Here is a 115,343-nt window from a genome sequence, read left to right as displayed (position 1 = left end):
ACCACTTTTTTTACACCATTTGCCCAGTTCAAGAAGGTCCAGAAAATCGCCACTCCCTTGAGATTTGGCGGTTTTCAAGGAGAAAACCGGGACAAGTATCCCCGTCTTATAACGGGTAAAGCCGGAAAAATTCATATAAACCTCGGTAACATTTGTGAATGATTATATTCTATCAGAAGGCACTGATTCTATCGAGGGTTAAAAGTCCTTCCGTTACCTGTTTAATTCTGCTAATCTTCATACAATGAAAGTATATCAAATGCTCCTGTTGATCCCGATGACTCTGTTTTTCCAGAGTTGTCTGTTAAATACAAACGTGTACGCCGAATCGTCTGAAGCACCGGTTCCTGATGGACCCACGGGTGCACAGACGGACTCTTCCCGAGAGGCCGGTACTTCCCGAGAGGCCGGTACTTCCCAGGTTCCCGAAGAAATCTCGGAGGAAATTCCCCGCTTTCTGGCCTATCCGGGCAGAGAGTTTCTCTATATCAGCGATAATGCGGGGAACAGCTGGCAGCGCTTGAATCCCAGAGCACAATTTTCAGATGCCACATATATCACCGCAGCAGCCCGGAATCCGGAAAATCCCGATCATATGGTTATTGGAACCAGTTATTATGGTCTGTTTGAGTCCAGAGATGGCGGCCGGACCTGGCAGGATCTTGATCCCCGGGCAGAGATGGAAGGTCTTTACCAGGGCACGGGTTTCTATAACGAAATTTCAGGTCTGGCATTTCTTCCTCAAAGTTCACAGCTTTTCATCCAGGCAGGCTTCCAGGGCAGACAATACTTGCTGAACACCGACAGCGGCTCTTTTCGTGCATCTGAAAACCAAACCATTGAAACCGGCTATTCCCCGGATTGGCCGATTCCCCCGGAAGCAGTGGAAAATTCTGTGCTTCCTGAGACTTTTGAAAGGGATGAAGCCTGGAAAAAACGAAGGGAAGCAGCCTCTGACAAATACGGGTTCTACATCAGCGCATATCAGGCGTCCGCCAGACTGGATGAGTACGTAAACTATGCACTGGATCACGGCTTCAATTCTGTAGTTGTGGATTTTAAGGATGATCTGGGACTGGTACGCTATGAGAGCCAACTCCCTGTTGTCCGTAACGCGGGAACCTCACAGCCTCTGTTCGATGCAGCCGAGCTTATAGAAGCATTTCACAGCAAAGGCATATATGTCATCGCCAGACTGGTGGTCTTCAAAGATAAGGCCCTGTATGCCTACGATAATAACGCCTACGCGCTCTGGGACTCTCGGCTCAACGAACCATGGGGGGTATATCGCCGCTACGAGACCGAAGCCACCGATGAGAATCCCGATCCCGAACCAAGGGTGGAACAGGTTGAATACTGGGTGGACCCCTATTCAGAGTTTGTACGCAGCTACAATATCCAACTGGCTGAAGAACTGGAAACCTTGGGAGTGGATGAGATCCAATTCGATTACATCCGTTTTCCTTCCGATGGGAAAACCGAAGATATCGTCACCCGCTACCTGCTGGATGATCATGGCAAACGAATGCATGTGGACAGAAATTCCCAGAGAGTGAGAATTCTGGCCCGTTTTCTTTCCGAAGCCAGGAATCGGCTGAGTATCCCCATCGGTACGGATGTCTTCGGCTTTAATGCCTGGTCCAGAATGAGCTATTTAGGACAGGACATTGAAGTCATGAGTCATTATGTAGATGTAATCTCTCCCATGTCCTATCCCAGCCATTATCCGAGAAGCTTTTTCCCCGAGCTGAGTTACTTCGACCGCGCACAGCTGATTTACGAAGAAGGCACCAGGAGAGCCAGAGCCATTACCGGTGAACGGGCACTCATCCGGCAGTATGTTCAGGCATTTCTCATCGGAGGCGAACTTCGCTACGATGAGAAGGAGTATTTCGAATATATGGATCGTCAACTTCATGGTACAATCCAGGGCGGCGGCAACGGCTTCACTCTTTGGAATAATTCTGGGAGATACTACATGGTTGACCGTGAGGCAGTACGCTCCCGTATACAGCAGGCTGCCCGCATCTCAATGGACGAATCTGATCCAGGTGTGACCGTTGACTAGTTCCGGACCAAAACCCTCAGAAAGGAATCGGTAATGAGACAAACATCCGAAAATAGCGTCGGGGAAATAAAACTCTGGGCAGATTCTGTGCTGCAGGAAGTTCAGAAGGCATTTATCGGAAAACCTGAAGTGATCCAAAAAATACTTGTAGCCGTATTATCTGGCGGACATGTGTTACTTGAAGACATTCCCGGGGTGGGAAAAACTATTCTTGCCCGGGCAATCGCCACTGCGTTGGGGGGGAGATTCTCCCGAATCCAGGCCACGCCGGACCTTCTTCCCAGTGATATTCTGGGTGTTACCGTATATCAACCTGAAGACAAAACCTTCAAGTATAAACGGGGACCCATTTTATCTAACATCGTATTGGTGGATGAAATCAACCGTGCCACCCCCAGAACCCAGAGCGCACTGCTGGAAGCCATGGCCGAGTACCAAATATCCATAGATGGAAAAACCATCCAACTCCCACAACCGTTCATCATTATTGCCACTGAAAACCCCATAGATTTTGAAGGAACCTTCCCTCTGCCCGAAGCTCAACGGGATAGATTTCTCATGAGCCTGGGAATAGGCTACCCGGACAGAGGCAGTGAACGTTCCATAATTCTCGGCCAACGCCAGGCTCGACATCCGGTAGAACAGCTTAACGGGATATCCAGCAACGAGGACGTTCTCAAACACCGCCTGAGCATCCTGGGGATCCACATGGAAACATCTATTCTTGATTATATTCTTGACCTCAGTGAGGCAACCCGCAGTCATCCGGCCCTTAAGATGGGGGTAAGCCCCCGGGGCAGTCTCAGTCTTTCCCGTTCATCTCAGGCATTAGCCGCAATTAACGGTCGGGACTACGTGATACCCGACGATGTAAAAACCCTTTTCACCCCGGTTTTCTCCCAGAGAATAATTCTCAAAGCCGAATCCAGGATGCGGGGGCTGACTGCAGCAGGCATTCTTGAAGAAATTCTCGAACAAGTCGAAGCCCCTTCTGCGGAACATAACGGGGCATAAAATGATTTCCTGGCTGCCTCCGGTGCTGGCCGGATTAAGTATTATTCTTTTTTTTCCCATTGCAGCCCTTCAATGGCTGGCGCTCACCATGATATCCACCGTTCTTCTCAGCTATCTTTATGTCCGCCTGCTTCGCAAATCGCTGAAGGTTGAACGCCTGGATCTCAGCCCCAGAACATTCCGTCTCACGCCTATCAGCATTAGAATCAGACTTTTTAATCCACTTCCCTTCGGAGTACCCTCGGTGCTCATAGCCGATGATGCCGGAGGCATGTCGGTTATGGGGGATCAGGTGGCTGTCTACACCCTGCCTTCACAGGGGAGTGTTGAACTGGTCTATAATGTGAAATCGGATCGAAGGGGCCGCTTCAGAATCGGTCCGGGAGAGATTTTTTTCTGCGATCCTCTCGGAATGTTTCCCACCCGGTTGAGCATCGGTGCAGAGGCCGAACTTTTGGTACTCCCAAGAGTGTATCCTCTGGATTATCTATTAAACCGAGGACTTCCGCTGGGTGAAATCAGTATTCAGAATCGTATGTATGAAGATCCCGGACGGTACCGGAGTCTGCGGGAATATGTTTCTGGAGACGACCCCCGACGAATTCACTGGAAATCCAGCGCAAAAACCGGAATTCTTCAGGTAATGGAGTACAGCTCCACCATGTCATCGCCGGTTACCATTATTATGAATGCTTCAGCACGGGCATTCCAAGGCAATACCCAATACAGAAACTTTGAGCGAATAATAGAAGTTTGTGCCAGCGCATGCCGTCATTGGGAAGAACTCAACCAGGAACTTCGATTGATAATCAGCGGAAGCGGTATTCATTACCCCAAGGCGCGCAACCAGACGGCAGCAATACTTCAATACCTGGCTGGTCTTGAAGGTCCCGTTTCCGCTGACGGACCCGACGTATCTGAAATTCTCAGCTCAACCAGCTTCACCCAGGGTGAACGGGTGATCCTGATTTCTCCTCCTATTCCGGAAAAAGAATATGTGCGGATTGCCTCATTACTCCCTCAGGGAAGTCCATTTGATTACTGGTGTCTTGAGGATCGGGTTCATAGAGCAGATTTTGTTACACCACGCTTTACTCCGGCGTTTTCCCGTATGAAAATTCTGGGAATACGGGAATACGGGGAGGAAATCTTTGAGTAGCATGAGCAGAAACTCAAACCGGACCGACCGTATAAGACTCAGTATCCCGTTCCTCCTCATTTCGTTCTGGTCCACGGCCTCCATGTATCTTCTGGCTGCGGGGATTTTATCGGAATTCACCGTCTTATATGATTTTTCACTCCGTGTGAGCATGCCTCTGACTATTTTGTTATCACTTTTTCTGGGGCTGGAGGATTATAGTATTGCCGTTTTCAGCAGGAGGAGCAGGAATTACGCATCGGGGAAAATTCGGGAAATCGGCTTGCTCCTGGTGTTTCTGTATATATTCGGGGTAATGGCCAATCTGTTTTTCATGTTGGTGCCGGCTTCCGGCCAGGCACAGGTTAGCGCTAACCAGGTCTTCACTAGGTCGGGAATTATTCGACGTCTTCTTGTCCCCGACGGCAGCTCGGGCTTTCTTATTATTTGGGGCATGTTGTTCTGGTTTTCCCAGAGTGGTGCTTTTCAAGGACTTCTCAGCAGGTTGGAAATCAGCAAATTGCTGGACGGCAGGAGTGGAAAGGAAATTACCCGGATCCTGCAGGATGATCAGCTGTTGGTACAGGCTTCTTACTCCCAGATGGTGGCAAGCAGGCGTTCCTCTTCATTTCGCCTGGTTCTCACGGCCCTTCTCATGCTGATGTATTGGAGCGAAATTCCTTCGGCATCACCAGGAATTATCACTGTTTCTATTCTCAGCATTGCAGGTCAACTCCACCTGGCAGCAATCACCAGGATGTACGCCCAGGACCACAGCTACCTGGCCTATGGTGCACTGCCCGACGATGGGCAAAGAAGACTGCGCAGCACCTTTATTATCAGCATGATTCTGTTATCCGGCCTTGTGGCCATTCCCCTCTCGGCTGACCGCAGCATTATTCCCCCTTCCACGCTGTATCAGTTTCTTGTACATATGTTTGAAGCGTTCCAGATAGATAACCCAGCAAGCCAGGTGGAAGAAATTGAATTTATCAGAAATCAGTTTATGCAAAGCGGTGCAGCAAACTGGGATGAGTTCATTTCCCGCCCCATGAACCCGAATGCACAGTTTGTCGCCGCCCTCCTGGACAACATTCTGATTGCTTTGGGAGTCGGGCTGCTGTTTTATGTGGCCATACTGCCTCTTTTTAAGGACCCGGAGATTCCCCGGCTGATTAAAAAGCTTTTACGCTCAAAAGGCGTCCGGGATTTTTTCTCAATTTTCCGGCGGCTCGGTGGTATCTGGCTGGCAGATCTGCTGAAAAATATCGGTTCAGTGTTCTCTCTTCCAGTACAGGCTGTGAAGAGTTTTCTCTCCTGGCTTACAACTCTGGGAAAAACCCGGCCGGGAAGCCGGCGAAAACAGTCAGAATCTGAACAGAAGGAAATGATCCAAGAAATGCTCGCTGCAACTGAGATCAACGGCCGCAGCAGGGAAAAACGCAAAGAGGTTTCCAGTTTTTCAGATATATTTCAACGTCTTGTACTTGATTGCGGGGAGTTGGGACTGGAAATCCGGCCCAGCAATACGATCCGGGAAATATCTCGGAATATCCAGACCCTTCTTTTGGAATTCAGTTTTGAAAGCCCCGACTATACGGGAAACAAAGTCCTTTCAGAGAGTGTGCAGAAAATAGCATCGGGGTTTGAAGAGTCACTGTTTTCACCCCATCTTCTCAAGGACTCACGGTTGACAGAAGCGAAGCAGGCTCTCATATATATTAGGGATTTTATTCAGGCAACAGGTCAGGATTAAACATTACGATTCAATGTCATCATCATGTTCTTCTCCATCTTCCGAATCTGTATTTTCAGACACTTCATTTTCTATGTCTGATTCTGCTTCCAACTCATCGTCTATGAAGTCCTCTGTATCATCGAAAACATTGAACTCCACATCTTCATTCAATGTGGGCTGTGCTGTCGTCTGTTCAGTTTGCTTTTCTTCCTCTACTTCCCGTATTCTATCCCGGATCCGGGCAGCTTCCTCGTAGTTTTCTTCCTCCACAGCTGTATCCAAAGCCCGTTGGAGTTCCTCCAGCACACTCTGATTTACAGACTGGGTCATTTGATCCGAGTCGCTGATCATGGATAGGGGGATACTCGCCTCATCAATGATATATTCTGCTATGTACACAGGGCATTTAACCCTTGTAGCTAGAGCCATGGCATCAGAGGGGCGGGAGTCAAACACAAATTTCTTCATTCCCTGTTTCGCAATAATTCGGGAGTAAAAGGTTGCGTCTTTCAAATCATTTATTTCTATCCGTTCTACTGACATATGCATTTTTTCTACGATATTCAGAAGCAAGTCATGGGTCAACGGGCGGGGCATGGGCACCTTTCCAAGCCCTATCAGAATTGACTGGGCTTCCAGCTGCCCGATAAAAATGGGAACGGCTCGCTCCGCATCCAGGGGTTTTACCAGAACCGCATTTCCTTTTTCAGTACGGGCTACTGTCCATATTTCCGCTTCAACAAGCATAATATTTTTCATATACCTATAAAGTACTCTTTAGAAAGTGAAAATCCAAACGGGAATTCTGCCTATTTTCCCATGGATATATACGCTACTGCATTGTGAAAAAGGGCCAGTCCGGCTCCCTCCGGGGTTTTCAAGCGGCGGGGATGCTGCTCTCCCCGAATAAAGGCTTCTGGATGGGGCATCATTCCCAGCACCCGTCCGCTGGGGTCAGTAATTCCGGCAATATCCATGTGAGATCCATTGGGATTATTCTGATACCGGAACGCAACAAGCTCATCGGGAAACGTTTGAATCCCTGAATAGATGAACTTTCCCTCACCATGACGAATCGGGCATTCAAAATTCGGCAAATTTCGAATCCACGGAGATGGATTCAATGAATTTACCGTCAAACCCACCCAGTCATCAATAAAACAACCGTTATCATTAGATATCAGGCTGGCTTCATTCTTCCAATCTCCCCGGGTATTGGGCAAAAGGCCCATTTTCACCAGAGTCTGAAACCCGTTGCACACACCCAGCACAAGGCCGTCCTGGTGAATAAGCCGGTTGATTGCATGGTACAGATGATTTTTTACCATATGACCGAGAATTGTCCCCGATCCAATGTGATCACCGAAACTGAATCCCCCGGGAAATGCAAGAATGCGGAAAGCTTCAAGCGTGTCGGGATTCTCGATGAGATCACGAAGGTGAATGAACTCTACAGTTCCACCTGCGGCTGTAAATGCTTCACCCAGTTCCTTATCGGCATTTATTCCATATCCGGTCAGTATTGCGATCACCTGCTTTGCTCCTATTCCCGTTTCCCGGGGATTACCATGAAATCCTGAATGATTCTACAAGCCTATGCACTGGCACATTACTTACTGTATTTCCACCAAATTGAATATCCAGACTATCTCCCCCGGTAGTTCCCAGAAATATCCGTTCCGATTCCCGAAAAACTGATTCCAATGCCTGCTTTTTCGAATTGGGAACCGAAACAAGAAGACGCCCACCACCCTCGGAAAAAAGCAGTTCTGCTGCCGTGAGATTATCATTATCGCCATTCAGTCCCGCCAGCTCTATGCGTGCTCCCATCCGTCCGCCAATACAGCTTTCAGCAAGGGCGACTCCAAGACCGCCGTCAGAAATATCATGGATGGAAGAAAACATGGAGGCCTGAATCCCGGTGTGTACCGCCTCGTATCGTTGTCTATTGGCTTTGAGATCTATGCAGGGTGAGGAACCAAGCTGAACTCCTTCAAGCTTTTCGAAATAACTCCCCCCGAGACATACTTCAGCGGGTCCCAGAAGATAAATACCATCTCCTTCATGGGTGAAACTCTGATCTGTGGCTTGTTCTACGTTTTCATGAATACCCATGAGACTCACCAGCAGCGTAGGCAATACGGAGACTTTCCGGCCACCCAATACTGCATCGTTTTTCATTGAATCTTTTCCGGATATCAGGGGTAAATTATATTCCATGCAGGCATCCTTCAGCCCCTGATTTGCCCTAACAAGCTGAGCCAACTTATATTCACCGTCCGGAGTGTATTCGGACTGAACCGGGTCCGGCCAGCAAAAATTATCAAGTGCCGAAGCCATATCTGGATGCCCGCCCAGTGCAATATGAGCCCGGTATGCTTCATCAACCGCATGAGCGGCCATTTGGTAGGTATCGACTTCAGACATCCGCGGGCATACCCCATGGGTTACCGTTAAACCCCGGAAGGATTCTGCAACCGGCCGGAGCAGAGCCCCGTCACTGGGAGCATCTGCATTGATACCGGTAAAAGGTTTAACAACCGACTGGCCCTGCACCTCATGGTCATATTGTCGGACCAAATCTTCCTTTGACCTAATGTTCGGCTCAGAAAGAAGCTCAAGAAGGCGGGTGTTCAGGAAATTTCTGTCATTCCACATTTCCGTATGCCGATGAATGTATGCTCTCGATTCTGCTTCCGGACGTCTTTTTTCTGGCTCAATCCATTGGGCTTTCAGCTCCATCACCGGTAGGCCGTTGTGTACAAATTCAAGCGGCAGAAGTCCAAGGGTTTCATTGTGGTAGCGAAGTTCCACAAAACCGGAATCGGTAAACTCGCCCACAACAGAGGCTTCAACCCCCCTTCTACGAGCCAAATCCAGAAAAGCCTCCCACATATCTGGAAGAACGCTGAGACTCATGCGTTCCTGACTTTCGGAGACCCAAATTTCCCATGGAGCCAGTCCTGCATATTTCAGGGGTGCTTTATCCAAGTCTACCCGAATTCCGTTTGAAATCTCGGCCATTTCCCCCAGACTTGATGATAAACCCCCGGCTCCGTTATCGGTTATACCTTTGTATAAACCCTTATCCCTTGCTTCCAGGAGGAAATCCAGCATTTTTCTCTGGGTAATCGGATCTCCGATTTGAACCGCCGATGTTGGAGAATCCTCATCGAGGGCAAGAGAACTGAAGGTTGCCCCGTGAATACCATCCTTACCGATGCGTCCACCCAGCATTACGGCAAGATCACCGGCATCGACATGTTGAACCCAGCTTTCTTCACCAAGGATTTTCCGGGGCATAATTCCACCGGTTCCGCAAAACACCAGCGGTTTTCCCAAATAAGAATCATCAAAGAGAAAAGCACCTGCAGCCGTGGGAATTCCGCTCTGGTTTCCTCCGTCTATTATCCCTTCATGAACACCTGACATCACCTTTTTCGGGTGAAGAAGTCCTTTGGGAATTTCCTGCCTGGGCGTATCGGGATGACCGAAACACAACACATTGGTGTTGAAAATCGGCCGTGCACCTTTTCCGGTACCCATAATATCCCGGTTTACCCCCACAATTCCTGTTATTGCTCCCCCGTACGGGTCCAGAGCTGATGGACTATTATGGGTTTCCGCCTTGAAACACACCACGTGCTCATCATCAAAATCCACAACTCCGCTGTTATCATGAAACACCGACCGCAGGTCAAACCGGGATCCACTCAGTGCATCGGTGGTCGCCTTGATATAGGTTTTAAACAGGCCGTCAATTCTGTTGGATTCTCCGTTTTCATCCCGGTAATCTATACGGGCCTGAAAAATTTTATGTTTACAGTGTTCGCTCCAGGTTTGGGCAAGCATCTCAAGCTCTATATCACTGATATTTTCGGAAATGCCGTATTTCTTTCTCGCCTCTATCTGTTCGGACCGGGAGAACTGTTCACGTATGACCCGCATTTCATCAAGACTGAGTGCAAGCAGCCGTTCTTTGCTCAGGGTCATAAGCTGCTCATCATCCATATCGGCAATCGTAAAATATTCAACAGGCGGCACATCCGATTCATCTACGAAAGAATATAAAAGGGGAAAGCGCTTTCCCCTGTTGTATTCCGCTGCACTGATGGAAAGCTGTTTCTGGATCAGAGGGTTGGACAACCCTGGAAGGAGGTTGTGGGTCAGCTGATCTCTGCCATCTTCCTCCAGATCTGGAGAAAATGTGAATATCAGCTGACGGGCAGTTTGTACCCGCAAAGGGGCGCTGTGTTTCCCGTCCGGAACCGAACCGGCTTGTGCTGAACCCAGTTCAAGCTCCAGGGCTTCCCTGGCGGTTACCGCAACCGGGTCGGTTACTCCGGGTTTATAGCTGATTTCAACCATCAAGTCCCAGGATGCAGCCCCCTTCTTTCCCCAATCGCCGTCAATCAACCCGATGTCCTCGGATGTCAGTCGAACTGCAGCCTGCTGGGAAACAGGATCTAGAAATAGGCGAGATATTTCCCCGGCCTGATTCTTCAGGTCTTCCTCAAGCAGATATACATCTACTATCCGCAAACCTGTAATATGTTCTGAAAGCTCCGGCTCCAGACCCCTGAGGATCCTTCGAACCTTTCCGTCTTCAAACTCCGGTCGGTACGAGATTTCTATGCGCATGTTCCTGTTTCCTATGAAATATGGCTGTTTTGCTTATGATTTTAACCCGGAGAAGTCCAGAGTTGCAAACAGGTCGTCATAGTTTTCAGCCCGTCTGATCTGACACGTACTGCCGTCCGGTTTCATAAGGATTTCTGCACAGCGAAGCTTTCCGTTGTAATTGAATCCCATAGAATGTCCGTGGGCGCCCCCGTCGTGAATAACCAGTAGGTCTCCCACCTCAACTTCCGGAAGTTTACGATCAATTGCAAATTTGTCGTTGTTTTCACACAGGGAACCGGTTACATCGTATGTTTTGTCTGCCTTTCCGCTCTTTCCCGGCACCGAAATGGCGTGGTGGGCTCCATACATTCCAGGACGCATGAGATTCGCCATGCTGGCATCCGTACCGAGATAATCTTTATAGGTATGCTTTTCATGGATAACCCGCGTGACCAGGTAGCCGTACGGACCGGTAACAACACGGCCGTTTTCAGTCACAATGTTCAGGGGATGAGCGTTCCCGGGAATAATTATCTCATCATAATGCTTCTTCACTCCACGGGAAACTCTCTCAAGATCCACGGGGGTTTCGCCCGGATTGTAGGGAATTCCAATCCCCCCTCCAAGGTTTACGAATTCTATATGTATATTCAGCTTTTCCCGCAGCTCCACAACAAGCTCAAATAGCATGCGAGCAGTTTCAATGAAATATTCTGGATCCAGTTCATTACTGGCAACCATGGTGTGAAGACCAAAGCGTTTGGAACCTAAAATTCTTGCTTTCTCATATGCCTCAAACAACTGCTCCCGGGTAAGACCGTACTTGGCCTCCTCCGGTTTTCCGATAATTGCGTTTCCTTTTTTCAGCGGTCCGGGATTGTACCGGAAACATATCAGCTCGGGCATACCGCAGTTTTCATTCAGGTAATCGATATGAGTAATATCATCAAGATTGATGATTGCACCAAGATCCATCGCTTTCTGATACTCGTCTGCGGGAGTATCGTTGGATGTAAATATAATCTCTTCACCCCGAACTCCCAGCTTTTCCACAAGAAGCAACTCAGCTTTAGAGCTGCAATCGAATCCCATTCCCTCTTCCCTGATGAATTCCAGCACATATGGATTCGGAAGGGCTTTTACTGCATAAAAATTTTTATATCCGCCGGGAACCCATCGGAAACTGTTGTTCATGTAGCCGGCATTTTTCCTGATTGCTTTTTCATCATACAGATAAAACGGGGTGGGATAGGTCTCGGTGAGCTTCTCAAGGTCATTCCTGTTCAGAGGAAACTGTCGTTCGGGCATATATGCTCCTTATTGAATATTTTCTTATGTCAGGGTGATTAGTACTACAGCGCATTGTACAGAGTTGCCAAGGGTAAATTATGGAGTTTCTCCGGGATTGTCAATTACAATATCCGTTGTAACCGCCCGTATTACAGACAGCGCTTCCCACGTTTCGGGACAGTCCGGATGCTTGCTAACAAAGCCCGAAAATAAGACGATATTTTTAATAAACTTTACAGATATTGTTGACGTTATGACTCAGGTATTGTATATTCTTGTTTGTAAGTCTCCTAACATGACTATGGATACACAATCCTAATTGTGATCCTCGTCAATTTCGTGGTTTCTGGTATGGCGCAGACGGCTTGGTACACCGTCTGCGTTTTTTTTATCCTTTTACCTGGACCGGCAGCAGTACACACTGCCGCCGGTAATATAATGGGGAATTGAAATCAGAGTTTATGGCGGAGGACGGGTTTCCTGTTTGCGGAGACTTCATCCAGACGCCCAAGCCGGGTTGTTACCGGTGCTGAATGGGCTTGTTCAGGATTATCTTCTGCAGTGTCAAGAATATCCATAAGAGCGTAGGCGAACGCTTCAATCTCTTCAAAACTTTCGCTCTCGGTTGGCTCTATCATCAACGCTTCCTTCACCGTGAGGGGAAAGTATACTGTGGGCGCATGAAATCCCTTGTCCAAAAGCATTTTTGCGATGTCCATGGTACTTACACCGTTTTTTAATGGATTCGATGCAACAAATTCATGCATGGTTGGGGTGTCGTGATATGCCGGAAGCCGCGAAGCCAAAATATTCCGTAGGTAATTTGCTTTTAACACGGCCATCTCACTGTTCGTTGTAATGCCGTCCACACCGTGACCGGTGATATATGCATATGCTCTTAGCAGAACTCCGAAATTACCGAATCCGGTTTTCAATTTTCCGATTGTTTTTTCAGGATTATATGGAACAAAGCTGTCCCTCTCCTCCCTAATAAGAGGTCCGGGCAAAAAATCCCTCAGCTGGGAGGTACAGCCAACCGGGCCTGCTCCCGGCCCGCCGCCCCCATGGGGTGTGCCAAACGTTTTATGCAAATTAAAATGCATCACATCGAAGCCAAGGGCTGCAGGTTGGACTATTCCGGCTATGGCGTTAAAATTCGCACCGTCCCCATACATCAGCCCACCGGCTTTGTGTACTTTGGAACAAATTTCCATAACGTCTTTCTCAAAGATACCCAGTGTATTCGGGTTGGTAAGCATCATTCCTGCGATGCTTTCATCCAGAAGTTCATCCAGCTGAGCCAGATCCACCTGTCCGGATTCGTTACTCGGAATAGTACGGACTTTCATACCGCACATTGCTACCGTTGCCGGGTTAGTACCGTGGGCCGTATCCGGAACCAATACCGTGGTTCTCCCATAATCGCCCAGGGATTCATGATATTTTCTCATCATCATCACACCGGTAAGCTCCCCCTGGGCTCCCGCGGCAGGTGAAAGCGCAACAGTATCAAATCCGCTGAGTCGGGCAAGTGCTTGCTGCAGTTTGTACAATGCTTCCAAACTTCCCTGGGCCTTCAGGGCATCCGAAGGATGCACCGCCGCGAATCCAGTTTCGGCTGCCAGCGAATCGTTCACTCTGGGATTATACTTCATCGTGCACGAACCAAGTGGATACATATTGGAATCGATACTGAAATTGGCAGCAGCCAATCTGGTGAAATGCCGTACAATGTACAACTCATTATGCTGTGGAAGACGAAGGGATGTCTCATCTTCCGCTCCACGTGCCAATGCAGAAAAGGCTTCCGGCATACTCTCATTCCGGAGCGGACTGATATATTGGTTTACCCGGCTTGTATCTATGTTCTCCCATAGAAGAGGTATATGTCCCGGATCTCCACCGATGGTGCCGGGCTGGGTATTTGTATCGTTGCTCATATCAACCTTCCTGTCGACTAAGAGTATGGAATAGGGCGATCAGCGAATCCAGGTCCTCTTTTTCATGGATTTCTGTGGTAGAGACAAGAATGGAATTCTTATCCACAGGAATTCCTGGTGTTATACCCTGTGTTTCAGCATATTTCATCAACTTATCCACAGAGTAATCACATGTTATCCGTATTTCCCGAAAATGAAGTGCGTCCGGTTCATCGATACTCACCGAATCCAGATCCCTGAGACCTTCTATAAGATAATGTGCGTTATGAATGCAGCGTCTGGCTACAGTCTGTAGACCGTCTCTTCCCATGGCTGACATATACACCAATGCTCTCAGAGCCATAAGTCCCTGATTTGTACAAATATTACTGCTGGCCCGTTCCCTTCTGATATGCTGCTCACGGGTGCTGAGAGCCAGTACAAACCCCCGTTTGCCCATGGTATCCACCGTTTCTCCGGCGATCCGTCCGGGTATTTTCCGCAGCAGTTTTCCTGACACGGCAAAAATCCCCAGATACGGCCCCCCCAGATTTACCGGTATTCCTAAAACCTGACCTTCCCCGGTATATACATCAGCTCCCAGCTGACCGGGAGAGGAAATAACACTCATAAGAAGCGGATCCCCGTGGATATGCAGGAGCGTCCCGGCCTTTTTACACATTTCTGCAAGATGACGTATTTCTGCCACTCTTCCGTGTACATCAGGAAGAGAAACGCTCACCGCAGCACAATCGGAAGGTATTTCAATCTCCCCAGAACGCCCATCACGGGAAAACAGATCCCGATACTCAATCTGTGCCTCGGTAAATTGAAGGTATGTATCCAGTATTTCACTGTATTCCCGGGAAATACTAGAATATACCAAGATCCGTTTTCCTTTTCTCCTGTTTGCCTCATACATCATCCGGAACGCCTCAGCATATGCCGTAGCACCATCGTAGTGAGATGCGTTTACCACCTCCATTCCGGTAATTTCAGCAATATATGTCTGATATTCAAAGAGTGATTGGAGTGTACCCTGGCTTACTTCAGCCTGATACGGGGTATAGGCTGTGGTGAAACTCCCCATGGAACTCACATAGTCCACAACCGCAGGAATATAATGATGATAAAACCCGCCGCCCTGGAAACGAAGCCCCCCGAGCGAGGGGCCGTTGGCGGCGGACAATTCCTGGAAGTGTTTGCCCAGGGACTGCTCGTCCAGTCCACTGCTTATATCAATATCAGGATATAAGAGTTCACTGGGAACCTGTAAAAAAAGATCCGAAATTTTTTCATGCCCGAGATGAGACAGAATCTCATCTCGCCTGGCTTCATTTCCGCTGAAATTCATTAATCATCCAAATCTTTCGTATATTCCTCGTATGCTTGCGCATCCATTAATCCATCCAGCTCTGATTCATCCGATGCCTGGATTTTAATTATCCACCCCTTTCCGAAAGGATCTTCATTAATCAGCTCAGGGTTATCGGAGAGCTCTTCATTCACCTCGGTGATTTCTCCGCTTACAGGTACAAAAACATCGCTGGCGGCCTTTACACTTTCCACCACACCGAATGCATCACCCTGGCTCATGCTTGAACCTACTTCCGGAAGCTCTACAAATACAACATCTCCAAGGCTGTCCTGTGCATAATCTGAAATACCCACAATTACGGTATTCCCGTCTTTTTTTGCCCACTCATGGGACTTCTGATACATCACTGTTTTATCGTATTTCATGATTCCTCCAATGAAACATTAGCATGCTATGTGCTCCGCTAAAAGTGTCAGAGCGAAATTTTATAGCAGTGAGACTGCTTCCCTAAAGCAGTTAGAGCACCCGGTAAAGGGGCCTCTTGACTATTTCCGCTTCTTTCCGCGAACCTCTGATCTCAATATATACCCGATTTCCCGTTTGTGAAGCACTCTTACGGATAAAAATATTCGCATAGAATCCTTCCAGGCTGGGACTTGCCATTCCACTGGCCACCCATCCCAGGTCCTTCCCCTGAGCATCCACCACTTTCATATCCTGACGGGGCATGCCCCTATTTAGCATTCGGACTGTCCTGAGGCGGTGAAAGTCATCCTTTCCGGCATATCGTTCAAGAATGGCCGTTTTCCCGATAAAATCGGGGTCCCCATCATCTAACTTACACGTCCATTTCATCCCTGCTTCCCGGGGGGTGATTTTTTCAGATAACTCATGCCCGTACAGCGGGAAACCGGGCTCAAACCGTAGACTGTCTCTGGCGGCCAATCCGCAGGGAATACAGTCAATTCCCTGCGTATCCGCCGCTGTTAGGATTCTTTCCGCAATATTCCCGATCTTCTCAGCCGGCGCATAGATTTCTACCCCGTCCTCCCCTGTATATCCGGTCCTTGTAAAAATTCCGTCTTCAAAGAGGTTTCCTTTTGAAACCATGTTTCTCCGGGGAATGGAATTCAGTTTTTCATCGTATCCTGCGAGGGATAGGATCTTCAGACTTTCCGGTCCCTGGAGTGCAAGCATCCCGATAGCGACGGTAATATCTTCTACTTCTATTTGAGGCGCTTCGGTACGAATCCAATTCAGGTCTTTTGTGTGATTTGCCGCATTCACCACCAACAACCAGATATTATCATCCAGACGGAAATGAAAAATATCATCCAGAATTCCGCCGTCGTGGCGGCAAAGAAGACCGTAGCTTCCTGTACCCGGTTGCATGGATGCAACAGAGGATGAGATCAGCCGTTCATAGGCCGGGATACTTCCTTCCTTCTCGCAGCGTATATACAAACGTCCCATATGACTGATATCAAACATGCCCGCGCTCCTGCGCACAGTCAAATGCTCCTGTTTGGATCCTGTAGTATAATGGACCGGCATTTCATACCCGGCAAAATCCACCATTTTTCCGCCATGTGCCACATGCCACGAATGTAAAACCGTTGTTTTTTGTTTCATATATTAAACTATACACCCAAAACGCCGCTGTGAAAAATTATTCCTTTCCCAGCATACTATCCACAAGTTATCCACAACAACGGGGAATCAATCCCAATAAACGTATGTTAGAATCCCGTGAGCCCAGGAAAAATTTCGGTTGTTTTCAGAAAATAGATCAGTTCAAATTAGAGATATAATATTATTTCGCTTTAAATTTGATTAGATATTTGTCTAGTCATTCAAATAATTCGCATTAGCAAAAAAAAGACTTTTTTTTTACGGATGTACTAAGAGTTTATCCACAAGATGTCCACATAAGAAAAGCCCCGGGTTTTTTCTCCCGGGGCTTTTCTTATCTATTGACATATTCTGTTTTCCGACATAAAGCCGTACTTTATCTGAATCCTTTATATATAACCCGTACCTGTTTGATAAGACCTTCCCCTTCGCTTACGGTCTCAATATTCTCTATATCGTTCAGTGTAGTATGTATGAGGCGCCGCTCAAAAGGATTCATGGGCTCAAGAAGTTTGGATTTTTTCGTTCGCAGTACCTGATCACCCACTTTTTGAGCAAGTCGGATAAGAGCTTCTTCTCTGCGGCTACGGTAATTTTCCGCATCTACGATAACTTTAACATTTTCATCGCTCAGGCGGGTTGCAATCACATTGGCAAGTAATTGAATCGCATCGAGATTTTTACCCTTCCGTCCGATCAGTATTCCGCTGTGCTCAGAATCAAGTTTCAGGGCTATTTTATCATCTTCCCGGTACAGGATACTCACGGTTACATCATATCCCATTTTCTCAACTACAGACTGAACGAAGTCCACCAGTGCGTGCTCGAAGTCGTTTTCTGGTTCAGGATTGGGATTATACCGGGACGAAGCTCGTTTGCGTTGAACAGAAGGTTGTGCCTCAGAGCTATCGTCATGGGTATGTACTCTGATTACCACCTTTTTTTGAAGATTTAAAAATCCGCTTTTCTGCGTTTCGAGAATTTCCACATCGAACTGATCCCGTTCCAGTCCGAGTTCCCCGATCGCCAGATCCATGGCTTCTTTTTCTGTTTTTCCTTCAAATTCATATATCATACAAGGATTCTCCTAAACCGGAAATTTATGCTTTCCGGGTATTTTTCTTATGAGTGAAATAATTGTAGGCGAACTGCTGCCCGGTAGTAATAACGTTCTGGAGAATCCAGTATACGAGAAGTCCCGAAGGCATATTATACATAATGAAGAAAAACATAACCGGCATCCCCATGGTCATCATCTTCATCTGTCCGCTGCTTTGACCAGTATTTGCTGGCTGGGTGAATTTTACACTCAGGAGTTGTGTTCCCAGGAAAAGAAGAGGCAGCAGTCGAAGAGCGTCCCAGTTCAGTAAAGGGATAGAAAAACCGAAATTCAGGATTGCTTCGGGACTGGAAAGATCGGTTATCCAGCCGGGGATAAATGTAGCTCCCCGTAAATCGAAGTGATTATTAAACAAACTGAACATGGCAATAAAGAACGGAAACTGAAGCAATATGGGAAGACATCCTCCAAGAGGATTCACTTTTTCCTTTTTGTACAGCTCCATGGTTGCCTGATTCTGTTTTTGTTGGTCATCCGGATATTTTTCTTTAACCGCAGCAATCTTCGGAGACAGTTCCTTCATCTTTGCAGTGGACTCATAGCTTTTTCTGGTCAGGGGATACAACAGGACCTTCACAAGTATGGTCAAAAGGATAATTGATACCCCCCAGTTGGGAATAAGACCGTAAAAGAAATTCATAATCCCCTTGAGGATCTTCTCCAACCAGCCTATCCAGGATGATTCTATAAGCACATCAAGATTTAACTCTCTGATTCCAAAACCGTTATCATCGGCGTTTTGGTAAGACCTGAGAACATCCGTGGACTTCGGTCCAAAATAGAAGCGGAAATTATCGGTTACCCGGCTGCTCTCCACCGCTGGACGAAGAAGGTGAAGCTGGCTTCCCTGCAACCCGTCATTTGTCGGTTCGGCACCGAAGACAATATCTGAACCCGTATTTCCCGGTACTGCAGCTGCTACAAAGTACTTCCCGTTTACGGCTGCCCAGGGAGAATATGTATCAAGATTTCTCCGTTCACCATCAGAAATATTTCGTATATCCTTTCGTTTTTCTCCGTCAAGATAGCTGTATTTTCGAAAGTCAGTACGGCTTGTGTTGGAAAGGGTCTGAAATTCGGGTCCGATTTGAGGTCCGATAGAGAGTGTGTAGGCTGTGCCGTCATAATCAAGGGGAACAATCTGATTTACTGAGTTTCGCAGTTCTACTTCCATTTCGAACATATATTCATTTGGGAGGAAGGTATATCGTTTAATAATCTCAAATGGTGCACCTTCTTGACCTGGTACTACAATTTGACGGTAAAATTCATAGCTGTTGTCTGCGCTGCCCTGACGGAAGTAAAAAACTGGATCCAGAAGCGGTCCGTCTATTCCACCGAGTCTAAGGGTTAATCCCCGAGGATCGGCTTCTCCGAAAAAGAATTCCAGGGGCTCTCCCTGGTCTTCATGGCTGAGCAGATACACATTGGAGATTTTACCACCCCTGGTATCCATAACAATCCGGATAAAATCTTCTTGGAAATACTCAACTTCCCGTTCCACGGGAGCACGCCCGTCTTCTTCAAGAGCAATAAATGCACGATCGTTGAAATTAATTCCATCTGCCATTGCCTCTGAATCCAGAGGGGGGGAATCCAGAAGCTCGGATTCTTCTGCATCCCCTGCCTGCCGTTGATTAGCATCCTGCGGGGAATCATCTCCCGCTGATTCAGGATCTGTTGGAAGTGTATCTGCAGTTTCAGTGGTCTCTGTCAGCTCATCTGGTGCAAACAGTGCTGTTTGGAGATAGAATCCGATTGCCAGGACGATAGTCGATAAAATAACCGCCACCAGGGTATTACGATCCATATTTTTGTTCCTTTTTTTCTGTACGAATATTCCATGGACTGATATTTAGAACACCGGGGACATAGACATCACAACAGACGCCCATTAGCATTAATTTACAGCATTCCCATTGGGAAAAACCGGTGTTTTTGAAAGCAGCTTGATCACCTGATTAACACGATCGTTGTATGTATAACTGCCGGGGTAAAAAAGAAACAGAACATCATATCCGGGTTTTATGCCGGCTTTTTGATTTCTGAATATTTCCTTTCCCACCCTCTTTATATAATTGCGCTCAACGGCATTACCGTATTTGCGCCCGGGAGAAACCAGAATTCGTGTTATATCCTGGCCAGTTTCCCGAAAAAAAATTTTCAACCCCCGGGTTGAAACGGAAGAAGACGCAAAGAGCAATCGAATGTCTCCGCGTCTTCTTATCCTTTCACCTTTAGTAAGGCTTTTTCTCATCTGAAACAGAGAGCTTTTTTCGGCCCTTTGCCCGTCTTCTCTTGAGAACGCTCCGACCGGCTTTGGTCTTCATTCGTTCCCTGAAGCCGAACTTTCTATTCCGCTTGGTGCGGCTTGGCTGATACGTTCGTTTCATCAGTTTTCTCCTACAGTGATCCTGCCTTCAGGCAAAACCGTTAATTGCATATATCGTTTTTTGAGATACATATTCGGGTAGCGTAGTATAGATTTATCAGACTGCTGTGTCAATTCCTGCAAATATCTGTGCGCTAGAGAATTACTTCTTCGGGGCTTTTTTGCTGAGTTCTTCGAATCTTCGAAGGGTTTCGGCAAAGCGGGAGTCATGGTTTTGTGAATCCTTCGAGTTTCCTTCCTCTGTGGGTTTTTGGGATTTTTCGATTTTTTCTTCACTCATTTTCGGAGTAGAACCGGTACTCTGCTTCCCGGCAGAGGGTGTGTTCCCCATCACTCTGGCTTCCCTTCGTTCAAGAAAGCGTTCACTACTCACTTTCTGAATAAACACCGAATGAATTCCCAGTTCCGGATATTTCTTTTTCAGCATGCCCAGCAGTTTTCGCTTTCGAAATTCCAGTCTCTGCATCCAGCCGGGATGGTCAACATATAAAATAAGGGCTCCGTTTTTTATATCCACCGGCTCAGTATGGGCTGCTATATCCTCTAACCCTTCACCAAGTATGGTTGACCAGGAAGAAAAAAGATCCAGGTAATCAGCACCTTCTCGGGAATTGATCATTGGGATAAAGGCTTTGATTATTTCATCCGCTTTTTTCATTGCTCGCTTCCGTCCCCGTAATTTCAGTATACTCTCCAGAATCCACCCTGTATACGATACCCCGTCCATGGCGGTATTTTTCAATATTCTCACCCGGAAGAAAGGTAAAAAAAACCTGGTCGTAGTCAGGAAGCTCATCCATAAATTTTCTTCGTTTTTCACCGTCCAGCTCAAGAAGAACATCGTCAATAAGCAGGATTGGTTTTCTTCCGCTCATTCTGGCAAAAAGCCGTGACTGGGCTGCCCGGAGTAGAAGACTCATGAGTCTTACCTGGCCCGTGCTGGCCTCTTGGAGAAAATCCCTGCCTCCAAGACGGAACATGAACCGATCCCGATGAGGTCCCGAGGTTGTGGTTTTCATCTGGAAATCCGTTTCCATGCGAGATTTAAGAATAGAAATCACCTCTCGGGACTCACTTTCTGGGCTGTTATCTTCACCAATTTTCCAAGAGGGCCGATATTCTATCTCGAGTGGCGTTGAAATTCCGCTCACGGCTGCGAAGAGGGGGGTGAACAGCGTATTAAACTCCCGAATGAGCTCCGCTCTGGCCCGAACGATTTCCAGGCCACTGAGGGCAAGCTGGCTGTTATACACATCTAAAAGTTCATGTGTTCCATCCCTGATAATCTGATTCCTGCTGCGCAAAACTTTTGAGTAAGATCTCAGGCTGTCGATAAACCCGATCTGGTATGTACTCAGACACTGGTTAAAAAACCACCTCTGATTGTCCGGGCTTCCTTTCACAAAATCGATATCATCATGCGCGAAGATAATCACCGGAAGCAGTTCTACCAGTTGCTTCCGGTCTTTCACCGCAGAACCGTTAAAGCGGATTTCCTTCTGCCGATCAACATATTTGACAAAAATCTCATCCTGAATACGGCTTTCTGCTCCATCACGGAAATGTGCCGTAAGCGACATTTCTTTCTCGCCTCTGAGAACCAGGGGTTCGTCCCGGTTGCTACGGAAGCTTTTCCCGTACGCAAGCACGTATAGGGCTTCAAGAAAGTTGGTTTTTCCCTGCCCGTTGGGACCGACTAAAAAAACCTGTTCGTAATGAACAGGCACTTTTTGATTACGGATATTTCTGAATTGGTATAAGCGAATTTCTGTGAAAGGCATACAGCAAGCTTATTCGTTGAGATTCATAGGCATTACGATGTGAAAATAGTCCTCTTCAGGAACCGCATTGATGCTGATAGCTCTGGTAGTTTCAGTAAACTGAAGAAGTATTTCATCAGCGGTAATGACCCGCAGGGGATCCGAGAGATAGGTAAAGTTCAGGGCAATCACCGTCTCAGGGCCGTTGAAATCACAGGGTATTTCTTCCCTGGCTGTTCCTAAATCACTTTCGTCAGAGCGGAGAACCATCAGATTTTCAGAAAGCTCCACGTACACTCTTCTGGAACGCTCAACCATCAGCGATACCCGGCGCAAAGCTTCATTCAACTCGTGTCGGTTCACCGTCAAGCTGTGCTCCTGATTTTCGGGAATTACCCGTTGGTAATTGGGAAACGTACCTTCGATGAGAGCCGAACTGATTTTCTGGTTATCGAATTCCATAAACACATGTTTTTCTGTCAGAGCCATGGAAAGCATTCCTTCACCGGAGGAAAGCTTCTTAACAAGAGATAAAATCTTTGGAGGAATAATTACCGGTGAAAAGTCGGGTAATTCTGTTCCGGTATCTTTGCTGATGTATGCCAGCCGCTTTCCGTCGGTAGCCACCATAAGCAGTTTTCCTTCGCTGTTTTCCAGATACACACCATTCATGAAGTATCTGGTCTCGTCATCGGAAACGGCAAATATAGTCTGGCTGATCATCTCGTTGAATTCCTTTTGGGGAACTTCGAAAAATGCATCCTCATCTGCACGCTGAACTTCAGGATATTTATCGGCGGCCATGGTCTTCAAGCGGAAATCAATTTTCTTAAAACGGGGAGCGATGATAAAACGTTCACCCTCCTGTTCGGAAAATTCAATTTCTCCACTGGGAAGGGTTTTTAAAATCCCTGAAAGTTTTTCGCAGAAGGTAGTCGTTTTCCCGGCTTCGAGAACATCAACGGGGATCCGTGTTTCAAAACTGACTTTGAGGTCTGTTGCTCTGATGAGAAGACTGTCGCCCTCCGCTTCAAGCAGTACATTCGATAAAATGGACAGCGCATTGCGGGAAGAAATAATTTCCTGTGCAATTGATATTTCTTTCAGAATACTGTCCCGCTCACATGAAAATCTCATCATTAAGCTCCTTATTTGTATCAAGCTCTAGAAATACTTATTAATAAATTCTAGTAGTAGTAGTAGTAGGGCCTGTAGAAATGTGAATTTACCACATAGATCTTTATACCGGCACCGTTTAGTATTGTGGATAACCTATGGGCACTTTTGCCGAAGCATCCACATTTACACATATACTGTAGTTTTTCCACAGATACTGTCAATAAATTCACATTGTAACAGCAGTTTATATTTTATGCTCTATTACTTGCCTCACGAATAGCTTTTTTTAAACTGTCAATCTGTCCTACTAAATACGGATCGCTTTTCATCCTTTCCTTGATCCTGTCGCAGGCATGCATCACCGTTGTATGGTCCCGTCCGCCGAACTCCAGCCCCACTTCTGTAGTTGAATATTCAGTGATATCGCGGGCGATATACATGGCCACTTGGCGGGGAAATGCAATGGTTTTGGTTTTCCGTTTGCTCTTTAATTCCTGTACCGAGACTCCGAAATATTCCGCAACATTTCTCTGAATTACCGCAATGGTGATGTTCTTCTGTATGGGAGAGGAAAAGAAATCCTTGAGCTGCTGTTTGGTGATATCCACAGTTATGCTCTTATTCACAAGTTCTGCGTATGCTATGAGTTTGGTAAGGGCTGCTTCAAGGTCCCGAACATTTGTGGTTACATTTTCACAAATGAGATTAATGGATTCTTCGGGAATCTGTACTCCCGCAGCTTCAATTTTTTTCTTTAGAATTGCATAGCGCGTCTCGTAACTGGGGGGCTGGAGGTCAACATTCAGGCCCCGTTCAAAGCGGCTTCTCAGCCGGTCGGTGATTTCTTTCAGCTCGGATACCGGGCGGTCGCAGGTAAAGACCATCTGTTTGTTTGAATCGTAAAGGGCGTTGAATGTGTGAAACAGTTCTTCCTGTGTTTCAGGTTTCTTTTGAAGAAAATGAATATCATCTATCAGAAGAACATCAGCATGACGGTACTTGTTTTTGAACATATGCTGCTTTTTCTCACGGATTGCTTGAATGAATTCATTGGTAAAATTTTCCATGGTCACATAGATAATTTTTGAATCACTAAAATCTTGAAACACCGAGTTTCCGATTGACTGTAGCAGATGGGTCTTGCCCAGACCGACTCCTCCGTACACAAGGCAAGGGTTGTATCCGGTGCCTGGATTTTTCGCAATAGCCATAGCTGCATTTGCTGCGAACGCATTATTCTCCCCGATAATAAAGTTATCGAAGGTATATTCCTTCTTCAAGGAAGGATGGTGTGAATGGCGATTGCGATAGGCCGGCTCCTGTGGAGAAACAGGTGCCGAAGGATTCTGTGTTCCTGCCCGGGGCTGGGATCCCGATGTACCTTTGGGTGGAGAAGCTGGTGTGGATTTTCTGGATTGATTTTTTTCCGTTGTTCCGTCCACTGCTACTGCCTGTACCTGGAATTCGATAGCGATTCGGCTTCCGGAAAGTTCATACAATTTATTCTCAATGAGGTTCAGATAACGGGATTTAACCTGGTCACGATAAAAGGAGGAGGGCACAGATACAATAATAGTTTCCTGCCGGGAACTGGCATATGACATTCTGTTGAACCAAAGGCTGAATTCCTGCTCTGTCAGTTCCTCCTGTATCTGTTTTACCGCTTCTTCCCAGAACAAGCGGTAATCATCCCATTCACTCATAACACCTCCAGTAACTAGCCATCATACGCGTTCGTACCTGCTTTTTCAATCTGTAAATAGAATGACTATAACTCATGTAATTGGAATCACTTAGACAAATCGGCTTCCTTTACTTTTTAGTTCTCAAAAGGTATAATCTCAGCCACGTAAATCAGAAAAAGGAATCACATTAAATCTATGCAGGAAAATTACTCAGCGTCGAGTATTCAAGTCCTGAAGGGTCTTGAAGCGGTGCGGAAGCGTCCCGGTATGTATATTGGGTCCACCGGCCCAAACGGCCTCCATCATCTTGTCTATGAAATCGTAGATAACAGTATTGATGAAGCCCTGGCAGGATTCTGTTCGGAGATTTCCGTTCAGTTGGAACCTGGAAATGAAGTGATCGTTCGTGATGATGGGCGGGGAATTCCCGTAGATATTCATCCTGATGAGAACGTCAGCGCCCTTGAAATCGTACTTACACGTCTTCATGCGGGCGGTAAGTTTAACAAGGACAGTTACAAGGTATCCGGCGGATTGCATGGAGTAGGGGTATCTGTTGTAAATGCCCTGGCTAAGAGCTGCGAAGTATATGTTTATAAGAACGGGAATATATATTTTCAAAGTTATAAGCGGGGAATCCCGGATAAGCCGGTTGAAATAATCGGTGAATCCGCAGAGCACGGAACCCGTGTACATTTTTTTCCCGATGATGAAATATTTGAAACCCTGAACTTCTCCTTTGACGTTCTCTCCCAGAGATTGAGAGAACTTGCTTTTTTGAACAAAGGAATACGGATCAAAATTGCAGATAACAGAATTCCCACACCCAAAACCCATGATTTCAAATTTGATGGCGGTGTTCAGGAGTTTGTTCAGTATCTGAATAAAAAGAAAACGGTAATCCAGAGGGAACCGGTGTACTTCGAGGCGGAACGGGACGGAGTTACCATGGAAATATCCCTCGAATATAACGATGGGTTCAACGAAGCCATGTTTTCGTTTGTGAACAACATTAACACAAGGGAAGGGGGGACCCATCTTGTTGGCTTTAAATCAGCCCTTACTAGGACCTTAAACGAGTATCTGAAAAAATCCCGGTTGGTAAAGCAGCTGGAAGATAACTTGTCAGGTGATGATGTCCGGGAAGGACTGACTGCGGTTGTCTCCGTAAAGGTCCCAGATCCTCAATTTGAAGGTCAGACCAAAGGAAAACTGGGAAATTCGGAAGTTAAGGGAATTGTGGAATCCACGGTGAACGAGAAATTATCCGAGATTTTCGATATGAACCCCCAGTTGGTAGAGAGCATTCTCTCCAAGACGGTAATGGCCGCTAAGGCACGCAACGCCGCGCGGAAGGCACGGGAGCTGACTAGGCGAAAGAGTTTTCTGGAGAGTACCGGGCTTCCTGGAAAACTGGCTGACTGCAGCGAGAAAGATCCCAGTCAGTGTGAAGTGTATATTGTGGAAGGTGACTCGGCCGGCGGTTCGGCAAAGCAGGGCCGGGACAGAAGATTTCAGGCAATTCTTCCTCTATGGGGAAAAATGCTCAATGTGGAGAAAACCAGAATAGACAAGGTTCTCTCCAACGACAAGCTTCAACCGGTTATTCAGAGTTTGGGAGCCAGTGCGGGAAGCGATTTCAATTTGGAAAAGCTGCGCTACCACAAGGTAATTATCATGGCCGATGCGGATGTAGACGGTTCGCATATCCGGACGCTTCTTCTTACATTCTTTTTCAGATATATGTCTGAGATGATAGAAAAGGGACATGTATATATCGCCATGCCTCCGCTCTATAAAATGAGCTATAAAAACCGTATTGAATATGCGTACGATGAAGAAGAACGGGCCAGAATATTAAAAACATTTGATCTAAAGAATGAAGAAAAAATCTCTATACAGCGATACAAGGGGTTAGGTGAAATGAATCCCGATCAGCTGTGGGAAACCACCATGAATCCGGAGACACGGAATATCATGCAGATACAACTTGAAGATGCAGTTGAAGCTGAAGATATTTTCACAACTCTCATGGGTGAGCATGTTCAGCCCAGAAGGGAGTTCATTGAGGAAAACGCTCTTAACGTCGTAAATCTGGACGTCTAATTTAGGCAATTAAGCTGGAGTAGGAATGGAAGCACAACAGGGACGGGTAATACCCGTAGCAATAGAAGATGAAGTAAAAAAATCCTATTTGAATTATGCAATGTCGGTTATCGTATCCCGGGCTCTCCCGGATGTACGGGACGGACTAAAGCCGGTTCATCGCAGAATTCTTTTCGGAATGAATGAAATGGGGCTGCGTTCCGATCGTGCTCCCAAAAAGAGTGCCCGTATTGTCGGGGATGTTCTTGGTAAGTATCATCCCCACGGCGATATGAGTGTCTATGATGCATTGGTCCGGTTGGCCCAGGATTTTTCCATGCGGTACCCGCTGGTAAACGGACAGGGTAACTTCGGATCGGTGGATGGAGATCCGCCGGCAGCGATGCGGTACACCGAAGCGAGAATGGCGAAACTTGCCGAGGAGATGCTCCGGGATATCAAAAAAGAGACAGTGAATTTTGTCTCCAACTACGATGACTCGATGGAAGAACCGGAAGTTCTGCCCGCAGCACTTCCGTATCTTCTTGTTAACGGTGCCAGCGGAATAGCCGTTGGGATGGCCACAAATATCCCCCCCCATAACCTCAACGAAATTGCCTCTGCAGTGGAAGCCTATATTGAGAACCCGGAGATTACCATCGGGGAACTGACAGAGTATATCACCGGTCCCGACTTTCCCACCGGAGGAATCATCTTCGGAACCAAGGGCGTGCGCCAGGCATACGAGACAGGCCGGGGAAAAATTACCATCAGGTCCAAGGTGAGTGTAGAGACCACCAAATCTGGAAAGGATGTAATAATTGTTCACGAATTACCGTATCAGGTGAACAAGGCAAATCTGGTAATGAAGATCGCAGAATACATCCGGGATAAAAAGATAGAAGGTATATCCGACCTACGGGATGAATCTGACAGAAACGGTCTCAGAGTTGTGATTGAACTAAAGAAAGGCATCAGTCCGAAGATTATTCTTAATCAGCTTTTCAACCAGACGCAGCTTCAGGTTAACTTCAACGTAAATGCTCTTGCTCTGGTGGATGGAAAGCCCAAGCTTCTGAATCTCAAGGATATGATTGTCCACTTTGTTAATCATCGGCGTGAAGTAATAATCCGGCGCACAAAGTACGATTTACGGAAAGCGGAAGAACGGGCCCATGTTCTGGAGGGGCTTAAAATTGCGCTGGCCAATATAGATGAAGTGATTAAGACGATCAAGGAAAGCGATAATGTGGGGGTTGCCAGAACACGGCTAATGGACCGCTTTATGCTTTCGGAGATTCAGGCACAGGCTATTCTTGATATGCGCCTTCAGAAACTTACCAGCCTGGAGACCCAGAAAATTCTGGAAGAACTTGAACAGCTGAATGCCCTGATAAAAGAACTGAAAGAGCTTCTTGCAAGCGAGGAGAAAATTCTCGGTGTTATTTCTGATGAAACAAATGATCTTGCCGGAAGATTCAGTCAGACACGACGTACCGATAAAGTTATCGATGAAATTGAAGAGATCAATATTGAGGATCTGATCCAGAAAGAAGATATGGTGGTGATTATCAGCCATAAGGGTTACATCAAGCGGGTTCCGGTTACATCTTACCGGGTTCAGGGCCGAGGCGGAAAAGGAATGGCAGCAAGCAAGCTTCGGGACGAAGATTTCATTGAGAACATTTTTATTGCATCCACCCATGATTATATTTTGATTATTTCAAGTGAAGCGAAAGCATATTATCTGAAAGTGCATGAGATTCCCGAAGGATCTAGAACCAGTAAAGGATCCCATATCCGTTCACTTCTAAGTATTTCCGCAAACGAAGATGTCGCCGCAGTAGTTGCTCTTCAGGGTTTTCGGGAAGATGAATTTATATTTATGGCGACAGCCAGAGGTATGGTAAAAAAGGTTTCAACAGCTGACTTCAGTAATGCCAAGTCCCGGGGTATTATTGCCATGGCAATGAAGGGTGACGATAAAATCGTTTCTGCCATTCTTACCAGTGAAAACAGGGATATTATCCTTGCTACCCGGACCGGTGTGGGGCTCAGATTCAGTGAAAGCGAAGTGCGTCCTATGGGTCGTACTGCTCAGGGCGTTAGCGGTATTCGGCTTGCGGCAGGAGACGAAATTGCCGGAGCGGTGGAAGCAAACTCAGACTTTCATGTGCTGTTCATTACTGAATATGGAAATGGTAAGCGAATGACACCGGATGATCTAATGCCCCATGGCAGAAACACCAAGGGACAGATTATCTATACCACCTCAGATCGTACCGGAGAGGTTGTGGGTATCCTCAATGTACTTGAGGATGATGAAATAATGGTGGTCACAAGTGGAGGAACATCAATCAAGATGAAAGCCTCAACGGTTGCAGTTCAGGGGCGCACGGCCCAGGGCGTAAGAGTATTTGATATTGAAAAACCTGATGTGGTAGTCGGCTTGGACCGTGTAGCCCGGGAAGAAGAGCCTGAAAAAGAATCGATGATTTCAAAGAAGGATCCTGGACTAACAGAGGTATAATCTTCAAGCCAACATACATATCAATAAAAAAGGCCGGGGCGATAATGACCCGGCCTTTTTTTTATTCCCCAAGCTCGTTATTCTCACATTGATGCTCTGAACGGATAAAATCGAATGAGAAATATAGATAGAGGCAATTTTCAAAGATGCTGGACTGAGATTGTTCCACGTGGAACATCGCATGGCTGCAGCCGAAATCAATAATTTTGTTCCACGTGGAACAAGTGAAGGAAACGAATGATGAAAATCCCTGGAGAATCCTGTGAATCACTCCTGGAAGAAAAGAAATCCCGCTTTATCTCCAGAGTACATTATGTGGAGAATCGAAATGAAGCGATAGATATTATTGCAGAGCAGAAGAGGAATCATCAACAATCCAACCATGTGGTGTATGCATTTATTATAGGTGATGAACGCTCAGAAACGTCGGGAATGAGCGATGACGGCGAGCCCAAAGGTACATCTGCAAGACCAACCATGGAAGTTCTAAAGGGTTCAGAGATGAGGAATGCATTAATTACGACCGTACGATATTTCGGAGGCACTAAACTCGGTACTGGGGGGTTGGTAAGAGCCTATACCCGTGCAGCTCAAGCGGCGTTGAAGCACTGTAATATTGTAGAGTTGAAGGAAAAGCGATCGCTAACTATGGTGCTTTCCTACTCAGAATATGAGGAACTGTGCCGAGGTATACAAAAGTTGTCGGCTGAAATAGTTCGAACAGAGTTTAGTGAGGAAGTGAGTCTTGATATTGATGTAGATACACATGATTTTCTTCTACTAAAAACCATGGTCCAAGACATAAGTAAGGGAAAGCGGATTCTTAGAGACCGCTGATCCGGCGAAATGTTTTCACAGCATCCGCATACTCATTAATCAATTCCTGCTTCTTCTTGCTGCTAAGGAACGTGGCTTTTAATGCAGTGAGATTCAGCTGTACCAGATCCTCTAATGAAAAAGCAAAGTAGTTGACAGCTTTAATGTAGTCATCTGTAAGATCGGTGTTTTGAATGGAGGGGTCGTCGGAATTGATTGTAACCGGAACACCCTTTCTATGAAGGGCACCCATTGGATGATTGTGTTCATCTTTCCATGATCCGGTCTGATAATTGGATGTAATACATTGTTCAAGAACAATAAAGTGCTCTTTCAAATATTCCTGGAGTTTGGGGTCGTTGATTGAGCTGGTTCCATGGCCGATGCGTTTTGCATGTAATTTTTTTATAGCAGTCCAGATTTGATCGCTGCCGGTTACTTCTCCGGCATGAACAGTAGCTTTGTACAGCTTATCTTTCTGGATCTCAGCGAAGAAGGGATCAAAAAGTTCAGGAGGATAGTTTATTTCATCTCCAGCCAAATCTATGCCTACAATTTCCGGAAGCCCCATATTTTTGATCATATTATATAAGCTGATCATCTCTTCGGGACTTTGCTTGTTGCGGTTGAATGTAATCAGATATCTGATATGAAACCCTGCATCAGAAGCAGCTTTGTTGGCTGCATTAATGACTATATTGGTTATTTCCCGGCGGTCAAAATTATTCTGTAGGGAAAAATGCTCGGGGCTGAAACGCAACTCAATATAAAATATACCGTCTTCTTTCATTTGGTACACTGAGTGATAGGTTATTTTTTCCACATCATCATGGCTTCTGTACCAGTCAGTTCGGAATTTACTTAAAAACAGAAGAAAGTCGGGCTCTTTATCCCTTGGGAACTGAATGGTATTTTTGAACTCATCGAAATCCTCTGGAACAGCCAAACCGTTTTTTTGGGCTATGGAATACAGTGTGGATGGATCAAAGGTTCCCTCCAGGTGACGGTGTAATTCAATTTTTGGGAATTTACTCATGTACTTCCTGTCGGAAAGTATTGATTTCTTCTTGTCTGTATTCATAAGAACGCTCACTTTATTACCAAGTAGTATAAAACGTATGTATTAATATTTCAGTATATGACGTGTAGAAAATTGTACAGCATATGCATCAACAACCGGCAGAAAGGAGAAATCTGTTAAAGCCGGTGAGAAAAAAAATCTATATGTCTTATTGTTTACGGGAAATCCCGGGTATTTGGAAGGGTGTCCAGAAACTATTTAGCTATTGTCTCGGGATTTCATGTATTGTGGGGAACCCGCAATGGGGTACTCGAAACATTGATAGCATTCATATTCGCCGCTGTCGGGGTTCCTGCTTTTCACTTGTCCACAATGGGAACACAGGGGTTCGGGCTTTGCCTGCAGTTCTTGAGTAACGGTAATTCGTCCATCAAACACGAAGCATGATCCTTCCCAGGCGCTATCTGCCCTGGGAATCCGTTCAAAATACTCAAGAACTCCGCCTTTTAGATGGTACACATCTTCTATGCCCATCTGTCTGGCAACTGCGCTGGCTTTTTCACATCGAATACCACCGGTACAGAACATGGCCACTTTCCTGGGGTTTCGTTCTTTAATCAAATTGTAAAGCTTTTCGGGAAATTGGCGAAAATTAAGGGTGCGGGGATCCACGGCACCCTTAAATGTTCCGAGACGGTATTCGTAGACGTTTCTGGTATCCACAAGAAGTACATCAGGATCAGAAATTAATTCATTCCACTCTTCGGGTTCCACATACGTCCCGGCGTCTGTCATAGGATTAATACCATCTACACCAAGGGTGACAATTTCATTTCGAATTTTAATCTTGAGCCTTCTGAAGGGGCTGCGGCTAAGATAGGCAGAGGAATCTTTGATATTATCGAAACTGGTCTGGAGAAGTTCCTGCAATTCCGATGTAAACGTACGAAGTTTTGAAATATCCGTGGAGGCAACGGTTGCATTCACACCTTCTTCAGCCAGTATGATCAATCCGATTACATTCAATCTCTCTGCGAGGGAAATAATTTTTGACTTCAGTTCAGATAAATTTTGCAGGGGATGAAAATGGTAGAAATTTGAAAAGTGGAATTGTGTCTTTTTGCTAAGTGATTTACTCATAATAATTATGTATAGCATACATCTTGAAGTTTGAGAATATTTCATTCCCCTGGGAGAATTAAATAGAATTAGAATGACATAAACGTTTTCATTTTATATACTAACGCCGTATGGGCAGAATAATAGTATTTGCAAATCAGAAAGGCGGAGTGGGCAAAACCACATCAGCAGCCAACCTGGGAGCCTACCTGGCTGAAGAAGGGAAAAAGGTAATGCTGGTGGATTTTGATCCTCAGTGCAACCTGAGTTCCAGCGTGGGTGCGGATGTACAAAACACGGGAATTTATGAACTGATAACTGGTCAGAGCACATTTGACTCCTGCGTTCAGGAAACATCCGTAACTAATCTGAAAATTATACCCGCCAGTCCCGACCTATCCGGGGCAACAGTGGAGCTGGTGGAGGTATCTAACAGGGAATATTATCTTAAGGAAGCTCTTCTCAGTATTAAAGAAGACTACGATTATATTTTTATCGACTGTCCGCCCAGTCTGGGAATCCTCACGCTGAACGGTCTGACCGCAGCAGATGAGGTTTTTATCCCTCTCCAAACCGAATATTTTGCTCTTGAGGGGATAACCCAACTGATGCAGAGTATTAAGATGGTGCAGCGGTCAAGTAACCCCGCCCTGAAAATCGGGGGGATAATTTTTACCATGTATGATTCCAGAACACGGCTGGCGCAGGATGTTGTGAAAGAAGTGGTGGGGTATTTTGGAAACCTTGTGTACAAATCGATTATACCCAGGAATATCCGACTCTCTGAGGCACCTTCCCATTCAGTTCCTATTAATCAGTATGATCCCGGCTGTGCAGGTGCCAAAAGCTACCATGAACTGGCGAAAGAGGTGATTCAACGTGGCTAAGAAGGGGCTGGGTCGTGGGCTGAGTTCTCTGATGCCGGAAACGGTAGAAGATGCCCGGGAGCAGGGGGAATCGGTACAGGAAGTATCCATAGACCGTCTTTTTCCCAATCCTGATCAACCCAGAAAGGAATTTCGACAGGAACAATTGGATGAACTTGCTTCTTCCATTGCCGAGAAAGGAATAATTCAACCCATAGTTGCTGAACCACAAAGTGACGGCCGCTATATGATCATAGCAGGCGAGCGTCGTTACCGCGCAGCGGGAATTGCCGAACTTAAGAAAATTCCTGTTGTACTAAAATCTTTCAGTGATGAAGATAAGCTCGAGATAGGGCTTATCGAAAATATTCAGCGTGAAGATCTTAATGCCATTGAGGAAGCCCAGGGGTATAAAAGCCTCATGGATCGGTTTGGTTATACCCAGGATGAGGTGTCACGGAAACTGGGGAAAAGCCGATCAGCCATTGCTAACGCCTTGAGGTTGCTCCGTCTGCCGGAAGATGTACGCACAGGAATCAGAGACCGGGAAATCAGCGCCGGACACGCAAAAGCGCTTTTATCTGTCGCTGAACAGCACAGTGGACAGCTCGATGAATTGTATGACCTTATCCGTCAGGAGGGGCTGTCGGTACGATTAGCCGAGAAGGCTGCGAGAATGATTAATGACGGATTTCATGTGGAAGGATTGCATGCAGAGCTCAGCGCCCCCAATCCAAAAGAGGAAGACGCGGAAGATCTCAGGGAACAGGTTCTTGAGCTCACAGGGGGAGCTCGGGTAAACTCCGGAGAATCGAATCATCAGGAGTCCGGGCACACCAGGAAAACACCCGCACTCTGGGACATGGAAGAAGCGTTGATAAAACATACGGGCAGCAAAGTGGATATCCGTGGAAGCGAAGAAAAGGGCCGTATAGAAATTCACTATTATAGCAAAGACGATCTCAAGCGATTATATGACCTGCTGCTGAACGACTGATGTATCCGGGCAGATAATAAAAAAATCTCATCATTGCATCGGCATTTTTTCGAATCCCGATACGGGGAGATATCCTCACTTCCCTACTGATCGGGCTTGGAAGAATCTCGGGGAATGCCGATTCTATTTCACCCCGTTGAACAAGATATACCCCAGGGCCTTTCAATTGCCGTCTCCAATCCGGCCCACCTGAATCGTTATCTTTACAAACATAAATCCCGTTATAATTCATATCTATCCCAAGAGCACTGCATACATTTCCCGGGCCCGAGCACAATCGTTTTTTCATATGCGCCGGCAGGTCATCCGGGTTCTTCACCGGCTCATTGGCACCCTTCCAGCCGGGGATCCGTCGTTCCATCATCTCACTGAGTCCAAAGAGAGGAAGCAGAGAACGAATGAGCACCGCTTCGCCCTGATTGACCGGACCGGAGACAATATTCATGCAATGATGGATGCCATAGCTCCGGTACACATAGAGAGAACCCGGCTGCTGAAACATTACCCGGTTACGTTCTGTTCTGCGCCTGTAGGAATGGGAGGCAGGGTCATCTTCCGTATACGCTTCGGTCTCTATGATCATTCCTCCGCAGCGTGGGACTACCTGCCCGGAATGGGCTGCGTTGCTGTCAGCGGTGATAATATAGCTTCCAAGTAACTCCCTGGCTAAGCGCCGTGTAGTATTCGGGAAATCCCATACTGCCATCGGCGAAACTGATCGGTCGGAAACCTTATGTCCTTTCATCCGATTATTCTAAAACAGCTTTTACAACGGGTACATAGTACTCACAAAATTTCCATAGAACCCTGAAATGCTGAGAAAAAGACCCTTATTGACAAAGCAAAATACGTTCTATATATTTAGGCCTCGCTAATTGGAGAGGTGTCCGAGTGGTTTAAGGAGGCGGTCTTGAAAACCGTTGTACGGTAGCCCCGTACCGTGGGTTCGAATCCCACCCTCTCCGTTAATCAAACAGCCCGGAAAATTCTTCGGAATGATTTGATTTATTTAATAATTATCTATACAATGCGTGCATTACTGCGCAATTGGAGAGGTGCGAGAGCGGCCGAATCGGGCTCCCTGCTAAGGAGTTGTGCCCTAACCGGGTACCGTGGGTTCGAATCCCACCCTCTCCGTTTTTTGATCCCGTAGCTCAGCTGGATAGAGCATCAGTTTGCGGAACTGAGGGTCGGTGGTTCGAGTCCACTCGGGATCGTGGCTGTGTTCACCGCAGCTTCCTGCAGCAGTGTGGATCAGCAAATATGTATGTTCTTCTGACGTCCAGGAAGAAAACTGGAGAGATGACCGAGCGGTCGAAGGTGCACGCCTGGAACGCGTGTGTGCCCTACCCGGGTACCGAGGGTTCGAATCCCTCTCTCTCCGTTGCCCCTTTAGTTATGTTGTCAGGCACTGTGCAATGTGCCATTACCCAACCCCGTCAGGCCCGGAAGGGAGCAGCGGTAAGTAACTGGTATGTGTGCCGCAGTTCGCTTGACTTCTGACTGAAGGGGTTTTTTTATTTTAAAAAATCCGTAAAATAGCGCCATGGCATATGAAGTGACAGCAAGCCGGAAGAGACCCCGGAATTTTAATACCTTGGTGGGTCAGGAATTTGTGACCGCCACCCTCCTCAATGCGCTGAAAACCCGGCGTATCGCCCATGCATATCTGTTTTCCGGTCCCCGGGGAGTGGGAAAGACGTCCACGGCTCGTATTTTGGCCAGGGCGCTGAATTGCCCCGATGATAGTAAAATGGGAACCCCTGAAGGTTTCGATTATCCCGGGGCTGAAGAAATCAGCAGAGGCGTTGCCATGGATGTTATTGAAATCGACGGTGCATCCAATACTTCGGTGAATGATGTCCGTGCAATCAAGGACGAAGTTCTCTTCCCTCCTCAGAGCAGCCGATATAAGATATATATAATTGATGAAGTTCACATGCTTTCAAACTCGGCTTTCAATGCATTGCTGAAAACCATAGAGGAACCTCCCCATTATATCATCTTCATATTTGCCACCACAGAGATTCATAAAGTACCAGCAACCATACGCTCACGCTGTCAGCAGTTCAACTTTCGGCTTATCCCCATTGAAGAGATTATTCAGCTTCTTACGGAAGCGGCGAAAGAGATAGGTATCGGGGCAGAAGAAGATGCCCTCTTCTGGATAGCCCGGGAGTCTACCGGTTCCATGCGGGATGCGTATACGCTTTTTGATCAGGTGGCGTCCTTCTCAGACGGTCATATCACTCTGGATAAAATCAAAGAAAAACTGGGACTGTTGGGAATTGATGAACTCAATGCCTTTACCGAATTAATTGTTGAGCAGAGAGAAAAGGAAACCCTTGAATATCTTGATGGGATGTTTTCCGCCGGGATATCTGTAGAACAGTTAATTATTGATCTCAGCGATTATTTCCGGGGATTGCTGTTCGCCGCCCAGGGTGTGAATAGAGACGGTTTATTAGGACATCCGCTGAAAAGCTATTCAGATAAAGTGGTTCATGCTCTCAAACCGACTCAGCTGGAGAAAATTCTTGAAATGCTTCTTCAGGCTTACCGTGATATCCGCTATACGGTGAATGCAAGGCTGGAACTGGAAATACTGATCAGTAAAATAACCCGAATCTCCAAGTATCTGGAACCGGAAGAAATTGTTGAGAGGCTGCGGGAGCTGAAGCAGGAGATCACAGAAATGCCCGGCGATACCCCGCTTAATAATCCCCGTGTATCGGATCCCGGGTTACCCCTCCCAAGTCCCGGGCAGCAATTGAGTGAACAGCCGACCGTTGAGCAAGCCCACAAACCCCGCTCCGGTCCCGATGAGCCTGAGAGTGAAGCTCCCTCAGGATCCGGCCATCTCAGCCAGGAACAGTGGGAGATGCTCATTCAGCGTATTCAGGACGAAAGTCCAACCCTTGCGGCAACTCTTAGCGCAGCCATCGGCCGAGAGCAAGATGGTGAGCATCTGACCATACAGTTCAGTACGGCGATGCACGCCGGAACCGCCCGCCAGGAAATGAAATTCATTGCAGACAGTATTCAGGAATTATTTGGAATACATGTTGTAATTAATATTACCCATAGCGATATTCAGGAAGAAGAGGTTCAGGAAGATCCGGATGTGGCTATGGTTAAAAAAGTTTTTCGCGGCGAACTGCTGAACTAATAACAACATCAAAAAAGAGGTGTAAAGATGAATCCCATGGATCTTATAAAAAACTTTGGAAACATACAGGAAAAGCTGAAGGAATCCCAGGAGAAAATGAAATCCATTCGTGTTACCGGTTCTGCAGGCGGTGATATGGTGAGAGTGGAGCTTTCAGGCGATATGGCCATTGCTGGAATTATTATCAGTCCTGAAGCCGTTGATCCTGAGGATATCGAAATGCTTCAGGATCTTATCCGAGCCGCCCACGCAGATGCACTGGTGAAAGTGAGGGAAAAACTCAGCGAAGAGATGGGTTCTCTTACCGGCGGCATGGATATTCCCCCGGGTTTTCTGGGATAATCGGAAATGGACCATCTTGATTCTCTCATTCATCTCCTTTCCCGGTTGCCCGGGATTGGGAAAAAAAGCGCCACCAGAATGGCGTATTATCTCCTTCAAAGCGATGAGGATTTCACCCGGAATTTAGGTGAGCATATTAGCTCGCTCAAGGAAAAGATCTCACGCTGTCAGCGCTGCGGCAATTATTCTGAACATGATCTTTGTCCGGTATGCGCGGATCCCCGCAGGGACGCAGGACTCATATGTGTGGTTGAGCAACCACAGGATATTGCGGTTCTTGAAGCATCACATGAATATACCGGGTATTACCATGTTCTTCACGGAGTCCTGGCACCCCTGGATGGGGTGGGTCCATCGGAATTGAATATTCAGTCGCTGATCAGCCGTGTGGGTGAAGGGAGCGTGGGGGAATTGATTATCGCCACTAATCCTACCGTTGAAGGGGATACAACCGCACTGTACCTGAAGAAACTGGTGGAGCATTTAGGGGTTTCCGTGAGCAGACTCGCTCTGGGCCTTCCGGTGGGCGGTGATCTCGAATATGCCGACCGTCTTACCTTGGCCAGAAGTTTGAAAGGACGCACGATGCTCTGACTGGAAAGCGTTCAGACAACGGGGCGGGCCTGCCCGCCGCCCCGCTTTCCAAAAATGCGGAGCAATTTTGGAAAACATGCCGGTAAACGCTTATGAATCCGGCAGGGCAGCATTATCCGCGATGGAACGGAGTATGGGGAGAAGTTCAGTGAAACCCCGGAACAGGTCGGCCTTCTCCGCTTCCAGAAAAGAGGAGAGAACCCATTTCTGTATTGGGAATGAAGGGTTCTCCGGCCGACCGATTCCAAGGGCAATCCGCAGAAAATCGTTTTTACCCAGATGCTGCTTTACTGAGCGCAGACCGTTATGACCTTTCAGGCCACCTCCCCGGCGGGTTTTCCACTCCCCTGGCTTCATATCCAGTTCATCGTACACTACCAGAATTTCCTCCACGGGAATGGAAAAGAACGATGATATTTCCTGAATACCTTCACCGCTTTTGTTCATGAATGTATGGGGAACATAGAAATACACGGTGTTTTGTCCGGGAATTTGGTGTTTGGTAAATGAGCCCTTGAATTTCTGTTGCCAAGTGAGCGGGCTTTCCTGTTCCAATGCTTCAAGAAGCATCCATGCGGCGTTATGACGGGTTTGAGAGTACTGCCTTCCCGGGTTTCCCAGAAAACATAGCAATGATATTCTTTCAGACATATACCTAGTATTATCAGATACGAATAAAAAAAGCATCAGGATAGGCAATGTTCAGAATTACATATTCCAACAGATCCCAAATGAAACCAGGTGATATCCTGTTGAGATTCACCCCCCAGCGGAGCGATCGGGTTCAGTTGCGAAGCACCGGGGGAAGATTGGAGGCGGCAAACGTTCATGAAAATGACTTGAGTGATCGGGGGTTGATAAGCGCGGGCCGGCTCTCTGATACGGATGTATGGACAGGATTCGGAGCAGAAGCGATGAGGTATGCCGGCCCTGAAGAAATAGAGCACGGATTGGATGATGGTTGGTACGAGTTCAAACTTCGGGACCTGTATGCTCATATGGATGAAGAGCTATTTCAGGCAGTGGTCAGAAGCTCGCAGATTCTATATTGGATGGGCAGAACCCGATTCTGCGGTTCCTGTGGTTCTCCCGCCGCTCCAGGAGACGAGGATCTTTCCATGGTGTGTACCGGATGCGGGGAAACCTATTACCCGCAAATTGCTCCGGCCATAATTGTGGCCATCCGGAACGGAGACAAGCTGCTTATGGTACGGAATCAAAAGCGGCCCCAAGGGTTCTATGGACTGGTAGCCGGTTTTGTCGAGGCCGGCGAGAGCCTTGAAGAAGCGGTACACAGGGAGGTCTTTGAGGAGACCAACCTCCGGGTGAAAAATCTGAAATATGTCCGCAGTCAATCCTGGCCCTTCCCCAATTCACATATGATAGCCTTTTCTGCAGAATCTGCAGGGGGTGAAATTAAGTTTATCGATGGTGAGCTTGTAGAAGCGAAGTGGTTTTCCGCGGAGGAAATACCCAACCGGATGCCGGGTTTCAGCGTGGGAAGTAAATTGGTTGCGGATTTTATTCACCGGGTTGCGCAAGAGAGGGGTTCAAACCGGGAGGCTAAATAGCTCCCCCCGGAAGTTTGAACCTTCAAAACGATGTGCATTACAGCACGTGTTTCGAAATTTCCTCTAGAGTTTATCGATAAGCATTGAACATTTACCGCTGGGAATGGGCAGGGTCTTTTTCTTGTCTCCCAGTATATCTATGGTGAAATAGTAGAGTTTTTCACTTTCCAGACGAATTTCCCAGCCCCTCTTACTTTTGTTGCTGAGAATTGTAATGAGGTTTCGTTTTAAGGAAAGGTTTTCAATTCCCATGGCTTCCAGGGTGGGTACAATCCAGTCCACAGTTTTCCGGGGAAGGCTGATATATAATCCAATGATATTTTCAATCATTAAGGCGACGGTGGAAAGGCCAATGAAAGGAAGGTACATGGCTCTTGGGAATTCTTTATTCCCCTCCCAAAGAGCCGCTCCATCCCGCATAGGTCTGTAGGCTTCATACACGTTACCCCGCTTATTATCATCCGGATGAAGGGTGTCCAGCATATAATACATATGCCGGATACTGGAGTCCCGGGCCAGGTCATATGCCTGATATTTTTCCAGCCCTTTAATCACCATGAATGTGAGATACGGATATACTGATCCGCAGTATCCCTTTCCCAATTCGTCGAATTCCGGTTCATCTGCGGCAAGGGAAGGAAAGGGGTGGGGTGTGCCAAATGTATCCGGGTTTTTCAGATGAGCGAGAAGCAGATCGAATTTTGCATCGTTGGGGAGTTCCGCCAAAAGGCTCCAGAAACCGCCAATGGTTTTTACTTTAAGCTGCTCTTCATTGGCATCCAGATCAAAATAAAAACCTGCTTCTTCATCCCACATCTTTTGATTTATTTTAGTTTTCAGAGAAAAGTAGTGCCGTTTATATTTAAACGCTATTTCCTTGTCGTTAAGAATATCTCCCAGCTCGCTCATATAGAGGGCATTAATGGCCATTACGGTATTAAAATCCAAGAGGTATTTGGCTTCTTTTCTTGGTGAGTTGTCCATTCCGGTTGCAGAAAGGGGAACTACATACAAGCCATTCTCAGCCCGGAAATTGGACTCAAGCCAAGAGAAATATTTTTCCAGGATGGGCATGATATCTTTAATCCGCTTTTTATTGCCCAGTTTGTGAAACAGGTTGTATTCGGCCCAGGAAAACAGAGGAAGCCCCACAGATTCGGGGTTTTCCTCGGTGAAAACCGGTTTGTCATCCGCAAGGGAATACAGATGCCGGATTGCGCCGTTTTCTTCCTGCCGGCTGTAGAAAAAATCCAGTTGGGGAAGGCTGGGATAGATTTTATTACTATATACCAGAAAGAAGGTGGAGAAGTTGCTGTCCAGTGAACTAATCCTGTCCCCTTCCGGCGGGGTAAAAATGCGTGTCGGAGTTCCGTTGATATCTACTTCATCTGAGTAGTAATCTTCCACCCATGCCCAGGTTTGGTTGTAAATGTCCACAAAATCCTGGTCATAAAAACGGATACTGGGAAATTCCTTTTTTTGCACTGAGTCTCCTTATGTCTTTCCGTGTAAGTATACAGGGTCCATTATAACATGATTGATTGGTTTTTAGATTAAGAAACTGAAATTAGCATTTTTGAACGGGGGAAGTCAAATTCGCTTATGGGATGCATGTGCATATTTATTCACTAAATATACGGCGGTACTGCATAAAACCTTGACTTTTCACCTCCCACTGTGTACAAAAATCAGATATGGATACAAAAGAACTGGATATTACTGCTGAGCTTGCACACATTGAACTCAGTGACGAAGAAAAGTCAGGATTCGCTCAAGCGGTGAGTCAACTGGTGGAATATTTTGAGGTCATGGATCAGATGGAGCTGAAGCAGGGCGATGTGGAGCACCATATCCCCATTAAGAGCAATGCACTGCGGAAAGATCAGGCTTCTGAATCCCCACTCAGCGATGATATTCTTGAGCAGGCACCGGATCTGGAAGACAGATTCATCGCTATCCCCAACGTATTATAGAATCCTCATTTGCTGTGAAATCTGGTCCGAAGCGGCACAGTGTTCAGAGCGAAACAATTCTCTTAAAGTAGGACGGAGTTATATGAAAGACTGGAAAGCCAGCACCCGTGAAGGCCTGGCCGAATACCGGAAGTTTGTAACGGACCGCGATGCGGCCGTATCGGCATTTCTTCACTTTTCCCCGAAGGAACGGAACAAGACAACTGCGGCGTCCGAGACCGCTGAGCAAAAGCCCCTTTCAAATTCCAATAATTACGACAATAACTCCCTTGAAGACCTTCCCTATGCAGTAAAAGACAATATCGCCGTTAAACAGATGCCTCTGAGTTGCGGGTCAAAGTTTCTTGAAAATTTTGTTTCACCCTACGACGCCACGGTAATAACGCGGCTGAGTGAACATGGGGCTGTACCCGCAGGGAAAACCAACATGGATGAATTCGGTATGGGGTCTTCAGGCGACAATTCCGCACTCCAGCAAAGCCATAACCCCTGGGATCTGAGCAGGGTGTGCGGAGGTTCCTCCGGAGGCTCGGCCGCGGCGGTTGCTGCCGGACTGGTGCCTTTTGCCCTGGGATCGGATACTGGAGGTTCTGTGCGTCAGCCTGCAGCATTTTGCGGAATTTACGGACTGAAACCTAGTTACGGCTCGGTTAGCCGATATGGACTTGTGGCCTATGCATCATCTTTGGATGTTATCGGGGTGATGGCAGCAGACATAGATATCACCCGTGATGTGTTCCATGCAATCCGGGGCAGGGACGAAATGGATCAGAGTTCCGTAGATTATCGGGACTTCCCGGTGGAAAAAGAACGGGTGAAAACCATCGGAATTCTTACCGGGGAGCTGGGGTTAAGCGAAGAAATGGGAGAGGCCTACGGGCAGGCTGTAGAGCATTTGCAGAAAGCCGGGTATGAGCTGAAAGAAGTAGAGATGCCCAGTCTTGAATACACGGTGCCCTCTTACTACACCATTGCGACAGCAGAAGCCAGCGCAAATCTGGCCCGATTTAACGGTGTTCGCTATGGTGAGCGGCCGATCTTTGCGGAAAACCCTGATGAACTGGTCAGGAAGTCCCGGGATGCGGGATTTGGAGACGAGGTAAAGCTGCGCATTCTTCTGGGTACCTATGTACTTCGCTCCGGTTTCCAGGATCGTTTTTATCAGAAGGCCCAGCAGATTCGGACGGAAATCCGGAGGGAGTTTAGAGAGCTGTTCGAAAGTGTGGACACATTAATGCTGCCGGTTTTTCCCACCCAGGCCTTCCCCCATGGTGAATTGGGATTGGATGCATTCCAGCAGAAAATCTCAGACAGATTCACCACTGCTGCCAATCTCACCGGTCTGCCGGGACTGTCTGTTCCCGGACCGTTGCTGAATAATCTGCCAACCGCTGTTCAGTTCATGGCCCCGGCTTTCCATGAACACTTGTTGTTCGAATGCGGCGAGTCCTTGGGCGGCAGCTTTCCTATTCAAAACCCCGGAGATTTTCCGCCGGAGTACCGGCTGGAGAGGGGGTGATCATGGGTCAAATTAAGGAGAATCGGATGTACCAGTCGTTTATCGGGTTGGAGATACATGTACAGCTCACCACAGATTCAAAAGTGTTCTGCAGCTGTAAAAATCATTTTGGGGATGAGCCGAATACCAATGTTTGCCCAGTCTGTATGGGCCTGCCGGGCTCTCTCCCCGCATTGAACGAAGAAGCCATTAAGAAATCATATGCTGTAGCCCGGGCTCTGAACTGCACTCTCAGTGAAGAATGTGTTTTTGAACGAAAAAATTATTTTTACCCGGATTTGCCCAAGAACTATCAGATTTCACAATTTGAAAAGCCCTTGGGAACCAACGGGTACATTGATATAGAGTTTAACGGTAAAAAAAAGAGGGTCCGAATTCATGAATGTCATCTTGAAGAAGATGCGGGCAAAATGGTCCATGCGGGAGATATGAGCCTTCTGGATTTTAACCGTACCGGTACACCCCTGCTTGAAATTGTTACCGAACCGGATCTTGAGCTGGCTGAGGAAGCCGAGGTGCTTATCCAGGAACTGCGAAGAATCGTACGCTACCTTGGGGTCTCCGACGGAAATATGGAAGAAGGGTCCATGAGGGCGGATGCCAACGTATCTATCAACCCTGTAGGCCGCGGACTGGGAAATAAGGTGGAAGTGAAAAACTTGAACTCCTCACGATTTGTCCGCAAGTCTCTTAGCTTCGAAATTTCACGCCAAAGCGACATAATGGAAAAGGGCGGAACCATAGTTCAGGAGACCCGGCTCTGGAATGAGAACCGTGATCAGACAGAAATTATGCGTACCAAGGAAAACGCCAACGATTACCGGTATTTCCCAGAACCTGATCTGCCTCCGTTCAGGACCGACAAGGAGTTTCTTTCTCAGGTGGAAGGACTGCAGGTAGAACTGCCGCTCAGCCGAAGAGAACGCTACCGCAACGATTACGGATTAAACGATCTTCAGGCTGATTTTATCTGCGATGAAAAGTTTACCGCCGTTTTTTTTTAAGAATGCATACAGGGAGGGGCCGAACCCCTCCAGCTGGTTTCATGGCTGAGCAGCGATGTACAAAAGGAACTGAACCGACACGCTATGGTGCTGGAACACAGCCCCTTGAGCTCCGGGCGTATGGTGGCAATGCTCCGTTTGCTGACCCAGGGTCGGATCCATGGAAAGATTGCCAAGCAGGTGCTCCAGGTCATATTTGAAGAGGACAAGGATCCTGAAGATATTATCAAGGAGCGGAACTGGGAACAGATAACCGATTCCCGGGCTATTCAGGAAATTATCGACGCAGTTCTCACTGAATTTCCCAAAGCAGTACAGGAAATACAGGCAGGAGATTCAAAGCCGCTTAAATTCCTCATGGGGAAGGTGATGCAGGCAAGCTCCGGACGTGCCGAACCCAAAAAAGTGCAACAGTTGCTTTCTGCTTCATTGCAGGTACGCACCCTGGACATACTCAGCTTTGGAGGAGCCATATCTGGAACCAGGCGGGGGGACGGATTCATCGAGCCCGGAGATATGCTGAATATCCGGAAATACCTGGATCAGGACGGTGAGATAGCCTCAGATCTGCGCTTTGAAGAAATTCAGATGGGTAAATTTCTGAGTGAGGAACTTACACCTGAGGATTGGGCGGCCCTGGTTTACAGGGTTTTCAAGCTTCTCAAGCGGGGAAGCAACGGTATTCTTATTGCGCACGGTACTGATACCCTTGCATACACGGCTGCTCTTCTTCACTGGTTCTTCGGTTCTTCAGACACCCCTATTCTTCTTACTGCAGCGGTAAATCCATTGGAAGAGGATTCTTCGGGAGTAGATCATCTGAAAAACGGAATTATGGAACTGGAAGCTGCGGGAAGGAAGGGTTGGCCCGATTTGGATGTTGCCGGACCGTCCTCTGTGCGGGTGTCTGTTTCCGGACGGGTATATCCTGCATATAATCTGAAATTTAGAAATTTTGAAGATGGAGCGCAGCTGTTCAGTACATGGAATGAAGCAATCTTGAAAAAAACGGGAAGAAATGCCGTTCTGGATCTGGACCGGCTGAATGAACTGCCTGAGCTGGATTATATGACAGCTGTTTTCGAACAGATTCTGAAAAGAGTTGCTGTGGTGAAAATCTACCCAGGAATGCAAAGCTCTCTTATCAGGGCTTTGATCGATCAGGGGGTTACATGCCTGATTCTTGAATTGTATGATTCAGGCACGGCAAATCTCAGCCAGTCTCCTTTCTCTATCAGGGATGCTCTGGAGTATGGGCGGGAGAAAGGGGTGCGCTTCTATTGTACTTCCCAGCAGGAGGGCCTTGTTGACTTTGCCGATTATGTTACCAGCCACCAATTGTGGAAGGAAGGTGCTCAGGCAATGGGCCCGGACAGCTCCGAGTCTGCATTTACCAGAGTGATTGCTCAGGAATTTGCAGCACAGCTTGAAGAGGATGATAAAGTATGATGACGCGAACACTGGCACGGGATCTGCCGGAGTATGAAGGCAAAGAAGTAACAGTTTCCGGATGGGTTCACAGAATTCGTGAACTGGGGGCGATAAGTTTTGTACTTCTCAGGGACCGCAGCGGAATACTCCAACTGGTATATGAGGGAAAGCTAGAGTACAGCCTTGAATCGGTTATTCAGGTTCGGGGAACTGTACAGGCAAACCCTAAGGCCCCGGGGGGATTCGAGATTCAGGCCCTGGAAAGCAATACCTTGGCGCCTGCTGCGCCGGACCTTCCGTTTCAAATCAATCAGGATGCGGACGGCACCGGTATAGAGTCTGTTCTGGATAATAGAATGATCAGCATTCGTAATCCAAAAATTCTGGATATCTTCCGTCTCCAAAGTTCGGTTATCAAGTATTTTCAGGAATATGTGCGAAGTCTTGATTTTACAGAAATAAAGACCAGCAAGCTGATCGGTTCCGGTACCGAAGGGGGAACCGGCCTTTTTGAGGTTGCTTACTTCGACACTTCAGTGTATCTCGCCCAAAGCCCTCAGTTCTATAAACAGGCAATGGTGGCCAGCGGGCTGGAACGTGTTTTCGAGGTGGGGGCAGCCTATCGGGCTGAAAAACATGATACACCCCGGCATTTGAATGAATACGTTTCCCTGGATGTGGAACTTGCGTTTATTGAGGATGAGCATGATCTCATGGATATTGAAGCGGGGATTTTAAAAGCCATTTTCCAGGGTGTACGGGAAAACGAATCAGAAATTCTCAAAAAATACGGAACTTCTGTGCCCGATGATGAGGCGGTGGAAAACATACCCCGTATCACCCATGAGGATGCGAAGAAAATCATCTCACAGCGGGGTGGCAAGAAAGTCTTTGAAATTAACCCGGAAGGGGAACGACTGATTTGTGAATGGGCTGAGGAAGAGCATTCTGTGCCTGCGGTTTTTATTACCGCTTTTCCGAGGAAAAAACGGCCGTTTTACACCTATCCTGACGGATTGAAGACCAAAAGCTTTGACCTGATTTTCCGGGGGCTCGAGATAACCACCGGCGGACGGCGAATTAACGAGTATGAAATGATGAAAGAAACCTTGCCCAAATTCGGCATGACCGAGGAAGGTCTCGGCGGTTACATCGATATTTTCAAATACGGTTGTCCTCCCCACGGAGGTTTCGCAATTGGTTTAGAGAGAATAACCCAGAAAATCCTCGGCCTTTCCAACGTGAAGGAAGCCAGTCTATTTCCCCGGGACAGAAAACGGATTGTTCCCTGAGTCTTTGTCTCGGAGTGCCCCGGATTCCTCTGTGGATTCCTAAGGGGCTTATTAAGTTCCAAAAATCGAAGGGAAAAAAAACGGCCGCCGGGTTATTTCCGGGCGGCCGTTGTGTTGTATGCGTAAGCCAGGGATAATTCAGGAACCTTTGGAGGATGCGATGCTGATGTTTTTCAGTTTCTCCAGAGTTTCATCTATTTGGGTTAAATCAACCGGCAATACCACCTGAGTATCTTTTTTCGCCAGAGATTTCATGGATTGAAGGTAACCCTCCATAATCTGCAGGTTCAATGCCTCATCGCCACCGTCCACAGAAATTGCCTTTGCGAGTGTACGAATGCTGTTGGCACTTGCCTTTGCGATTGCCAGAATTTCAGACGCCCGGCCCTGGGCTTCATTAATCAGCTGTTCTTTGATCCCTTCGGAACGGTTAATATTTTCTTCCATTTCACCGAGGCTGTGGTTCACTTTGGAATCCCGTTCACCTTCGGATCGGGCGATTACAGCTCGCCGGTCCCGATCGGCACGCATTTGCACTTCCATGGCCTGAAGAATATCCGGAGGAACGGTAATATCTCTAATTTCATATCTGGTTACCTTAACCCCCCACGGATCGGTGGCTTCATCAACTTCTTTTAAGATAGCTGCGTTTATCTTTTCCCGTTCTTCGAAGGTTTTATCCAGATCCAGTTTTCCGATAACCGAACGCATGGTGGTCTGGGCAAGGTAAATCGTTGCGAGACGATAATTGGTAATGCCGTAACTTGCCTTTTTTGGATCCATAACCTGAAAATACAGTACGCCGTCAACCTGTATTTTCACATTGTCCAGAGTGAAGCAGCTCTGGCTGGGGACATCCAGGGCCTGCTCTTTCAGTGAGTGCTGGTATCGCACTTTATCGATAAAGGGAATCAGTAAATGAAGACCCGCCTCCATGGTATTGCTGAATTTTCCCAGACGCTCAACCACCCGTACCGTTTTGGCCGGAATAATCTGTATGCTCCGGATAACTGAAATAACAACCGTAAGACCGAAACCGGCCAGTAAAATGTTTATAAGTAGCATTCCGCTCATGCTGCACCTCCCTGAGATCCCCCTGATTTGCCGGGGAGAACGCTTGCAATCAGCGATTGAACCTGTGCCAGGTCGTGGGGCATTACCGATACATGTGAATCGGTAAGAATTTCCTCAAGCTGCTGAATGAACTGGTTGGTTAACCGAAGATTCACAGCCTTCTCGCCATTGGGCTCTCTTATGGCCCCGGCTATCTCCTGGAGTCCCTGTGCTGTGGCATCTGCTACAATGGTAATTGCTTCGGCTCGGCCCTGAGCTTCGTTAATCTTTTTTTGTCTGTCACCCTGAGATTTATTGATAGACTCACTCTTGTCTCCCTGAGACACATTAATGCGGCTCTGTTTGACCCCTTCGGATTCCAGAATTTCCGCACGTTTTTCACGCTCGGCTCTCACCTGGGCCTCCATTGCATCAACAATGGGGTTTTCCGGAGTAATATCTTTGATCTCATAGCGAGTGACTTTAATACCCCATGGGTCTGAAGCTTCATCTACCGCCTTTACAATGGCGTTATTCATTATCTCACGTTCAGAGAAGGTGCGATCCAATTCAAGCTTCCCGATTTCACTTCGCATGTTTGATTGAGCAAGCTGTGCGGCGGCATACCGGTAATTGTCGATCCCGTAGCTTGCCTTTTCCGCATCCATCACCTTAAGATACAGTACACCATCAACTGTTACCTGAACATTATCCCGGGTTATACAGATTTGGGGAGGTACATCGATCACCTCTTCCTTTAATTCATGCTTATCAACAACCCGTTGAATCCCGGGAAGAACCATGTGAAAGCCGGGTCCCAATGTCTTCTGAAATTTACCGAAAAATTCGATAACCCACGCCTGCTGTTCCGGGACGATACGCAGGAGCTTGAAGAATACAAATACCACCAGGGCTGCAAGACCACCGCTGATCAGCAAGCCGCTAAAAAAATCCATATTGCCTCCTTACTCTAATGAATCCACATCAATTTTTCTGATGATCAGGTTTCTTTCCATTACTAAACATCAGTTATATATGTATACGTACTTGGACCTGTAAATATTCAAAAAAAGCTCAGAAATCTCCTGCATCTTCATCATCCGGAAGAAGAGGGTCTCCAACATAATAGGTCATTCCTTCCTGTTTAAGAATCCAGACCTTATCTCCGGGTTGATAGGTTTTATCGAAACTCAATGCAGCCCAGCTGGTGCCCTTATAGCGGATACGTCCGCTGGTTTCCGGCCCGATTGTTTCAAGCACTTCCACTGTACGCCCACCGTCATCATATTCATGATCTTTTGAAGTGATCTGTTTGCCGCGGAAAATCTTTTTGAAGTATTTGCGCAAACTCACCAGAGAAAGGGTGGAAAAACCAAGCCAAATGAGAACCTGCGGAAAAAGAGAACCGGTAATCCCGGGAATGAGGGCGGTCAGGAGTGCAGTAAGAAGAGCACCTGTACCGAAAAAAATGATAACAAGTCCGGGAATAAAAAACTCTGCAATGATCATGAAAAAACCAATGATAGCCCAAATAATTGCCATGAAATCCATGTGTATCCTCCAGAATAGATAAGACGGTTTGAATGCGCTGCGGTATTATTCTGCGGGTGTTATCGGTCCGCTGATTTGGAATGCATTCAACAGGTCCGCATGTATTGTATCACCTAAATGGGGTGAGAAATGAAAAAAAGATGTACGGGAGGAGATCTCCCTGTCCGACTGAATGATCTCAAGAAAGTCTTCCCTTTCCTTAAGATCCATTAGAGATTCCACAACCACAAGCCGGTCAAAGCGTCGTGCGGCAATTTCAGATCTCAGGTCTTCAGGGTCTTCCGAGCAGCTGAGAAAAAGAAACCTTCTCGCCTGGCGGCTTAATGCCTGTTCCATTGCCCGTTGGGCATGGTGAATTGTTTCCTCCGGAGTTTCGTGAATGGTGGTGTGTTTGTTATGGCTGCGGAGGATTTCATTATAATAATCGCGGTATGAAGGTGCGTACAGGCTCCCGCTCTTCCCTGCTACCTGCCGGGCGAGAGCTTCGCTTTCCTTTCCGGCAAGGATACCTATTCGTTTTATAAAATAGGGACGGACCGTTTCCGGAAGGAAATCCCAGTAATTCAATGGATGATTCCTGATATCCGTGCCGGAGACCGGCAGCTGATCCCGATTAGGATCCACAGGAATGAATTCGGCATCCAGTTCTTTTGCCAGACTCCACCCGTATTCCTCCGATGCGAACAGATAATCGGCGCCTTCTCCCGCACCGGTCTCAGCCATATGACGCTTGACCGCATCCGCCCATATTTTGTGGGCGTTGGGCTGCTGCCGGTTGGCGTCGGGATTTTCCTCTGTGATATGGATATTGTGGGCATCAGGATATAATTCCTTCATCCATTGAAACCTGAGATCACCAGGAATCCTGTCCCTGGAAAGAGTACATACAAAGATATACAATTCATCCACAAAGGATGTCGCAAAATCTATGAGGTATTTGTGACCGTTATGGGGTGGGTTGAAGCGACCAATAATTACGCCCCGCTGAATTTTTTTCATACCCTAAGAATACCCTTGTGTTTCTGTCACAATCAATACAAGATTTTGTATAATGGCCGGAGAGGAGCGGAAAATGATTGTTTCAATAGATCTTGGCGGGACAAAGATGCTGACAGCCTTGTATTCCGATGATCAGGATATCCTGGACAGTGTGAAAACGAAAACGCCACAGACCACAGACGGTGATGAAATTTTAAAGCTGATGCTCGAAAGCGTGAAAGAATTGAAGAAAAAAAATTCCCTCAACGACAGCAATATTCACGGAATTGCCGTGGCAGTGCCTTCAGCGGTGGATTTCAAAAACGGTGTTGTGTTATCCGCTACAAATATCGGGTTTGAACATTATCCGCTTCGGGACAAGCTAAATGAAGCTTTGGGGATACCCGCGCTGGTGGAAAATGACGTAAATGCAGGAATATACGGTGAGTTCAAGCGGGGAGCCGGTCGGGGAAGGCGCCACATTATCGGCATATATCCTGGAACGGGTATCGGCGGAGGAATGGTTCTCAATGGACATCTCTACCGGGGTGCCAGCGGCGGTGCCGGAGAGCTGGGACACATGATTGTCCAGTCAAACGGGCGTCTCTGCGGTTGCGGTAGCTACGGCTGTCTGGAAACTCTTGCTTCCAAGACCGCGCTAGCCAAGGATTTGGTACAGCTGGCATCCACTGGTAAAGCTCCTAGCATTCTGGAGAAAGCGGGGACAGATTTTACAAAGATCAAAAGCAGTCATATTAAAAAATCCATGGATGCGGGGGAAGAAGCTGCCATAGATTTGGTGCACCGGGCTGCAGAGTTTCTTGGAATTGGCATGGCCAATTATGTAAATATTTTTAATCCTGAAATGATCGTTCTCGGTGGAGGCCTCATAGAGAAGCTGGGAGAGGATTTTGTAAAACGGTCCGAAAGAACAATGAGGGAAAATGCAATGCCCGTTCTATTAAAAGATGTGGAAGTGAAAATTGCAGAACTGGGTGATGATACGGTGATTACCGGAGCTGCCCTTCTTCTTCACGATGAATTTGGAGTTTCATGAGAAAAAAAAATTCAACTGAGTCAACAAAACAGGAACACGCCGGGGTAAATCCGGATTCAAGATCCGGAGAAACGGTCGTAGCGGTAATTGATGTGGGTTCAACCGCTATCAGACTGGTAATTCTTGAACTGGACGCCCACGGGGGGTATCAACGTTTGGACCGGGCCAGCAGACCCGTGGGTCTGGGGCGGGACGTGTTTATTACCAAAACAATCAAAGCCGCCAGTATGATGCAGGCGGTGCAGATAATGACCGGCTTTGCCGAGCTTCTGAAGAGCTGGAATATAGAGCCCGAAGAAGCATACGTGGTTGCTACCAGTGCCGTACGGGAGGCGAGAAACAGAGATACCTTTGTTGACCGCATCCAGACCAAAACCGGCTTTCAGGTACAGATTATTGAAGGGGTGGAAGAAAATCATCTCACATATATCGCCGTCCTTCATGCGGTGGAAAATTTCCGGGCCTCGTTTTCCCGTTCAAATTCCATCATCATGGAGGTGGGCGGGGGTTCCACTGAGCTGATGATTATGTATCGGGGGAAGATGCAGGCCGCCCAGAGTCTGAAGGTTGGAACGCTTCGTCTGGAACAACAACTGAAAAGCCGTTGGGATTCCGGGGAAAACATGGAGGAGTTTCTCAGAGAACAGTTTCGCCTCCATGTTGCCAATCTCCATACTGATACAGATCTAAAACGGATCAGGTATTTTATCATGGTTGGAGGGGACGCCCGGATTGCAAGCTATAACAGCGGAGAAAGCGTTGGAGAACACTATTCTATCATCAAGAGAGATAGGTTCTTCGATTTTGTGAATACGGTTCAGAAAAAAAGTGTAGAGGAAACCGTTCGGGATCTGGGAGTAACGTATAATGAGGCCGAGGGATTGCTGCCGGCTCTGTTGATTTTTAAAATTTTTCTGGAAGAGACCTCCGCTCAGGAGATTGTTGTCCCCGATGTGAGTATCCGGGAGGGGATCCTTCTGAGAAATGTAATGGGGCAGACAGCCGCACTGGATAAAAATTTCGCCAGTCAGGTAGTTGCCTCGGCCCTGAGTCTGGGAAAACGGTACCATATTGATGAGCGGCACGCCCATCGGGTGAAGGAATTAAGTCTTGAGCTCTATGACCAGCTCAGTGAAGAGCATGGTCTTGGGCTCAGGGAGCGTCTTTACCTGGAAGTGGCGGGACTGCTCCATGATGTAGGATATTTTATAAATCAGTCCGGACATCACAAGCACGGACAGTACATTGTTGCCCATTCGGAGATATTCGGACTTTCCCCTGAAGAGATCCGGATAATTTCCAATGTGGTACGTTATCACCGGGGTGCGAAACCAGTGAAATCCCATCTGGAATTTGGTACTTTGCCCAGACAACACCGCCTGGCGGTAATGAAGCTTGCAGCAATTTTGCGGGTGGCAGATGCATTGGACCGCGGACACGGGCAACATTTCCGTGATGTGCGGATAGAAATTGAAAACACCAACTTGTTTCTTTCAGGAGAGCATAGCGGTGACTTATCCATTGAACGCTACGGTCTCAATTTGAAAGCCGGGCTGTTTGAAGATGTGTACGGGTACAAGGTAATTCTCCGCTGACATTTCTGCCGTATACCGGGCAGCGGATTTTTGTAGGAATAATTAATGAAGAATACGAATAATGAAACACGCTATTTTAACCGGGAATTGAGCTGGATTGAGTTCAACCGAAGGGTATTGAATGAAGGGCTGCGAAGGGAAAAGCCTCTTCTCGAACGATTAAAGTTTCTCTCCATTGTAAGCAGCAATTTCGATGAATTTTTTATGGTCCGGGTCGCTTCTCTGAAAACCCAGTATCTTCAGGGGAACTATACCAATTGTCCAAGCAGAATGAGCCCGGAAGAACAGCTGAAGGCAATTTACAAGGAATACCGGGATATGCTTCAGCAGCAGTACAGGGTGCTTTTGGAAGAGATACTCCCGGAACTGAAGAGCAAAGGTTTTAAATATCTTGATATTCCTGATTTAAATGCTGAACAAAAGTCATCATTAAAGAAGAAATTTCTTAATGATTACTTTCCCCTCCTCACCCCGGTACGGGTGAACGGCAGAGAACCAATGGTGAAGTCGGGCAATATGAGGCTCCATGCAGGCTTTCTATTATGTCGGGATGGGGAAAGCGAGGAACATCTTGCGGTTGTGCAGCTGCCCAGTTCCGCCGAGCGGATTATCAGGTTGCCTTCAAAAGAAGGAGCCTTTTGTTTTACCTTGCTAGAAAATCTTGTGGTGATGTTTGCATCCAGCATCTTCCCGGGATACCAGGTCAAGGAACACGCCATGTTCCGGATCACCCGGGATGCAGATTTTGCAGTTGATGAAAGCAGGGACGAGGATTTTGTAGAGGCAATGGAACAGGTGCTCACCGAACGTCTGAGCTCTGAAGCCGTTCGGTTGAATTGCAGCAATACCAGTGAGAAAATTAACGATTTACTGCGAACCAGCCTGAGTCTCACCGAAGATGAGGTGTTCATTACCCCTAATCCTTTGGAGCTTGGAGATTTTATGGACCTGGTGTTTATTCAGGGCTTTGACTCACTCAGGGACGAGCCATGGAAGCCGGTAGAAATAATGCCGGATTCAGAGGAGCTCAGTATATGGGATTGGATTAAGACCCGGGATCGTCTTCTGCTGCATCCGTTTGAGAGCTTCACCCCGGTTATACGAATGCTGGAGCAAGCTGCACAGGATGAAGGCGTCTTGGCTATCAAAATGACGCTGTATCGGACCAGCAAGAACAGCCCGATTGTCCGTGCATTGGAAGCGGCAGCCCAAAATGGAAAACAGGTAACCGTACTTGTGGAATTAAAAGCCCGGTTCGACGAGAAGAGAAATATTGAATGGGCTGAACGGCTTGAACGTGCAGGGGTAATTGTTGTGTACGGAATCGCTGAGCTGAAAGTACATGCGAAGGCATTGCTGATTATCCGCAGGGAGGAGCGGGGAATCTCCCGGTATCTTCATCTTGGTACCGGAAATTATAACGATAAAACCGCTAAACTATATACAGATATCGGTCTTGTGACCTCAAGAGAAGATCTCTGCTATGAGGCGGGGCTGTTCTTCAATGCAATCACCGGATACTCTGCAGTACCCGCTTTGAGCAAGCTGTCCATGGCTCCCCATAATCTGAAGAACAAGATACTGCAGCTAATTGAACGGGAGAGGGATAAGCACAGCCGGGAGAATCCCGGGCACATTATGGTGAAAATCAACTCGCTTTCCGACCCTGTGATCATCGATGCCCTGTATGAGGCTTCCCGTGCGGGAGTTCGTATCGATCTGAATATCCGGGGTATTTGCATGCTGAAACCCGGTGTGGAGGGCTTAAGCGAAAATATTCGGGTTGTGTCCATTATCGACAGATATCTCGAGCATCCCCGTGCGCTCTATTTCCGCAACGGAGGAAGTCCTGAAGTTTACATCTCCAGTGCTGACTGGATGGGAAGGAATCTGGATAGGCGGGTTGAGCTGCTTACCCCGGTGGAAGACCTTCGCTGTGCACGATCCATTCATGAGATGCTTGATGTGTACATGAAGGATAACTCCCAGGCATATGAATTGGCCAAAAACGGGTCCTATACACGTGTAGCCCCCGGGGATGGGAAACACCGGATCCACGCCCAATGGGAGATGTATCAAAAAGCGCGAGACGGGGATCATGGAGACGGGACTCAGAATGCACGGGTTTTCAGCGTCCGCCGTCGTCCACCGAAAGCTACGTAATAGTGGGCCTCTCTTCAGCTTGGGCAGGCTCTTTCTGTGAAATTTCACTCCAATCACACTTCATACTCTGATCGAAAGGCGGCAACCATAGTGATATCCGGCAGACAAAAAAAAATTATGGCATCGGTAAATGGCGATTTGAAGGTACTGGATTCACCTCAAATTTTTGTAAATGATACATACTATGCAAACGGTATCGGAGTCTATGAAACCCTCAGGCTGAGAGAAGGGCGGCTCTATTTTCTTGAAGAGCATATTAAGAGGCTGCGCCATTCGGCTGAAATAATCGGAATTACCCGGCTTCCGGATCCAGATGAAGTTACCCGGTATCTTAATGATCTGATTCGTGTAAACCGCCTGGTCCGCTGCAATATAAAGGTAATGCTCATAAAAAGTTCAGCCGGCAGCAACATGTATATGTATCCTGTGGATATTCCTGCCGTAAAAGGGAATGACAATCCGGACTTTCCTGAGCCGGTGGGGCTCGAAGTTGCGGCGTATATGGGTGAACGCCATTTTCCCCAAGCGAAATCATTGAGCATGCTTCTGTCCAGCCGTGCACTGGATCATGCCCGGGATTTCGGATGCTGGGACAGCATTCTCATTGACCGACAGGGATTAATGCTGGAAGGAAGCCGGGCCAACCTGTATTGGCTGGAAGAAGATGGAATTTACAGTCCCCCGGAAGATTCCATTCTTTCCGGTGTTACCAGAATAAATTTTCAAAAAAGCCTGGAGGAACATGGGGTGATGCTTAAGCAGGGCATGCTGGGATATGATGATTTCCTGGCCAAACCGCGGCCGCTTCTGATGACTTCAACATCCATTGCGGTACAACCGGTAACATCTTTTGTGGATATTGAAGGCATTTCCCGGGTATTACCCGAGGATCCTCGTACCGAAAGATTTGCTCGATGGTATGGCGAATATCTGCGCAAATATGCCCGGCGGCTGAAGGATGAGTAGAGTACGCTATGCAGTTCCCCAGACCAAATCGGGTTTGGCCGTCTTACTCGAGTCTACGGTAATTCACCGCATAGCCGTATCGCCAGCTTGAAACGCCGTCTCTGGGGCGTACAATGGTGAGGAAACGTTCTTCACCCGATTCCAGGCGAATCTCCACCGGACTCGGCCGGGTGCTGGTCATGTTTTCCAGCCGCAACTCAACTTCTGCCTCCACCGGGTATTCGAAGCCGTTTCCAATATATATTACATAGGTCAGATCGGTCTGTTCAACACGAAAGTCCAGATTATCCTGGACCTCGGTTCTACCGCTATACTCTGCAAAATCATCGTTCTTTATATCCGCACCGAAGATTTCTGTAAAATCTTCTCCCCCGGGTTGGTAGGCATAGTAAATTTCACCCTCCTCCGGTTGGATGGGCTCTCCATTCCGCCCCCGTAACCGGATGGGAATGGATTGCATCCGTCCGTTTTCCAGGGGAATGCGTACATCAAAATGGAGATGGGGGCCTGATGACCGGCCGGTATTACCGCTGAAACCGATGTGTTCACCCTGTTCCACTTCCTCTCCCACTTCAACCAGGGCGCCGTTCTGTCTAAGATGGACGTAGTTACCGAATGTTCCGTCATCATGCATAATTAAAATATAGTTCCCATGAGGCCCGTAGCTTACTGATCTGCCGCCGATATTGGAGTCTTCCTTCACTTCCACTACCAGGCCGGATCGGGCGGCCAACACCGGAGTGCCGATTTCCAAATCAAAATCAAGTGCGTAGCGGTTGTCGTCCATATGGGTGAACCGGCCGTTATACCCCTGGGTTACTCTGTGTTTGCTGCCGTGGGTGTAGGGAAAGCTGTACAGAAAATTCCCATCAGGGGAGACGCTGTTGGGGTTTCCCCGGGAAAAGGTGTAAGAAAAGCGGTAGGACAGTCTATCGCCATCTCCGGGGATCAATGAAAACAGATACTGCTGTTCAACCCCCGGTTCCATTTGAATAGAAAACGGCATTTCGGTATCAGGTGTCAGATTTACAAGATTTTCAAAGGTTATAACTACATAGGCTGGAATGATCAGATTATTGTCCGCATAAAAGCGGATGCTGTAATCATCCTGCTGGTCACCGTAGACTCGGACCTGTTCATTCTGTTCCGGTTGGGCGGATACTGACACGGGCGACAGTATTCCCGCGAGGAAAAACAACAAAATAAAGATTCCAGAGACAGATTTCGCTTTTTCGCCTATTATTATATTCATAATTACCCCTATGCAGTCTCGGTCGGTATCAGGAAATATAATGAGATTTCATGCTAAATTCATAAAAGTCGAAGAAAAAAAACGCGTGCTGCAAATTTTTTTGACTGTTCTGCTAGTGTTTTACGGATTTCTCTCCTCTGCCTGTAATTCAGGCGGGCATGGGGGTGAACCGCAGCTTGAATGGAGACAACCTTCCTTGGGACAAGGGGAGGGGATTCAAGAACTGAATCTCAGTTTTGTGGGTGATATTATGGCCCATCCGCCGAATTTCCGGATGAACGACTATTCGAGGATCTATTCCGGGGTTGCTCATATCTTTCAGAATGATGACCTGAGTTTTGCAAATATGGAATTTGTGATGGATCAAGGCAGGCCCATGGCCGGCTTTCCACGCTTTAATGTTCATCGGAGTTATATGGAAGCGGCGGTGGATGCGGGTTTCGATGTGTTTTCCCTGGCGAATAACCATATCAATGATTATGGAAGTGCCGGGATCTATCGAACCCGAAACGAGTTGAATTTGCTGAACTACTACTCCCTGAAATCCCGCAGAAGAGGAGTCTATGTTTCGGGAATAGATCTCTCAGCCACCGGAACATTTTCGGTTACCCCTATCCGGCATGAAGGTTGGAATATCGGATTCCTATCGGTAACCGGCATATTGAATCAATATTGGTCGGGGGTGGAGGAAAGCTATCTTGTCCCATTTAGTTCTGACGAAGCTAATACCCGCTTACGAGAGTTCATTCGCAACGAAAGCCCCCGCTACGACCTTTTTATTCTTGCGTATCATGGAGGAAGCGAGTATTTGCTGCGACCCGATCCCTGGAAATATGAACTATTCCACAGTTTTATGGAGGCGGGTGTGGATATCCTGTGGGGTCATCATCCCCATGTGCTCCAGCCCCTGGAGTGGTATCCGGATGATGCAACCAGATCCGGTCTGATAATGCATTCCATGGGAAACTTCATCAGCTCCCAGCCCTGGTACCTGAGCAGCGATGAATGGGATCGTCAACGGGCATATACCGGCGATTCGGCAATTGCCCAGTTGAGCATCAGGCATTCGGAGCGGGGACCGGAAATTTATCAGCATAAGATTTTACCCATAACCCATCTTCAGCATTTCCGGGAAATATCTGCCCGAGGAAAACCGAGGGATGGTTTTGAGGTGCACCCCACTGCACGTTCTGCGGAAGTAGCAGCACCGGAATGGGAAAATTTCTATACAAACCGGAAAAAGGCCATGGAGGAGTTTTTCCGTGGGATCTCCGACGATTGGAATATTCTGTGGGATTTTTAGCCGGGCATAGGATTAACGGAGAAATCCCTGTGACGGATTCCTGAAACCGGATCACTCTGATACACTGAAGAAAACTACGCTATTCCGCCAAGCATGAAGCCGGGCTTTGTGAGAGGAGAGGGATTGGCGAAAGACAGGACTTGAATATGGGGCACAGTGTTGTTGAGGCTGCCGAGCAGCTGCTGGATAAAGAGCTTCCGGTATTGGATAAGGGATTCGTACGCCTGGTTGATTATCTGGGATCTGACGACCGGATTGTTCAGGCTGCACGGGTGAGTTATGGAGCGGGAACCAAGTCGTTCCGCCAGGATAAGGGGCTGATCGACTATCTTCTGAGAAACGACCATACATCTCCATTCGAGCAGGTGATTCTTACCTTTCACACAAAGATGCCGGTTTTTGTTGCCCGCCAATGGGTCAGACACCGCACCGCCCGGCTGAATGAAATCTCCGGACGCTATTCGGTGATGAAGGACGAGTTTTACATTCCCGAAGGTCAGAATATTGCTTTTCAGAGCAGCGACAATAAGCAGGGAAGAATGGATGACGCCGTTAACCCGGAGCTCCAGGAGGAGATTCGGCGGGAACTGGAGGATCAGCAGAGCGCCGCCTACGCTGCCTACACCCAACTCATTGACCGCGGTCTTGCACGGGAACTTGCCCGGATTAATTTACCCCTCAGCATGTATACTGAATGGTATTGGCAGATAGATCTGCACAACCTGTTTCACTTTCTTAGACTCAGGTTGGACGCCCACGCACAATATGAGATCAGGGTATACGCAGAGAAAATGCTGGAAGCCGCGGAAGCAGTAGCGCCCATGGCCGTGGAGAGCTTCAGGAATCACCGCCTGGGCGGGGTGAACTTCACTTCGGCAGAGCAGAACGTGCTGCGCAAAGTCCTGAGCATACCAGATACCCGGTCGGTTCCAACCGCAGATACATACTTGGAGCAGCTTCCGGAACATATACGGAATATCATAGAAGCGGAAGAACTATCAGGCCGTGAAAAAGAGCGACTGGCGGTCAAAATTCTGCAGGGTCGTCAAACCTGACGGCACCAACGAAAACAGGTTCTGCCCGCGTTGACACGTCGGTCAGCCGGGAAACGGCCTATGGAGGCACAATGGAAGGATTACAGAAAAGGCTGGCGGTTCTGATCGATGCTGATAACGCCCAGCCGAAAATAATTGAAGCGGTTCTGGAAGAGGTCGCCAACTATGGCATTGCCAGTGTCAAACGGATTTATGGTGACTGGACCAGTCCCAATTTAAAATCCTGGAAGGATATGGTGCTTCAGTATTCCATTCAGCCCCATCAACAATTTGCGTATACCACCGGAAAGAATGCAACAGATTCGGCCCTGATCATAGATGCCATGGATCTGCTGTATTCGGGAAAGCTGGATGGATTCTGTATTGTCAGCTCTGATAGCGATTTTACCCGACTCTCCTCCCGGCTCCGGGAATCGGGGATGACAGTGTATGGTTTTGGTGAAAAGAAGACTCCCGAATCCTTTGTGGTAGCCTGTGACAGGTTTATTTATACTGAGAATCTGAGAAGTACCAAGGAAGAAGAAGCACCTGAAATAAAACGTTACAACAGTAATATGCTGAAGCAGGATTCACGTCTGATCAATTCCATCCGGAAAGCCATTGAGGACAGCGAGGATGATGAAGGCTGGGCAAATCTTGGTACCGTGGGGATGATCATAATGAATGCCTGGCCCCAGTTCGATCCGCGGAATTATGGCTATTCAAAGCTGGGGGAACTGGTACAGAGAATCGACCTGTTTGAAATAGATCCCAGAAAAAATCCCGGCAGCTCCGGCCGTTCATTATATATACGGGACCGGCGGAAGCATAAATAAAATTATTAATAATTTGATTTTTCCCGGTGCCTTGGATAACCTGTATGAAGGGGCGGGCTTAAAAACAGAATGGGATACCAATGAGTAGTTTCAAACATCAAAGAAACCGCCGGGGAAAAGAGAACCGGCGGGCTTCGGCAGCAGGAAACCTTCTGAAGAATCTGGGGGACTTTCTTAAGCCCGGCGATTTTGCCGTCGCTCTGGTGTATGCCGGTCTGTTCAGCCTGTTTCTGGTGATCTCTTTACAGAGTTTCGGCGAGGCAGGTTCTCTGCTGATACAGAGTGCGGGAGATGAGTACCGTTACGATCTGGAAACTCCCAGACTCCTTGAGTATGAGGGGCCCATCGGCTCTACCAGCATTGAGTTGGACGGAGACGGACGAGCGAGGTTTCTCAGTTCCGACTGCAGGGACCAGATCTGCGTACATGCCGGCTGGTTGGAAAACGGCGGTGATTGGGCGGCCTGTCTGCCTAATCGCATCATTATCCGACTGGATAGTGCTCCACCCAGGGACGACAGCGGAGCAGAGATTGACGCCACCGCATTCTGACCACCTTTGCCAGTCTTATTCCCCTAATCCAGCCGGCGCATTGCCGCTGTTCTTACCACTCTCCGATGGTGAAGGTATCATCAATAAGCGTGAATTTACCCTCAAGAGCGGGGCTTACAATAACCCTCAGGTCGTCTGTTATAAAAATCGCCTCAATTTCATCCCGTGATTCTACAAGGGCTTTTCCCTTTTCAAGTCCCTGCACAAAAACAGCCGTGGAGTAGCCGTCTGCTATCATGCTTATATCGGAAACAATCACCACTCCTTCAAGGCGGTTATCCGCCGGATACCCGTCCCGGGAATCTATCAGATGGTGGTAGCGGGTGTCGTTCTCGATAAAAAAGCGCTCATATACTCCGGATGTAACAATGGAAAGATCGTCAGCCGGCAGTGTGCCAAGATACACCCCTCGCTGCATGTCCGGCCTTTGCAGGCCGATGGTCCAGGGCTGCTCTGCAGTTTTTCGGCCTATGGTCATAATATTACCGCCGAAATCGAGAATGGCGTGCTGCACTCCTTCTTCTTTTAAATAGTCAGATACCAGATCGGCGGCATATCCTTTGGCTATGCCCCCCAGATCCACTCCCATTCCGGATCTGAGAAGTTCCGCCCGGGGAGAATCTGAAGAAGGATCAGCGGATTCATAGAGACGGATCTGTTCATAATCAAGAAGGGGGAGCAGGGGAGTAATCAGGTTCCGATCCGGAACTTGCTGATCCGGCCCGCCGATATCCCACAGGGAAACGAGGGGTTCTATGGCCGGCGTGAAGGCAGAATCGCTCACTTCAGCCATGTGGATTGCTTCCTCCAAAACTTCATAGGTCCAGCGATCTATTTCTAACGCCCGGCCGCTGCCAGCGGCCCGGTTCAGGCGGTTCAAATCGCTTTCCTCTACCTCCAGGCTCATCAGGTCATGAACTTTCCGTACAATTCTGAAGGATTCGGAAAAATGCTCATCTTTAGGATCATCGTATATTGTGATGGTAATGATGGTACCAAGACTTTGAATAGTTCTCCGCACAGGTTCTCCGGGGCTAGAATCCCCTGTACAAGAAGATAGAAAAAATACTATATAGATAAAAAAAGATCGAATTAACAGCCTTTGAAGGCTACGAATCCGTGGCGTAATTCGTTTCTGCATGTTATTATTTTTCATATGTAAACACTTATATCAATCATTTGATAAGCAACACAAGCTAATCAGGAGGCTTCTGTGAGCGACAGTACCAAAATTGTCGTCCTTGGCGGAGGTTACGGTGGTGTTCACGCCGTAAAAAAACTGTACAAGGAATTCAAAAAGGATAGATCCGTTGAGATCACCCTTATAGATAGGAACCCGTACCACACCCTTATGACTGAACTTCATGAAATTGCGGGTCATCGAACCGAACCCGAAGCTGTGCAAATCAGTTTCAAAAGAATCTTCGGTGGGAAACGGGTAAATGTCATCAGTGACGAAGTTTCAACCATCGATTTTGAAGAAAAAATCGTGAAGTCGGAAAGCTTCGAATACGAGTATGATTACCTGGTTCTTGCCACCGGCGGACAGCCGGAATTCTTCGGTGTTCCCGGTATACAGGAAAATTCTTTTACTTTGTGGAGTCTGGAGGATGCTATCCGTATCCGGGAGCATGTTGAGCTTATGTTCCGGGAAGCAGCAAAGGAACCCAGCAAGGAAAAGCGGGCAAAACTGCTGAACTTTGTGATCGCCGGAGCCGGATTTACCGGTATGGAACTGGCGGGTGAGCTGTTGGAGCTCAGGGATGTACTTTGCGATAAATATCACATCAATAAGAAAGAAGTCCGGATTGTCATTGTTGAAGCCCAGGATTCCATTCTGCCCATACTGCCTGAAAAGCCGCAGAAGGCTGCCATGAAGTATCTGGATAAAATGGGTGCGGAAGTGCATCTGAATGCAGCGGTAAAGGAAGGTGAACCGGGTAAGTTTACTCTTTCCGATGGCACTGTGTACGAAACCGAAACATTCGTCTGGACCTGTGGTATTCATGGATCCGAATTCACCGCCCGAATTCCCCTCACCAAGGGAAAAACATCCAACGATAACTGTTCTATCGCCAGCCCAGAAGGTATACACGGTATGGCAGGCTGTCACTTTGATGATGATGACCGCTATGTTGTGGGTGAACGGGGAAGAATCCTGGTGACTGAAAACATGCGGTCTGTGGATTTTACCAACGTATATCTTTGCGGAGACATGATCTGGTATGTGAACGAGGAAAAGGTCGTTCCTCAGATAGTGGAAACAGCCATACAGACCGGTGATGTTGTAGCTCATAACATCATTGCGGAGATCAAGGGCGGCGAGAAAAAATCATTCAAGCCCAATTACCACGGTTTTATGGTTTCCATCGGCGGTAAGTACGGAGTGGCTCATGTAATGGGAATCAGCCTCTACGGCTTCATGGCCATGGCGGCCAAGCATCTGATAAACGTTCACTATCTTTTCGAACTCGCAGGTGTGAATGCAGTCTGGGGATACTTGAAAGAAGAATTCCTTAGTATCAGAAATAAACGTTCAATTATCGGCGGACATGCAGCGGCAAAGATTCCCGCATACTGGGCCCTTCCTGCCCGGCTTTGGCTTGGTTTTGTCTGGGTTGTTGAAGGTCTGAAGAAGGTCGGTGAAGGCTGGCTTAATTTCTCTGAGGGAACCAAGTCAGGATGGATGTTCAGTCAGGGCGTAACCCAGGCCGGAGCTGCGGAAGCAGTTGCCGCCGCCAGCCCCGAATGGGAAGAAGGCGCGGAAGCAACCGGCGAAGCAGCAGGTGAAGCGGCACAGGTAGCCGGAGATGCTGCTGCCGAGGCCGGTGAAGCAGCAGGCGATGCTACTGCAGCGGCAACCGAATGGGCCGGTGAGGCCACCGAAGCCGCAGCAGAGACGGTAAGCGGGTGGACCATTAATCTGGAGCAAACCATTTTTCAATGGGATTCCCCCATTGTTGTCTGGTTCCGGGAAACGTTCATGGATGGTCTGTTTGCATTGCTGCCCTACCAGCTCTTCCAGGTTATGATTGTGGGTGCTGAAGTGGCTATCGGGCTTGCTCTGATTGCAGGACTCTTTACCTGGCCTGCGGCGGTTGCATCTATCGGGCTGGTGTTCGTATTCATCCTTTCGGGAATGTTCTCCTGGGCACAGCTTTGGTTCCTCTTTCTGGCCATTGTGATGATGGGCGGAGCCGGACATGTTGCCGGTCTGGACCACTGGGTAATGCCCTGGCTGAAGCGTCGGTGGAATAGCACTCAGCTGGCGCAGCGGACACATCTTTACACGGATGAGCCGGTAATCCGCCGCCGCAAGAAATAAAGCCGCGGTATTGCGATGAAAAAATTCTGGAAGAATCTCCAATGGATGACCCCCGAACTTGAATTGGTTCGGGGGATCATTATTGAGAGTATAGATCAGTATCAGCTTCCCAACGGCAGGATCCAGGAGGCCGCACGTTCACTGTTCGATCCTCCCGGGAAGATGATCAGACCCGGACTGCTGCTATTGTGTGCGGGCATCTTTTACGGACGAAAGCCGGACAAAATTCCCGCCACTGTTCGAAATATGGATGCAGAACAGTTTCGGGGAAAAATCAAAAAAAACATACCCGATTTTTATAACTTCGAGTCGATGAATTTGGAAAAGATCCCGTATCCCGGGGGGCTTCCGTTCAAGTTTTATCTTTTGGCAGCTGCAATTGAAGTACTGCATACCGCAACCCTGTTGCACGATGATGTGCTTGATAATGCAGAACTGCGAAGAGGCAGACCCACTGCCAGCAAGCTTCTGGGCAATCGTTTGTCTATTCTGCTGGGTGATCACCTGCTTACCATGGCTTTTCAACTAGTAAGTGAATCCGCAAGCGTCAATTCCGCCAGGATAATCAGTCGTGTGGTTGGAGGCATCTGCAGGGGCGAAATGCTTCAGAACAGTCTTGCCTTCGATCTTGATGCAGGCTCAAGCCAGCGGCTCTACAAACAGCGGATTGCCGGGAAAACCGCCGTTATGTTTTCCCTGGCCATGTATATCGGTACCCGGGAAGCCCTGCAGCTGAAAAGCGGTGGAGCGTACGATGACGACCCCCGGAACGATCCCCCGGAGTGCAGATATATCCGGCGGTACGGCTACGCCAACGGTATGGCCTTCCAGATCATCGATGACATTCTTGATTTGGATATTCATGCAGATAACGGTAAAACCAAGGGGCAGGATCTTCGGGACGGAATTCTCACCCTTCCGGTAATTCGATTGCTGCGGGAGATGCGTCTTGAAAAAGAAGAGATCCGGGCAATATGGCGGGGCGAAACCCCGGTGGATGAAATGCTGCGGGATCCACGGATGGAATCCGCCTGTACGGCAGGTTTGTCCGAGGCTGAGCTGTACGCGAACCGGGCAGATAAAGCTCTTCACCGGGCTGAGGAACTGGCCGGTATAGATCTCACCGAACTGAAGGATTTAACAGACTCTTTGCTGACACGCCGGAGCTAAACCTGGCTCCGGTTTTTGTTGAACACGTTATTTTTCAATCTCAGGATAGCGGTAAAGCGGAATAAATCCCCTCACCAAATGGCTGGACAGCCAGGATTCGGGCTTTATATAGCGATGGGATTTCATCCGCATGGCGGAGTTCACCAGATTTCCCTTGCTGTCGGTATAGGTATCGGGACGGGTAAGATTCATTTTCTCCAGCACCACACCCTTGGCGTAGTTGTAATGTAAGTAGGTAATCTGACCGTCTTCTGTCACGGAAACAACAATGCCCGCATGGGTGTAGGGGTCTCCCCACTTTCCGTTCCCGTCTCTGTCGTAGGTGTCATCCCAGATTATCACATCTCCCGGATTTGGCAGGCTGGAAAAATAATTCAGATCATATGCCTCTCCCATATCGTGAAGCCGTTTTACACCGTTTCCGTTGTAAAGGTGGAAATACTTCACAGGATTCAAGCCTGCCCCCCAGTATGCAGCCAAGACCGTGCCGGTACAGTCCTGGGTGAACTCTTTTCCCTGGATGGTAAGACTGTTTCTTTGTGTAAGTTTAATGCCCGACTCCACTATCTGCTGCTGAATCCTGTTGGGTAGAATGTATCCGTCCCTGACATGCCGTTCCCCAAGTTGGGGATGACTGCTCTCGATCACCATGTCGCCATTTTCTGCAGCACCCCGGCTTTCCGGCAGTGTTGTGTTTCGCCCCCGGGATTTCATCCTCGCGTCGGGATATACGCTGTGCCCGAAATCCAGACTGGCGCATGATTGAAAAAGCAGCAATGTCAGGAGAAAAAAAACAGGAGTGAATGTCCTGATCTTTGGGATATATATATTGCTTCTATGAATCTTCATTCATTTACCTTTTATGAATTCGTTGACCAATATCCTTCTGCTGGGTACCTTAGCAGAAACAGAAATGGAGTACATATGACAAGTAAAAATATACTGCGCAAATCTCTGCCGTACACGCATTTTAATGCAACATTATATATTATAGTGCTCAACCTGGTTTTTTTCCTGGTAACCAGTTTCAGCCGGGATGTCCAAATTACCCTCTCCATGGTCCCAGCCCTGGTTAACCGGGGCTACGTCTGGAGCTTCCTTACCTACATGTTCGTTCACGCGAATTTTAACCATATTCTTTTCAATATGATCGGTTTGTTTATTTTCGGAACCCAGGTTGAACATGAAATGGGAAGCTGGGAATTTATCATGTTTTATTTGATCACTGGTTTCCTGGCCGGGTTGCTCTCCTATGGTATTTATATACTCTCCGGGATACAGGTGGTTGCCCTGATGGGAGCCAGCGGTGCCCTGTATGCGGTGATGTTGGCGTTTGCAACCTATTATCCCAATGCACGGATTTTCATTATGGGGATTATTCCCATGCGTTCGGTTACCCTGGTTCTCGTCTATGCAGGGATTGCCCTCTTAAACCAGTTTGGCGGAATGAACAGTTCTGTAGCTCACATGACACATCTCGGGGGCTTTGTTTTCGCCTTCTTTTACTTTCTGGTGCGAATTGGCAGAAATCCTCTTGAGGCCTGGGGGCTGAAGGGCTGATATTCACTGCTGCCAGCGGTGTCCTGAATTACAGTTCATGTTTCTTGAGAACCCCGCCGGCTCTGCCGATACGATTATTAGGAGCAGAGACCGCTGTGATAAAAAAATCATTTACCCTGTGCATGATCTGGCTGACTCTCCTGCCGGGAATTTCATTTTCCCAGGAAGCCGTGTATCCTGATTTCTCCCAGCTGCAGGCCGTTTTTTGGATAAACAGAAGTCATACAAACTCCTACAATGTCCCCCTCACAGAACAGATTCTCACACCCACCAATGATCGGGAGTACATTAGAGACCTTCTTGAGCTGAGCCGACAATGGTTTTCCGGAATTATTTACGGGTATGAATTTGTTTACCGTCCTTCGGATCTATCACGCCAGGTCTCCGAAATTTTCATCATCGAACCGGTTTATCAGATTCCTTGGGGAGACGATGACCTGGAATATCTGGGATATTTTGAGGAGGATCAGAAAATTGAACTCTCCTTCCGCTACTTTCCCAAAGACTACGAGCGATCCCGCCTGAAGGCCTGGCGCACAAGCCGGCTGCCGGATATGGTTGGTCAGGCGGAATTACCTGATAGAACGGATATGCAGAGCCGCATGGAATCATTTAATGAGGCGGTGAAGCAGGCGATCCGCAATTACTACCGGCAGGTAATTCCCAATAAACCCAGAGAGATTCGGGGGCGGATCGCCCTGCGGAATATTCCCCGGAGTTTTGCCGACGGCGGACAGATTTTTACTTCTCTGCGGATAATCATAGATACTGAGGATGTGCAGGCGTATCAGACCTTCTGAGCTTAAGAGATAAGCATACGCCCGCTCTCAATAATCAGATAGTAGAGGAAGAAACGGGGAATCCGGCTCAGGGAGGCCAGTAGGTACCCCGCCGCCGGTATTTTCAGCATTCCTCCAATCCAGCTGATTGTGGAATATGGCAGAGGGGTAAGACCTGCCAGGACAATTGCCCAAATCCCGTAGCGTTGGATGAGTCGTTCACCGTGCTCTCGGTAATAGGAGACGGCATCCTGAATCCAGCTAATGTGGGAAAGTGCCCTGGCCAGGAAGAAGCCGCTCATGCCGCCCAGAATGGATGCTGCACTCATGGTGAGAAGCAGGGGTACGGCCGGCCAACCAGTGGTCAGCGGAAAAACGAGGTCGGCGGTTGCGGGTACAATGAAGGTGTCAACCGCATATACGAAAACCGCCACCCCGGCCAGCCCCAGGTGTTCTATACTCCACTCGCTCAGTTTTCGAAGTTCCTCCTGGAAAAAAATCCAGAGCAGCAGATACACTATAAACACCAGGGCGAAAAAAGCGGCGGTCTCCAGCGCTACCCGCCGCAGACTTTTGCTTTTCTGTATGGGTTTCTCATTTGATTTCATCTGATCTGCGCCTGTCTCCGAAGGATATTTCAGGAACGGGGAAAGAGTGCGTCTATCGCTTTCATATCCGTTTCTGAGATGGTAATTCCGCTGGCCTTGACGTTGTCCTCCAGCTGTTGAACGCTTGAAGCTCCGGTGATTACCGAGCTGATTCCCGGTTGCTGCAGAATCCATGCCAGGGAAAGCTGGGCGATGTTCAGGTCATACCTGTCGGCTACTTCTCCCAGACCATCTATTTTTTGAAGCAGCTCTTCATCCTGTAGTTGATTTTTCATGAACATATTTAATTTTTCATTTGAACCTCTGCTGCCCGGAGGAACCTTCCCTTTGGAGTATTTTCCGGTGAGGAGCCCCTGTGCCAGTGGGGAGAAATTGGCGGTGCCCATTCCCAGTTCCACGGTTGTGGGGAGAATATCAATTTCGAGATTACGGTTCAGAAGATTATAGATCGGCTGATTGATGACAGGAAGGTGCCAGCCCCGTTCCCGGCAGATACTTACTGCAGCCCGGATTTGTTCCGCCTTCCATTCGCTGGTGCCCCAGTAAAGAATCTTTCCTTGCCGCACGGCGTCTTCGATTGCTTCAAGAGTTTCAATGAGCGGTGTTTCTTCATCAAAGCGGTGACAGTAAAAGATATCTACATATTTTAGTTTCAATCTGTCCAGGCTTCCCTGAATTGAATCGGCGATGTGTTTTCTGCTCAACCCCCTGTCAGTGGGATGGTCGCTCATGGGCCAGAATGCTTTGGTGGCAATCACATAATGGCGCCGGTTATACTCGGGCAGTATCTGACCAAGCAATTTCTCCGCTTCACCCCGGGCGTACACATCTGCCGTGTCGATATAGTTCACTCCCAGCTCAAATGCCCGCTGGATTATTTCCTTTGCATGTTCCAGTTCCACCTGGTTTGCGAACGTCAGCCATGAGCCGTATGCAATTTCACTCACCTTCAGTCCGCTGTTACCAACTCTTCTGTATTCCATGTCTGCTCCTCTTTTCTGTATGCTACAATGTGCAGGGAAGGAGGACAAGTTTTTATGAAGGAAAGTGATCTATTCAACCCATTGCAAAAATATCTCAGCGGACAGGGTTACGAGGTGTACAGCGAAGTGAAAAACTGTGACTTGGTGGCCACCAGGGGTGAAGAGATGCTCATTGTTGAAATAAAGATGAGAATGAGCCTTCAGCTTATCCTCCAGGCGGTTAGCCGCCAGGAACTGAACGACAGCGTATATGTGGCGGTCCCCTTGACCAGCGGACGCTCATACCCTGCAAATTTTACCGGAATTAAGAAACTTCTCCGCCGCTTGGGCATTGGACTGATTTATGTCCGACTGATGAAAACCAAATCCAGGGTGGAAGTAGCCCTCCATCCCCAGGATCCCCGGTTATTTAACATACCCTCACGAAAACATAATATTATACGTGAAATCAACGGTCGATATGCCGAATTCAACAAGGCTGGTGAAGCTGCAAAGATTGAGAAAATTACCGCATTCAAACAGTTGAGCATTCGAATAGCGGTAGAGCTGAAAAAGCGGGAAAGCGCATCTCCGGCACAGCTTCAGAAAGCCGGTTTACCGGCAAAAACCGGCAGAGTGTTATCCCAGAACGTGTACGGCTGGTTTGAGAGAGTGGAGAGAGGGGTGTACCGCATATCTTCTGCGGGAATTTCGGCCCTCGAAAGATATCCCGAAGTGATACGGAAAATCCCTTCCGGTTAAACAGATTCCACACTCATCGGGGCACTATGTAATCAGCACCCCGATGAGCCGGATTCAGCGGTTTCGGCCAACAATGCGCTTTAGCTTTTGAGTTTTAAACCGGTCAACAATTTCTTCGTACTTTTCATTCACAATATCGGCCACTTCTTCCCAGGGCATATAAAGGAAGCTATGAGCGCCATCCCCTGTGCTTTTAAGAAGATCCGGCTGCTCAAGAATAGATTTCAGTTTTTCGGCGAATTTCGGCGTTTCATTGTCCCCGAGAAAACCCGATTTCCCGTCCTCGATGCCTTTGGCGGTTGTGGCGCCGCTACAGAACAGCGTAGGTACTTTCAGCCCCGCCGCCTCTCTGGTTGCAAGGGAAGCGTTGTCGTACATGGATGGAAATACAAAAAGATCTGCAGCGGCATAGGCTTCACGAAGGGCATCCCGCTCATATATAGGCCCGATGAATTCAACATTTTGTGTCAGTCCCGTTTTTTTCACCATATGCTTCATCTCGCCCACTTCACTTCCTGAACCCACGAAGCGCATATTGAATTGTGCCCCAGAGTCTTTCAGGATTTTCAAAGATTGGAGAAGCATTTTCAGGTTTTTTACCCAGCGGTGCTGGCCTACGTAGAGTAGTACCGGCTTATCATTTTGGATGTGAAGGCGCTCGGATCCGGCTTTTGCAAGTTTTCTGCGCTCTTTTTCGCTTGTTACACCGATATCGCTGCCGTTGGGAATCACATCAATATCACCCTTGAATCCGTAATCCCTGAAGGTTTCGATAATCCCTTCGTTGGGAACCCACACTGCATCGGCTTTTTCATAGAAACGCACCACCATCTCCACTGCCTGGTCAATGGTGATATCCAGTTTCATAATGCTGGCAAAATCATCCCTGTACTTGGAGTGAAATGTGGCTACCATGGGAATCTTTCTGGTGCTGGCCAGGTGGTATGCGTAATTTCCGCTTACAAAAGGGCAGTGAGCGTGTACCAGATCAAAGGGAATTTCATCGATGATTTTGTTGAAGCTTCTATCGATTCTCGGCATACCCAGCCGGTAGGGACCGGAAAGCTGCAGGGGAAGGGACATGAAACGCAGGATGTTTTCCTGATCATCCACGTAATCCGGGACTTTCGGTCCAACCGCAAAACTGGGTCCATGTTTTTTGTTTAACCAATATGCGTAATTGGCTGCGGTAATGGCTACTCCATCCATGATTGGAGGAAGACTGTCATTAAATTGTCCGGTTATTAACATTTTCTCTTCTCCTTGATACCCTAAGCATGTCATGAATATACAAATTATGGGAACCAGAAAAAATCGAAATACCCAAAAAGCTGAACGTTGGTTCAAGGAACGGGGGATTCCGTATCAGATCAGACTGCTTGATGAAAAAGGAATCAGTCCCCGGGAACTGGACGCCGTTTTGTCGAAGCATACCCCGGAAGATATCCTTGATACAGATAGCAAGGAGTACCGCCGGAAAGGGCTTTCTTACATGGAGTTCGATGCAAGAGAGGAAATTCTCGAAGAACCTCTGCTGTTAAAAATGCCCCTTGTGCGGAACGGCTCTTCGGTTACGGTGGGAATAGAAGAAAAAATCTGGAAGCAATGGATTGAGCAGGCCTAAAGCCGGGCCCGGAAAAGTATAAAAACCCACACGGAGAACCACAGTGAACATACTCACCTTCGCCGCACTTATGATCACCACCCTTTTTTGGGGATCTTCATTTGTGGCTACCAAGCTTGTACTGGAGGTCTGGCCCACCTGGGCCTATATGTTTCTCCGCTTCGCCGGTGCCTCGCTGGTATTTCTGGCCGCACTTCTTTGGAAGCGGCGGCTTGCCATACCCCGGCGGGTCATTCCCAGACTCATTCTTCTCTCAATTTTCCAGCCCGGTTTGTATTTCCTCTTTGAATCCCTTGGCCTGGAACGTACCAGTGCCGCCAGTTCTGCCATTATTATTGCCGTTATTCCCGCAGTGGTGGCTCTTGCGTCAGCCTTTTTTCTGAATGAGGCCTTGAGCCGACGGGGGTGGATCGGAACGGTAATATCCATTACCGGTATTGGAATTATTACGCTCTTTGATCAAAATGCCGGTGTTCAGGATTCATCCCTACAAGGCAATCTGTTCATACTGCTTGCAGTGGTTTCCGGAGCTGCCTATATGCTTCTTTCAAGACGAATTTCCAGGGAAATTACCCCCCTGCAGACGACGGGGTACCAGATGTTCTTTGCAACGTTCTTTTTTCTCCCGGGGTTCATTGTGGAGGGTGATGCATTAATTCATACGGCTGTTCAATGGGAAATTCTGGCCGCATTTACGTTCCTGGTACTGGGTGCTACATTTGCCGCCTTTCTATCCTACAATTATGCTCTCAGCCGGATATCAGCACCCAAAGCCTCGGTATTCATTAATGGAATTCCCGTAGTTACCGTTATTGTGGGGTGGATAGTTCTCGGAGAAGGGGTGAACGTTGTACAGGTTGCCGGAGGCGCTCTTGCCGTGGGCGGTCTGATGTATGCAAGTCGAAAAGAAACTGCGAAAATCAATCTTGAAGCATAGGATTTTATAACCACATTCTCATACAATTCTGACAAATAAGAGAATACAATGGGAGTATGAAAGCCATTAAGAAAATTCTGAAGATTGTATTGATAATAGCGGCCTCTGCGGCGGCAGTGATGTTGGTTGTCCTGCTTTTGAATCTTCTTCCATTTGCCCCCGGCGGAGGGGGAAGCAACCCCATGAGAGTGGGGGAGTCGGGAGATGTCCACATTGTTCCCCATGGAGGAGCTAAAGAGCTGTACCCGGAAAACACGGTGTACAGTTACCGGCGGATATATGAAAGAGGCTGGGACACCTTCGAAATTGATTTGGTGCTCACCTCAGACGATGTACTGGTGACACACCATGACTTGGATATTCAGGCTACCACCGGCGTCTCAGGGGTGAAACTTGCTGAGCTGGATTATGAACAGCTGGATGAATACAATTTCGCTGCGAATTTCGTAAATCCCGGAGGAGAACGACCCTTTTCAGATCTTTCCTCTCTTCCCGAGGAGCTTGCCGCCCAAATGATTCCCGCACGTCTGGAGGATCTATTTCGGGATTTTCCCGACAGCTATTATATTCTTGAACTGAAGGATACGGTGAATGCCAGCGGTCCAGAGCGCGCATCCAGAGCTTCTGCGGAGCTTCTCCGCCTTATTGGAGAGTTCGCGATGGAGGATAGGGTAATTGTCGCAAGTTTTGATGATGAAGTGATACAGGAGTTTCGTGAAGCCAGTGAAGGTGAAATCCCTACCGGCGCCGCTACCGGAGAAACACTGACTCTCAGTGTACTAAGTGCCCTGTCTCTGGATTTTTTCCTTGCTCCGAAGTATTCAGCCGTTATGCTTCCGGTTAAAGATCGAATATATCCTGCTGAACGAAAAATTATTGAAAGTCTCCCCGCCCCCCTCCGACGGGCTCTTGCAAGCTACGATGAAAACGAGGATATCTATTATACCAACCTTGCAAACGAAAGAATGGTGCGGGATGCCCACAGGAAGAATCTTGCGGTGTACTTCTGGACCGTGAACGATCCAGAAATAATGAAATATCTCATAGAAATCGGGGTGGATGGTATTATAACCGACAGGCCGGATATTCTTTCGGATATTCTCAGACGACAGGCACAAGACTGAGATCTGTGCAGCTACTCGGGTTAAAGCGTGTTTTTCCTGTTACTTTCTCCTGTATGCCTTGAAATCCCGCTGCCAGGGTCTATTATTATGGTATGAATAATTACCGAATGGCAGGCATTGGTCTGCTCATGCTGGGAATCCTGCTTTTGGGATCATGTGCAACAATCAGCGAAAAGCGGGTGCAGCAGGAAAGTGATGCATTTTTTCAGGCTCTGGACAGGGGTGACACTGAGTATCTTTCAGTCCGGACGATGCGGCCGTTTTTATTTGAGACCGAAATTCTGGTATCAGCCGGTCTTGTGGATGAATTGTGGATGAATCTTTCCGCCCTGGAATTCAGCAATGCAGAAATGAACCGTATTCTGACGGTTGATGAGGAATCATATAGTATTTTCAGCAACAGCTGGGAGGCGGAGCAGTGGTTTCACAATTATGTAAGCAATGAAGATGTCCTGGTATTTTATTCCTGGCGGGATAGGGAACTGGTGGTTGTGATGGACCGTTCACGAAGTGCTGAGGCAAGAATCCTCGGTTTCGGGGAGGTTCGGGAATGAACAAGCGAAAAGTGACAATGCTCGTCTTCATATTTCTTGTTACCCAATCCATTTGGCAGATTGTTTGGGCTGCCGATGCGGATATCATTTTTTTCGATGGCAGCGTGGAAGTTAAGACTTCCGATGGTGAACTGCTTCCTGCGGATTTTGGAATGAGACTGAATACCGGAGATGTGGTAATCACCGGACTTGACGGATTTTGCGAGCTTGAAGTGGGCGACGGATCTGTTGTGACCATTCAGCCCGATACCGCCTTCAGCATTCAGGAAGCAGTGTTAGGGGACTCGGAACCGGAAACGGTGTTCTCCATTGTGAAAGGTCAGGTGGGGTTCCGCTTTGACCGCCTGGCGGGAAAGGAACCCCGTATACGGAGCGGAAATGCGGTTGCCGGGATCAGGGGTACTGAGTTTACCGTGCTGGCAGGGAGCGATGGACGTTCCCTCTTCGTCATCAGCGACGGACTGGTTGAGGTGAGCAGCGGGGCAGCATCGGTGAATTTATCCAGGATGGAAGCCGTGGAAGTAAGTCTGGATCGGGGGCTTGGGGAACAGTTTGCCGTTCTTGAGGACGAAATTGATTTCACAGGCTGGAGAAATGAAGCGGATGACGCAGCGTTTGAAAATCCCGGGGAAACGCTTTCAAACATGACTGATCTACTGATTGACTATCTGGATAACGCAGAACACTTCTGGAACTCCTACAGGGAAGCGGATGCGGAACTGCAGCGTCTGGGAGATATTGTAATTGAGCTCCGGGAGGAAGGCTCCACCGACGAAGCCGAAGAAATTGTCATAGATGAATATCAACCTCTGAAAACCCGGGCTCTTCATCACGGGCTGAACTATCGCTACTATGCCCTTTCGGCGGTGAACCTGCGCCGGCATGTGGTGAGCAGTCTCTATGTGCATCTGCGAAGTTCTAACTGGGGGGAAGCTTTACCTCAAGAATTTAGAAGCGCATACCGTGAATTCACCCGTCTCTATGAGGAGAGGTTGATCCGCTATCTGACAGAAGCGGATATTTAATGTGAATCATGACCTGGTATAATTGCAATACGAATTAATTGGAGGTCTTTATATGAATACAAATAACCGAATGGGCTTCGCCCTTAGAGCGGCTGTTATTCTCTCAGCGGCAACAGTACTTCTACTCGGCTCATGCGATCTTTTCGGAAACCTATCTGAAAGTCGCACGGCTACGGAAACGGTGGAAGCCTTTCTGGACGATGCCAAGGCGGGAGAATGGGACAATATGTACAGCTATCTTTCGGTGGCCAACAGCAACCGGGACGAGCTGAAAGAGGGGAATCTTCTGCAGACTGCGTTTGAAAGCAGCTCAGGAGAGATCAGCTACGTAATAGATAGCGAAAATATCAGCCAGGATGAACGGGAAGGATTCAACGCAACGGTAATCCCCGTAACTGTAACATATCCGTTATCCGGTGAAGTGCAGGAAGTATATGTACTAATCCCAAATGCGGTGAACAGCAATCTTTATGAGATACTCAGTTTCACTGTGGGTGGAGCAGAAGGTACGGCTTACTGATCACAGCAGATAAAAGGCTCTGACCGTCGGTCAGAGCCTTTTATGTATCTTCTTCTTCCCAGGCACCCTTTCCCGGCCGGATGAGCCTGGTCAGGCCGTAGCTAAGACGGACAACTGTTGAAAGTCTGCGCTCCAGGCTTTCGCCAGAGTCGATAATCAAGTCTATGCCGGGGACATCTTCAAGCTCCCAGCCTTCCTCGAAAAGCTTTTCCTCTGCAAAACCGGGTTCTTCGCTGTATACGTCCACCATATCTTTGCTGGCGGTCAGAGAGAATATAGGAACTCCCAGCTCCTGAACCAGCCTGATCGGGACCGGATGATCAGGCACCCTGATTCCAACTTCCCGACGCTTTACCGCAATTTTCTTTTCGATCTTTTTGATGGCATCCAGGACAAAAACATAGGGACCGGGGATGTGACGCTTAATGATTTTAAACACGGTGGTATCCAGGTTGGAAACACTGCTGATTTGAGAAACATCGCTGCAGATCAGAGAGAACTGTGAGCGTTTATCTTCTTTCAGTCTGCTGAGAGCTTCCAATCCTGCCTTGGAATCGCTTGAGCAGCCGATTCCCCAGCTGGAATCTGTAGGATATGCAACCAGACCGCCGTCTGCGAGAATTTTTGCGCCCTGGGTGATCACCCGGTCATCGGGATCATGTGGCTGAACGTATCGGATCATTGCTCGTCTCCCTGGGGTACAATTCCAGGCTTTGCCTGGGGATGCGTATTCCTTGTTCGTTAAAACATTCCTGAATTTCCTGCAGCATACTGTTCTTCAGATTGAGAAAATCCTGTTTCTCAAACCAGACCCCGAAAAAAATATTCATACCATGATCCCCGTAACCGTTGATGATGAAAAGGGGCTCAGGATTGCTGAGACAGAAAGGGTTCTTCTCCGCGATAGTCAGGAGGAGCTCTTTCACCTTGGTGATGTTTTCGGTGAAATGTATGAGCAGATTGATGTCCAGGCGGCGGATGGGAAATCGGGTAATGTTGGTCACTTCGCTATTAATGAGTTTTTCATTTGGTATGCGGATAAGTGTGTTGGAAAAGGTTCTGATCTTTACCGACAAAAGGTCAATGGACATTACGATGCCGGTTTTATCTCCCACCTGAATTATATCGTCCACCTCAAATGTCTTCTCAGACATAAGAAATACACCACTGATGACATTTGAAACACTGGTCTGGGATGCGAAACCGATGGCGATACCCGCGACCCCTGCGGTACCGAGCAGGATGTTCAAGTCCAGACCAGCTTCCCGCAGAGCCATAAATAAAATAATGAATGCGCCGCTGTAAAATATCGCCTTTCGGGTGATCATCACCGTTTGGCTCGATGCTTTTTGACGGATGCTTTTCACAATGAGGGATTTAAGAATGTTTAAAATTACAAAGCCGACAACAAGGATCAATCCCACCCGCATGAGGGTTTCCAGTTTATCTCCCTGTGAAAAAAACGTCTGCAGATCTTTTATAATGGATTCCATGTTAAGTTCTCCAATCGTATGTCTCTCATCTGATTTCTCTCTGTACTGCTGTATCTTCTTCGAAGATTAACTGCTGATATTTTTCAGGAAACTGAAGCTTTTACTCAAAATATCCTGCTTTACCCGAATGCGGGGGCTGCTCGTTTCTTCACGCAATTCTTCAAAGCGGGGTTTTTTATCCCCGTAACTTACCTTGCTTGGTTGAGAATTACCGTAAAAACTTATCCCTATTTCATTCGTCCACAGATTTTCAACGCCCCGGTAGACCCGGAGATTTTCTGCATGGATACAAACATCCTGAACCGCTAAAAGCTCATGGGATTCGTTACGGATTAGAACCGGTGTAATAATGCTTGGAGCCTGACTATCTCCGGTCTCCCGGAAATCTCTTTTTGCAAGGGTGTTCAGCTTGTAGCACAGAAATCCTTCCAGGGAACTGCCGAACCAGGTATTTGTGAGTTTCTCAAGTGCGGTCTCGAGAATCGGTATCCTCTTAGAAGTAAACAGGGATATCTCAAGCCACACCGGCATGCGAATAAAAAACCGGGCCTTTTGTCCCGGGAGAATATTCACCGCCTGTTCAGGGTTCACCAGGACGGGTTTATCCGGTGGAAGGGGGGTGAACATCAGCTTGGAGTTCTTCCCGTCGCTGATAAAGCGGTGCCATTCTATGTCATCGGCACCGGCTTTGTGTACGGGATCATTAGCTAGATACTGCAAAGACACATGCCATTCATCGGTATTTTTCAAAGCATTAATCCGCGTATGATAAAAGATCCAGTTATATTCCCGGGCCTCTTCAATATGTAATTCCTGCCAGAATCTCTCCATGTTACTTCCTGTGTCTTTATGATAGCATTGCCGTCCATGAATGCACAGCACGCAGTTTCGAATCTAATTCTCACCCTCACCGCCCTCATTTGGGGACTGGCATTTGTAGCTCAAAGGGTGGGTATGGAATTTGTGGGCCCCATGTTGTTTAACGGGCTCCGTTTTACCCTCGGTCTGATCACCCTCTTGCCTCTCTTTTGGCTTGGTCGTATACGGCGAAACAGAAAGCCGGAGGTAACAATCGCCGCCGGCGATTCACCCCGATCTGTCTGGTTCTGGGGTGGAGCCGCAGGACTTGCATTGTTCGCCGGCTCCACATTTCAGCAAATCGGTATTGTCTATACAACTGCCGGAAATGCGGGGTTTATTACCGGGCTCTATATAATTCTAGTACCTATTATGGGAATCGGTCTTGGATCGAAAACCGGACCGCTAACCTGGGCTGCCGCCCTAACAGCGTTAATCGGCTTATATCTCATATCTGTGAGAGGAGGTTATTTCCTGGTTCTCGGTGACTTGCTGGTGTTTTTCAGCGCGTTTTTCTGGGCCCTCCATGTGCATATTATCGGCTTTGCTGCTTCCAGGTTTGATGTTCTTCTATTATCAATTATTCAATACGGGGTGACAGCCGTTCTGAGTCTTGCCGCCGGGTTTGTACTGGAACCGGTGGATGCAGGATCCATCGTCTTGGCAGCACCGGCAATATTGTACGGCGGGGTTATGTCGGTGGGCGTAGCCTATACGCTTCAGATCGTTGGACAGAAGGGGGCTCATCCGGCTCATGCAGCCATTATTTTGTCTCTGGAAGGGGCTTTTGCAGCCTTGGGCGGTTGGCTTATACTTGGAGAAACCCTTTCAGCCCGGCAAATGCTGGGCGCAGGGCTGATGCTGGGGGCGATGCTTACGGTACAGTTGGCCCGGCTCATTCGGATATCGCCGGGGAAAACTGGAAAAACCGCTGAAAGCAAACACGAATGATGAATTCGTCCCTGCTCCCATTCTAAGGAGTCACACTATGTCAAAATCACAACAGTATAAACCAGAGCCACTTGCGAGCATTCAGCATCCCGAGTGGAGTAAACATTCCAGCATTTACCAGATCAATATCCGACAGTTTACGAAGGAAGGCACCTTCACCGCAGCTCTTGAGCATTTGCCCAGGCTGAAAAGGCTGGGGGTGGATATTCTCTGGCTTATGCCCATACACCCCATTGGAAAAAAAAACCGGAAGGGCTCACTGGGCTCTCCCTATGCGGTTAAGGATTATTTTGGCGTGAACCCCGAGTTCGGCAGCGAGGAGGAGTTTCACCTGTTTATCCGGGAAGCCCATGCCGCAGGGTTTAAGGTGATTCTGGACTGGGTGGCCAATCATACCGCATGGGACGCCGATCTTGTGGATGAGCATCCAGAGTGGTACGCCAGGGACTGGAAGGGCGGGTTTATGCCCACAGCCTGGTGGGATTGGGATGATATTATCGAGTTGGACTATGAGCGTCCTGAGCTGAGAGAATATATGACCCGGGCGATGAAGTACTGGGTCAGCGAGTTTGATATAGACGGATACCGCTGCGATGTGGCCGGCTTTGTGCCAACCGATTTCTGGGACCGGGTGCGGACAGAATTGGACCAAATAAAGCCGGTGTATCTTCTTGCCGAATGGGAGGCACGGTATCTGAACTACCGGGCTTTCGATATGACTTACGTATGGCATTGGAACGAGACCATGCACCATATAGCCATGGGTAAAACCGATGTGGAGTCGCTTTTTATCTACTATTCCTGGAATGAGAAAGCCTTCCCCGCCAGCGCCATGCGTATGCTGTTTGTAAGTAACCACGATAAAAACGCCTGGGAGGGTACCGAGTACGAACAGTTCGGGGAAGCTTTGGAGGCCACAATTGCATTGTCGGTATTGAGTGAAGGAATGCCCCTTATTTACAACGGTCAGGAAGCGGGCAATGAGCGCCGTCTGTCCTTTTTTGAGAAGGATCCCATTCAATGGAAGGAAGATCGGATGTTTTCCTTCTACGCTCAATTGCTTCAATTAAAGAAAGAGAACCCGGCACTCTGGAATGCGCCTTGGGGTGCAAGAATGATTCAGGTGGTGAATTCTGAGCCCCGGTCAGTATTCAGTTTTGTACGGAAAAAAGACAGAAACCGGATTTGTGCCATGTTCAACTTTTCCGGTCAGGAAAAACAATTCCAAATTCTCGATGGGCCTGTTCAGGGTGCCTATCGGAGCTGGCAGGGTGGCGGGCCCATAACACTGGATCTGGGGCAGGAACGGGTTTTGAAGCCCTGGGCTTTTGAAATATGGGTGGAAAACACATGAAAAACTCATATAAACGGATGTATACTGATGGTTCTGCCGGACGTTCAGCAGGGGTGGATCCATGATCGGAAAATGGCGGAGAAGGGGGGATTCGAACCCCCGGTACTGACATGCAGCACACCTGATTTCGAGTCAGACCCGTTCGACCACTCCGGCACTTCTCCTGAATGAACAGCCTACATGCTGAGGTGCTTTTTCGCAAGCACCCTGTGACCAGGTGCCGGGCGGGGCTCAGCAGATAATATATGTGATGTGGAGGTGTTCGCAATGTCTAAAACCACGGTGCAAGAAAGTACAGGAACTTCGGAACTGAAATTCAGAAAGGGAAAGACTTTTCTCCTGGGTTTCGGTTTTCTTGGGGTATCTATAATCTGGTCCATGTACAACGCGTATGTTCCGGTATTTCTGCGGGAAAGCTTTGACTTGAAGTTTACGCTGGTGGGCGGGATCATGACTTTCGATAATATTCTCGCCATACTTCTACTGCCGTTTTTAGGTGCTCTCAGCGATAAAACCCGGAGTCCTCTGGGTAAGCGGCGCCCATTTATCCTGGTTGGAGCGCCCCTTGCCCTGATTTTTTTCATCCTCATTCCCGTGGCAAACTCTTATCAGCGTCTGGGGCTGATGATGACAACCATCATTTTTATGAATGTTTCCATGGCCCTGTTCAGGAGTCCTGTTATTGCTCTTATGCCTGATATCACTCCTTCCAGGCACCGAAGCGAGGCAAATGGAATTATCAATTTTATGGGTGGAGTGGGTGCGCTCCTGGTGTTTTTTGGAGGTAAGCCGCTCTATGACCGCAGCCCTGCCCTGCCCTTTGTGGTTGGCGGTGTGGTGATGTTTGCCGCAAGCATGCTGGTGGTCTTTTTCATTCGGGAGGACAAACCATTTCGGGGTGAAGCTCAGCAGAAACCAATCTCATTTCGGAAAACTCTGGGTGAATTGAAAGACAATCTCAAAGATGTGATCAGAGGAGAGAAAAGCCTCTTGTTCACCCTTTCTGCCATCTTTCTCTGGTTCGTGGGTTTCAACACGGTGGAAACCTTTTTTACAAGCTATGCCAAGTTTTACATGGGTCTTAGTGAGAGTACCGGTGCACTCATCCTGGGGTTTTATTCTGCAATGTTCATCGTTATGGCAATCCCTGCGGGAATAATCGGGAGCAAATTCGGGCGCCGGCGCACCATCACATTCGGTCTTCTGATGCTGATTGTACTGCTGATCACCGCGGTGTTTTTCCGGAGTTTCCTTCCGGTGGCAATCCTCTTCGCCTTTGCCGGTGCATTCTGGAGTATGGTGAATGTTAACTCCCTTCCCATGGTGGTGGATATGACCGTCGCGGAAAAGGTGGGGGGGTATACCGGCCTGTATTATTTTTTCTCCCAGGCAGCAAATATTGTGGCCCCCCCATTGGGTGGAGGGGTCATGGATCTGGCTACCGCAGGTGGCGCAAGACCCGGCGGGTATGTGGCCCTCCTTATATTCGCCTCTGTGTTTTTTGCCGCGGCGATGATTATTATGCTGTTCGTACACCGGGGTGAGGTGGTGAGCCCAGATGCATGATGCTCCGATTCTGGCGCATAGGGGCTATTCCGCAAAGTTTCCGGAAAACACGTTCAGAGCGTTTCAGGCGGCACTGGAGCATGGAGCTGCCGGGATTGAATTGGATGTTCAGAAGACCTCTGACGGTGAGTTCGCCGTGATTCATGACGCCGACTTGGTCCGGGTGTTTGGAGAGCATCGAAAGATCGGCGAAGTGAAAATGGCGGACTTAGTATCTGATCATGGCGAAAAGGATCTTTCTGTACCCCGCCTGGATCTACTGCTGGAGGAACTCAAACCCTATGCCTCGTCAGGAACCATTATCAATGTTGAACTGAAGAGTGAGACAATTACCAGTGATGATTTTCCCCGACTGAATGCACTTTTGACTCCCTGGAAGGGGGCGTACCTGTTTGTCATTTCGGCGTTTAATCATCGGCTTCTGGTGGATTTCGCAAGTTCCGGATACAGGGTGGGAATGCTCGTTGGGGAGGAGCACCGGAAAGGTGGAATCTCTGCACTGGCTGCTGCAATCAGACAGATCCGTCCCTTCTCGATTCATCTTCCCCGACAGATATTTCACGAACTGGGAGGGTTCACCCGTTGGCTTTTATTCTTCTACTTGCGGCTTCACAGTGTGAAGATTGTGTTCTGGACGGTGAACAGCAGGGATGAATTTGCCCGGCTGTCCAGGCTGAGCTGGGCGGTGATCAGCGATTACCCCCGGAAAGATCTGCTGGAACATCCCTGATGCTGAAAAGGGGCGGGACTGCAGCGTATTCCTGAAATTCTTCTTTTGTGATCCGTTCTCTCAGCAGCATAATCCGCATAATGCTTTGCATCCGGATAAACCACCCCGGGCTGATTGCCCCGTCAAGATAATATCGGTGATAGCGTTTGGGTGAAGGGAGAATGCTTGCCAGCCAGGCCGCCTGACCAGGATTTAGTTGGGATGCAGGGATATCAAAGTAATAACGGGCCGCTGCCTGGGCACCGAAAACTCCCGGTCCGAATTCCACAATATTCAGATACAGTTCAAGTATCCGTTCCTTGGGAAGGTGGTAATATTCTTCCATGGCGTACACCAGCAGAACCTCCCTGAGCTTCCGGCTGTATTCCCTGTCAGCGCTTAAATACAGATTTTTCATTAACTGCATGGAAATGGTGGATGCGCCGAAAATGATTTCCCCCTCCCGGAGATTCCTGGCGATGGCGTTACTCACGCTGTCCCAGTACACTCCGTTGTGAAAGAAAAAGCTTCCATCTTCTGCGCTGAGAACAGCTCCTACGAGATAGGGGGAAATTTCATCAATATAGATGTACTCCAGGCGCTCGGTTTCCCCCGGGGACGACGGCCTCCCTCCCGAAGCTGACGTTGCAATTGGTTCTGCGTCGGGCTCTGCGTCGGGTTTGGTGTCGGGCTCTGCAATTATCTTCTGCAGGCCGGGGATTTCCTCTCCCAGGGGACCGTTATCGAAGAGGGCCCAATGGGTGTCCACCCAGGCTGTGCTCCGTTCGCTGTGTTTCAGCATCCATTCCAAATCCGGGCGGCGGTATGGGGGAATATCAACGACAGCCCGGAACCCGGTTTCGGGATCGCTGATTGGATGTGTGCCCCCCCGGGCGAGAACTCCCATATCTACAGGAAGTTCTTCCAGGATCATATCAACAGGAGATACGGAAAAGTGCCAACGGGTATGTTCCAAACTGTATGTGGGGATAAATATATTGATGTTTCCTTCCATGCGGCCCTCCAGCTTTAGGGAGTTCAAGGAGCCCAGAAGAGATTGGGGAATAAGATGAAAAGCGGATTGGAGAGGGACAGCTTCCATTCTGGCGAAAATATTCACCGAAGCAGGGCGAACTGTGAATCTACCCGGGGCTTGCCCGGGTACGGGAAGAAATCCTTTGATATCCAGAATGGGGGAAACAAGAATTCCGTTCAGGCTGAGACTTCCTTCCCGAATCAACAGCCTTCCTCTGGGCGGGTCTTCAACAGGATATGAGGGGGTAAAGGGTTTGGGCAAAACGATGCGTTCAAAGGGAGAGATGCGGCCGGAGAAGCTGTAGCGACCATCATACTTTTCGAATACGCCCCGGAATTCCAGCGTGGATTCAATGGAAAAATCGACCGGACTCAGGCTGGAAAGATTCCCGGAGATTCGGAACTCTGCAGGGGCCTGGAGAGATTCCCCACCCGGGGTTTCAGTATGCATCTGCTCTGGAAAAAGATTCCTGAGAGATCCATAGATGCTCTCAGCCCGGGGAATCCAATTCAGAATTTCAGAAAGCGGGTTGTTCAGCGAAAACTCCATATTCAACTGCCGGTGGGAGTAATCTATTTGACCCTGGAGAAAATTCCGGTCATCCGGCTGCCATGAAAGGGTTATGTGGTCATTTCGGGGATTATGGGAATATACGTTGTCCCCTTCTACCCGGATACTTCGGGGCAGAAGGGATGTGATTTCCCGGTTCCCAAGCCATTGCCAGAGTGACGAGGGGTCGGAAATAATCCGGGAATACGATGGGGGGGATAGAGCCTCCATATCCCGGGAAAATAACAGTTTTCCACCCCAGGCAATGAGCGGCAGACGGATCCGTACCTGATGAAATTCCTGCACCGGTTCAGGATCTGAGGAGCTATTCAGGGCGATGCTGTTGATTCTGATGGTACCGAAAAGGCTCAGCTTGGGTGTGGATACATCCAGTTGATAGGGTATGGAACCTGAAACCCTGTTCCACAGTGACGGGATTATTATCCCGTTGGCGGTAATGATTAACCCCGGCCAGATAAGGATAACGAGGAGAAGTGATATGATGGTGAAGCTGATACGTGGCTTTAATCGTTCTATTTTCATGAAATTAAGCACCGGCTTCTCTACTGTAACATTTCCGGGAAATAATTTACTATCCTGAGCGGAGATAAGGGATGAAAAAGGTTTTAGTAACAGGTGCGGACGGAATGCTGGGAAGCCATGTTTGCCGGGATGTATTGAGCGGCGGCTATGCTGTTCGGGCAATGATTCAGCCCGGAAGGGAAACCGGTACATTGGAAGGCTTGGACCTGGAGCGGGTGACCGCGGATCTTCTTTCCAAAGAAGATGTGTACCGGGCAGTTGAGGGTGTGGATTATGTAATCCATACCGCTGCAAACACCCAGATATGGCCGGGGCGGTCTGAAAAGATTTGGAAAATTAATTTCGATGCGGTGACGTTCATTGCCGAGGCCGTGCAGGAATACGCGGTGAGCCGCCTTATTCATGTGGGCACTGCAAACTCCTTCGGTCCGGGCCCCAGGAATGCTCTTGGAACGGAAGAGAATGGGTATACTGACCGCCGTTATCATCTGGATTACCAGGATTCCAAGCATGCAGCCCAGGAGTACCTCCTCCAAAGACATTCACGGGAGGGATTACCGGTATTGATCCTCAATCCCGGATTTATGCTGGGAGCCTGGGACAGCAAGCCAGGGGCGGGAGCCATGCTCCTTGCCGTTCATGAAGGGCGGACGCCCGGCTATGCACCGGGTGGAAAAACCTATGTGGCCGCTTCAGATGTTTCCCGAACTGCAGTGCAGACCCTGACCCGGGGTCAGGAAGGGGAGTGTTATATTCTGGGGGGCGAAAACCTATCTTACCGGGACGCCTTCGAAATGATGGCCAGGGTTACCGGAGCAAAGGCTCCGTCTATTCGTATACCAGCGTTTGCGGTCTGGCTCTATGGACTCTGGGGGTCCCTCTCTGCTTCCCTGCTCAGAAGGCAGCCGAATTTAACATTGGCCATGGCAAGAATATCTAACGACGACTGCTACTATTCTAGCCGCAAAGCCGTTGAAGAACTGGGTTTCTCACCCACCCCGGTGAGCGAAGCAATGAGGGAATGTTTTGACTGGCTTCGGGAGCACGGGTACACGACGAACCGGTGAACCCCGGGCCGGAAGCTAAATTACCAAAATATCAGGAGTGCAGCTATGAATCAGCAAATCAGTCCCAAGGATCAGAAATATTTCCGGGGTAAGGTTGCCGCGGTGACAGGGGGCGGAAAGGGTATCGGCAGGGAGATTGCCCGGTATTTGGGCGCCGCAGGCTGCAACATAGTCATAACCGGAAGAGATTCCCATGCACTGGAGCGCACAGCAGAGGAATTCAGAGAAGACGGGATTGAGGTTCTGGCAGTCACCGGAGATGTAAGTCGGCCGGAGGATTGCCGCCGGGTGACTCAGCACAGCATAGAACGCTTCGGAAAACTGGATATACTGGTGAATAATGCGGGTATGACCATGCGGGGAATGTTTCGGGATATTTCTCTGGAGCTTTTTCACCGTATTATGGATGTGAATTTTCGGGGAACGGTGAACATGACCAAGCTTGCTCTGGAAGAACTGGAAAAAACATCCGGCTCAGTCATATTCATATCCAGTCTGGCCGGGCTGAAAGGCCTTCCTGCTGTATCTCCATATTGCAGTTCGAAAATGGCGCTTACCGCCCTTGGTGAATCCCTCAGGTCCGAGTACGGGGGAAGGGTGCATTTCGGTACGCTGTATGTATCATTTACCGAAAATGATCCTGAAAAGACCATGTATAATGAGAAAGGGGAATTGATTCCTTTGAAACGGAAGAAAACTTCCAGCAGCCAGAGGGATGTGGCCCGCTCGGTGCTGAATCTGGTCAGGAAGCGCAGGAGATATGCAGTAATGACTGGGGCGGGAAAGCTCGTAAAACTGCTGTACGCACTGGTTCCCAACCTGGCGGAAGAACTGATTACCCGGTTTGCCGGAGGAAGCAATTTATATGCGTACGATAAGCTGGATGAGCGGCGTTGAAACTTAAACCCCGGTTCACCCCTCCGTTTTTTCACATTCTCTTTTCCCTGGCTCTTCCCATAGCGGCCCAGAGTCTTCTCGAGTCATCGGTAAATTTTATCGATACCTTCATGATCGGGCAGCTGGGGGAGGAAAGTCTTGCCGCGGTCGCCCTGGGAAATCAAATATATTTTATTGTACTCCTGATGCTTTTCGGCATCAGTTCAGGGGTGGGGATTTTCGTATCCCAGTATTGGGGGAAAAAAGATGTAAACCGAATCCGGCAGGTACTGGGTATAGCACTTCAGCTTTCCCTTGCCGGTTCGGGGCTTATTGCCCTTTTTGCCCAGTTGATTCCGGAGGGATTGCTTCGGGTTTTTACCGAAGATCCACGGGTAATAGAGCTGGGAATTTCGTATTTGCGCATAGCCTCTCTTTCGTATCCCCTGACGTCTGTGTCCATTAATTTTGCCATGGGTATGCGTTCCTGTGGAGAGGCCCGCCTGCCCCTTCTCGCCACAGCAGCAGGTTTGGTAATAAATGTAGTCCTGAACTATCTTCTCATTTTCGGACAATTGGGCCTGCCGGCTTTGGGTGTGGCCGGTGCAGCTTTGGGTACGCTGATTGCCAGATTCGTTCAAATGTTGCTGATCATGTACTTCGCATACTCCAGGAAACTCCCGGTGGCCGGATCCTTCAGAGAGTTCACTGCCCGGGACAGACTCATGTTCAGAAAAGTGATGAAGACTGCGTTTCCGGTAATCTTGAACGAGATTGGATGGTCGGTGGGCATTTCATTGTTTAACGCGGTGTTTTCCCGGATCGGGACGGAGGTGTTTGCTGCCAGAAATATCGCAGATACCATATTCCGTCTGCTTCTTGTTTTCAGCATTGGTGTGGGGAATGCCTGCTATATAATGATTGGCAACGCCATAGGATCGCGACGGCCGAAGCGTGCCCGAACCCTGGCGGCAAACTACACCTATCTGGCACCAATTCTTGGGGCGGCAACCGGGATTGTGCTTGCAGCACTTGCGGGTATAATTCCCCGCTTTTTCAACGTTTCTGTCGAAACCCAGATCCATGCAAGAAACTTCGTGTACGTGATATGCATGATTCTTCCATTTAAAGCCCTCAGCCTTGTTCAGATCGTTGGAATTCTCCGGGGCGGGGGGGATACCCGGTTCAGTCTTTATCTGGATGTGGGAGGCGTCTGGCTGATCGGCCTGCCTCTGGCATATGCCTCAGGTCTTTTGTTGGGATGGCCCCCCATGCTGGTGTTTTTTCTCGGAAGCTCCGAAGAGGTTGTAAAATCGTTCATCGGCCTATGGCGCACAAGGCAGGGCGGGTGGCTGAATGATCTCACCCGCTAATCCGGCTGCAGTATCAGGATCAAATATTGAGCAATCGGTCAACCAGCTGGTGACCGATCCGTTACCCAGCTGAGAGGGCTCATTGGTTCCTGGAAGATTTAGTTCCCAGAATGAGTACCGGCAGGGCACTCAGGGCTATGCTCGCCATGGCGGTAAAGGTGAGAACCAGGGATCGGTCCGCAAGAAAACCACCGAAGTTCGCAGCAAGGAATATTCCCCCGTTAAACATAAACTGAAACAAAAGGGCCATTCGCGCCCGAAAATTTGGAGCCGATCTATTGATCAGTTCGGCCTGAAGAACGGGAAAGAGCACACCGTGGGCAATTCCGTAAGCAATGCCGGCAATGATGAGGCTCCCGGCGGTCTGCAGTGATGCCACCAGCAGCAGGGCGGCGGGGATCATCAACACCGGCAGGATCAGAATCCGGCGTGCGGAAAACTTATTGAACCAGTGACTTGCAACCAGCCGGATGGTGATTACTGTGGCGGGATATGCCACATAGTAGGGTTTGATCACCCCCACATCTCTGAGAAGCACCATATCGGGGAGAAACCCCAGCATGGTCCCGAAACCGGTTCCAAGGATCAATGCCAGATACAAAAAGGGATAAATTGATCGGTTTTTCAGTGCATCCAGGAAATCCCGTGGACTGGGTTTTGCATGATCCATGTCCGGCCGCTTTTCAGGGAAAATCAGTGATGACAGCGAGGCAATTCCAAGTGCTCCTGCGGCGAACAGGATAAACGCAGAAAAACCGAAGCTGTCGAATAGCCATTCAGAGGTGGATACCCCTGTCATGGCTCCCAGCTGACCCAATACCCCGAACAGGGCGTAGCCTCTTGATCGCTGCTCCGGAGGCAGTACATGGCTGACTGCAGCGGTTAAACTGACCATGGTAACGGTGATCATTCCCCCCTGAAAAAGCCGGGGAATGGCGAAGATTCTGGGATCCGCAGGCTCGAGAAAATAGAAGAGTGCGCTGAGACCGTAAATCAGGTAGCCGGCCATGAGAATGTATTTTTGACGGAAATTGTCCACAAACAGGGCAAGGATCGGCATGAACAGCATACCGCCTAGACCGGTGAAACTCATAATAAACCCCGATGTTCCCGGAGTGTACCCTAACAGGGAGAAATGCTTCGGCAGGAGGGTAAAGCTCTCATGTCCTGCAACACCCGCATAGAGGGCGAATGCCAGAAAAATAAATCCGATACTCAAAGAATTGCGTTGGCTCATAGCGGGAGTATAGATCAGAGCTTCAGCTAAATCATCCCCCGGAGGATATTTTCCCCATCCTGGCACCCGAGGAAAATTTGACGTGGAGGCTGATCCTGCTATGCTTATAGGATAATCAGTTAATAGAACAAGCCGCGCCGGAGGTGCACATGGCCGTTGGACGTATCGGAAAACACAGAAGTTCATCCAGCATGGATTATGCCCGGAATATCCGCAACAAAGGGAATTCAGGACGCTGGAGGGGGGTGCTTAGGGTCATTGCCGGAGTTGTTTTGCTGTCCGCGTTTCTTGCAGGGGTACTTTTGTTTTGGTTCATCCGCAGGCCCTTTCCCCGGTATCGGGGTCAATTCCAGACTCCGGGGCTGAATGGGGAAGTGGAAATTTTCCGGGATACCGACGGCGTACCCCATATTTTCGGTGACAGCATGGAAGATGTAATGCTTGCTCAGGGGTTTGTTCACGCCCAGGACCGGTTCTGGCAGATGGAATTCTGGAGACGTACCGGACAGGGGAGGCTCAGCGAAGTGTTCGGCGAGGATTTGCTCTCCACAGATATGTATCTCAGAACTCTGGGCTTTGCCGAAGTTGCCCGGCAGGAGTATGAGAACCTGGGAGAGCCCTATAAATCCTGGCTTGATGCGTACGCTGCGGGAGTGAACGGCTACATTTCCCAGCGACCATCCGCTGCCCTGGGGCTGGAGTTTGCCGTACTGGGTCTCATCGGCACAGATCTGGAAATTGAACCCTGGACTGGTGTTCACAGCCTCACCTGGGCCAAGATGATGGCCCTGGATTTGAGCCAGAACATGAGCCGTGAAGCCCGTTATCTACGGATCATCCGGGATGGAGGGGAGGAATTGCTCAATATCTTTCTCAGTGAGTACCGCGATGATATGCCTTATATCGTCTCTTCGGAAGAATTGGCGAATTTTCGGGAACAGTGGGAGGTGGATCCGGAAGATTTTCTCAATACTCAATCTCAGGTTTCTTGGGGGCCTGAGGAAATGAATTTGTACAGTGGTTTTCAGGGGATCGGATCCAATAATTGGGCCGTATCAGGTGATCTTTCAGAAAGCGGTTCGGCATTAATCGCTAACGATATGCACCTCGGGGTGCAAATGCCTTCAATTTGGTATGAAATCGGAATGCATATCAATCCCGGATCTGGAGAGACATATGATGTGAGGGGATATTCGTTCGCGGGGGTTCCGGGCATTATATCCGGTCAAAACGGCAATATCGCCTGGGGAATTACCAATGTGGGCGGAGATGTGCAGGATTATTTTCTGGAGCAGATCGACCCGGAGAACAGAAACCGCTATCTGGATGAAGATGGGAATTGGAAGGATATGGCTCTGAGAATGGAGAGTATCAGGGTTCAGGGGCGGGATGAACCGGTCTTTATGACTGTACGCTCCACTGACCGGGGGCCGGTGATTTCGGATATCCCCTTTCTCAAGGATCTGGGGAGTTACCGCATCCTGCCCGATGAGCGGTTTCCCCGCCGGGTGGCAGCTCAGGCAATATCCCTTTCCTGGACCGCACTCCAGCCCACCGGGATGTTTCAAGCGGTTATGAATGTTAACCGTGCTGAGAGCATGGAGGAGTTTCGGAATGCGCTGAGAGGCTGGGATGTTCCCGGACAGAACTTTGTGTATGGAGACGCCGCAGGAAATATCGGGTATCAGACAAGCGGAACACATCCCCTTCGAACCAGTCATGAAGGAAGATCTCCCGCAGTTCCATCGGCGGGTGAAGATTGGGATGGAAGAATTCCATTTGATATGATGCCGGGCCTGTATAACCCCCAGCGGGGATTTATCGTCACAGCAAATAATCCTGTGGCTGCGCCGGGGTATGAGTATCTGATTGGTACGGAGTTTGCCAACGGCTATCGGGCTCAGCGGATTGAAGAGCGTTTGGCGGAACTGGAGGACGGCATCAGTATTGAGGATCTGAAATCGGTACATGCCGATGTCTATACTCTCCACGGGGAAGAGTTCCTCTCCCGGGTAATTGATACTGACGCCCGGCAGGCGGTGGAAGCATATCTGGGCCATGCAGATTGGTTGACGTCCCAGCAGAAAGCCTTGTCTGCAGATCGTATGGAAGCAGGAAAGGAGGTCCCGGCTGGTGGGGGGGCGCCCGGAGGAAAAACTCCCGGTGAACATCCGGAGGATTACAAAAGGCTGATTCAGCTGGTGGAGGATGTTCTGAATCTCTGGCGGGATTGGGATTACCGGATGAACGCGGGCAGCCCCCAGGCTCTGGCCTACGCCTTTGTGTGGCGGGAATTGATTCTGAATACCATGGAAGATGAGTTCCCGGCGGCCGGGCAAGTACGGGGCAGCATCAGCGACTATGAGTCATTTTTTCATACACTTCTTGCCGACCCGGACCATCTGATGTGGGATTATCGTCCCAGTGCCCCTAAAGAGCGTATGGAGGATATTGTATCCCGCTCGGTGGCAGAGGGATTGAAAAAAGCTGCACAGCTGCATGGTTGGGATCCAGCAAAATGGCAGTGGGGGGATGCCCATTTGGTGGAATTCAGAAATGCAACCCTGGGTGAGTCTGGCATTCCCCTTGTAGAATCACTGTTCAACCGGGGTCCATACCCTGTTCCCGGCCATGGAAGTACGGTAAATGTTACCCATTGGGCACTGAACGGCTCCTTCAGAGTGCATTCCATCGCCTCCCAGCGTTCCATTCTTGATGCAGGAAATCCGGATAATTCCCTCTTTATTCATCCCGGAGGCCAGAGCGGCCATCCTTTCCACCGTCATTATGATGATTATATTCACGAATGGGTTAACGTTGAGTATCATCCCGGGCGCTTCTCCCGGAAGGCAGTTGAGGCTGATTCCGCTGGGCGTCGTATTCGTCTGCTGCCTCAGTAAGCGAAGCAGGCATGATGGTATGTGGAGAGCTGCCCAGATGGAGACCGGAATGAAGACGAATTTAACGCCCGGGGAGCTTCAGGCCTGTATCTGGATATGTTGAATGGAATCGCTTTCTGAGAATACATGTCCCATTCTGACCCGTTTGGTGCTGAGGTAGCTGCGGTTTTGCTCAACGGCTTTGATTACTATGGGAATTCTTCTCGTGATTTTCACCCCTTCTTCTTCCAACCCTCGGAATTTCAGGGGGTTGTTGCTCATGAGCTGGATGCTTTCCACCTCCAGAAGGCGGAGAATTTCCGCAGCAATATTGTAGCTTCTTCCGTCCACAGGAAGCCCCAGATGGGTGTTTGCATCCACCGTGTCCAGTCCCTGATCCTGGAGATGATATGCTTTGATTTTATTTAGCAACCCAATATCTCTGCCTTCCTGTTTCAGATAAATAACCAGACCCCGATCCTGTTGGCCGATATAAGCCAGCGCAGCTTCAAGCTGATCTCTGCAGTCGCAGCGTAAGGAGCCCAGAACATCTCCTGTATGGCATTCGGAATGAACGCGGGTTGGAATATCTGCATGACCTTGCACGTTTCCCCTGACAACTGCAGTGTGCTCTTTTCCGTTCTCATGCTCGAGAAATCCGTAAATTCTGAAATCCCCGAATCGGCTGGGCAGCTCTGCTGAATCTATTAACGAAACTTTTCCTGTACGCTGCATACGTTCTCCTTGATATTGCGGTGCTGTAAGGAACTATCTTATAAAGCTACATACATATATGAGGACAAGCAAGAAAAATAGGACGTTTGTCGCGTTTGGCTGATATATTGTGTATGTGACAATTTTATTCGTTGTATATGGAAACTTTGATATTATTTCCGGCGGATATCTCTATGACCGCAGACTGGCCGAGTTTTTCAGCGCCCGGGGGCATACAGTTCGCGTCATCACCCCGGATGAGCTTACTGAAACCTCTCCTCCTGAAGCTCAGGTTTGTATTGTGGATGAGCTATGCCACCCCCATTTCCGGACTGCCCGGGAATGGAATCGGCTTCCGGATTCAGCCGTGAGAGTGGCAATGGTACATCATCTGGCTTCAGACGAGGATCTGCCTTTGGGTAAGCGCATCAGGCACTGGAATTATGAACGGCAATTTTTTCAATTCCCCGATTATGTAATTGTGAATTCCCGCAGTACGGCCGATTCGGTTCGCCGGAAAACTCCGTACCGGGGAGAGATTGGATTGGCTATGCCCGGAAGAGATTCAGGCGATTCCCGGGAAGGAAAATTGCATGAGAGGCGCCCATTTACACAGGGCAAGCTGGAACTGCTGTTTTTGGGAAATGTGATACCCCGTAAGGGCCTTCACCATATTCTCACATACCTGGAAAGGTTCACCCCCGGGGAATTGGTGCTTCATGTGGGCGGACGGCTGGATGCAGATCCGGAGTATGCCGAAAGGATGCGCACGAGGGTTCAAAACTCTGGGCTGAAGGATATAGTGCACTTCCACGGATTTCTTGAGATTGAAACTAAAGACCGGCTTCTCAATTCAGCCCAGCTGCTGGTTGTGCCCTCATCCCATGAGGGGTTTGGAATTGTATATCTGGAAGCCTTGGGGCATGGAGTAGTCCCCGTGGCAGGAAATAAAGGAGGCTCGGGGGATATTATCCGCAGCGGGGTGAACGGCTTTCGCATTAACCCCCATCGTCCCCGGCAACTTCACCGCATCATAGAGTCTGTGAGAACCAGTCCCGAAACCTACTCGAAACTGCAGCAGCAGGCCGTAAAGACCTGGAAGAACCATCCGGATTGGAATGAAACCTTTCGTTCCGTTGGGGAAACCATTGAAGCAATGGCAGCTACCTGAAGTTCATTCTGAGAGCCGCTGGTAATGGGCTATCTTTTCGTCATGAAGTAATGGGGGCAGAGAGACCCGCCCATGCCTGATCGTTTTCCCAAATCCGAATTTCCATCTCTTCTATGCGCTTTAGATCTTCGGCGGTGAGCTGATCTTTGAGGAGGGCTGACAATCTCTGAAAGAAAAAACCGCAAAGATTCTCCAGACTACTGTTCACAGAGGAAAAATAGGGCAGATCGTTGAGGTTTACTCCCCGAATTTCGGCAATATGTGTGTCCCGGATTTTCTCCAGCAGAGCGATATCCAGGGAAAACCCCCGGTCATCTAAAGAATGCAGAGTAAACAGCCATTCCAGCAGATATTCATGTTCATGGGGATGTTTTTCGTACTCGGGTACATCTCCCACCAATGCATGGATGGCGGTAAAGTTCCCCCTGACCCCCACCCGGTATTTCCTGGCAGTTGTTTGAGAAAATTTCGTATCGTCTTTCATACGTATCTCCTTGTAAATAGTCAATCGGGAGTCGCTCTCCCGAACGGTTTGTAGACAGACGCGAGCTAAACACTCTTTGCTTTTATACCAACTCCCGGAAGTAACGGGTATCGGGCTGGGGGCATTCAGTTCGGGAAGTCCGGCACCAGCAGGGGAAGGCCAAGGAGCTCTTCCGAGTCCAGCAGGGCAAAGGCTTCAGAGGCTTTGTTGAAGGGGAAACGATGGGTAATTAAGTCCTCCACAGGAATCTCGTTCAACAATCGTATCACTTTATCCATTCTCCGGGCCTTGTTCCAGTTGCTGCCCATATGGCCTCCCATTGTACTCACCTGACTGCTGATCAACTGAAGTCTCCGGGTATGAAAATCTTTTCCAAGATTTACCGAAATTTCCCGGTCTCCATACCAGCTTGCTACGGTAACGCGGCCTTCAAAGGCTGCAGTTTTCAACAGCGGTTGGAGGGCATCGGGATTTCCGCTGACCTCAATGCACACATCAGCTGTCTTGAGACCGTGAAAATCGACCTGGAACTCACCTTTTGGGAACCATCGGCTCTTCCTGGGGGCGGGATCAATCATATGGATTTCCACCCCGGGAATGGATCTGAGAATACGGGTACAGAGGGTACCAACAACCCCGGCTCCGGTAATAATCACCCGGTCGCCGGGTTGAATCCGACTGTCATGGACGATGGACAAGGCGGTTTCAAGGTGGGGAATAAACACTGCCTGCTCTGTTCCAAGTGCGTCGGGAAGTGGGATGAGTGACTTCTCCCTGAGAACCAGAGCATCGCTATGGGGAGCGAATGCGAAATACCGTCGGCCATTAAGATCCCGAACCACATTGATATAGCCGTAGCTGAACGGATAATCCAGAACCTCGCCGGTAAAGTCCATATCCGGATTGCCAGATCTTCCACGTTCGAAGCGCCCCAGATAAAAATTACGCTCGGTGCCCGGGCTTATGGCGCTGGCAAGGGAGTGCACCGTTAGTTCTCCACTTCGGGACCGGGGCAATGCTTCTTCACGAACCTCCACTTGCTTCAAGCCGGTGAAGTACACCGTCCGGGCAGTGGTTTTTTTGGTACGGACGGGAACTGGGCGGAACTCTTCCCGGGGAGCAGCGGATGATGGAAGCTCCGGCGGCTCGGGGTTCACAATATCCCAGATGATTTCCCTGCCGACAATCCGTATGTCTTCGATCTCGGGGATGAGAAGCTGATTCAGGTTGCTGATTCCCAGATCACCAACCGCTTCCACACCGGAGCCCATGATCTTTCCCACCGAAACAACGGTCATCTTGTGCCAGAGTCCCTGTCTGAGAAGGGATGTGATAATTCCTGCACCGCCTTCCACCATGAGTTTGGATACGCCCCGGGTATTCAGGTCCCGAAGAAGAAGGTCCAGAGGTAATAACGGCGGGCTGCCGTCGGGGGGCTGTGGCTCTTCGTGGCCCCGTTCCAGGGGTATCAGCTCAAAGCCCGCGCTTTGAAGGGCGAGCGCCTGTTCACTGTGGCTTTTTAGATGTTCCGGGCTGCAGTACACGAGTGTCTGTACTTCCCCCGCGCTTTGTGCCAGTTTTGAATCCGGCGGTGTTCGCAGCTGTGAATCAACAATCACTCTCACAGGATCTGTGCAGCCATCCAGCCTGCAGGTAAGAAGGGGATTGTCTTTCAGCACTGTGCCGATCCCAACAAGAATACCGTCATGTTCCCGCCGCATCTGCTGATTCATCTCCAGACTTGCTTCATCGCTGATATATCTGGACTTACCGGTTCTTGTGGCGATGCGCCCATCCAGGGTTTGGGCATAACTGATGGTGATGCGGGGATAGGGCAAGTTGTTACCCATGCTTCGTCCCCCTCTTTTCGAAACGAATGAAAAAATAGCCCGATACTCCGCGGTTTTGAAGCCGTTTAAGGGCAGTTCCCCCTATGAGGTTATCCGTCCAAGGGCTCTGTTTTTTCCGCAGACGAAGAAAACTTACAAGAGCTGAAGCCAACGCGGTCCGCAGATGGTGGGGCCTCATATATGAAGTGAGATCTCTAATCTCGATGCAGGAGAATCCCTCGTCGTTCATCAGACTGAGATAATCTTCAAGAAACGTGTACCCTTTCGCATACCAGTGGTCTACAAATTGTTGGATAAGGCTCCGGTGTGCCGAATTGGTGTTCTGTTTTTTCCCCGAACCTAGAAGAAAATCGTCAATTACTGCGAGCGTTGCACCTGCAGATGAATGGTCGGCAAGGTGTTTTCCCAGCCGGGGATGATCCGGGTTGTGCTGAAGACTCTCTATGGCATACATATAGTCGAATTGTTTCTGGGATTCATACCAGCTGCCGTCCAGGAAATCTGCGGTATGTACATTTGTCCCCAGGTCCCGGGCCATGCGGCTTTGAACCGTGCTGAGGGTAATTCCTGTGTAATCCGCCGTGTAGCTCTCCTGCAGATATCTGATGGTTCCGCCGATTCCGCAACCCAGGTCAAGTATTCTCTCGGGTTTTTTGGTAACAATGTCACCAAGTATGAGCTGGTGACTATAGTTCTCCGCATGTTCGGAGTTCCGTACACCTGGGGGGAAGAGTTTTCTGTGGATGCTGCCCCGGGATCTCCGTTTCCCGCCCGGCAGAAACTTGGGAGTATTGAAATTGTAATAATCAGCCACGGAGGCCGCAAACCCGGCGCTGTGATTGTCCGCGGCAGCTGAAACCTGCCTCTTATCTGCATTCATATACTGCTAATAGTAATGAAATGGCCGGGTGGGGAACAGGAAAATATATAGATGAAGACTGTGAGAATAAAGCTGGACGCTTATAACCGGTCCTGCCTATATTTATCGAACCATGTATATGAAAAATCCCGGCAGTATTCGGTGGCTTGCCTGTATTTCTCTTCTTCTGCTCTTGATTGCGGTATTTCTGACGCATATCGGGGACTATAATCTGCGGGTAACCGCCATCCTTGGAATGCCGCTTCTATTTTATCTTTTGCTTCTTCCAGGCGCGGGAATATTCGCTGCGGCCGAGAAAGTATCCTGGACACGAGTATTGGTGCGCCCCGCAAATCTGGTAACCCTTATTCGCCCGGCAGTTCTTTTAGCGGGAACATCGTTGGGGGCGCTAATTTTGGTCAAGGGTAACCCCGGAGCAACCGGTAGCATCTGGGCCTGGGCAGCATCCGTCTTGATCGGGGCCGGGTTTTCAGCGGATTTTCTGGACGGCTTTCTTGCCCGTCGGGAGACGGCGGATGAAATACATAATTTCGGGAAATTGGGCTCATGGCTGGATGCTGAATCGGATGCAATTGCCATTGCTCTCAGCGGACTTTCTTTAGTTTTGATCAGAGAAGAGTATCTCATTTTGCTATTGCCGATTTTCGCCAGGCATAGTTTCTCTCTCGTTTTTGTGCTTTTCCCGGTTCAACCCCTCTTTCCCCGGTGGTTCAGACGGGGTTCCAAAACGATAGCGGCGATTCTTCAGTTCACTCTGGCATCCATCTGGATCAGTGAACTTATTCCGCTGCCCCGCTTCGCCCCCTTTGCCGAAGGGCTCATCATTGCATCCACCTTTTTAATTATTATCAGTTTTTTCATTGAGACAGGGTTCCGGATTCAAAAAATTGCCGATCTATTGCCCCACGGACACAGGAAAGGTTTGCTGAAATCTGTTTTTGTGTACTATACATTCCCATTTTTGATTGCTCCCTTCAGATTCGTCCGGATGAGGCGACTGTATGGTGGACTTGTACCCAAAGGGGGAATGGTATTTGATGTTGGGTCTCATATCGGAAACCGAATCCCTGTTTTCCGGTCGCTTGGAGCTTCAGTACATGCCTTTGAACCCCAGCCGTCGTGCAGGGGGTTGCTGGAGCATTGGTATGGCGGGGAAGCTGGGGTTCAGCTTCATTTTTTTGCCATGGGTAAGGAGCAGGGAACTGCTCCGCTGTATATATCCAGGGAATTTCCCACCCTTACAAGTCTTGATGGTACTTGGGTGCAAAACAGAACCAAAGACTCCCTTTTCAAAGGAGTGGGCTGGGAAAAAACCGGTGATATTCATATTTCTACCCTGGAACACATGATCGGCCAATATGGTGTTCCGAATTTCATCAAGATAGATGTGGAAGGCCATGAACTTCAGGTGCTTCAGGGTTTAGACTGCGCGGTTCCCGCTCTGAGTTTTGAGTTTCTTGTGAGTGAGAGAGCTGCGGGGCTGGAATGTCTCCATCTGTTGAATAATACCGGGGAGTATGAGTTTAATTTTTCTCCAGGTGAGTCCATGCGAATGGTGTTTCGGAATTGGACCGATTTCCGGGCTATGGAAAAATATCTTGAAAATACCGAGAAAACCATCAGCGGAGATGTATATGCCCGAAAAATCTCCTGAAGGCTCTAAAAATTTTCTCAGAGCTATTGGTGTTCCTTTTGGAATGCTTGCCCTTCATTTTCTGTTATCGGGTCATCATCTTGCAGGAGGGAGCTCGGGAACGGCATGGAAAATATTGGTGCCCCCTGCTCCTTTTCTTGTTTCTTTCGGATTCATAGTCCTGCTTTTGGGGCCAGAACCGAAAGGCGTCCCGGATCGATTTCGCCGCTATCTCCTTGGAATCCCCGCTGCAGCGGGATTCGGTCTGAGCATTCTGAACAGTGCAGGTCAATGGTTTTTCAGGTTGCTGTATATGGAGGAATTTTCCCTCCTTACCGATGCCTCCCTGATTCCGGGACTGTTTTCCATGATCCTGGGCGAACCGGATATTTCGTCTGATCTGCTGAATCTTACAACCTATGCGCTGCTGAGCTCCATTCTGATACTGCTGGGGTGGTTCATTACCAGGCTGTTTTTGGAGCTTGGGGGATATTCCGTGACCCAGACTCCTGCCCCCGGGGTAACATCCGGAGGAGGGGTGCTGATTCCAGCCCTCTTCTTTCTATGTGCGGTTTTGGCATACATTTTTGTTCCGTCTACCAGGGTGCTGGCGGTTTCCCGTTCAGATACCGGTGGGTCATATATGAGATCCGTGGGTAACCGTTACTCGTCCACGGAGGAGAAGTATTCCTTCCCGGGAATCGCCGATACTGATATACATTTTTTGGTTGTTGAATCTTACGGTTCCACCTTGTTCCTGAAAGATGAGTATCGGGAAGCCATCGCCTTGTCCTATGACAGAATCGGAGACGCGCTACACAAGAGAGGTTTTCAAGTCTATTCCGGTTTTGTGCGGTCGCCGGTGTTCGGAGGAAGAAGCTGGTTGGCGGATTCAAGTCTTTTAACGGCCAGTCAAGTATCAAGCCAGAGAATGTTCGATGATATTGTCGCATCCGAAGAACCAGCTTTTCTTCTTGAACTCCTGGAATCTGCGGGGTATCACAGAATATATGCAGCTCCCGGTACATACGAATCCTGGGAGAGTTGGCGGAAAGCATTTCCTTTTGAAGAGTATTTTCTCCGTTATGATTTCGAATATGAAGGACCGTTCGTGAGCTTCGGAGCCATGCCCGATCAGTATTTTCTCGATGTTATAGGACGCCGGCTGGAACCAAACAGGAAAGAATTTGTTATGGCGCTTTTGGTGAGCTCCCATGTGCCGTTTGAGAATGTTCCCCCGTACTTTCCCGATTGGGCTTTTGATAACTTCGGCAGGGAGTACACCCGGGAAAACATACGCAGGTATGACAATAACTGGCTCAGCGGAAACGAGCTGGCGCAGGGGTATTTGGCGTCAATCGATTACAGTCTGCAATCAGCGATAGGGTTTCTCCTTGAGCATGCTTCCGATGCGGGGCTGACGATCATTATCGGCGATCACCAGCCCCGAAAACCGGTGAGCACCCCGGATGCAGGATATGCCGTACCTGTACACGTTATTCTTCGTGAAAACAGTCGGGTCAGCTTACCCGAAGAATGGGGGTTTATCCGGGGGATTGATCCGGGGATCCCGTCATACGAGGAGTGGCGCTACCCTGAAATGGCCGCCATATCCCGGTTAGTGGACGGAATACTGCACTGGCGTCCTGAAATGGAGTTTCTTTCTCCATGAAAATCTCTGAACATATATCGCCCAGACCCGCGGTCATAGTATTCGGAAACATGATTACAAATTTCGGGAATTCTCTCTATGTGGTTGGTCTTTTTATTTTCATTGCCCGGGATTTTCCCAATCCCATTTTCCTGGGATTAATCCAGGCTGCGGCTTACCTGCCGGTAGTTCTGTTCAGTTTCCAGGGCGGTGTGCGGGCGGATCGGGAAAACAGGATTCGAATAATTTCCGGAAGCGATATGTTCCGGGGTCTGGGGTTTCTCAGCGGGGCACTTCTGTTTTTCTCCGGGTTATCCATTCACCCCATGTTGATTCTTATTCCTATGGTGTTGTTTAACGCTGTTATGCAGGCACATTTCACTCCTGCCGTGATGAGCTATTTATTGGATATAAATCTATATGTGAAAGAACGGGATGAGAGGGAACCAGGTGCAACGGAACAGCATGTAGGGGACCAGGATGGAAGGAAAACGGGGACCCGGCGCAGGGGCATCTTCTCCAGACCTGATTGGTTCAGTTTGAGAACTGCAGCCGCCCACCTTGCAAGTCTGGCAGGACAGGGAGCCGGTTCGGTATTGTCCGGAATACTCGGTATGGGGTGGCTTCTTCTTATCAGCGGTGCAGGATTTCTGTTCAGCGGTGTGTGGGAGCGTGCTGGGACAGATGCGCCTCGATCCGCTGCCTTCTCATCCCATCGGGACATCGAACAGAAATCATTTTTGAGCGGGATTGGCGGGCATATGCGTCGTCTCCACGGTTTTCACCGCAGGGGTGTACCCGTGTACCTTTACCTAGGGTTACAAGGGGTCAACAGTATGCTGGTTGTGAATATGCCGTTTTTTCTGCTCAGGCGGCTGGGAGCGCCTGAGATGTACCTGGGCTTTGCCATGGCATCCCTGTTTGGCGGCAGTCTCTTGTATGCTGCGCTTGACTCGGTGATTCTTTCTGGAACCAGAGCGGCTAAGGGTGGAGCCGGGATTCCGGCACTTTTGTATGGAGTCCTTCTCTTCTTACTTTCCCTTTTCCCTGCCGGGTTTCTTGATGTGGAGGGGATTGTCCTCAGAGGGCTTATTCCAGTTCTGCTTTTAGTTGTTAGCGGCGGGCTGCTTTCTGCTGTGTATTTGAACACTCTTCGCCAACTGCACGCCAAAAGTACCGATCAGGGAAGCGCTAGGTATCTTGGGCTTCTGGAAGCAATGGGGACTGCGGTTTTGCCAGTGAGCTACCTGGTGAATTCCTTCATAGCCGGACTGCTTCCCCTTGATACTCCCTGGCTTTTGAGATCTGCCGCGGGAGTCTTGCTTGTGGGGATATTAGTCCTGGCGATACGGAGGAAAAGATCCGATTTTGGTGAAAATCATCCAGCTAGGTAGTTTTTGCCTGGAATGATGACCGGAGCTGAAAAGGAGGCTGCCGGGCTTTCAGGCATGCACCTCAAGCTCATCCCTGAGCCAGGCTGTGGCCGAGGTCTCATTGTCAAATTCCTGAATTTCCCGTTTAGAGAACATCTTGAGACTTGCGACCGTCACCTTCATCATTCCGGTGGCTCCAACTACTGCCGACTTTTTCACATACGGATTCACTTCTTTTGAAAACAGCCGCTCGTTTTTACTACGCACAGCATTCGTCTCAAATCCCTCTTCAATGACGGTGAGAATATTCACCGTATCTCCAACCCGCTTGATATCCTCCAGGCGGGTATCAAGCAATTCCTTGTGATCTTCGTCGGTCATACTGGCCGTGTAGTAAACGCTTATAATAGTCATAATGTGCATTGTACCCGGCAAATGTACTCCATGGGTAGATACTTTCGGTCATTTTCCGTCTACCCTTGCAAATTGTACTAATGTTTCGTACACTAATTAATATACTCTGCATTTTCAGTCAACATCGAACGCAAAAGATTTTAATAAAGGGAGCGTAACTAATGTCATTAGTTGAAGTGAAGGACTTGTATAAAATCTTCGGCCCCAATCCCAAGAGGGCAATTCCTCTTATCAAAGACGGGATGTCGAAGACGGATATTAAGAAAAAAACCGGATGTACTATCGCAATCAACGGTGCGTCATTCAGCATCGACAAGAAAGAAACCTTTGTGGTAATGGGGCTTTCCGGGAGCGGTAAGTCGACGTTTATCCGCTGTCTCAATAAGCTGATTAAACCCACAGCAGGAGCCATTCTGGTGGACGGCAAAGATATTATGCAAATGGACAGTGATGAGCTTCAGGAGCTTCGTCGACGAAAGATGTCCATGGTCTTCCAGAATTTCGGACTCCTGCCCCACAGAAATGTGGTGAATAACGTTGAATTCGGCCTTGAGGTAAGCGGTGTAGACAAGGATACCCGGAGACAAAAAGCTTTGGACGCTATTAAACTTGTAGGTCTCGATGGATTCGAGTTCAGCATGCCCAGAGAATTATCCGGCGGTATGCAGCAGCGGGTTGGACTTGCCAGGGCTCTTGCGAACGATCCTGAGATCCTTCTCATGGATGAAGCGTTCAGTGCACTGGACCCCCTGATCCGTACTCAGATGCAGGATGAACTTCTGGAGCTCCAGGCTAAAATGCACAAGACTATCATATTCATCACCCACGACCTTGATGAAGCGTTGAAACTGGGTGACCGCATCGCCATTCTCGGACCTGACGGCCGTGTACGGCAGATCGGAACTCCTGAGCAAATTCTTTCCGATCCCGCCGACGAATATGTGAAAAAGTTTGTTCAGAATGTGGACAGAACCAAGGTTATCACTGCGAGCTCTGTAAAACACGGATGTCCTACTCTGAATATTCAAAAGGACGGTCCCGAAGCTGCTCTTCGTCTTATGGAGAAGGAACACATTTCACATGCTTTTGTAGTGAATTCCGAAAGGGTACTCCAGGGGATCGTATCCGTTGAGGATGCAGTGGAGTTGAAGAAAAAGAAACAGAAAGATCTTACAGAAATCCTGAAACACGATGTCTATACCGCAGGACCCGATACGGCTGTTTCAGATCTGCTGGCCACTGCCCTTGAATCGAAATTCCCAATTGCAGTGATCGGGGACGATAATAAATTTCACGGAATTGTGGACCGGGCTGCGATCATTGCAGAAGTTACCAATAACGATGAAGAGGCGGAAACGCCCACAGTACTGAGTGAGGTTATGGAACAGGCCGAGCTGGACGCAGAAGCCGGTCAGGACTAAGGAGCGAAATAGATGGATAGAATACGGGAAATAATAGACATCGGAAAAGGATTTGAGACGGTTATCGACTGGCTCACGGAAAATATGGGGGGGTTCTTTGATGTAATCTCCAACCTTGTGGACGGGCTTCTCAACGGCGTGAACTGGGTGTTTCAGTTTCCTCCCCAGTTTATCATTATCATTCTGTTTACCGCACTTGCATGGTGGGTTGCCAGCAGGGGAGTTGCCATTTTTACTCTGATCGGGTTTTTGCTCATCTGGTACATGGGGTATTGGAGCGAAACCATGGATACACTCTCCCTGGTAATAACTGCGGTATTCTTCGGTTTGCTCATAGGTGTACCTTTGGGAATTTGGTCTTCCAAATCGGATTCAGTCTGGAATGTGGTACGCCCAATATTGGACTTTATGCAGACACTTCCGGCATTCGTGTATCTGATTCCTGCGGTACTGCTTTTTCGGCTGGGTCCCATCCCCGGGGTAATTGCAACACTGATTTTCTCACTCCCCCCCGCAGTTCGGCTTACCAACCTTGGTATACGGCAGGTTCCCAAGGAAATCAAAGAGGCGAGCCGGTCGTTCGGAGCTACCTCATCCCAGATGCTGTACAAGGCTGAATTGCCGGTAGCTCTGCCAACCATTATGGCTGGGGTAAACCAGACAATTATGCTTGCCCTGTCAATGGTTGTAATTTCCGGGATGATCGGTGCCGGCGGTCTGGGTAACGTAGTTCTCAAGGGTATTACTCAGCTGCGGATCGATATGGGCTTTGAAGGCGGAATCTCAATTGTTATTCTTGCCATCTTCCTGGACCGTGTGACTCAAGCCTTGAGTGATGCGTCTCAGCGACAGGAAGAGAAATAATGCACAACTGATGAAACCTATTGAAAATATCAGGAAGGCTTATCTTCCTAATTTTCCGGGCTGCCTTAATTGGGCAGCCCGTTTTTTTGGGTGAAACCGGGAAACTTATTTCTATGCAATTTTATAGAATTCTATATAGTTTATACGTCCCAACATGTTTTTTGATCCGATTTACGGGAAAACCAGGGCTAATCCGGAAAATTTCCGAAAAAAATACGTATTTTACTCAAGAAATTCCCGTCAGTTCCTTGATTTATCCCACGCAAATAGTTAGTATACTAATAATCAATCAATATTATTTCTAGGAGGAATATTGTGAGAAAGTTAATTGTGACTTTACTTATTATGGCTGTAATCATTCCCGCCGCAGCGTTTGCTGAAGGTGCTCAGGAAGGTGCAGAAGCTAAAGAGGTGAATCTCGTATACGCAAACTGGGAAGAAGGTGTGGCATGGACCCATTTCCTGGCAACTGTTCTGGAAGATGAATTTGGATACGAAGTAAACCTTACTGCTGCCGATGTCGCTCCTGCAATCTCTTCAGTAGCCGCCGGTGACCAGGACTTCTTCATGGAAGGGTGGCTTCCTACACTTCACGGTGTATATGTAGAAGGCACCGATCTTGTTGAGGTTTCCAAGATTTATGACAAAGGTATCACCGGACTAATTGTGCCCAAGTACATGGCTGATGACGGTGTTACCAAGGTCTCCGATCTTGCAAAACCCGAAGTTGTAGAAAAGCTTGGCGGTGCAATCACCGGTATTGATGCTGGTGCAGGTATGATGATTAAAACGGCTGAGGAACTGATTCCCGGTTACAACCTTGATGAAGCTGGCCTCGAACTGATTGCATCTTCCAGCCCCGCAATGATGGCAGCAATTGATGCGGCATACCAGCAAGAAGAATACATCGTAGGTATGGGTTGGCAGCCCCACTCCATGTTCGGTCGTTACGATCTTGTAATTCTCGAACAGGATGGTCCCGAGGTATTCGTTCCCGATGATATCTTCATTCTCGGTAAGCCCGGTGTAGAAGAAGAACTGCCTGTTGTATCTGCGTTCTTCGACAACGTGTACTGGACCAACGAAACCATCGGTCCCCTCATGGTGCACATTGCCGATTCCGAGCTGGACACACTTGAAGCGGCTCGCGAATGGAAGAATGAAAATCCTGACGTATGGCAGGATTGGATTCCTGAAATGTAATAGCATCTTTCCGTTGTAAAACGAAAGAGCTGTTTCAGAAGGCTGCCTGAGTACCCTCAGGCAGCCTTTTTTATTTACCCGGTAAGGGCGCACCCAATTGGGGTAAAGAAAAGAGCAGTCAATAAAGGGCTGCGTGAATTTGACCGGCCCAGTCTAACCTGCTATAACCAGTATTATGAACATAATCATAGTCGGAGCCGGAGTTGTGGGTTTTCAGGTTGCCCGTCGACTCATCGATGAAGGGAAGAATGTTACCATAATCGAGCAGCATGAGGAATCGGCTCGATACGCCGGAGCCCGGCTGGATTGTATGGTGCTCACCGGCCAGGGTAACGATCTTGAAATTCTCCGGAAAGCCGGGGCCGATAAGGCCGACTACTTTATTGCTCTCACAGGGTCCGATGAAATTAATATGATCTGCTGCTCCCTGGTTGCAGCAGAATTCCGCATTCCCAACAAGGTTGCCAGGGTAAGAAATGTTGAGTATATGCAGACTCAAATGGCTGAACAGCGCTATCTGGGGATAGATTATATGATCAATCCCGAGACTGAGGCTGCAAAAAACATTATTCAGCAATTGGATACCGGTGCTCGTAACTATGTTATGGTTTTCGAAAATCTGGATATTCAGATTCAACGATTTGTTGTGTCTTCCCGCTCCCCATTTTCCAATATGGTTGTCCATAAACTGCCTTCTCTTCTTCCCCTTCCCTTTATTGTCCCTGTTATACAGCGGGATGAACAGATCATTATTCCCGATGGATCAACCATGATTCTTGAGGGAGATGAAATGTATATCGCTGCTAAAGAAGCCGACTTTAAAAAAATCCATCAATTTCTTGGAGAGAAGCAGGAAATCCTGAAGCGCGTTCTGGTGGTTGGCGGCGGATCTATCGGCAGAATGGTGCTCCATCATCTTATGGGAAATGAATTACAGGAGCAGAGCTTTTTCCGGCGCTTCACTCGGATGGTTCGGAGGAAGAATGCCCGCTCTGTAAGAGTGGTGGAGCGGGATTATCAGAAGTGTAAACAGATCAGTGAACGTTATCCTGATGCATTGGTAATTAATGCGGATATTAGCGAAGAAGATATTTTTGAAGAAGAACAACTGAATGAGTGTGATCTCCTTATTACTGCAACGGAAAACCCTGAACTGAATATTGTTGCCGGATTGTATGCCCGGAAAATCGGAATCGACCGTGCGATCACCCTGGTGCGATCGGAAAATTATGCACACATTGCAAGCGAATTGGGAATCAACGTGATTGTCAGTCTTAAGGATACGGTTGTGAACTCAATTCTTAAATATCTTTTAAAAGGCAATGTAACCAGTATTCAGACCGCAGCCAGAGGGAAGATAGATTTTCTTGAACTCCAAGTGGAACCCGAAAGTCAAATTGTGGGTAAAACACTCCGGGAGATCAGGTTCCCACCAGAAACGCTTTTACTGTATATCAACCGGGAAAAACAGACCTTTATCCCCGACGGTGACGCCATGGTGCAAGCCAACGATCATGTTCTCATACTTGCACGGAAAGAGTTCGTTCCTCGGATTGAGGATCTGGTAACGGCCTCATTCCGTGGCCAATAGGAGGCAATCGTGAAGGGCTTTGCCATTACCCGGGCCTTGGCTGCAATCTTGGGAATTGTGGGATTATTCATGCTCACACCGGTAATTGTGGCCCTGTTCGACTCCACACCGGAATTTATCATGAGTTTTTTTATCCCTTCCATGGCGTCCTTGGGCATCTCTGCAGGAGTGCTGTGGCTTACCTGGAGCTACCGGGGAGACATTAACCCTCGCAGCGGCTTTCTCCTCGTGAGTCTCGGCTGGATTCTTGTTAGTGCAGTTGGGGCCGTTCCCTTTGTTCTGGGAGGAGCCATTCACTCCTATACCGATGCTTTTTTCGAAACAATGAGCGGGTTTACCACAACCGGAGCATCCATTCTTACTGAAATTGAATCCATGCCACGGCCGTTTCTGTTCTGGAGAAGTCTTACCCATTGGCTGGGAGGCATGGGAATTGTAGTGCTCGCAGTAGCACTATTTCCTTTGTTGGGCATCGGGGGCTTACAGCTTATGAAGGCTGAAGCACCCGGGCCCGATGTTGACCGCCTCACATCAAGAATTACCGGTACGGCGAAAATTCTCTGGATGATTTATGTGGGCATGACCGTTCTTGAAACCCTGCTTCTCATGTTTGGAGGTATGAGCGTATTTGATGCCCTCACCCATACATTCGGGACATTGGCCACGGGTGGTTTCAGCTCGAAGAACGCCAGTGTAGGCCATTATGACAGTCCGTACCTTCAAAATGTAATCACCGTTTTCATGGTTCTTGCGGGTACGAATTTTATTATGCATTACCGGCTGCTTACGGGCAGATTCAGGCTGCTTTGGAAAAATTCGGAATTGAAGGCGTATCTTGGGATTTTCCTTGTCACCATGCTTGTTATGGGTTTTAACCTTTTTCGTGAAGGTGTGTATCCGGACCTTGCAACCAGTCTTCGGTATTCAGGGTTTCAAACCGCAAGTATTCTCACCACTACCGGCTATGCAACCGCAGACTTCGCTCTCTGGCCGGGGTTGAGTCAGGCTCTGCTGTTCGCCATGATGTTTATTGGCGGAAGCGCCGGATCAACCGGCGGGGGTGTGAAGGTTGTGCGGATTGTCTCTCTCCTGAAGCAGGGATTTACCGAAATGAAATATTTACTGCATCCCCGAAGTGTGTTCACCGTTAAGCTCAACGGCAGCCGTTTGAGAAAATCGGTAGTGTATACCATTACCGGCTTTATCATTCTCTATATGTTTTTTCTCATTCTTACCACCGTGGTAGTGGCAACCGACGGAAAGAGCCTTCTTACCAGCTTTTCCACGGCATTGGCAACCTTGGGGAACATAGGGCCGGGTTTTGACGGTATCGGTCCCACGGAAAATTACTCATCATTTTCGCCGGGCATAAAGTGGTTTTTATCGTTCATTATGATGCTGGGAAGGTTGGAAATATACACAGTATTGGTGCTCTTTTCTCCGCAATTCTGGAAACGCTGAGGCATCAGTGTTTCCCCTATTCTTCCTGACCTTCCCCTGGTGGTATGAGGGAGAGTTCAGCAAGCTCCTCTCCATGTTGGTTAACGAACCACATTTGGTCTCCCCGAATCTTCCAGTTTCTTGTATTTATCAGGACCTTTTTGAGCTGCTCTTCCGCAGCCATATCGGGGCATGCCATGAGGGTTGATGCAGGGGGGGTGAAGTTCAGGTCTCCCTCGGAGCTGACTGCATATTCTCCAATAAGCGTGTTGCACCCGGCTTTAGCAGCATATCTGAATCCTTCAGATGAAAATGAAATGAAGAAACCTGCCTCTACTTCAGTCTGGTAGCTTTTCCACACCCCTTCAACGTTCAGTTTCTGAAGCCTCCAACGGGAATTCTGCAGAGAGGTGGAGGATTTTTCCAACAGATACAGCCCCGGGAATCCGGTTGAAATTTCAGAACCGTCATTATTTATAATATGGAGGCCGATAGCGGTATTCCTTAGCCGGATTTGTCGGGAATCCTGGTCGAAGAATAGCATGAGCTGATTTTCTTCTCTGGCTTCCCATGTGCCTCTGCCAAAAAATTCCGAATTTTCTCTATCGAGATAAATTTCTCTGAGGAAAAAGACTCCGGAATCGGATATTTCTAAAATAGTGAGAATACCCGGGCAGTCTGCACAGGGAAGTACGCCGGAATACCTGCCGGAGAAATTTTCCGAAGCATGATCCGGTTCGACAATACGGAAGGTAGCGGTCCTGCAGGAAGCGAGCAGGAAAGCAGTAAATACCAGGACCGCGATCAACAGGAAAGATTTTCTGAGTGTATTTTCATTATACATTTGCTGCTCCCGTACTCTGCAAGGTGTTTTTGGTTTATCTATCGGCAATGTGAAAAGTACCCCGATGATGCAGAGGTTACAACTATAATGGAAATGCTTGAGTTGGATGAATGCCAACATGGTTGTATACTGCATGCTCGGAGCAGATGATCGCCGAAAAGACTATGGACACTAAACATGTGAAAACGGGGAGGAAAGGATGAAAATCAACATGAACAAGGCCGGTTCGTTTATCCGTCAAACTCTTGGAATTATTGTAGGAAGTTTGATTTTCGGCATCGCCCTTTCATGGTTCCTGCTCCCGTATAAAATCGCACCGGGAGGTGTGGGAGGCTTGAGTCAGATCTTCTTCCATTTATTCGGCTGGAACGCAGGTTTTGTAATGATGATGATGAACATACCGCTGTGGATCCTGGGAATCTGGCTTGTTGGCAGACAATTCGGCCTGGGGACCTTTGTCGGATTTTTCATGAGCAGTGCCATGACCGACCTGGTTTCTCCAAGGAAGCTGTATGAATTGGGTATCCTCACCGAGATGATTGAGCGTTACAACACTGTTGATGGAGTCATGAAGGCCAGCACCGAATGGGCCATGACAGATGACATATTTTTAGCGGCAATTGCAGGATCTATGTTACTCGGGGTCGGCCTTGGGCTGATTTTTAAGTCAAAGGCATCCACAGGGGGAACAGATGTACCTGTGGCGGTGATGAAAAAGTATTTGGGAATTTCGATCGGAAACGGCTACCTGATCATAGAAACCCTCATAATTCTGATAATCGGCCTGGTATTTTCGAATCTCAATATTATTATCTGGAGCTACTTCGGCTTGTATCTATCGGCCAAATTCACCGATATGGTAACCGAAGGTATTTCCAGGGTAAAAACTGCCACAATCATATGCTCCGATACCGATGCCGAGGAGAGAATCAAAAACCGGATCTATAATGAGCTGGACAGAGGGGTAACCTTTCTAAGTGGCCGGGGCAGCTGGTCGGGTTCTGAAAAGAACCTGATTTTTGTGGCATTCGGAATCCAGCAGGCATCAACGTTAAAATCTATTGCCCACCAGGAAGATCCTAATGTGTTTATGATAATGAATGATGTGCGAGATGTAATCGGTTTCGGTTTTAAAAGTCGGGAGATTAATTTCGGTGACTGAATCCACAGATAGTCGGGGGATGAACTTCCTGGGAAATATCATCCCCTCGAATGAGTGTGTCCGGAGTTTCTCGAGGATCAGTTGGCTTCAAGAACTGCACTGAGAAACTCTGCAGTCCGTTCTTCTTTCGGATTGGAGAAGATCTCTTCGGGTGCACCCTGTTCAACAATGCTTCCGTTATAAAAGAAACATACCCTATCGGAAATCTCTCTGGCGAAACCCATCTGATGGGTGACCATAAGCATAGTGAGATCATGCTTAACCTTAAGTTTACGGATTACCTGAGTAACCTCGCCGATTACTTCCGGGTCAAGCGCTGAGGTTACTTCATCAAACAGCATCACCTTGGGGCGCATGGCAAGGGCCCGGGCTATAGCAACCCGCTGCTGCTGCCCACCGGACAGCCTGGCGGGGTACTGGTCAATTTTATCATCCAACCCCACCATCTCCAGCAGTTCCACAGCCCGTTCTGCGGCATCCTTTTTGGATAGTCCCAGAACCTGAATCGGTGCTTCGATACAGTTCTCCAGGGCGGTCATATGAGGAAATAAATTGAATTGCTGAAACACCATTCCGATATCTTTTCGAACTTCCCGCGTATATGATTTGTTTGCTCGGATGAGCTGCCCGTCCTTCTCCATGTGAGTGAGGGGGCGTCCGTCCACATAAATTACACCTTCATTGATCTGTTCCAGTGTCATGAGCATTCGTAAAACTGTTGTTTTGCCCGAACCTGAAGGGCCGATAATGGTGACCATTTCATTAGCCTGCACATCCAGCTCCAGGGAATCCAGAACTGTGAGGTCACCATAGCGTTTGGTCACTTTATCGAAACGCACCATGGGCGTGGTTTCTCCAGTCAATTGAAGGGGAAAGTGTTGATCACTCATTGTTGTCATCCTTTTGATGTATTTTTTTCATACCCAGCGATACTCGAATTTTATCTTCTAAATTCCGAAAAAGGAACGCGGTGGGGATTGAAATACTCAGGAAGAGAATTCCAACCAGGGTATATGGTTCGAGAAAGCGGTAGGTTTCGGCACCGATTGATGTTGCCGCATGCATCAGCTCGGTCACACCGATCACCGAAAGCATTGGTGTATCTTTAAAAATACCGACCAGGTAGTTCCCCATGCCCGGTATGATGGTCGGAATAGCTTGAGGGATGATGATCTTTGAATATGTGCGGTGAACGCTCAGGTCCAGAGCCTTGCAGGCCTCCCATTGACCCCGGGGCACAGAATTGAGCCCGGCCCGATATACTTCTGACATGTAGCTGGCGTAATGCAGCCCTATAGCGATCATACCTGCAGTCCAGGGGCTGAGCCGAATACCGAATTGCGGGCCCACATAAAACACAAAAAATATCTGTAGAACCAATGGGGTGGATCTGATGAATTCCACAACCTCACGGACAATTATGGTCAGACTCCGCACGGGAGTTCGTTGTGCAAGGGCGAATACCAGCCCAACAACCAATGCTATCAGATAGCCGAAACCTGCGGCCATAAGGGTATTCAGGGTGGCTTCCAGGAGCCGTGGTAATATTTCTATGGTAAAATTCCAATTCCAGTCAAACATGATCAGCTCCTGCTGAGTTTTTTGGATAGTTTTCTTTCCAATCCGCGCATGCCCGGAGTAATAAGAAAGCGGGCATATATATAGTAAATTATTAAAGCGGTTCCGAATGCTTCGGCTGAAAGAAAGGTGCTGGCGTTAATCTGCTTGGATTCAAACATCAGATCAGGTACGGAGATTAATGCAACAAGGGCCGTTGCTTTCAGCAGTTCAATGAGAAGGTTTCCCCAGGGAGGCAGCATGTTCCGCAAGGCCTGAGGGAGAATGATTCTCCTCAACCGCTGAGAGGGGGTGAGATTCAATGCAATTGCCGCTTCGTGTTGTCCCTTGGGAACAGACTGAATGCCTCCGCGGACAAGCTCCGCACCGTAGGCCCCCAGATTCATTCCCAGTGCGATATAGCCCGCAGTCATCTTGCTAAGTGAGATTCCGAAAAGCGGAAGGACAAAAAAGATCCAATACAGCTGTACCAGTAAAGATGTTCCCCGAAAGACCTCAATGTAGGTGGAGCTGAGCCATTTCAGCGGTTTAATGGGTGACATCTTCAAAATAGCCGCAACAAGAGCGATAACGATTGCCAATAGAGCTCCGAGAACGGTCTGTTGAAGGGTTACAACGGCGCCGTTGAGGAAGCGCGGGCCATAAGTCTGAATAAATTCAATATATGTTTCCATGGAAAACTTCTTATCTGAAGGGCTGTGCGAAAACAGAAACCCGGCCGAAGCCGGGTTTCCGTACCGAAAAGGAAAATACGTCTGAACTGTTGTTATTCAAGACGCTGAACAACCTCTTCAGTGGTTATATCCCCGGGGAGCTGGGCTTCTGAATAGCCGTATTCAGCTACGTTTTCCATCATTTCGGGCGAACCCATGTATTCAGCGAGGGCTTCATTGAACGCCTTTAGGAACTCGGTATCGGATTTCCTGAAGCCGATACCGGCCCAATTAAACGTCCAATCCGGATTCTTCCGGGGATCGGTAACTTCTACTTCACCGTTGCTTTCTTCGGCGAGATAGAGTGAACTGAAATAGGTCCCAGCCCCGGCGTATGCCCGTCCGGAGCGTACCGCTGCGAGAATCTCAGAGTTTCCAGGTACGGTAATAACATTTTCATCGGGAATGCCCACGGTCTTTGCATGCTCAACACTGCTGTAGCCTGAGCCGGTAACCATGGTAACGCCGCTCTCCCGGATATCATCATAGCTTTCAATTCCTTCGGGGTTGCCTGCGGGAACGATAAAACTCTCCCCGAATACGCCGATGGGTTCGGAGAAGTTTACATTTTCAGCACGGCTGGGAAGAATGTACATTCCGCCGGTTATAATGTCGAATCTATTGGCCTTCAGTCCGGGAATCAGTCCCCCCCATTCGGTAACCACCGGTTCAATATTGGTGTATCCCATGCTTTCAAGGATATCCAGGGTAATCTGATTTACAAAACCCAGTGGATTCTGGTTATCTCCCGGGTAGGCCCATGGTACTTCATTGGCAAATCCGATGCGGATGCTTTTTCCATCCTCAATTCTTTCCATGAGAAGATCCTGTGAACCGCCCTCTGCCTGAGGTCCGGCGAAAACTGCTGCGGTTGAAACAAGAAGAACCAGCATAACTGCAGGCATACGTCTAATCAGCTTTGAGATATCCATGATATCCCTCCTTAAAATGAGATTAACGTATGCTTCGATTTGACACATTAATATGAAACAGCGCAAAGAAAGATTCAGTTCTCACCGGATCTAACCATCGAAATCCCCATGTCTCCGGAAAAAACCTGTCTTCACGGACGTATTATGATTTCGATACAGCACAACCGGCAATTTCGGTGCCGGCTGTAAACGGCTCGACCTCAAGAAGATCGGGCACATATATGAACTGAAGCGAATTCGGCTCATACAGCTGCAGACACTGCGAGATCATACGCTGTATGAAATCGAAGCATGCTGTATCATCATACGCAAAGGGGGGAAATATGGCAAGCAAAATATACAGTACACTAAATATTTCCACCATTTATGGTTTGGGCACCTCTCAAAACCCGGATTAATTGGCAAAGAGTGCGTTAGCTGGTAAAATTTCCTATCGGTTTTTGATAGGAGTTTGAAATGATGATGAATCAGCCTGGTTTTTTTGATTTTGAACAGCGGAT

General features: G+C 48.5%; 102 protein-coding genes, 5 tRNA genes and 1 other RNA gene (1 of these 108 running past the window's edge). 60 read left to right on the top strand and 48 right to left on the bottom strand.

Translation table 11 applies throughout. From position 1 onward, the window contains the following. Positions 1-135, bottom strand: partial view of a 4-alpha-glucanotransferase gene (locus AC52PS_RS01695; protein WP_495561293.1) — the 5' portion only. The gene continues 1,854 nt to the left of window position 1, outside the view; the window shows 135 of its 1,989 coding nt (coding positions 1-135); the start codon lies at positions 133-135; its stop codon lies off the left edge, out of view. 109 nt (positions 136-244) lie between these two features. On the opposite strand from AC52PS_RS01695, the gene AC52PS_RS01690 reads away from it, so the two are divergent. The 4 genes from AC52PS_RS01690 to AC52PS_RS01675 are packed head-to-tail and all read left to right on the top strand — an operon-like array spanning position 245 to position 5,976. Continuing rightward, on the top strand, positions 245-2,068 hold the full coding sequence (locus AC52PS_RS01690) for a putative glycoside hydrolase (RefSeq protein WP_495561292.1): 1,824 nt from the start codon (positions 245-247) through the stop codon (positions 2,066-2,068). A 33-nt stretch (positions 2,069-2,101) separates the two neighbouring features. Further along, complete coding sequence (locus AC52PS_RS01685; RefSeq protein WP_495561291.1) at positions 2,102-3,082, top strand: AAA family ATPase; 981 nt, start codon at positions 2,102-2,104, stop codon at positions 3,080-3,082. Between the two features lies 1 nt (position 3,083). After that, positions 3,084-4,241 carry a DUF58 domain-containing protein gene (locus AC52PS_RS01680; RefSeq protein ID WP_495561290.1) on the top strand — a complete coding sequence of 386 codons (1,158 nt, stop codon included), beginning with the start codon at positions 3,084-3,086 and terminating at the stop codon, positions 4,239-4,241. A 1-nt stretch (position 4,242) separates the two neighbouring features. Next, on the top strand, positions 4,243-5,976 hold the full coding sequence (locus AC52PS_RS01675; RefSeq protein ID WP_495561289.1) for a hypothetical protein: 1,734 nt from the start codon (positions 4,243-4,245) through the stop codon (positions 5,974-5,976). A 3-nt stretch (positions 5,977-5,979) separates the two neighbouring features. Here AC52PS_RS01675 and AC52PS_RS01670 read toward each other — a convergent pair whose 3' ends face one another. From AC52PS_RS01670 to dnaA, 16 genes are all read right to left on the bottom strand, one after another. After that, positions 5,980-6,717, bottom strand: coding sequence for a bifunctional nuclease family protein (locus AC52PS_RS01670; RefSeq protein WP_495561288.1), 738 nt, complete (start codon positions 6,715-6,717; stop codon positions 5,980-5,982). Between the two features lie 50 nt (positions 6,718-6,767). Next, positions 6,768-7,490 (bottom strand): phosphoribosylformylglycinamidine synthase subunit PurQ, encoded by a 723-nt coding sequence (locus AC52PS_RS01665; protein ID WP_495561287.1) that lies wholly within the window; start codon positions 7,488-7,490, stop codon positions 6,768-6,770. Between the two features lie 31 nt (positions 7,491-7,521). Next, the gene (locus AC52PS_RS01660; RefSeq protein WP_495561286.1) at positions 7,522-10,599 is read right to left on the bottom strand and encodes an AIR synthase-related protein; all 3,078 of its coding nucleotides are present in this window, start codon (positions 10,597-10,599) and stop codon (positions 7,522-7,524) included. 33 nt (positions 10,600-10,632) lie between these two features. Next, a complete protein-coding gene (locus tag AC52PS_RS01655; protein WP_495561285.1) occupies positions 10,633-11,889 on the bottom strand; it encodes a diaminopimelate decarboxylase in 1,257 nt (418 codons plus the stop codon). Between the two features lie 434 nt (positions 11,890-12,323). Beyond that, positions 12,324-13,811, bottom strand: coding sequence for an aminomethyl-transferring glycine dehydrogenase subunit GcvPB (gcvPB, locus tag AC52PS_RS01650; RefSeq protein ID WP_495561284.1), 1,488 nt, complete (start codon positions 13,809-13,811; stop codon positions 12,324-12,326). A gap of 1 nt (position 13,812) precedes the next feature. Continuing rightward, the gene (gene gcvPA, locus AC52PS_RS01645; RefSeq protein ID WP_495561283.1) at positions 13,813-15,144 is read right to left on the bottom strand and encodes an aminomethyl-transferring glycine dehydrogenase subunit GcvPA; all 1,332 of its coding nucleotides are present in this window, start codon (positions 15,142-15,144) and stop codon (positions 13,813-13,815) included. Then, positions 15,144-15,533, bottom strand: coding sequence for a glycine cleavage system protein GcvH (gene gcvH / locus AC52PS_RS01640; RefSeq protein WP_495561282.1), 390 nt, complete (start codon positions 15,531-15,533; stop codon positions 15,144-15,146). The genes gcvPA and gcvH overlap by 1 nt, the downstream gene beginning before the upstream one ends. A 91-nt stretch (positions 15,534-15,624) precedes the next feature. Beyond that, on the bottom strand, positions 15,625-16,740 hold the full coding sequence (gcvT, locus tag AC52PS_RS01635) for a glycine cleavage system aminomethyltransferase GcvT (RefSeq protein ID WP_495561281.1): 1,116 nt from the start codon (positions 16,738-16,740) through the stop codon (positions 15,625-15,627). A 376-nt stretch (positions 16,741-17,116) separates the two neighbouring features. After that, complete coding sequence (gene jag / locus AC52PS_RS01630; RefSeq protein WP_495561280.1) at positions 17,117-17,815, bottom strand: RNA-binding cell elongation regulator Jag/EloR; 699 nt, start codon at positions 17,813-17,815, stop codon at positions 17,117-17,119. Between the two features lie 25 nt (positions 17,816-17,840). Then, positions 17,841-19,670 (bottom strand): membrane protein insertase YidC, encoded by a 1,830-nt coding sequence (yidC, locus tag AC52PS_RS01625; protein ID WP_495561279.1) that lies wholly within the window; start codon positions 19,668-19,670, stop codon positions 17,841-17,843. Between the two features lie 90 nt (positions 19,671-19,760). Next, the gene (gene rnpA, locus AC52PS_RS01620; protein WP_495561278.1) at positions 19,761-20,117 is read right to left on the bottom strand and encodes a ribonuclease P protein component; all 357 of its coding nucleotides are present in this window, start codon (positions 20,115-20,117) and stop codon (positions 19,761-19,763) included. Beyond that, positions 20,098-20,253, bottom strand: a complete 156-nt coding sequence (gene rpmH / locus AC52PS_RS01615; protein WP_495561277.1) for a 50S ribosomal protein L34 — start codon at positions 20,251-20,253, stop codon at positions 20,098-20,100. The genes rnpA and rpmH overlap by 20 nt, the downstream gene beginning before the upstream one ends. A 141-nt stretch (positions 20,254-20,394) precedes the next feature. Further along, the gene (locus tag AC52PS_RS01610) at positions 20,395-20,910 is read right to left on the bottom strand and encodes a DciA family protein (protein WP_495561276.1); all 516 of its coding nucleotides are present in this window, start codon (positions 20,908-20,910) and stop codon (positions 20,395-20,397) included. Continuing rightward, the gene (gene recF, locus AC52PS_RS01605) at positions 20,894-22,033 is read right to left on the bottom strand and encodes a DNA replication/repair protein RecF (RefSeq protein WP_495561275.1); all 1,140 of its coding nucleotides are present in this window, start codon (positions 22,031-22,033) and stop codon (positions 20,894-20,896) included. The genes AC52PS_RS01610 and recF overlap by 17 nt, the downstream gene beginning before the upstream one ends. Before the next feature lie 9 nt (positions 22,034-22,042). After that, complete coding sequence (gene dnaN / locus AC52PS_RS01600) at positions 22,043-23,149, bottom strand: DNA polymerase III subunit beta (protein WP_495561274.1); 1,107 nt, start codon at positions 23,147-23,149, stop codon at positions 22,043-22,045. Between the two features lie 233 nt (positions 23,150-23,382). Next, entirely contained in the window at positions 23,383-24,834 is a 1,452-nt protein-coding gene (gene dnaA / locus AC52PS_RS01595; protein WP_495561273.1) for a chromosomal replication initiator protein DnaA, read from the bottom strand. A 177-nt stretch (positions 24,835-25,011) separates the two neighbouring features. Between dnaA and gyrB the strand changes: the two genes are divergently transcribed. The 3 genes from gyrB (at position 25,012) to AC52PS_RS01580 (ending at position 30,268) form a co-directional block, all read left to right on the top strand. Beyond that, positions 25,012-26,922, top strand: a complete 1,911-nt coding sequence (gyrB, locus tag AC52PS_RS01590) for a DNA topoisomerase (ATP-hydrolyzing) subunit B (RefSeq protein ID WP_495561272.1) — start codon at positions 25,012-25,014, stop codon at positions 26,920-26,922. A 25-nt stretch (positions 26,923-26,947) separates the two neighbouring features. Next, on the top strand, positions 26,948-29,431 hold the full coding sequence (gene gyrA, locus AC52PS_RS01585) for a DNA topoisomerase (ATP-hydrolyzing) subunit A (RefSeq protein WP_495561271.1): 2,484 nt from the start codon (positions 26,948-26,950) through the stop codon (positions 29,429-29,431). A gap of 240 nt (positions 29,432-29,671) precedes the next feature. Beyond that, entirely contained in the window at positions 29,672-30,268 is a 597-nt protein-coding gene (locus AC52PS_RS01580) for a YigZ family protein (RefSeq protein WP_495561270.1), read from the top strand. Here the strand turns inward: AC52PS_RS01580 and add are convergent. After that, on the bottom strand, positions 30,255-31,328 hold the full coding sequence (gene add / locus AC52PS_RS01575; RefSeq protein WP_495561269.1) for an adenosine deaminase: 1,074 nt from the start codon (positions 31,326-31,328) through the stop codon (positions 30,255-30,257). The genes AC52PS_RS01580 and add overlap by 14 nt on opposite strands. Positions 31,329-31,526: 198 nt before the next feature. Continuing rightward, on the bottom strand, positions 31,527-32,408 hold the full coding sequence (gene trhO, locus AC52PS_RS01570) for an oxygen-dependent tRNA uridine(34) hydroxylase TrhO (protein ID WP_495561268.1): 882 nt from the start codon (positions 32,406-32,408) through the stop codon (positions 31,527-31,529). A gap of 110 nt (positions 32,409-32,518) precedes the next feature. Between trhO and AC52PS_RS01565 the strand changes: the two genes are divergently transcribed. Beyond that, on the top strand, positions 32,519-33,274 hold the full coding sequence (locus AC52PS_RS01565; protein ID WP_495561267.1) for a ParA family protein: 756 nt from the start codon (positions 32,519-32,521) through the stop codon (positions 33,272-33,274). Continuing rightward, a complete protein-coding gene (locus AC52PS_RS01560; protein WP_495561266.1) occupies positions 33,267-34,250 on the top strand; it encodes a ParB/RepB/Spo0J family partition protein in 984 nt (327 codons plus the stop codon). The genes AC52PS_RS01565 and AC52PS_RS01560 overlap by 8 nt, the downstream gene beginning before the upstream one ends. Here the strand turns inward: AC52PS_RS01560 and AC52PS_RS01555 are convergent. Further along, positions 34,216-34,995 (bottom strand): DNA-3-methyladenine glycosylase, encoded by a 780-nt coding sequence (locus tag AC52PS_RS01555; protein WP_495561265.1) that lies wholly within the window; start codon positions 34,993-34,995, stop codon positions 34,216-34,218. The genes AC52PS_RS01560 and AC52PS_RS01555 overlap by 35 nt on opposite strands. Positions 34,996-35,127: 132 nt before the next feature. Here AC52PS_RS01555 and AC52PS_RS01550 point away from each other — a divergent pair. From AC52PS_RS01550 to recR, 8 genes are all read left to right on the top strand, one after another. Further along, positions 35,128-35,215, top strand: a tRNA-Ser gene (locus AC52PS_RS01550). A gap of 84 nt (positions 35,216-35,299) precedes the next feature. Further along, positions 35,300-35,387: transfer RNA gene (locus AC52PS_RS01545), tRNA-Ser, on the top strand. Between the two features lie 6 nt (positions 35,388-35,393). Continuing rightward, positions 35,394-35,467, top strand: a tRNA-Arg gene (locus AC52PS_RS01540). Positions 35,468-35,546: 79 nt separating this feature from the next. Continuing rightward, positions 35,547-35,634, top strand: a tRNA-Ser gene (locus tag AC52PS_RS01535). Positions 35,635-35,652: 18 nt separating this feature from the next. After that, an RNA gene (gene ffs / locus AC52PS_RS01530) (signal recognition particle sRNA small type) lies at positions 35,653-35,751 on the top strand. Between the two features lie 45 nt (positions 35,752-35,796). Beyond that, entirely contained in the window at positions 35,797-37,419 is a 1,623-nt protein-coding gene (gene dnaX, locus AC52PS_RS01525; protein WP_495561264.1) for a DNA polymerase III subunit gamma/tau, read from the top strand. A gap of 36 nt (positions 37,420-37,455) precedes the next feature. Next, complete coding sequence (locus AC52PS_RS01520) at positions 37,456-37,761, top strand: YbaB/EbfC family nucleoid-associated protein (RefSeq protein WP_495561263.1); 306 nt, start codon at positions 37,456-37,458, stop codon at positions 37,759-37,761. Between the two features lie 6 nt (positions 37,762-37,767). Further along, positions 37,768-38,355: a recombination mediator RecR gene (gene recR, locus AC52PS_RS01515; protein ID WP_495561262.1), complete on the top strand. Its 588-nt coding sequence runs from the start codon at positions 37,768-37,770 to the stop codon at positions 38,353-38,355. A gap of 90 nt (positions 38,356-38,445) precedes the next feature. Here recR and pth read toward each other — a convergent pair whose 3' ends face one another. Then, entirely contained in the window at positions 38,446-39,006 is a 561-nt protein-coding gene (pth, locus tag AC52PS_RS01510; RefSeq protein ID WP_495561261.1) for an aminoacyl-tRNA hydrolase, read from the bottom strand. 47 nt (positions 39,007-39,053) lie between these two features. Here pth and nudC point away from each other — a divergent pair, with 47 nt between their 5' ends. Continuing rightward, entirely contained in the window at positions 39,054-39,926 is an 873-nt protein-coding gene (gene nudC, locus AC52PS_RS01505) for an NAD(+) diphosphatase (RefSeq protein WP_495561260.1), read from the top strand. A 63-nt stretch (positions 39,927-39,989) separates the two neighbouring features. Here the strand turns inward: nudC and AC52PS_RS01500 are convergent, their stop codons facing one another. Further along, the gene (locus AC52PS_RS01500) at positions 39,990-41,411 is read right to left on the bottom strand and encodes an MGH1-like glycoside hydrolase domain-containing protein (protein WP_495561259.1); all 1,422 of its coding nucleotides are present in this window, start codon (positions 41,409-41,411) and stop codon (positions 39,990-39,992) included. Positions 41,412-41,620: 209 nt separating this feature from the next. Here AC52PS_RS01500 and gatC point away from each other — a divergent pair, with 209 nt between their 5' ends. From gatC to aspS, 5 genes are all read left to right on the top strand, one after another. Further along, positions 41,621-41,899 (top strand): Asp-tRNA(Asn)/Glu-tRNA(Gln) amidotransferase subunit GatC, encoded by a 279-nt coding sequence (gene gatC / locus AC52PS_RS01495; protein ID WP_495561258.1) that lies wholly within the window; start codon positions 41,621-41,623, stop codon positions 41,897-41,899. Positions 41,900-41,981: 82 nt separating this feature from the next. Further along, entirely contained in the window at positions 41,982-43,418 is a 1,437-nt protein-coding gene (locus tag AC52PS_RS01490; protein WP_495561257.1) for an amidase family protein, read from the top strand. A gap of 2 nt (positions 43,419-43,420) precedes the next feature. Further along, a complete protein-coding gene (gene gatB, locus AC52PS_RS01485) occupies positions 43,421-44,422 on the top strand; it encodes an Asp-tRNA(Asn)/Glu-tRNA(Gln) amidotransferase subunit GatB (RefSeq protein WP_495561256.1) in 1,002 nt (333 codons plus the stop codon). Between the two features lie 6 nt (positions 44,423-44,428). Next, the gene (locus AC52PS_RS01480; RefSeq protein ID WP_495561408.1) at positions 44,429-45,871 is read left to right on the top strand and encodes an asparaginase domain-containing protein; all 1,443 of its coding nucleotides are present in this window, start codon (positions 44,429-44,431) and stop codon (positions 45,869-45,871) included. Beyond that, entirely contained in the window at positions 45,868-47,145 is a 1,278-nt protein-coding gene (gene aspS / locus AC52PS_RS01475) for an aspartate--tRNA(Asn) ligase (RefSeq protein WP_495561255.1), read from the top strand. The genes AC52PS_RS01480 and aspS overlap by 4 nt, the downstream gene beginning before the upstream one ends. Positions 47,146-47,283: 138 nt before the next feature. On the opposite strand, the gene AC52PS_RS01470 is transcribed toward aspS, so the two are convergent. The 4 genes from AC52PS_RS01470 to AC52PS_RS01455 form a co-directional block, all read right to left on the bottom strand. Next, on the bottom strand, positions 47,284-48,219 hold the full coding sequence (locus AC52PS_RS01470) for an SPFH domain-containing protein (protein WP_495561254.1): 936 nt from the start codon (positions 48,217-48,219) through the stop codon (positions 47,284-47,286). Then, positions 48,216-49,154, bottom strand: coding sequence for an SPFH domain-containing protein (locus AC52PS_RS01465; protein ID WP_495561253.1), 939 nt, complete (start codon positions 49,152-49,154; stop codon positions 48,216-48,218). Before AC52PS_RS01465 ends, AC52PS_RS01470 begins: the two co-directional genes overlap by 4 nt. 118 nt (positions 49,155-49,272) lie before the next feature. Continuing rightward, positions 49,273-49,749, bottom strand: a complete 477-nt coding sequence (locus AC52PS_RS01460) for an NfeD family protein (protein WP_495561252.1) — start codon at positions 49,747-49,749, stop codon at positions 49,273-49,275. Positions 49,750-49,794: 45 nt separating this feature from the next. Continuing rightward, positions 49,795-50,748: an adenylyltransferase/cytidyltransferase family protein gene (locus tag AC52PS_RS01455; RefSeq protein WP_495561251.1), complete on the bottom strand. Its 954-nt coding sequence runs from the start codon at positions 50,746-50,748 to the stop codon at positions 49,795-49,797. A 73-nt stretch (positions 50,749-50,821) separates the two neighbouring features. Here AC52PS_RS01455 and AC52PS_RS01450 point away from each other — a divergent pair, with 73 nt between their 5' ends. The 4 genes from AC52PS_RS01450 (at position 50,822) to AC52PS_RS01435 (ending at position 56,508) form a co-directional block, all read left to right on the top strand. Then, complete coding sequence (locus tag AC52PS_RS01450; RefSeq protein WP_495561250.1) at positions 50,822-51,784, top strand: ROK family protein; 963 nt, start codon at positions 50,822-50,824, stop codon at positions 51,782-51,784. After that, positions 51,781-53,379, top strand: a complete 1,599-nt coding sequence (locus AC52PS_RS01445; RefSeq protein WP_495561249.1) for a Ppx/GppA phosphatase family protein — start codon at positions 51,781-51,783, stop codon at positions 53,377-53,379. Before AC52PS_RS01450 ends, AC52PS_RS01445 begins: the two co-directional genes overlap by 4 nt. Before the next feature lie 45 nt (positions 53,380-53,424). After that, a complete protein-coding gene (gene ppk1 / locus AC52PS_RS01440) occupies positions 53,425-55,542 on the top strand; it encodes a polyphosphate kinase 1 (protein ID WP_495561248.1) in 2,118 nt (705 codons plus the stop codon). Between the two features lie 117 nt (positions 55,543-55,659). Then, entirely contained in the window at positions 55,660-56,508 is an 849-nt protein-coding gene (locus AC52PS_RS01435; protein WP_495561247.1) for an aminotransferase class IV, read from the top strand. A 43-nt stretch (positions 56,509-56,551) separates the two neighbouring features. On the opposite strand, the gene AC52PS_RS01430 is transcribed toward AC52PS_RS01435, so the two are convergent. After that, complete coding sequence (locus AC52PS_RS01430; protein WP_495561246.1) at positions 56,552-57,760, bottom strand: M23 family metallopeptidase; 1,209 nt, start codon at positions 57,758-57,760, stop codon at positions 56,552-56,554. Positions 57,761-57,956: 196 nt separating this feature from the next. Between AC52PS_RS01430 and AC52PS_RS01425 the strand changes: the two genes are divergently transcribed. The 4 genes from AC52PS_RS01425 (at position 57,957) to AC52PS_RS01410 (ending at position 61,484) form a co-directional block, all read left to right on the top strand. Next, entirely contained in the window at positions 57,957-59,063 is a 1,107-nt protein-coding gene (locus tag AC52PS_RS01425; RefSeq protein WP_495561245.1) for a CapA family protein, read from the top strand. Positions 59,064-59,209: 146 nt separating this feature from the next. Further along, complete coding sequence (gene thyX, locus AC52PS_RS01420) at positions 59,210-60,118, top strand: FAD-dependent thymidylate synthase (protein WP_495561244.1); 909 nt, start codon at positions 59,210-59,212, stop codon at positions 60,116-60,118. Between the two features lie 71 nt (positions 60,119-60,189). Beyond that, on the top strand, positions 60,190-60,933 hold the full coding sequence (locus tag AC52PS_RS01415; RefSeq protein ID WP_495561243.1) for an NYN domain-containing protein: 744 nt from the start codon (positions 60,190-60,192) through the stop codon (positions 60,931-60,933). An 80-nt stretch (positions 60,934-61,013) separates the two neighbouring features. Next, the gene (locus AC52PS_RS01410; RefSeq protein ID WP_495561242.1) at positions 61,014-61,484 is read left to right on the top strand and encodes a NusG domain II-containing protein; all 471 of its coding nucleotides are present in this window, start codon (positions 61,014-61,016) and stop codon (positions 61,482-61,484) included. Between the two features lie 52 nt (positions 61,485-61,536). Here the strand turns inward: AC52PS_RS01410 and AC52PS_RS01405 are convergent, their stop codons facing one another. Continuing rightward, the gene (locus AC52PS_RS01405; protein WP_495561241.1) at positions 61,537-62,505 is read right to left on the bottom strand and encodes an FAD:protein FMN transferase; all 969 of its coding nucleotides are present in this window, start codon (positions 62,503-62,505) and stop codon (positions 61,537-61,539) included. A gap of 192 nt (positions 62,506-62,697) precedes the next feature. On the opposite strand from AC52PS_RS01405, the gene AC52PS_RS01400 reads away from it, so the two are divergent. Continuing rightward, on the top strand, positions 62,698-64,809 hold the full coding sequence (locus AC52PS_RS01400) for an FAD-dependent oxidoreductase (RefSeq protein WP_495561240.1): 2,112 nt from the start codon (positions 62,698-62,700) through the stop codon (positions 64,807-64,809). Between the two features lie 15 nt (positions 64,810-64,824). Then, entirely contained in the window at positions 64,825-65,979 is a 1,155-nt protein-coding gene (locus tag AC52PS_RS01395; protein WP_495561239.1) for a polyprenyl synthetase family protein, read from the top strand. A 27-nt stretch (positions 65,980-66,006) separates the two neighbouring features. Here AC52PS_RS01395 and AC52PS_RS01390 read toward each other — a convergent pair whose 3' ends face one another. Next, complete coding sequence (locus AC52PS_RS01390) at positions 66,007-66,828, bottom strand: CHAP domain-containing protein (protein ID WP_495561238.1); 822 nt, start codon at positions 66,826-66,828, stop codon at positions 66,007-66,009. Positions 66,829-66,903: 75 nt separating this feature from the next. Here AC52PS_RS01390 and AC52PS_RS01385 point away from each other — a divergent pair, with 75 nt between their 5' ends. After that, positions 66,904-67,539 (top strand): rhomboid family intramembrane serine protease, encoded by a 636-nt coding sequence (locus tag AC52PS_RS01385; protein WP_495561237.1) that lies wholly within the window; start codon positions 66,904-66,906, stop codon positions 67,537-67,539. Between the two features lie 95 nt (positions 67,540-67,634). After that, complete coding sequence (locus AC52PS_RS01380) at positions 67,635-68,339, top strand: hypothetical protein (RefSeq protein WP_495561236.1); 705 nt, start codon at positions 67,635-67,637, stop codon at positions 68,337-68,339. A 2-nt stretch (positions 68,340-68,341) separates the two neighbouring features. Here the strand turns inward: AC52PS_RS01380 and AC52PS_RS01375 are convergent, their stop codons facing one another. Continuing rightward, complete coding sequence (locus tag AC52PS_RS01375) at positions 68,342-68,926, bottom strand: YqaA family protein (RefSeq protein ID WP_495561235.1); 585 nt, start codon at positions 68,924-68,926, stop codon at positions 68,342-68,344. 29 nt (positions 68,927-68,955) lie between these two features. Continuing rightward, complete coding sequence (locus AC52PS_RS01370) at positions 68,956-69,909, bottom strand: aldo/keto reductase family protein (RefSeq protein WP_495561234.1); 954 nt, start codon at positions 69,907-69,909, stop codon at positions 68,956-68,958. Between the two features lie 54 nt (positions 69,910-69,963). Here AC52PS_RS01370 and AC52PS_RS01365 point away from each other — a divergent pair, with 54 nt between their 5' ends. Further along, a complete protein-coding gene (locus AC52PS_RS01365; protein WP_495561233.1) occupies positions 69,964-70,650 on the top strand; it encodes a DUF2161 family putative PD-(D/E)XK-type phosphodiesterase in 687 nt (228 codons plus the stop codon). 54 nt (positions 70,651-70,704) lie between these two features. Here AC52PS_RS01365 and AC52PS_RS01360 read toward each other — a convergent pair whose 3' ends face one another. Further along, positions 70,705-71,901, bottom strand: coding sequence for a glycosyltransferase (locus tag AC52PS_RS01360; RefSeq protein WP_495561232.1), 1,197 nt, complete (start codon positions 71,899-71,901; stop codon positions 70,705-70,707). A gap of 31 nt (positions 71,902-71,932) precedes the next feature. Between AC52PS_RS01360 and AC52PS_RS01355 the strand changes: the two genes are divergently transcribed. The 6 genes from AC52PS_RS01355 to AC52PS_RS01330 all read left to right on the top strand — a co-directional run bounded on the left by AC52PS_RS01355 (position 71,933) and on the right by AC52PS_RS01330 (position 76,434). Beyond that, entirely contained in the window at positions 71,933-72,274 is a 342-nt protein-coding gene (locus tag AC52PS_RS01355; RefSeq protein WP_495561231.1) for an arsenate reductase family protein, read from the top strand. Positions 72,275-72,317: 43 nt separating this feature from the next. Then, complete coding sequence (locus tag AC52PS_RS01350; RefSeq protein WP_495561230.1) at positions 72,318-73,211, top strand: DMT family transporter; 894 nt, start codon at positions 72,318-72,320, stop codon at positions 73,209-73,211. Between the two features lie 56 nt (positions 73,212-73,267). Then, on the top strand, positions 73,268-74,335 hold the full coding sequence (locus AC52PS_RS01345; protein ID WP_495561229.1) for a glycerophosphodiester phosphodiesterase family protein: 1,068 nt from the start codon (positions 73,268-73,270) through the stop codon (positions 74,333-74,335). Between the two features lie 92 nt (positions 74,336-74,427). Beyond that, the gene (locus AC52PS_RS01340) at positions 74,428-74,889 is read left to right on the top strand and encodes a hypothetical protein (protein WP_495561228.1); all 462 of its coding nucleotides are present in this window, start codon (positions 74,428-74,430) and stop codon (positions 74,887-74,889) included. Next, complete coding sequence (locus tag AC52PS_RS01335; RefSeq protein ID WP_495561227.1) at positions 74,886-75,914, top strand: FecR family protein; 1,029 nt, start codon at positions 74,886-74,888, stop codon at positions 75,912-75,914. Before AC52PS_RS01340 ends, AC52PS_RS01335 begins: the two co-directional genes overlap by 4 nt. A 52-nt stretch (positions 75,915-75,966) precedes the next feature. Continuing rightward, the gene (locus tag AC52PS_RS01330; RefSeq protein WP_495561226.1) at positions 75,967-76,434 is read left to right on the top strand and encodes a hypothetical protein; all 468 of its coding nucleotides are present in this window, start codon (positions 75,967-75,969) and stop codon (positions 76,432-76,434) included. Positions 76,435-76,474: 40 nt separating this feature from the next. Here AC52PS_RS01330 and AC52PS_RS01325 read toward each other — a convergent pair whose 3' ends face one another. The 3 genes from AC52PS_RS01325 to AC52PS_RS01315 all read right to left on the bottom strand — a co-directional run bounded on the left by AC52PS_RS01325 (position 76,475) and on the right by AC52PS_RS01315 (position 78,758). Further along, positions 76,475-77,116, bottom strand: a complete 642-nt coding sequence (locus AC52PS_RS01325) for an L-threonylcarbamoyladenylate synthase (RefSeq protein ID WP_495561225.1) — start codon at positions 77,114-77,116, stop codon at positions 76,475-76,477. Further along, positions 77,091-77,927 carry a mechanosensitive ion channel family protein gene (locus AC52PS_RS01320; protein WP_495561224.1) on the bottom strand — a complete coding sequence of 279 codons (837 nt, stop codon included), beginning with the start codon at positions 77,925-77,927 and terminating at the stop codon, positions 77,091-77,093. Before AC52PS_RS01320 ends, AC52PS_RS01325 begins: the two co-directional genes overlap by 26 nt. A 66-nt stretch (positions 77,928-77,993) precedes the next feature. Then, positions 77,994-78,758, bottom strand: coding sequence for a DUF432 domain-containing protein (locus AC52PS_RS01315; RefSeq protein ID WP_495561223.1), 765 nt, complete (start codon positions 78,756-78,758; stop codon positions 77,994-77,996). A gap of 36 nt (positions 78,759-78,794) precedes the next feature. Here AC52PS_RS01315 and AC52PS_RS01310 point away from each other — a divergent pair, with 36 nt between their 5' ends. Together AC52PS_RS01310 and AC52PS_RS01305 are read left to right on the top strand one after the other, a co-directional pair. Next, complete coding sequence (locus AC52PS_RS01310; RefSeq protein WP_495561222.1) at positions 78,795-79,736, top strand: DMT family transporter; 942 nt, start codon at positions 78,795-78,797, stop codon at positions 79,734-79,736. Between the two features lie 37 nt (positions 79,737-79,773). Beyond that, entirely contained in the window at positions 79,774-81,090 is a 1,317-nt protein-coding gene (locus AC52PS_RS01305) for an alpha-amylase family glycosyl hydrolase (RefSeq protein WP_495561221.1), read from the top strand. A 73-nt stretch (positions 81,091-81,163) separates the two neighbouring features. Here the strand turns inward: AC52PS_RS01305 and AC52PS_RS01300 are convergent. Then, a tRNA-Ser gene (locus AC52PS_RS01300) sits at positions 81,164-81,254 on the bottom strand. Between the two features lie 103 nt (positions 81,255-81,357). Between AC52PS_RS01300 and AC52PS_RS01295 the strand changes: the two genes are divergently transcribed. Further along, positions 81,358-82,656 carry an MFS transporter gene (locus AC52PS_RS01295; protein WP_495561220.1) on the top strand — a complete coding sequence of 433 codons (1,299 nt, stop codon included), beginning with the start codon at positions 81,358-81,360 and terminating at the stop codon, positions 82,654-82,656. After that, positions 82,649-83,386: a glycerophosphodiester phosphodiesterase family protein gene (locus AC52PS_RS01290; protein ID WP_495561219.1), complete on the top strand. Its 738-nt coding sequence runs from the start codon at positions 82,649-82,651 to the stop codon at positions 83,384-83,386. Before AC52PS_RS01295 ends, AC52PS_RS01290 begins: the two co-directional genes overlap by 8 nt. Here AC52PS_RS01290 and AC52PS_RS01285 read toward each other — a convergent pair. After that, positions 83,346-85,493 (bottom strand): transglycosylase domain-containing protein, encoded by a 2,148-nt coding sequence (locus AC52PS_RS01285; protein WP_495561218.1) that lies wholly within the window; start codon positions 85,491-85,493, stop codon positions 83,346-83,348. The genes AC52PS_RS01290 and AC52PS_RS01285 overlap by 41 nt on opposite strands. Before the next feature lie 71 nt (positions 85,494-85,564). On the opposite strand from AC52PS_RS01285, the gene AC52PS_RS01280 reads away from it, so the two are divergent. From AC52PS_RS01280 to AC52PS_RS01270, 3 genes are read left to right on the top strand one after another with little or no spacing between them, the layout of a single operon-like run. Further along, complete coding sequence (locus tag AC52PS_RS01280) at positions 85,565-86,560, top strand: NAD-dependent epimerase/dehydratase family protein (RefSeq protein WP_495561217.1); 996 nt, start codon at positions 85,565-85,567, stop codon at positions 86,558-86,560. A gap of 45 nt (positions 86,561-86,605) precedes the next feature. After that, a complete protein-coding gene (locus AC52PS_RS01275; protein WP_495561216.1) occupies positions 86,606-87,457 on the top strand; it encodes an SDR family oxidoreductase in 852 nt (283 codons plus the stop codon). Then, the gene (locus tag AC52PS_RS01270; RefSeq protein ID WP_495561215.1) at positions 87,454-88,809 is read left to right on the top strand and encodes an MATE family efflux transporter; all 1,356 of its coding nucleotides are present in this window, start codon (positions 87,454-87,456) and stop codon (positions 88,807-88,809) included. The genes AC52PS_RS01275 and AC52PS_RS01270 overlap by 4 nt, the downstream gene beginning before the upstream one ends. 79 nt (positions 88,810-88,888) lie before the next feature. Here AC52PS_RS01270 and AC52PS_RS01265 read toward each other — a convergent pair whose 3' ends face one another. Further along, positions 88,889-90,046 (bottom strand): MFS transporter, encoded by a 1,158-nt coding sequence (locus tag AC52PS_RS01265; RefSeq protein WP_495561214.1) that lies wholly within the window; start codon positions 90,044-90,046, stop codon positions 88,889-88,891. A gap of 149 nt (positions 90,047-90,195) precedes the next feature. On the opposite strand from AC52PS_RS01265, the gene AC52PS_RS01260 reads away from it, so the two are divergent. After that, the gene (locus AC52PS_RS01260) at positions 90,196-92,946 is read left to right on the top strand and encodes a penicillin acylase family protein (protein WP_495561213.1); all 2,751 of its coding nucleotides are present in this window, start codon (positions 90,196-90,198) and stop codon (positions 92,944-92,946) included. Between the two features lie 78 nt (positions 92,947-93,024). Here the strand turns inward: AC52PS_RS01260 and ribA are convergent, their stop codons facing one another. Beyond that, complete coding sequence (gene ribA, locus AC52PS_RS01255; RefSeq protein ID WP_495561212.1) at positions 93,025-93,660, bottom strand: GTP cyclohydrolase II; 636 nt, start codon at positions 93,658-93,660, stop codon at positions 93,025-93,027. Positions 93,661-93,775: 115 nt separating this feature from the next. On the opposite strand from ribA, the gene AC52PS_RS01250 reads away from it, so the two are divergent. Beyond that, positions 93,776-94,810 (top strand): glycosyltransferase family 4 protein, encoded by a 1,035-nt coding sequence (locus AC52PS_RS01250; protein ID WP_495561211.1) that lies wholly within the window; start codon positions 93,776-93,778, stop codon positions 94,808-94,810. Positions 94,811-94,850: 40 nt separating this feature from the next. Here AC52PS_RS01250 and AC52PS_RS01245 read toward each other — a convergent pair whose 3' ends face one another. The 3 genes from AC52PS_RS01245 to AC52PS_RS01235 all read right to left on the bottom strand — a co-directional run bounded on the left by AC52PS_RS01245 (position 94,851) and on the right by AC52PS_RS01235 (position 98,024). After that, positions 94,851-95,294, bottom strand: coding sequence for a 6-pyruvoyl trahydropterin synthase family protein (locus tag AC52PS_RS01245; protein ID WP_495561210.1), 444 nt, complete (start codon positions 95,292-95,294; stop codon positions 94,851-94,853). A 125-nt stretch (positions 95,295-95,419) separates the two neighbouring features. Next, positions 95,420-97,144 (bottom strand): dihydrofolate reductase family protein, encoded by a 1,725-nt coding sequence (locus AC52PS_RS01240; protein ID WP_495561209.1) that lies wholly within the window; start codon positions 97,142-97,144, stop codon positions 95,420-95,422. Beyond that, the gene (locus AC52PS_RS01235; protein ID WP_495561208.1) at positions 97,137-98,024 is read right to left on the bottom strand and encodes a methyltransferase domain-containing protein; all 888 of its coding nucleotides are present in this window, start codon (positions 98,022-98,024) and stop codon (positions 97,137-97,139) included. Before AC52PS_RS01235 ends, AC52PS_RS01240 begins: the two co-directional genes overlap by 8 nt. 112 nt (positions 98,025-98,136) lie before the next feature. Here AC52PS_RS01235 and AC52PS_RS01230 point away from each other — a divergent pair, with 112 nt between their 5' ends. The 3 genes from AC52PS_RS01230 to AC52PS_RS01220 are packed head-to-tail and all read left to right on the top strand — an operon-like array spanning position 98,137 to position 102,702. Further along, positions 98,137-99,678, top strand: a complete 1,542-nt coding sequence (locus AC52PS_RS01230) for an FkbM family methyltransferase (RefSeq protein WP_495561207.1) — start codon at positions 98,137-98,139, stop codon at positions 99,676-99,678. Next, positions 99,659-101,329: an alkaline phosphatase family protein gene (locus tag AC52PS_RS01225; RefSeq protein ID WP_495561206.1), complete on the top strand. Its 1,671-nt coding sequence runs from the start codon at positions 99,659-99,661 to the stop codon at positions 101,327-101,329. Before AC52PS_RS01230 ends, AC52PS_RS01225 begins: the two co-directional genes overlap by 20 nt. 50 nt (positions 101,330-101,379) lie before the next feature. Continuing rightward, the gene (locus AC52PS_RS01220) at positions 101,380-102,702 is read left to right on the top strand and encodes an MFS transporter (protein WP_495561205.1); all 1,323 of its coding nucleotides are present in this window, start codon (positions 101,380-101,382) and stop codon (positions 102,700-102,702) included. 48 nt (positions 102,703-102,750) lie between these two features. Here AC52PS_RS01220 and AC52PS_RS01215 read toward each other — a convergent pair whose 3' ends face one another. Further along, a complete protein-coding gene (locus AC52PS_RS01215) occupies positions 102,751-103,095 on the bottom strand; it encodes a SpoIIAA family protein (RefSeq protein WP_495561204.1) in 345 nt (114 codons plus the stop codon). Between the two features lie 161 nt (positions 103,096-103,256). On the opposite strand from AC52PS_RS01215, the gene AC52PS_RS01210 reads away from it, so the two are divergent. The 5 genes from AC52PS_RS01210 (at position 103,257) to AC52PS_RS01190 (ending at position 109,635) form a co-directional block, all read left to right on the top strand. After that, complete coding sequence (locus tag AC52PS_RS01210; RefSeq protein ID WP_495561203.1) at positions 103,257-104,516, top strand: quaternary amine ABC transporter ATP-binding protein; 1,260 nt, start codon at positions 103,257-103,259, stop codon at positions 104,514-104,516. A gap of 12 nt (positions 104,517-104,528) precedes the next feature. Further along, positions 104,529-105,380 carry an ABC transporter permease gene (locus tag AC52PS_RS01205; protein WP_495561202.1) on the top strand — a complete coding sequence of 284 codons (852 nt, stop codon included), beginning with the start codon at positions 104,529-104,531 and terminating at the stop codon, positions 105,378-105,380. A 315-nt stretch (positions 105,381-105,695) separates the two neighbouring features. Then, positions 105,696-106,583, top strand: a complete 888-nt coding sequence (locus AC52PS_RS01200; RefSeq protein WP_495561201.1) for a glycine betaine ABC transporter substrate-binding protein — start codon at positions 105,696-105,698, stop codon at positions 106,581-106,583. A gap of 175 nt (positions 106,584-106,758) precedes the next feature. Next, positions 106,759-108,174 (top strand): Trk system potassium transporter TrkA, encoded by a 1,416-nt coding sequence (trkA, locus tag AC52PS_RS01195; RefSeq protein WP_495561200.1) that lies wholly within the window; start codon positions 106,759-106,761, stop codon positions 108,172-108,174. A 9-nt stretch (positions 108,175-108,183) separates the two neighbouring features. Beyond that, positions 108,184-109,635 carry a TrkH family potassium uptake protein gene (locus AC52PS_RS01190; protein ID WP_495561199.1) on the top strand — a complete coding sequence of 484 codons (1,452 nt, stop codon included), beginning with the start codon at positions 108,184-108,186 and terminating at the stop codon, positions 109,633-109,635. Between the two features lie 16 nt (positions 109,636-109,651). Here the strand turns inward: AC52PS_RS01190 and AC52PS_RS01185 are convergent, their stop codons facing one another. Next, complete coding sequence (locus tag AC52PS_RS01185) at positions 109,652-110,458, bottom strand: META domain-containing protein (RefSeq protein WP_495561198.1); 807 nt, start codon at positions 110,456-110,458, stop codon at positions 109,652-109,654. A 199-nt stretch (positions 110,459-110,657) separates the two neighbouring features. Here AC52PS_RS01185 and AC52PS_RS01180 point away from each other — a divergent pair, with 199 nt between their 5' ends. After that, entirely contained in the window at positions 110,658-111,620 is a 963-nt protein-coding gene (locus AC52PS_RS01180) for a YitT family protein (protein ID WP_495561197.1), read from the top strand. A 77-nt stretch (positions 111,621-111,697) separates the two neighbouring features. On the opposite strand, the gene ehuA is transcribed toward AC52PS_RS01180, so the two are convergent. From ehuA to AC52PS_RS01160, 4 genes are all read right to left on the bottom strand, one after another. Then, entirely contained in the window at positions 111,698-112,510 is an 813-nt protein-coding gene (gene ehuA, locus AC52PS_RS01175; protein ID WP_495561196.1) for an ectoine/hydroxyectoine ABC transporter ATP-binding protein EhuA, read from the bottom strand. Further along, on the bottom strand, positions 112,503-113,201 hold the full coding sequence (ehuD, locus tag AC52PS_RS01170; RefSeq protein WP_495561195.1) for an ectoine/hydroxyectoine ABC transporter permease subunit EhuD: 699 nt from the start codon (positions 113,199-113,201) through the stop codon (positions 112,503-112,505). Before ehuD ends, ehuA begins: the two co-directional genes overlap by 8 nt. A gap of 2 nt (positions 113,202-113,203) precedes the next feature. After that, a complete protein-coding gene (gene ehuC / locus AC52PS_RS01165) occupies positions 113,204-113,872 on the bottom strand; it encodes an ectoine/hydroxyectoine ABC transporter permease subunit EhuC (RefSeq protein WP_495561194.1) in 669 nt (222 codons plus the stop codon). 92 nt (positions 113,873-113,964) lie between these two features. Next, a complete protein-coding gene (locus AC52PS_RS01160) occupies positions 113,965-114,843 on the bottom strand; it encodes a transporter substrate-binding domain-containing protein (RefSeq protein ID WP_495561193.1) in 879 nt (292 codons plus the stop codon). Positions 114,844-115,343 lie beyond the last annotated feature (500 nt).

This window comes from Salinispira sp., assembly GCF_059431795.1.
The sequence above is the reverse complement of the archived record's forward strand: the minus strand, read 5'-3'. Positions and strand labels throughout refer to the sequence as shown.

What these genes read in the sequence shown, in the direction of transcription:
- AC52PS_RS01690 (WP_495561292.1), top strand. Translation starts at nt 245, where the DNA reads ATGAAAGTATATCAAATGCTCCTGTTGATCCCGATGACTCTGTTTTTC.
- AC52PS_RS01685 (WP_495561291.1), top strand. Translation starts at nt 2,102, where the DNA reads ATGAGACAAACATCCGAAAATAGCGTCGGGGAAATAAAACTCTGGGCA.
- AC52PS_RS01680 (WP_495561290.1), top strand. Translation starts at nt 3,084, where the DNA reads ATGATTTCCTGGCTGCCTCCGGTGCTGGCCGGATTAAGTATTATTCTT.
- AC52PS_RS01675 (WP_495561289.1), top strand. Translation starts at nt 4,243, where the DNA reads ATGAGCAGAAACTCAAACCGGACCGACCGTATAAGACTCAGTATCCCG.
- AC52PS_RS01670 (WP_495561288.1), bottom strand. Translation starts at nt 6,717, where the DNA reads ATGAAAAATATTATGCTTGTTGAAGCGGAAATATGGACAGTAGCCCGT.
- AC52PS_RS01660 (WP_495561286.1), bottom strand. Translation starts at nt 10,599, where the DNA reads ATGCGCATAGAAATCTCGTACCGACCGGAGTTTGAAGACGGAAAGGTT.
- AC52PS_RS01655 (WP_495561285.1), bottom strand. Translation starts at nt 11,889, where the DNA reads ATGCCCGAACGACAGTTTCCTCTGAACAGGAATGACCTTGAGAAGCTC.
- gcvPB (WP_495561284.1), bottom strand. Translation starts at nt 13,811, where the DNA reads ATGAGCAACGATACAAATACCCAGCCCGGCACCATCGGTGGAGATCCG.
- gcvPA (WP_495561283.1), bottom strand. Translation starts at nt 15,144, where the DNA reads ATGAATTTCAGCGGAAATGAAGCCAGGCGAGATGAGATTCTGTCTCAT.
- gcvH (WP_495561282.1), bottom strand. Translation starts at nt 15,533, where the DNA reads ATGAAATACGATAAAACAGTGATGTATCAGAAGTCCCATGAGTGGGCA.
- gcvT (WP_495561281.1), bottom strand. Translation starts at nt 16,740, where the DNA reads ATGAAACAAAAAACAACGGTTTTACATTCGTGGCATGTGGCACATGGC.
- jag (WP_495561280.1), bottom strand. Translation starts at nt 17,815, where the DNA reads ATGATATATGAATTTGAAGGAAAAACAGAAAAAGAAGCCATGGATCTG.
- yidC (WP_495561279.1), bottom strand. Translation starts at nt 19,670, where the DNA reads ATGGATCGTAATACCCTGGTGGCGGTTATTTTATCGACTATCGTCCTG.
- rnpA (WP_495561278.1), bottom strand. Translation starts at nt 20,117, where the DNA reads ATGAGAAAAAGCCTTACTAAAGGTGAAAGGATAAGAAGACGCGGAGAC.
- rpmH (WP_495561277.1), bottom strand. Translation starts at nt 20,253, where the DNA reads ATGAAACGAACGTATCAGCCAAGCCGCACCAAGCGGAATAGAAAGTTC.
- AC52PS_RS01610 (WP_495561276.1), bottom strand. Translation starts at nt 20,910, where the DNA reads ATGAAAAAAGCGGATGAAATAATCAAAGCCTTTATCCCAATGATCAAT.
- recF (WP_495561275.1), bottom strand. Translation starts at nt 22,033, where the DNA reads ATGCCTTTCACAGAAATTCGCTTATACCAATTCAGAAATATCCGTAAT.
- dnaN (WP_495561274.1), bottom strand. Translation starts at nt 23,149, where the DNA reads ATGAGATTTTCATGTGAGCGGGACAGTATTCTGAAAGAAATATCAATT.
- dnaA (WP_495561273.1), bottom strand. Translation starts at nt 24,834, where the DNA reads ATGAGTGAATGGGATGATTACCGCTTGTTCTGGGAAGAAGCGGTAAAA.
- gyrB (WP_495561272.1), top strand. Translation starts at nt 25,012, where the DNA reads ATGCAGGAAAATTACTCAGCGTCGAGTATTCAAGTCCTGAAGGGTCTT.
- gyrA (WP_495561271.1), top strand. Translation starts at nt 26,948, where the DNA reads ATGGAAGCACAACAGGGACGGGTAATACCCGTAGCAATAGAAGATGAA.
- AC52PS_RS01580 (WP_495561270.1), top strand. Translation starts at nt 29,672, where the DNA reads ATGAAAATCCCTGGAGAATCCTGTGAATCACTCCTGGAAGAAAAGAAA.
- add (WP_495561269.1), bottom strand. Translation starts at nt 31,328, where the DNA reads ATGAATACAGACAAGAAGAAATCAATACTTTCCGACAGGAAGTACATG.
- trhO (WP_495561268.1), bottom strand. Translation starts at nt 32,408, where the DNA reads ATGAGTAAATCACTTAGCAAAAAGACACAATTCCACTTTTCAAATTTC.
- AC52PS_RS01565 (WP_495561267.1), top strand. Translation starts at nt 32,519, where the DNA reads ATGGGCAGAATAATAGTATTTGCAAATCAGAAAGGCGGAGTGGGCAAA.
- AC52PS_RS01555 (WP_495561265.1), bottom strand. Translation starts at nt 34,995, where the DNA reads ATGAAAGGACATAAGGTTTCCGACCGATCAGTTTCGCCGATGGCAGTA.
- dnaX (WP_495561264.1), top strand. Translation starts at nt 35,797, where the DNA reads ATGGCATATGAAGTGACAGCAAGCCGGAAGAGACCCCGGAATTTTAAT.
- AC52PS_RS01520 (WP_495561263.1), top strand. Translation starts at nt 37,456, where the DNA reads ATGGATCTTATAAAAAACTTTGGAAACATACAGGAAAAGCTGAAGGAA.
- recR (WP_495561262.1), top strand. Translation starts at nt 37,768, where the DNA reads ATGGACCATCTTGATTCTCTCATTCATCTCCTTTCCCGGTTGCCCGGG.
- pth (WP_495561261.1), bottom strand. Translation starts at nt 39,006, where the DNA reads ATGTCTGAAAGAATATCATTGCTATGTTTTCTGGGAAACCCGGGAAGG.
- nudC (WP_495561260.1), top strand. Translation starts at nt 39,054, where the DNA reads ATGTTCAGAATTACATATTCCAACAGATCCCAAATGAAACCAGGTGAT.
- gatC (WP_495561258.1), top strand. Translation starts at nt 41,621, where the DNA reads ATGGATACAAAAGAACTGGATATTACTGCTGAGCTTGCACACATTGAA.
- AC52PS_RS01490 (WP_495561257.1), top strand. Translation starts at nt 41,982, where the DNA reads ATGAAAGACTGGAAAGCCAGCACCCGTGAAGGCCTGGCCGAATACCGG.
- gatB (WP_495561256.1), top strand. Translation starts at nt 43,421, where the DNA reads ATGGGTCAAATTAAGGAGAATCGGATGTACCAGTCGTTTATCGGGTTG.
- aspS (WP_495561255.1), top strand. Translation starts at nt 45,868, where the DNA reads ATGATGACGCGAACACTGGCACGGGATCTGCCGGAGTATGAAGGCAAA.
- AC52PS_RS01470 (WP_495561254.1), bottom strand. Translation starts at nt 48,219, where the DNA reads ATGAGCGGAATGCTACTTATAAACATTTTACTGGCCGGTTTCGGTCTT.
- AC52PS_RS01465 (WP_495561253.1), bottom strand. Translation starts at nt 49,154, where the DNA reads ATGGATTTTTTTAGCGGCTTGCTGATCAGCGGTGGTCTTGCAGCCCTG.
- AC52PS_RS01460 (WP_495561252.1), bottom strand. Translation starts at nt 49,749, where the DNA reads ATGGATTTCATGGCAATTATTTGGGCTATCATTGGTTTTTTCATGATC.
- AC52PS_RS01455 (WP_495561251.1), bottom strand. Translation starts at nt 50,748, where the DNA reads ATGAAAAAAATTCAGCGGGGCGTAATTATTGGTCGCTTCAACCCACCC.
- AC52PS_RS01450 (WP_495561250.1), top strand. Translation starts at nt 50,822, where the DNA reads ATGATTGTTTCAATAGATCTTGGCGGGACAAAGATGCTGACAGCCTTG.
- AC52PS_RS01445 (WP_495561249.1), top strand. Translation starts at nt 51,781, where the DNA reads ATGAGAAAAAAAAATTCAACTGAGTCAACAAAACAGGAACACGCCGGG.
- ppk1 (WP_495561248.1), top strand. Translation starts at nt 53,425, where the DNA reads ATGAAGAATACGAATAATGAAACACGCTATTTTAACCGGGAATTGAGC.
- AC52PS_RS01435 (WP_495561247.1), top strand. Translation starts at nt 55,660, where the DNA reads ATGGCATCGGTAAATGGCGATTTGAAGGTACTGGATTCACCTCAAATT.
- AC52PS_RS01430 (WP_495561246.1), bottom strand. Translation starts at nt 57,760, where the DNA reads ATGAATATAATAATAGGCGAAAAAGCGAAATCTGTCTCTGGAATCTTT.
- thyX (WP_495561244.1), top strand. Translation starts at nt 59,210, where the DNA reads ATGGGGCACAGTGTTGTTGAGGCTGCCGAGCAGCTGCTGGATAAAGAG.
- AC52PS_RS01415 (WP_495561243.1), top strand. Translation starts at nt 60,190, where the DNA reads ATGGAAGGATTACAGAAAAGGCTGGCGGTTCTGATCGATGCTGATAAC.
- AC52PS_RS01410 (WP_495561242.1), top strand. Translation starts at nt 61,014, where the DNA reads ATGAGTAGTTTCAAACATCAAAGAAACCGCCGGGGAAAAGAGAACCGG.
- AC52PS_RS01395 (WP_495561239.1), top strand. Translation starts at nt 64,825, where the DNA reads ATGAAAAAATTCTGGAAGAATCTCCAATGGATGACCCCCGAACTTGAA.
- AC52PS_RS01390 (WP_495561238.1), bottom strand. Translation starts at nt 66,828, where the DNA reads ATGAAGATTCATAGAAGCAATATATATATCCCAAAGATCAGGACATTC.
- AC52PS_RS01385 (WP_495561237.1), top strand. Translation starts at nt 66,904, where the DNA reads ATGACAAGTAAAAATATACTGCGCAAATCTCTGCCGTACACGCATTTT.
- AC52PS_RS01375 (WP_495561235.1), bottom strand. Translation starts at nt 68,926, where the DNA reads ATGAAATCAAATGAGAAACCCATACAGAAAAGCAAAAGTCTGCGGCGG.
- AC52PS_RS01370 (WP_495561234.1), bottom strand. Translation starts at nt 69,909, where the DNA reads ATGGAATACAGAAGAGTTGGTAACAGCGGACTGAAGGTGAGTGAAATT.
- AC52PS_RS01365 (WP_495561233.1), top strand. Translation starts at nt 69,964, where the DNA reads ATGAAGGAAAGTGATCTATTCAACCCATTGCAAAAATATCTCAGCGGA.
- AC52PS_RS01360 (WP_495561232.1), bottom strand. Translation starts at nt 71,901, where the DNA reads ATGTTAATAACCGGACAATTTAATGACAGTCTTCCTCCAATCATGGAT.
- AC52PS_RS01355 (WP_495561231.1), top strand. Translation starts at nt 71,933, where the DNA reads ATGAATATACAAATTATGGGAACCAGAAAAAATCGAAATACCCAAAAA.
- AC52PS_RS01345 (WP_495561229.1), top strand. Translation starts at nt 73,268, where the DNA reads ATGAAAGCCATTAAGAAAATTCTGAAGATTGTATTGATAATAGCGGCC.
- AC52PS_RS01340 (WP_495561228.1), top strand. Translation starts at nt 74,428, where the DNA reads ATGAATAATTACCGAATGGCAGGCATTGGTCTGCTCATGCTGGGAATC.
- AC52PS_RS01335 (WP_495561227.1), top strand. Translation starts at nt 74,886, where the DNA reads ATGAACAAGCGAAAAGTGACAATGCTCGTCTTCATATTTCTTGTTACC.
- AC52PS_RS01330 (WP_495561226.1), top strand. Translation starts at nt 75,967, where the DNA reads ATGAATACAAATAACCGAATGGGCTTCGCCCTTAGAGCGGCTGTTATT.
- AC52PS_RS01325 (WP_495561225.1), bottom strand. Translation starts at nt 77,116, where the DNA reads ATGATCCGATACGTTCAGCCACATGATCCCGATGACCGGGTGATCACC.
- AC52PS_RS01320 (WP_495561224.1), bottom strand. Translation starts at nt 77,927, where the DNA reads ATGGAATCCATTATAAAAGATCTGCAGACGTTTTTTTCACAGGGAGAT.
- AC52PS_RS01315 (WP_495561223.1), bottom strand. Translation starts at nt 78,758, where the DNA reads ATGGAGAGATTCTGGCAGGAATTACATATTGAAGAGGCCCGGGAATAT.
- AC52PS_RS01310 (WP_495561222.1), top strand. Translation starts at nt 78,795, where the DNA reads ATGAATGCACAGCACGCAGTTTCGAATCTAATTCTCACCCTCACCGCC.
- AC52PS_RS01305 (WP_495561221.1), top strand. Translation starts at nt 79,774, where the DNA reads ATGTCAAAATCACAACAGTATAAACCAGAGCCACTTGCGAGCATTCAG.
- AC52PS_RS01295 (WP_495561220.1), top strand. Translation starts at nt 81,358, where the DNA reads ATGTCTAAAACCACGGTGCAAGAAAGTACAGGAACTTCGGAACTGAAA.
- AC52PS_RS01290 (WP_495561219.1), top strand. Translation starts at nt 82,649, where the DNA reads ATGCATGATGCTCCGATTCTGGCGCATAGGGGCTATTCCGCAAAGTTT.
- AC52PS_RS01285 (WP_495561218.1), bottom strand. Translation starts at nt 85,493, where the DNA reads ATGAAAATAGAACGATTAAAGCCACGTATCAGCTTCACCATCATATCA.
- AC52PS_RS01280 (WP_495561217.1), top strand. Translation starts at nt 85,565, where the DNA reads ATGAAAAAGGTTTTAGTAACAGGTGCGGACGGAATGCTGGGAAGCCAT.
- AC52PS_RS01275 (WP_495561216.1), top strand. Translation starts at nt 86,606, where the DNA reads ATGAATCAGCAAATCAGTCCCAAGGATCAGAAATATTTCCGGGGTAAG.
- AC52PS_RS01265 (WP_495561214.1), bottom strand. Translation starts at nt 90,046, where the DNA reads ATGAGCCAACGCAATTCTTTGAGTATCGGATTTATTTTTCTGGCATTC.
- AC52PS_RS01260 (WP_495561213.1), top strand. Translation starts at nt 90,196, where the DNA reads ATGGCCGTTGGACGTATCGGAAAACACAGAAGTTCATCCAGCATGGAT.
- ribA (WP_495561212.1), bottom strand. Translation starts at nt 93,660, where the DNA reads ATGCAGCGTACAGGAAAAGTTTCGTTAATAGATTCAGCAGAGCTGCCC.
- AC52PS_RS01245 (WP_495561210.1), bottom strand. Translation starts at nt 95,294, where the DNA reads ATGAAAGACGATACGAAATTTTCTCAAACAACTGCCAGGAAATACCGG.
- AC52PS_RS01240 (WP_495561209.1), bottom strand. Translation starts at nt 97,144, where the DNA reads ATGGGTAACAACTTGCCCTATCCCCGCATCACCATCAGTTATGCCCAA.
- AC52PS_RS01235 (WP_495561208.1), bottom strand. Translation starts at nt 98,024, where the DNA reads ATGAATGCAGATAAGAGGCAGGTTTCAGCTGCCGCGGACAATCACAGC.
- AC52PS_RS01230 (WP_495561207.1), top strand. Translation starts at nt 98,137, where the DNA reads ATGTATATGAAAAATCCCGGCAGTATTCGGTGGCTTGCCTGTATTTCT.
- AC52PS_RS01225 (WP_495561206.1), top strand. Translation starts at nt 99,659, where the DNA reads ATGCCCGAAAAATCTCCTGAAGGCTCTAAAAATTTTCTCAGAGCTATT.
- AC52PS_RS01220 (WP_495561205.1), top strand. Translation starts at nt 101,380, where the DNA reads ATGATTACAAATTTCGGGAATTCTCTCTATGTGGTTGGTCTTTTTATT.
- AC52PS_RS01215 (WP_495561204.1), bottom strand. Translation starts at nt 103,095, where the DNA reads ATGACTATTATAAGCGTTTACTACACGGCCAGTATGACCGACGAAGAT.
- AC52PS_RS01210 (WP_495561203.1), top strand. Translation starts at nt 103,257, where the DNA reads ATGTCATTAGTTGAAGTGAAGGACTTGTATAAAATCTTCGGCCCCAAT.
- AC52PS_RS01205 (WP_495561202.1), top strand. Translation starts at nt 104,529, where the DNA reads ATGGATAGAATACGGGAAATAATAGACATCGGAAAAGGATTTGAGACG.
- trkA (WP_495561200.1), top strand. Translation starts at nt 106,759, where the DNA reads ATGAACATAATCATAGTCGGAGCCGGAGTTGTGGGTTTTCAGGTTGCC.
- AC52PS_RS01185 (WP_495561198.1), bottom strand. Translation starts at nt 110,458, where the DNA reads ATGTATAATGAAAATACACTCAGAAAATCTTTCCTGTTGATCGCGGTC.
- AC52PS_RS01180 (WP_495561197.1), top strand. Translation starts at nt 110,658, where the DNA reads ATGAAAATCAACATGAACAAGGCCGGTTCGTTTATCCGTCAAACTCTT.
- ehuA (WP_495561196.1), bottom strand. Translation starts at nt 112,510, where the DNA reads ATGAGTGATCAACACTTTCCCCTTCAATTGACTGGAGAAACCACGCCC.
- ehuD (WP_495561195.1), bottom strand. Translation starts at nt 113,201, where the DNA reads ATGTTTGACTGGAATTGGAATTTTACCATAGAAATATTACCACGGCTC.
- ehuC (WP_495561194.1), bottom strand. Translation starts at nt 113,872, where the DNA reads ATGGAAACATATATTGAATTTATTCAGACTTATGGCCCGCGCTTCCTC.
- AC52PS_RS01160 (WP_495561193.1), bottom strand. Translation starts at nt 114,843, where the DNA reads ATGGATATCTCAAAGCTGATTAGACGTATGCCTGCAGTTATGCTGGTT.